This is a genomic window from Micromonospora sonneratiae (assembly GCF_042679305.1).
In the GTDB taxonomy this organism is placed as follows: domain Bacteria; phylum Actinomycetota; class Actinomycetes; order Mycobacteriales; family Micromonosporaceae; genus Micromonospora_H; species Micromonospora_H sonneratiae.
In genome coordinates, this window is the sequence record NZ_JBHTMP010000006.1 from 1 (window position 1) to 113,409 (window position 113,409).

At 68.5% G+C, this 113,409-nt stretch carries 111 protein-coding genes, 1 tRNA gene and 2 pseudogenes (1 of these 114 only partly in view); 75 read left to right on the top strand and 39 right to left on the bottom strand.

Annotation, left to right across the window (positions count from 1 at the left end; genetic code table 11):
• Positions 1-181 precede the first annotated feature (181 nt).
• Together ACFQ4H_RS05500 and ACFQ4H_RS05505 are read right to left on the bottom strand one after the other, a co-directional pair.
• The gene (locus tag ACFQ4H_RS05500) at positions 182-844 is read right to left on the bottom strand and encodes an SRPBCC family protein (RefSeq protein WP_377567652.1); all 663 of its coding nucleotides are present in this window, start codon (positions 842-844) and stop codon (positions 182-184) included.
• Between the two features lie 12 nt (positions 845-856).
• Entirely contained in the window at positions 857-1,492 is a 636-nt protein-coding gene (locus ACFQ4H_RS05505; protein ID WP_377567654.1) for an ArsR/SmtB family transcription factor, read from the bottom strand.
• 330 nt (positions 1,493-1,822) lie between these two features.
• Here ACFQ4H_RS05505 and ACFQ4H_RS05510 point away from each other — a divergent pair, with 330 nt between their 5' ends.
• Positions 1,823-2,506, top strand: a complete 684-nt coding sequence (locus ACFQ4H_RS05510; protein WP_377567656.1) for a phosphatase PAP2 family protein — start codon at positions 1,823-1,825, stop codon at positions 2,504-2,506.
• 49 nt (positions 2,507-2,555) lie between these two features.
• A complete protein-coding gene (locus tag ACFQ4H_RS05515; RefSeq protein WP_377567658.1) occupies positions 2,556-3,326 on the top strand; it encodes an SIR2 family NAD-dependent protein deacylase in 771 nt (256 codons plus the stop codon).
• Between the two features lie 3 nt (positions 3,327-3,329).
• Here ACFQ4H_RS05515 and ACFQ4H_RS05520 read toward each other — a convergent pair whose 3' ends face one another.
• Positions 3,330-3,500, bottom strand: coding sequence for a hypothetical protein (locus ACFQ4H_RS05520; RefSeq protein ID WP_377567660.1), 171 nt, complete (start codon positions 3,498-3,500; stop codon positions 3,330-3,332).
• 287 nt (positions 3,501-3,787) lie between these two features.
• Here ACFQ4H_RS05520 and fdh point away from each other — a divergent pair, with 287 nt between their 5' ends.
• The 10 genes from fdh (at position 3,788) to ACFQ4H_RS05570 (ending at position 15,749) form a co-directional block, all read left to right on the top strand.
• Positions 3,788-7,060, top strand: coding sequence for a formate dehydrogenase (fdh, locus tag ACFQ4H_RS05525; protein ID WP_377567662.1), 3,273 nt, complete (start codon positions 3,788-3,790; stop codon positions 7,058-7,060).
• The gene (locus tag ACFQ4H_RS05530) at positions 7,053-7,859 is read left to right on the top strand and encodes a 4Fe-4S dicluster domain-containing protein (protein WP_377567664.1); all 807 of its coding nucleotides are present in this window, start codon (positions 7,053-7,055) and stop codon (positions 7,857-7,859) included. The genes fdh and ACFQ4H_RS05530 overlap by 8 nt, the downstream gene beginning before the upstream one ends.
• On the top strand, positions 7,856-8,851 hold the full coding sequence (gene nrfD / locus ACFQ4H_RS05535) for an NrfD/PsrC family molybdoenzyme membrane anchor subunit (protein ID WP_377567666.1): 996 nt from the start codon (positions 7,856-7,858) through the stop codon (positions 8,849-8,851). Before ACFQ4H_RS05530 ends, nrfD begins: the two co-directional genes overlap by 4 nt.
• Positions 8,852-8,931: 80 nt before the next feature.
• Positions 8,932-9,027: transfer RNA gene (locus ACFQ4H_RS05540), tRNA-Sec, on the top strand.
• 19 nt (positions 9,028-9,046) lie between these two features.
• Entirely contained in the window at positions 9,047-10,360 is a 1,314-nt protein-coding gene (gene selA, locus ACFQ4H_RS05545) for an L-seryl-tRNA(Sec) selenium transferase (protein ID WP_377567668.1), read from the top strand.
• A 6-nt stretch (positions 10,361-10,366) separates the two neighbouring features.
• Positions 10,367-12,136 carry a selenocysteine-specific translation elongation factor gene (gene selB / locus ACFQ4H_RS05550; RefSeq protein WP_377567670.1) on the top strand — a complete coding sequence of 590 codons (1,770 nt, stop codon included), beginning with the start codon at positions 10,367-10,369 and terminating at the stop codon, positions 12,134-12,136.
• A 79-nt stretch (positions 12,137-12,215) separates the two neighbouring features.
• Positions 12,216-12,737, top strand: coding sequence for a SigE family RNA polymerase sigma factor (locus ACFQ4H_RS05555; protein WP_377567672.1), 522 nt, complete (start codon positions 12,216-12,218; stop codon positions 12,735-12,737).
• Positions 12,730-14,061: a WD40/YVTN/BNR-like repeat-containing protein gene (locus ACFQ4H_RS05560; RefSeq protein WP_377567674.1), complete on the top strand. Its 1,332-nt coding sequence runs from the start codon at positions 12,730-12,732 to the stop codon at positions 14,059-14,061. Before ACFQ4H_RS05555 ends, ACFQ4H_RS05560 begins: the two co-directional genes overlap by 8 nt.
• An 88-nt stretch (positions 14,062-14,149) precedes the next feature.
• Positions 14,150-14,347 (top strand): hypothetical protein, encoded by a 198-nt coding sequence (locus ACFQ4H_RS05565; protein ID WP_377567676.1) that lies wholly within the window; start codon positions 14,150-14,152, stop codon positions 14,345-14,347.
• A 106-nt stretch (positions 14,348-14,453) separates the two neighbouring features.
• Complete coding sequence (locus ACFQ4H_RS05570; RefSeq protein WP_377567678.1) at positions 14,454-15,749, top strand: exo-beta-N-acetylmuramidase NamZ family protein; 1,296 nt, start codon at positions 14,454-14,456, stop codon at positions 15,747-15,749.
• Between the two features lie 109 nt (positions 15,750-15,858).
• On the opposite strand, the gene ACFQ4H_RS05575 is transcribed toward ACFQ4H_RS05570, so the two are convergent.
• Positions 15,859-16,440: a type 1 glutamine amidotransferase domain-containing protein gene (locus tag ACFQ4H_RS05575; protein ID WP_377567680.1), complete on the bottom strand. Its 582-nt coding sequence runs from the start codon at positions 16,438-16,440 to the stop codon at positions 15,859-15,861.
• Positions 16,441-16,682: 242 nt separating this feature from the next.
• Between ACFQ4H_RS05575 and ACFQ4H_RS05580 the strand changes: the two genes are divergently transcribed.
• Positions 16,683-16,868, top strand: a complete 186-nt coding sequence (locus tag ACFQ4H_RS05580; protein WP_377567682.1) for a hypothetical protein — start codon at positions 16,683-16,685, stop codon at positions 16,866-16,868.
• Positions 16,869-16,913: 45 nt separating this feature from the next.
• Here ACFQ4H_RS05580 and ACFQ4H_RS05585 read toward each other — a convergent pair whose 3' ends face one another.
• Positions 16,914-17,570 carry a hypothetical protein gene (locus ACFQ4H_RS05585; protein WP_377567684.1) on the bottom strand — a complete coding sequence of 219 codons (657 nt, stop codon included), beginning with the start codon at positions 17,568-17,570 and terminating at the stop codon, positions 16,914-16,916.
• 268 nt (positions 17,571-17,838) lie between these two features.
• On the opposite strand from ACFQ4H_RS05585, the gene ACFQ4H_RS05590 reads away from it, so the two are divergent.
• A complete protein-coding gene (locus ACFQ4H_RS05590; RefSeq protein ID WP_377567686.1) occupies positions 17,839-18,045 on the top strand; it encodes a hypothetical protein in 207 nt (68 codons plus the stop codon).
• On the opposite strand, the gene ACFQ4H_RS05595 is transcribed toward ACFQ4H_RS05590, so the two are convergent.
• From ACFQ4H_RS05595 to ACFQ4H_RS05605, 3 genes are all read right to left on the bottom strand, one after another.
• Positions 18,042-18,524, bottom strand: a complete 483-nt coding sequence (locus ACFQ4H_RS05595; protein WP_377567688.1) for a hypothetical protein — start codon at positions 18,522-18,524, stop codon at positions 18,042-18,044. The two genes, ACFQ4H_RS05590 and ACFQ4H_RS05595, sit on opposite strands and share 4 nt — an antisense overlap.
• A 22-nt stretch (positions 18,525-18,546) precedes the next feature.
• Positions 18,547-18,756, bottom strand: coding sequence for a phosphatidylethanolamine-binding protein (locus tag ACFQ4H_RS05600; protein WP_377567690.1), 210 nt, complete (start codon positions 18,754-18,756; stop codon positions 18,547-18,549).
• Positions 18,757-18,939: 183 nt separating this feature from the next.
• On the bottom strand, positions 18,940-19,818 hold the full coding sequence (locus ACFQ4H_RS05605) for a universal stress protein (RefSeq protein WP_377567692.1): 879 nt from the start codon (positions 19,816-19,818) through the stop codon (positions 18,940-18,942).
• 136 nt (positions 19,819-19,954) lie between these two features.
• On the opposite strand from ACFQ4H_RS05605, the gene ACFQ4H_RS05610 reads away from it, so the two are divergent.
• From ACFQ4H_RS05610 to ACFQ4H_RS05660, 11 genes are all read left to right on the top strand, one after another.
• Positions 19,955-20,344 carry a DUF2267 domain-containing protein gene (locus ACFQ4H_RS05610; protein WP_377567694.1) on the top strand — a complete coding sequence of 130 codons (390 nt, stop codon included), beginning with the start codon at positions 19,955-19,957 and terminating at the stop codon, positions 20,342-20,344.
• Positions 20,345-20,640: 296 nt separating this feature from the next.
• Positions 20,641-21,285 carry a CDP-alcohol phosphatidyltransferase family protein gene (locus ACFQ4H_RS05615; RefSeq protein ID WP_377567696.1) on the top strand — a complete coding sequence of 215 codons (645 nt, stop codon included), beginning with the start codon at positions 20,641-20,643 and terminating at the stop codon, positions 21,283-21,285.
• Positions 21,282-22,181, top strand: coding sequence for a DUF881 domain-containing protein (locus ACFQ4H_RS05620; protein ID WP_377567698.1), 900 nt, complete (start codon positions 21,282-21,284; stop codon positions 22,179-22,181). Before ACFQ4H_RS05615 ends, ACFQ4H_RS05620 begins: the two co-directional genes overlap by 4 nt.
• The gene (locus tag ACFQ4H_RS05625; RefSeq protein WP_377567700.1) at positions 22,178-22,510 is read left to right on the top strand and encodes a small basic family protein; all 333 of its coding nucleotides are present in this window, start codon (positions 22,178-22,180) and stop codon (positions 22,508-22,510) included. The genes ACFQ4H_RS05620 and ACFQ4H_RS05625 overlap by 4 nt, the downstream gene beginning before the upstream one ends.
• A 10-nt stretch (positions 22,511-22,520) precedes the next feature.
• The gene (locus ACFQ4H_RS05630) at positions 22,521-23,399 is read left to right on the top strand and encodes a DUF881 domain-containing protein (protein WP_377567702.1); all 879 of its coding nucleotides are present in this window, start codon (positions 22,521-22,523) and stop codon (positions 23,397-23,399) included.
• Positions 23,400-23,462: 63 nt separating this feature from the next.
• Entirely contained in the window at positions 23,463-23,843 is a 381-nt protein-coding gene (gcvH, locus tag ACFQ4H_RS05635; RefSeq protein ID WP_377567704.1) for a glycine cleavage system protein GcvH, read from the top strand.
• 221 nt (positions 23,844-24,064) lie between these two features.
• Positions 24,065-24,517 carry an oxoglutarate dehydrogenase inhibitor Odhl gene (gene odhI / locus ACFQ4H_RS05640; RefSeq protein ID WP_377567706.1) on the top strand — a complete coding sequence of 151 codons (453 nt, stop codon included), beginning with the start codon at positions 24,065-24,067 and terminating at the stop codon, positions 24,515-24,517.
• A gap of 50 nt (positions 24,518-24,567) precedes the next feature.
• Positions 24,568-25,281 carry a transcriptional regulator FtsR gene (gene ftsR, locus ACFQ4H_RS05645; RefSeq protein WP_377567952.1) on the top strand — a complete coding sequence of 238 codons (714 nt, stop codon included), beginning with the start codon at positions 24,568-24,570 and terminating at the stop codon, positions 25,279-25,281.
• Between the two features lie 177 nt (positions 25,282-25,458).
• The gene (locus ACFQ4H_RS05650; RefSeq protein WP_377567954.1) at positions 25,459-25,923 is read left to right on the top strand and encodes a bifunctional nuclease family protein; all 465 of its coding nucleotides are present in this window, start codon (positions 25,459-25,461) and stop codon (positions 25,921-25,923) included.
• Between the two features lie 192 nt (positions 25,924-26,115).
• Positions 26,116-26,718 carry a MerR family transcriptional regulator gene (locus ACFQ4H_RS05655; protein ID WP_377567708.1) on the top strand — a complete coding sequence of 201 codons (603 nt, stop codon included), beginning with the start codon at positions 26,116-26,118 and terminating at the stop codon, positions 26,716-26,718.
• A 170-nt stretch (positions 26,719-26,888) separates the two neighbouring features.
• Positions 26,889-28,160 (top strand): RNA polymerase sigma factor, encoded by a 1,272-nt coding sequence (locus ACFQ4H_RS05660; protein WP_377567710.1) that lies wholly within the window; start codon positions 26,889-26,891, stop codon positions 28,158-28,160.
• A gap of 38 nt (positions 28,161-28,198) precedes the next feature.
• On the opposite strand, the gene ACFQ4H_RS05665 is transcribed toward ACFQ4H_RS05660, so the two are convergent.
• Entirely contained in the window at positions 28,199-29,782 is a 1,584-nt protein-coding gene (locus ACFQ4H_RS05665) for an MFS transporter (RefSeq protein ID WP_377567712.1), read from the bottom strand.
• A gap of 268 nt (positions 29,783-30,050) precedes the next feature.
• Here ACFQ4H_RS05665 and ACFQ4H_RS05670 point away from each other — a divergent pair, with 268 nt between their 5' ends.
• On the top strand, positions 30,051-30,737 hold the full coding sequence (locus ACFQ4H_RS05670; protein ID WP_377567714.1) for a TetR/AcrR family transcriptional regulator: 687 nt from the start codon (positions 30,051-30,053) through the stop codon (positions 30,735-30,737).
• 100 nt (positions 30,738-30,837) lie between these two features.
• On the opposite strand, the gene ACFQ4H_RS05675 is transcribed toward ACFQ4H_RS05670, so the two are convergent.
• The 3 genes from ACFQ4H_RS05675 to ACFQ4H_RS05685 form a co-directional block, all read right to left on the bottom strand.
• Positions 30,838-31,155: a hypothetical protein gene (locus ACFQ4H_RS05675; RefSeq protein ID WP_377567716.1), complete on the bottom strand. Its 318-nt coding sequence runs from the start codon at positions 31,153-31,155 to the stop codon at positions 30,838-30,840.
• 316 nt (positions 31,156-31,471) lie between these two features.
• Positions 31,472-32,164 carry a DUF3626 domain-containing protein gene (locus tag ACFQ4H_RS05680; protein ID WP_377567956.1) on the bottom strand — a complete coding sequence of 231 codons (693 nt, stop codon included), beginning with the start codon at positions 32,162-32,164 and terminating at the stop codon, positions 31,472-31,474.
• Positions 32,165-32,421: 257 nt separating this feature from the next.
• On the bottom strand, positions 32,422-32,883 hold the full coding sequence (locus ACFQ4H_RS05685; RefSeq protein ID WP_377567718.1) for an HIT family protein: 462 nt from the start codon (positions 32,881-32,883) through the stop codon (positions 32,422-32,424).
• A gap of 194 nt (positions 32,884-33,077) precedes the next feature.
• On the opposite strand from ACFQ4H_RS05685, the gene ACFQ4H_RS05690 reads away from it, so the two are divergent.
• From ACFQ4H_RS05690 to pip, 4 genes and pseudogenes are all read left to right on the top strand, one after another.
• A complete protein-coding gene (locus ACFQ4H_RS05690; protein ID WP_377567719.1) occupies positions 33,078-33,989 on the top strand; it encodes an alpha/beta fold hydrolase in 912 nt (303 codons plus the stop codon).
• Between the two features lie 413 nt (positions 33,990-34,402).
• Positions 34,403-35,743 carry a sensor histidine kinase gene (locus ACFQ4H_RS05695; RefSeq protein WP_377567721.1) on the top strand — a complete coding sequence of 447 codons (1,341 nt, stop codon included), beginning with the start codon at positions 34,403-34,405 and terminating at the stop codon, positions 35,741-35,743.
• A gap of 22 nt (positions 35,744-35,765) precedes the next feature.
• The gene (locus ACFQ4H_RS05700; RefSeq protein WP_377567722.1) at positions 35,766-36,470 is read left to right on the top strand and encodes a response regulator; all 705 of its coding nucleotides are present in this window, start codon (positions 35,766-35,768) and stop codon (positions 36,468-36,470) included.
• Positions 36,471-36,612: 142 nt separating this feature from the next.
• Positions 36,613-37,560 (top strand): annotated as a pseudogene (pip, locus tag ACFQ4H_RS05705) (prolyl aminopeptidase); the annotation flags it as partial.
• Positions 37,561-37,842: 282 nt separating this feature from the next.
• Here the strand turns inward: pip and ACFQ4H_RS05710 are convergent.
• Positions 37,843-38,412: pseudogene (locus ACFQ4H_RS05710) on the bottom strand (hypothetical protein); the annotation flags it as partial.
• 171 nt (positions 38,413-38,583) lie between these two features.
• On the opposite strand from ACFQ4H_RS05710, the gene ACFQ4H_RS05715 reads away from it, so the two are divergent.
• The 13 genes from ACFQ4H_RS05715 to ACFQ4H_RS05775 all read left to right on the top strand — a co-directional run bounded on the left by ACFQ4H_RS05715 (position 38,584) and on the right by ACFQ4H_RS05775 (position 50,484).
• Positions 38,584-39,276, top strand: a complete 693-nt coding sequence (locus tag ACFQ4H_RS05715) for a VOC family protein (protein ID WP_377567724.1) — start codon at positions 38,584-38,586, stop codon at positions 39,274-39,276.
• A 108-nt stretch (positions 39,277-39,384) separates the two neighbouring features.
• Positions 39,385-40,395: a DUF5954 family protein gene (locus ACFQ4H_RS05720; protein WP_377567726.1), complete on the top strand. Its 1,011-nt coding sequence runs from the start codon at positions 39,385-39,387 to the stop codon at positions 40,393-40,395.
• A gap of 122 nt (positions 40,396-40,517) precedes the next feature.
• A complete protein-coding gene (locus ACFQ4H_RS05725) occupies positions 40,518-40,976 on the top strand; it encodes a hypothetical protein (RefSeq protein ID WP_377567728.1) in 459 nt (152 codons plus the stop codon).
• A gap of 408 nt (positions 40,977-41,384) precedes the next feature.
• Positions 41,385-42,254: a DODA-type extradiol aromatic ring-opening family dioxygenase gene (locus tag ACFQ4H_RS05730; protein WP_377567730.1), complete on the top strand. Its 870-nt coding sequence runs from the start codon at positions 41,385-41,387 to the stop codon at positions 42,252-42,254.
• A gap of 47 nt (positions 42,255-42,301) precedes the next feature.
• Positions 42,302-42,565, top strand: a complete 264-nt coding sequence (locus ACFQ4H_RS05735) for a hypothetical protein (protein WP_377567732.1) — start codon at positions 42,302-42,304, stop codon at positions 42,563-42,565.
• Between the two features lie 3 nt (positions 42,566-42,568).
• Positions 42,569-43,414 carry a cyclase family protein gene (locus ACFQ4H_RS05740; RefSeq protein WP_377567734.1) on the top strand — a complete coding sequence of 282 codons (846 nt, stop codon included), beginning with the start codon at positions 42,569-42,571 and terminating at the stop codon, positions 43,412-43,414.
• A complete protein-coding gene (locus ACFQ4H_RS05745) occupies positions 43,414-44,238 on the top strand; it encodes an ABC transporter ATP-binding protein (protein ID WP_377567736.1) in 825 nt (274 codons plus the stop codon). The genes ACFQ4H_RS05740 and ACFQ4H_RS05745 overlap by 1 nt, the downstream gene beginning before the upstream one ends.
• Entirely contained in the window at positions 44,235-44,945 is a 711-nt protein-coding gene (locus ACFQ4H_RS05750; RefSeq protein ID WP_377567738.1) for an ABC transporter ATP-binding protein, read from the top strand. Before ACFQ4H_RS05745 ends, ACFQ4H_RS05750 begins: the two co-directional genes overlap by 4 nt.
• A 1-nt stretch (position 44,946) precedes the next feature.
• Positions 44,947-45,828 carry a branched-chain amino acid ABC transporter permease gene (locus ACFQ4H_RS05755; RefSeq protein WP_377567740.1) on the top strand — a complete coding sequence of 294 codons (882 nt, stop codon included), beginning with the start codon at positions 44,947-44,949 and terminating at the stop codon, positions 45,826-45,828.
• Positions 45,825-46,817: a branched-chain amino acid ABC transporter permease gene (locus tag ACFQ4H_RS05760; RefSeq protein WP_377567742.1), complete on the top strand. Its 993-nt coding sequence runs from the start codon at positions 45,825-45,827 to the stop codon at positions 46,815-46,817. Before ACFQ4H_RS05755 ends, ACFQ4H_RS05760 begins: the two co-directional genes overlap by 4 nt.
• 56 nt (positions 46,818-46,873) lie before the next feature.
• Complete coding sequence (locus ACFQ4H_RS05765) at positions 46,874-48,115, top strand: ABC transporter substrate-binding protein (protein WP_377567744.1); 1,242 nt, start codon at positions 46,874-46,876, stop codon at positions 48,113-48,115.
• A gap of 66 nt (positions 48,116-48,181) precedes the next feature.
• A complete protein-coding gene (locus ACFQ4H_RS05770) occupies positions 48,182-49,132 on the top strand; it encodes an acetamidase/formamidase family protein (protein ID WP_377567746.1) in 951 nt (316 codons plus the stop codon).
• 53 nt (positions 49,133-49,185) lie between these two features.
• Positions 49,186-50,484: an amidohydrolase family protein gene (locus ACFQ4H_RS05775; RefSeq protein ID WP_377567748.1), complete on the top strand. Its 1,299-nt coding sequence runs from the start codon at positions 49,186-49,188 to the stop codon at positions 50,482-50,484.
• A gap of 110 nt (positions 50,485-50,594) precedes the next feature.
• On the opposite strand, the gene ACFQ4H_RS05780 is transcribed toward ACFQ4H_RS05775, so the two are convergent.
• Positions 50,595-52,073 carry an NAD-dependent succinate-semialdehyde dehydrogenase gene (locus tag ACFQ4H_RS05780; RefSeq protein WP_377567750.1) on the bottom strand — a complete coding sequence of 493 codons (1,479 nt, stop codon included), beginning with the start codon at positions 52,071-52,073 and terminating at the stop codon, positions 50,595-50,597.
• A gap of 120 nt (positions 52,074-52,193) precedes the next feature.
• On the opposite strand from ACFQ4H_RS05780, the gene ACFQ4H_RS05785 reads away from it, so the two are divergent.
• From ACFQ4H_RS05785 to ACFQ4H_RS05800, 4 genes are all read left to right on the top strand, one after another.
• On the top strand, positions 52,194-53,705 hold the full coding sequence (locus tag ACFQ4H_RS05785; RefSeq protein ID WP_377567752.1) for a fumarylacetoacetate hydrolase family protein: 1,512 nt from the start codon (positions 52,194-52,196) through the stop codon (positions 53,703-53,705).
• The gene (gene dapA, locus ACFQ4H_RS05790) at positions 53,702-54,646 is read left to right on the top strand and encodes a 4-hydroxy-tetrahydrodipicolinate synthase (protein ID WP_377567754.1); all 945 of its coding nucleotides are present in this window, start codon (positions 53,702-53,704) and stop codon (positions 54,644-54,646) included. Before ACFQ4H_RS05785 ends, dapA begins: the two co-directional genes overlap by 4 nt.
• Positions 54,643-56,160, top strand: coding sequence for a 5-carboxymethyl-2-hydroxymuconate semialdehyde dehydrogenase (gene hpaE / locus ACFQ4H_RS05795; RefSeq protein WP_377567756.1), 1,518 nt, complete (start codon positions 54,643-54,645; stop codon positions 56,158-56,160). Before dapA ends, hpaE begins: the two co-directional genes overlap by 4 nt.
• A gap of 113 nt (positions 56,161-56,273) precedes the next feature.
• Positions 56,274-56,939: a GntR family transcriptional regulator gene (locus ACFQ4H_RS05800; RefSeq protein ID WP_377567758.1), complete on the top strand. Its 666-nt coding sequence runs from the start codon at positions 56,274-56,276 to the stop codon at positions 56,937-56,939.
• Positions 56,940-57,181: 242 nt separating this feature from the next.
• On the opposite strand, the gene ACFQ4H_RS05805 is transcribed toward ACFQ4H_RS05800, so the two are convergent.
• Together ACFQ4H_RS05805 and ACFQ4H_RS05810 are read right to left on the bottom strand one after the other, a co-directional pair.
• Positions 57,182-58,027 (bottom strand): hypothetical protein, encoded by an 846-nt coding sequence (locus ACFQ4H_RS05805; RefSeq protein WP_377567760.1) that lies wholly within the window; start codon positions 58,025-58,027, stop codon positions 57,182-57,184.
• A 171-nt stretch (positions 58,028-58,198) separates the two neighbouring features.
• Positions 58,199-58,369, bottom strand: coding sequence for a hypothetical protein (locus ACFQ4H_RS05810; protein ID WP_377567762.1), 171 nt, complete (start codon positions 58,367-58,369; stop codon positions 58,199-58,201).
• A 264-nt stretch (positions 58,370-58,633) separates the two neighbouring features.
• Here ACFQ4H_RS05810 and ACFQ4H_RS05815 point away from each other — a divergent pair, with 264 nt between their 5' ends.
• The 4 genes from ACFQ4H_RS05815 to ACFQ4H_RS05830 all read left to right on the top strand — a co-directional run bounded on the left by ACFQ4H_RS05815 (position 58,634) and on the right by ACFQ4H_RS05830 (position 60,316).
• A complete protein-coding gene (locus ACFQ4H_RS05815; RefSeq protein WP_377567764.1) occupies positions 58,634-59,098 on the top strand; it encodes a hypothetical protein in 465 nt (154 codons plus the stop codon).
• Positions 59,099-59,345: 247 nt separating this feature from the next.
• Positions 59,346-59,897: an IS630 family transposase gene (locus tag ACFQ4H_RS05820; protein WP_377567766.1), complete on the top strand. Its 552-nt coding sequence runs from the start codon at positions 59,346-59,348 to the stop codon at positions 59,895-59,897.
• Entirely contained in the window at positions 59,894-60,022 is a 129-nt protein-coding gene (locus tag ACFQ4H_RS05825; RefSeq protein ID WP_377567768.1) for a hypothetical protein, read from the top strand. Before ACFQ4H_RS05820 ends, ACFQ4H_RS05825 begins: the two co-directional genes overlap by 4 nt.
• Positions 60,023-60,094: 72 nt before the next feature.
• Positions 60,095-60,316 (top strand): transposase, encoded by a 222-nt coding sequence (locus ACFQ4H_RS05830; protein WP_377567770.1) that lies wholly within the window; start codon positions 60,095-60,097, stop codon positions 60,314-60,316.
• Positions 60,317-60,323: 7 nt separating this feature from the next.
• Here the strand turns inward: ACFQ4H_RS05830 and ACFQ4H_RS05835 are convergent, their stop codons facing one another.
• The 4 genes from ACFQ4H_RS05835 to ACFQ4H_RS05850 all read right to left on the bottom strand — a co-directional run bounded on the left by ACFQ4H_RS05835 (position 60,324) and on the right by ACFQ4H_RS05850 (position 65,610).
• On the bottom strand, positions 60,324-61,376 hold the full coding sequence (locus ACFQ4H_RS05835) for a hypothetical protein (RefSeq protein ID WP_377567772.1): 1,053 nt from the start codon (positions 61,374-61,376) through the stop codon (positions 60,324-60,326).
• Between the two features lie 135 nt (positions 61,377-61,511).
• The gene (locus ACFQ4H_RS05840; RefSeq protein WP_377567774.1) at positions 61,512-62,219 is read right to left on the bottom strand and encodes a hypothetical protein; all 708 of its coding nucleotides are present in this window, start codon (positions 62,217-62,219) and stop codon (positions 61,512-61,514) included.
• 25 nt (positions 62,220-62,244) lie between these two features.
• A complete protein-coding gene (locus ACFQ4H_RS05845; RefSeq protein WP_377567776.1) occupies positions 62,245-64,584 on the bottom strand; it encodes a hypothetical protein in 2,340 nt (779 codons plus the stop codon).
• A 111-nt stretch (positions 64,585-64,695) separates the two neighbouring features.
• Complete coding sequence (locus tag ACFQ4H_RS05850; protein WP_377567778.1) at positions 64,696-65,610, bottom strand: hypothetical protein; 915 nt, start codon at positions 65,608-65,610, stop codon at positions 64,696-64,698.
• 480 nt (positions 65,611-66,090) lie between these two features.
• On the opposite strand from ACFQ4H_RS05850, the gene ACFQ4H_RS05855 reads away from it, so the two are divergent.
• Entirely contained in the window at positions 66,091-66,663 is a 573-nt protein-coding gene (locus ACFQ4H_RS05855) for a TMEM175 family protein (protein ID WP_377567780.1), read from the top strand.
• A 138-nt stretch (positions 66,664-66,801) separates the two neighbouring features.
• Here ACFQ4H_RS05855 and ACFQ4H_RS05860 read toward each other — a convergent pair whose 3' ends face one another.
• A complete protein-coding gene (locus tag ACFQ4H_RS05860; protein WP_377567782.1) occupies positions 66,802-67,035 on the bottom strand; it encodes a hypothetical protein in 234 nt (77 codons plus the stop codon).
• A gap of 214 nt (positions 67,036-67,249) precedes the next feature.
• The gene (locus ACFQ4H_RS05865; RefSeq protein ID WP_377567784.1) at positions 67,250-67,495 is read right to left on the bottom strand and encodes a hypothetical protein; all 246 of its coding nucleotides are present in this window, start codon (positions 67,493-67,495) and stop codon (positions 67,250-67,252) included.
• A 316-nt stretch (positions 67,496-67,811) separates the two neighbouring features.
• Here ACFQ4H_RS05865 and ACFQ4H_RS05870 point away from each other — a divergent pair, with 316 nt between their 5' ends.
• The 6 genes from ACFQ4H_RS05870 to ACFQ4H_RS05895 all read left to right on the top strand — a co-directional run bounded on the left by ACFQ4H_RS05870 (position 67,812) and on the right by ACFQ4H_RS05895 (position 74,976).
• A complete protein-coding gene (locus ACFQ4H_RS05870; protein WP_377567786.1) occupies positions 67,812-69,329 on the top strand; it encodes a WD40 repeat domain-containing protein in 1,518 nt (505 codons plus the stop codon).
• Positions 69,271-69,903 (top strand): WD40 repeat domain-containing protein, encoded by a 633-nt coding sequence (locus tag ACFQ4H_RS05875; protein WP_377567788.1) that lies wholly within the window; start codon positions 69,271-69,273, stop codon positions 69,901-69,903. The genes ACFQ4H_RS05870 and ACFQ4H_RS05875 overlap by 59 nt, the downstream gene beginning before the upstream one ends.
• Before the next feature lie 142 nt (positions 69,904-70,045).
• A complete protein-coding gene (locus tag ACFQ4H_RS05880; protein ID WP_377567790.1) occupies positions 70,046-70,465 on the top strand; it encodes a DUF6817 domain-containing protein in 420 nt (139 codons plus the stop codon).
• Between the two features lie 56 nt (positions 70,466-70,521).
• A complete protein-coding gene (coaD, locus tag ACFQ4H_RS05885) occupies positions 70,522-70,947 on the top strand; it encodes a pantetheine-phosphate adenylyltransferase (RefSeq protein WP_377567792.1) in 426 nt (141 codons plus the stop codon).
• Between the two features lie 1,823 nt (positions 70,948-72,770).
• A complete protein-coding gene (locus tag ACFQ4H_RS05890) occupies positions 72,771-74,240 on the top strand; it encodes an alpha/beta hydrolase (protein WP_377567794.1) in 1,470 nt (489 codons plus the stop codon).
• Positions 74,241-74,670: 430 nt separating this feature from the next.
• Positions 74,671-74,976: a hypothetical protein gene (locus ACFQ4H_RS05895; RefSeq protein ID WP_377567796.1), complete on the top strand. Its 306-nt coding sequence runs from the start codon at positions 74,671-74,673 to the stop codon at positions 74,974-74,976.
• Positions 74,977-75,016: 40 nt separating this feature from the next.
• On the opposite strand, the gene ACFQ4H_RS05900 is transcribed toward ACFQ4H_RS05895, so the two are convergent.
• On the bottom strand, positions 75,017-75,601 hold the full coding sequence (locus tag ACFQ4H_RS05900) for an AfsR/SARP family transcriptional regulator (RefSeq protein WP_377567798.1): 585 nt from the start codon (positions 75,599-75,601) through the stop codon (positions 75,017-75,019).
• A 572-nt stretch (positions 75,602-76,173) separates the two neighbouring features.
• Between ACFQ4H_RS05900 and ACFQ4H_RS05905 the strand changes: the two genes are divergently transcribed.
• From ACFQ4H_RS05905 to ACFQ4H_RS05970, 14 genes are read left to right on the top strand one after another with little or no spacing between them, the layout of a single operon-like run.
• Positions 76,174-77,121, top strand: coding sequence for a hypothetical protein (locus tag ACFQ4H_RS05905; RefSeq protein WP_377567800.1), 948 nt, complete (start codon positions 76,174-76,176; stop codon positions 77,119-77,121).
• Between the two features lie 9 nt (positions 77,122-77,130).
• Positions 77,131-78,300 carry a hypothetical protein gene (locus tag ACFQ4H_RS05910; protein ID WP_377567802.1) on the top strand — a complete coding sequence of 390 codons (1,170 nt, stop codon included), beginning with the start codon at positions 77,131-77,133 and terminating at the stop codon, positions 78,298-78,300.
• Positions 78,301-78,313: 13 nt separating this feature from the next.
• Entirely contained in the window at positions 78,314-78,745 is a 432-nt protein-coding gene (locus ACFQ4H_RS05915) for a hypothetical protein (protein ID WP_377567804.1), read from the top strand.
• On the top strand, positions 78,745-79,005 hold the full coding sequence (locus tag ACFQ4H_RS05920; RefSeq protein ID WP_377567806.1) for a hypothetical protein: 261 nt from the start codon (positions 78,745-78,747) through the stop codon (positions 79,003-79,005). Before ACFQ4H_RS05915 ends, ACFQ4H_RS05920 begins: the two co-directional genes overlap by 1 nt.
• A 2-nt stretch (positions 79,006-79,007) precedes the next feature.
• Positions 79,008-82,208 (top strand): hypothetical protein, encoded by a 3,201-nt coding sequence (locus tag ACFQ4H_RS05925; RefSeq protein WP_377567808.1) that lies wholly within the window; start codon positions 79,008-79,010, stop codon positions 82,206-82,208.
• Complete coding sequence (locus ACFQ4H_RS05930) at positions 82,205-83,707, top strand: hypothetical protein (RefSeq protein ID WP_377567810.1); 1,503 nt, start codon at positions 82,205-82,207, stop codon at positions 83,705-83,707. Before ACFQ4H_RS05925 ends, ACFQ4H_RS05930 begins: the two co-directional genes overlap by 4 nt.
• Before the next feature lie 3 nt (positions 83,708-83,710).
• Entirely contained in the window at positions 83,711-84,211 is a 501-nt protein-coding gene (locus ACFQ4H_RS05935; RefSeq protein WP_377567811.1) for a hypothetical protein, read from the top strand.
• Positions 84,211-84,813, top strand: coding sequence for a hypothetical protein (locus ACFQ4H_RS05940; protein ID WP_377567813.1), 603 nt, complete (start codon positions 84,211-84,213; stop codon positions 84,811-84,813). Before ACFQ4H_RS05935 ends, ACFQ4H_RS05940 begins: the two co-directional genes overlap by 1 nt.
• The gene (locus ACFQ4H_RS05945; protein ID WP_377567815.1) at positions 84,810-86,798 is read left to right on the top strand and encodes a hypothetical protein; all 1,989 of its coding nucleotides are present in this window, start codon (positions 84,810-84,812) and stop codon (positions 86,796-86,798) included. Before ACFQ4H_RS05940 ends, ACFQ4H_RS05945 begins: the two co-directional genes overlap by 4 nt.
• A complete protein-coding gene (locus ACFQ4H_RS05950) occupies positions 86,798-87,145 on the top strand; it encodes a hypothetical protein (protein WP_377567817.1) in 348 nt (115 codons plus the stop codon). The genes ACFQ4H_RS05945 and ACFQ4H_RS05950 overlap by 1 nt, the downstream gene beginning before the upstream one ends.
• Position 87,146: 1 nt before the next feature.
• Complete coding sequence (locus ACFQ4H_RS05955) at positions 87,147-87,656, top strand: GPW/gp25 family protein (protein ID WP_377567819.1); 510 nt, start codon at positions 87,147-87,149, stop codon at positions 87,654-87,656.
• Complete coding sequence (locus ACFQ4H_RS05960; RefSeq protein WP_377567821.1) at positions 87,649-89,058, top strand: hypothetical protein; 1,410 nt, start codon at positions 87,649-87,651, stop codon at positions 89,056-89,058. The genes ACFQ4H_RS05955 and ACFQ4H_RS05960 overlap by 8 nt, the downstream gene beginning before the upstream one ends.
• 10 nt (positions 89,059-89,068) lie before the next feature.
• Positions 89,069-91,321: a hypothetical protein gene (locus ACFQ4H_RS05965; protein WP_377567823.1), complete on the top strand. Its 2,253-nt coding sequence runs from the start codon at positions 89,069-89,071 to the stop codon at positions 91,319-91,321.
• Positions 91,314-92,438 carry a hypothetical protein gene (locus ACFQ4H_RS05970; RefSeq protein ID WP_377567825.1) on the top strand — a complete coding sequence of 375 codons (1,125 nt, stop codon included), beginning with the start codon at positions 91,314-91,316 and terminating at the stop codon, positions 92,436-92,438. Before ACFQ4H_RS05965 ends, ACFQ4H_RS05970 begins: the two co-directional genes overlap by 8 nt.
• 74 nt (positions 92,439-92,512) lie before the next feature.
• Here ACFQ4H_RS05970 and ACFQ4H_RS05975 read toward each other — a convergent pair whose 3' ends face one another.
• The 8 genes from ACFQ4H_RS05975 to ACFQ4H_RS06010 form a co-directional block, all read right to left on the bottom strand.
• Positions 92,513-95,410 (bottom strand): protease-associated domain-containing protein, encoded by a 2,898-nt coding sequence (locus tag ACFQ4H_RS05975; RefSeq protein WP_377567827.1) that lies wholly within the window; start codon positions 95,408-95,410, stop codon positions 92,513-92,515.
• A 60-nt stretch (positions 95,411-95,470) separates the two neighbouring features.
• Entirely contained in the window at positions 95,471-98,245 is a 2,775-nt protein-coding gene (locus tag ACFQ4H_RS05980) for a S8 family serine peptidase (RefSeq protein WP_377567829.1), read from the bottom strand.
• A gap of 47 nt (positions 98,246-98,292) precedes the next feature.
• A complete protein-coding gene (locus tag ACFQ4H_RS05985; RefSeq protein WP_377567831.1) occupies positions 98,293-98,466 on the bottom strand; it encodes a hypothetical protein in 174 nt (57 codons plus the stop codon).
• Between the two features lie 77 nt (positions 98,467-98,543).
• Complete coding sequence (locus ACFQ4H_RS05990; RefSeq protein ID WP_377567833.1) at positions 98,544-101,528, bottom strand: helix-turn-helix transcriptional regulator; 2,985 nt, start codon at positions 101,526-101,528, stop codon at positions 98,544-98,546.
• Positions 101,529-101,786: 258 nt separating this feature from the next.
• Positions 101,787-102,338, bottom strand: a complete 552-nt coding sequence (locus ACFQ4H_RS05995; protein WP_377567835.1) for a GNAT family N-acetyltransferase — start codon at positions 102,336-102,338, stop codon at positions 101,787-101,789.
• A gap of 154 nt (positions 102,339-102,492) precedes the next feature.
• On the bottom strand, positions 102,493-103,143 hold the full coding sequence (locus tag ACFQ4H_RS06000) for an HNH endonuclease family protein (RefSeq protein ID WP_377567837.1): 651 nt from the start codon (positions 103,141-103,143) through the stop codon (positions 102,493-102,495).
• Between the two features lie 222 nt (positions 103,144-103,365).
• Positions 103,366-103,653, bottom strand: coding sequence for a YciI family protein (locus ACFQ4H_RS06005; RefSeq protein WP_377567958.1), 288 nt, complete (start codon positions 103,651-103,653; stop codon positions 103,366-103,368).
• A 61-nt stretch (positions 103,654-103,714) separates the two neighbouring features.
• Positions 103,715-104,107 carry a YciI family protein gene (locus tag ACFQ4H_RS06010; RefSeq protein WP_377567839.1) on the bottom strand — a complete coding sequence of 131 codons (393 nt, stop codon included), beginning with the start codon at positions 104,105-104,107 and terminating at the stop codon, positions 103,715-103,717.
• Between the two features lie 182 nt (positions 104,108-104,289).
• On the opposite strand from ACFQ4H_RS06010, the gene ACFQ4H_RS06015 reads away from it, so the two are divergent.
• Positions 104,290-105,213, top strand: coding sequence for a TIGR03619 family F420-dependent LLM class oxidoreductase (locus ACFQ4H_RS06015; RefSeq protein WP_377567841.1), 924 nt, complete (start codon positions 104,290-104,292; stop codon positions 105,211-105,213).
• A 251-nt stretch (positions 105,214-105,464) separates the two neighbouring features.
• Here the strand turns inward: ACFQ4H_RS06015 and ACFQ4H_RS06020 are convergent, their stop codons facing one another.
• Positions 105,465-105,989: a hypothetical protein gene (locus ACFQ4H_RS06020; RefSeq protein ID WP_377567843.1), complete on the bottom strand. Its 525-nt coding sequence runs from the start codon at positions 105,987-105,989 to the stop codon at positions 105,465-105,467.
• 261 nt (positions 105,990-106,250) lie between these two features.
• On the opposite strand from ACFQ4H_RS06020, the gene ACFQ4H_RS06025 reads away from it, so the two are divergent.
• Positions 106,251-106,760: a GNAT family N-acetyltransferase gene (locus ACFQ4H_RS06025; protein ID WP_377567845.1), complete on the top strand. Its 510-nt coding sequence runs from the start codon at positions 106,251-106,253 to the stop codon at positions 106,758-106,760.
• On the opposite strand, the gene ACFQ4H_RS06030 is transcribed toward ACFQ4H_RS06025, so the two are convergent.
• Positions 106,753-106,995, bottom strand: coding sequence for a hypothetical protein (locus ACFQ4H_RS06030; protein WP_377567847.1), 243 nt, complete (start codon positions 106,993-106,995; stop codon positions 106,753-106,755). The two genes, ACFQ4H_RS06025 and ACFQ4H_RS06030, sit on opposite strands and share 8 nt — an antisense overlap.
• A gap of 33 nt (positions 106,996-107,028) precedes the next feature.
• On the opposite strand from ACFQ4H_RS06030, the gene ACFQ4H_RS06035 reads away from it, so the two are divergent.
• Positions 107,029-107,757 carry a hypothetical protein gene (locus tag ACFQ4H_RS06035; protein WP_377567849.1) on the top strand — a complete coding sequence of 243 codons (729 nt, stop codon included), beginning with the start codon at positions 107,029-107,031 and terminating at the stop codon, positions 107,755-107,757.
• Between the two features lie 108 nt (positions 107,758-107,865).
• Here ACFQ4H_RS06035 and ACFQ4H_RS06040 read toward each other — a convergent pair whose 3' ends face one another.
• The 6 genes from ACFQ4H_RS06040 to ACFQ4H_RS06065 all read right to left on the bottom strand — a co-directional run.
• On the bottom strand, positions 107,866-108,867 hold the full coding sequence (locus ACFQ4H_RS06040) for a hypothetical protein (RefSeq protein WP_377567851.1): 1,002 nt from the start codon (positions 108,865-108,867) through the stop codon (positions 107,866-107,868).
• 38 nt (positions 108,868-108,905) lie between these two features.
• A complete protein-coding gene (locus ACFQ4H_RS06045) occupies positions 108,906-109,499 on the bottom strand; it encodes a DUF6624 domain-containing protein (protein ID WP_377567853.1) in 594 nt (197 codons plus the stop codon).
• Between the two features lie 39 nt (positions 109,500-109,538).
• On the bottom strand, positions 109,539-110,909 hold the full coding sequence (locus tag ACFQ4H_RS06050) for an RNA polymerase sigma factor (protein ID WP_377567855.1): 1,371 nt from the start codon (positions 110,907-110,909) through the stop codon (positions 109,539-109,541).
• Positions 110,882-111,301 (bottom strand): YciI family protein, encoded by a 420-nt coding sequence (locus tag ACFQ4H_RS06055; RefSeq protein WP_377567857.1) that lies wholly within the window; start codon positions 111,299-111,301, stop codon positions 110,882-110,884. Before ACFQ4H_RS06055 ends, ACFQ4H_RS06050 begins: the two co-directional genes overlap by 28 nt.
• A 183-nt stretch (positions 111,302-111,484) precedes the next feature.
• Positions 111,485-111,880 (bottom strand): ArsR/SmtB family transcription factor, encoded by a 396-nt coding sequence (locus tag ACFQ4H_RS06060; protein ID WP_377567859.1) that lies wholly within the window; start codon positions 111,878-111,880, stop codon positions 111,485-111,487.
• A 240-nt stretch (positions 111,881-112,120) separates the two neighbouring features.
• Positions 112,121-113,409: the 3' portion of a hypothetical protein gene (locus ACFQ4H_RS06065; protein WP_377567861.1), read on the bottom strand. 646 nt of this gene lie beyond the right edge of the window; only the last 1,289 of its 1,935 coding nucleotides appear in the window; its start codon lies off the right edge, out of view; its stop codon occupies positions 112,121-112,123.

Here is a 113,409-nt window from a genome sequence, read left to right on the forward strand (position 1 = left end):
GTGTCGGCGTTCCCGTTCCACTACGCGCAGTGGGAGACCCAGGCTGCTGATCTGGTGGCCGAGCACTGGAACAACAGCTGACCCGGCCCGACCGGCCGACAGTTGACATACGAAGTGACGTGAACGGCCGGTGGCCGGGACCCTCAAGCCAGGGCCCCGGCCACCGGCCGTTCTGCTGGCACTACCCGACGCTGACCTCGGTGTCGCCGACGGTTGCCTGCCACCGTGCTGTCCACTGCTGGCGTACGGCGGCGAAACTGTCGTCGGTCAGCCCGTAGGTGGTGACGGTGACGCCGACCGGGCCGGCTTCGGTATCGGTCAACGGATGGGTGGCGGAGACAACGATCAGGTGCCCGTCGCCGTCGAGCACCGCCTGCTGGCAGCGGCTCTCGTGCCAGATCTCCTTGACTCCGGCGGCTGCCAACATGGCGAGCGCAGCTGGGCCGGTGGCCGTACCGGACAGGTGCAGTGCCCGACGGTGAGCGCTGCGGTGCCGTTCGAGGAGGAAGCGAAGTTGTTCGAAGAATGCCCGCCAGCCCTCTTCGAGCGGGTCGTAGACATCCGCCCACTTCGCATCGTCCAGGTCCCCGGCCATGACCAGCCGTACGACGGTACGCCGGCCATCCGTGGTCAACTGGATGGTCTGCCCGGCGGCCAGGGAGATTCGATCCGGTGGCAGGTGCTCGGCATGGTCGACGAAGATGTAGCGGATCTCCGCGTCGAGGCCGTCATGTGGCCAGCCGAACCACTCGTGGATCTGTCCGGGTGTGGTGAGGGCGGACCACACGGTTTCCAGCGGCGCGTCGATCGTCGTCTCGACCTGGAACGGCTTCTGCTCGGTCACGGGTCCTGCTCCTTACGCTTGAAGCGACTGGTCGGTGTCGTGGTCGGTGCCGTGCTCTGCCTGGTCGGGAGCTTGGCTGTGCCCCGTGCTCCGGGACGGATAGCCGCCGATGACGACGCGGTAGCGCCGGCGGGAGTCCGGCGAGTCGTAGGAGGCGGCCAGCTCGGCCACCCGTTCGGCGAGCTGGCTGGCGAACTGTTCGATCTCGGCCGGCTGGTTGAACCCGACCTCGGCCTCGATGGTGAAGGTGACCAGGCGCCGGTCGACGGTCGCCGCCTGATCGCGCATCTCGGCCACCTCGGTGAAGGTCCGTGCGGCGGTCGAGAGCAGGGTGTCGACGGCGAACCGGTCCTGGCCCTGGCCGGGCAACTCGCCGACGATCGCGGGTGCGACGACCACGGTACGGGCGGTCGCCCGCATCAGTCGCTCGGTGCGGCCCCGGCGTTGCCGCACCTCGACCAGTTCGACCAGGCCGCTCTTTTCCAGCTCCCGTAGGTGGTAGTTGATCCGCTGGCGGCTTTCGCCGAGCCGGGCGGCGAGGCTGGTGGCCGATGCCGGCTCATCCAACTCGGCAAGGAGTCGTTGCCGCAGCGGGGACAGGGTGCCCCGCAGGTCGCTGTCCCGGAGCACCTCCAAGCCGTTGCCCATGGCTGACAGGCTGCTATTGAAAAACGGATTTGTCAATTGGTGTCGAGAGGACGCCGACCCGCATCCGGCGAGTCAGACGACCGCCTGCGCCAAGCCGCCCGTGCCGCCGCCGCAGTCAGGAGCAGGACCCACATGGCCGCAACGAACCACAACAGGCCGGGCAGGTAGTTCCGGTCATCAAGGCCAGGATTGGGCGGCCCGGCCATCGGGCGGGTCAGCACCGGCAGGATCGTGCAGACGGTAGGCCGGTGTGGCCGGTCGAGGTAGTGCTTCGTTGAACTGGGTGTGAACGGGCCCGGGTCGATGCCCCCGAGAGCAATTGGGGAGGGAATGCGCCGATCACCGTTACGCCCACCGGGGTGGGCCGCTGCCTCGGGCATGGCGTTCTGCGTTCTCGCCGGGCTGGTCGTCACCGGTCATACCGAGTTGATCGCGGCTGACGCCAGCCTGAGCGCCGCTGCGTACAACCTCGGGGAGCGGTACCCCGCCGTCCGGGCGGCAGCCGGGCGACTTACCCACCTGGGGCACGTCGCCGTCGTGTTCACCCTGGTCGGGGGCGCGGTCGGGACGTTGCCACAGCGTCGACGGAAGCAGGCGCTGGCCTTCGCCACCACGGCCTTCGCCGCCGGCGGGTTGCTACGCGGTGCGGTGCGGGACTGGACCGCCCGGGTACGGCCGGAACGACCGGGCCCACCCTTCGACGGATACGCCTTCCCCTCGGGACATTCCAGCCGGGCGGCGACCGCTGCCCTCGTCGTGGCGTTCCTGCGCTGGCCGGAATTGTCCCCGGCGGGCCGCGCCGTGCTGCTTGCCGCGCTGGTGGGTTGGCCGCTGACGGTCGGTGCCAGTCGGGTGGTGCTGGCCGCGCACTGGCCGAGCGACGTGCTTGCCGGTTGGCTGGTGGCACTCACGGCCGGACCGGTCGCCGCCAGCCTGACCCGGGCGCTTCCCGCCGCCCAGGCCCGACCAGCTTCGTCCGGCTGTCGTGGACGCGGCCGTCGCGGCGCTCCGTAACGGCTAATCGGCTGGCCCGGTCAGGCGACAGTGCCTACCATCGGCGGCCATGACGCAAGCCATCGACGACTGGGCGTACGGGGTCACCCGGGTAGCGGTGATGACCGGTGCCGGAATCTCCACCGATTCGGGTATCCCGGACTACCGTGGCCCGAACGGGGTGTGGACCCGTGACCCCGCCGCCGCCGAGGTGTTCACCTATCCCAACTTCATGGCGGACCCGGCGGTCCGCCGTCGGTTCTGGCAGCGCTACCTGAACCATGCCGCCTGGCAGGCCGAGCCCAACGCGGCACACCGGGCCCTCGCGGAGCTGGAACGGTCCGGTTCGTCGGTGCGGATCCTGACGCAGAACATCGACGGGCTGCATCAGTTGGCCGGCAGCACGCCCCGCAAGGTGCTGGAGCTGCACGGCAGCATGCGTACGGTGGTCTGCACGGGCTGCGGGGAGCGGACGCCGACGGGCCAGACGCTGGCCCGGGTCGCGGAGGGCGAGCATGATCCGAGCTGTCCGTCCTGCGGCAGCATCCTCAAGCTCGGGCTGGTGATGTTCGGCGAGCATCTCGACGCCACGGTCCTCGGACAGGCGAAACGGGTCGCCGCAGTGAGCCAGCTCCTGCTGGTGGTGGGCAGTTCCCTGCTGGTCGAGCCCGCCGCGTCGCTGTGTGCCGTCGCTGCCGATGCCGGTGCCCGGCTGGTGATCGTCAACCGGGATCCGACCCCGTACGACCATCTGGCGGTCGACGTGATCCGGGAGCCGATCGGGGTCGCCGTCCCCCGGATCGCGGCCGCGTTGGGTAAGGTCAATGAGGCTGGTTTGTGAGGGTTACGACTTCCCACCCAACTCCCGGAACTTGGCCAGCGCGTCCTGTATGGACGAGTACTCGCCCTGGTACGCGCCGTTGAGATAGACCTTGTAAACGGAGCCGGTGTAGCCGCGTTCGGATTCGATGGTGACCTGGCCCCCGTTGTCGGTACGGGCGGACTTGACCAGCATCAAACTTCCCTTCTCCCCTAAGGCGAATGTCGAGCCGGTTCTGGATCGACCCTACTCCTCGGTATCGGTGTTGATCGACCCAGGGGGACGTCTTCCCGATGGTGATCGACCTGATTTCCGTCGATCGGTTGGTGGCGCCGATGGCCTCACGGTGGGCTGCCGTCCGGTGTCGTACGGGCGCGGTGTACCGATGGGGGCGGATCGGCGACGGGGCCAGCGGACCGGATGATTTTTCACTATCGTCGGTTAGGTCGGCTTCTGTGACGCTGCCGGGAGGGGGTGCCGCCGTGGGGGTCCGTACCTGGATCGAGGGTTGGCCGGTCTACCGCCAGCTCACCGGCACCGACCCGCTGGGCCTGGGCCTGGCGGCGAAGTCGGCCCGCTCTGCTGCGCTGACCCCCCGGGTCGAGACAGCCGACTCGATGGCCCGCTCGGTCTGCCCGTACTGCGCGGTCGGCTGCGGGCAGCGGGTCTACGTCACCGACGGCAAGGTCACCCAGATCGAGGGGGACCCGGACAGTCCGATCTCGCGCGGCCGGCTCTGCCCGAAGGGGGCGGCCAGCAAGAACCTGGTCACCAGCGAGCTGCGCCAGCAGAAGGTGCGCTACCGGCGGCCGTACGGCACGGACTGGGAGGAACTCGACCTCGACACCGCGCTGGAGATGATCGCCGACCGGGTGCTGGCGGCCCGGGAGGAGACCTGGGAGGAGAACGACGAGGCGGGCTGTCCGCTGCGCCGTACCCGTGGCATTGCCAGCCTCGGCGGCGCGACACTGGACAACGAGGAGAACTACCTCATCAAGAAGCTGTTCACGGCGATGGGCGCGATCCAGATCGAGAACCAGGCCCGTATTTGACACTCCGCCACCGTCCCCGGTCTGGGGACCAGCCTCGGCCGTGGCGGCGCCACCGGGTTCCAGCAGGACCTGGTCAACTCCGACTGCATCATCATCCAGGGCTCCAACATGGCCGAATGCCACCCGGTGGGATTCCAGTGGGTGATGGAGGCCAAGAAGCGGGGGGCCAGGGTCATCCACGTCGACCCGAGGTTCACCCGGACCAGCGCCATGGCCGACACCCACGTCCCGATCCGGGCCGGCACCGACATTGCCTTCCTGGGGGGCATCGTCCGGCACATCATCGAGAACGAGCTGGACTTCCGGGAGTACCTGCTGGCCTACACCAACGCGGCGACCATCGTCACCAGGCAGTACCGGGACACCGACGACCTGGACGGGCTGTTCTCCGGCTACCAGCCGGAGACGGCCAGCTACGGCCAGACGAGTTGGCAGTACCAGGGGCAGGAGCACGATGGCGGCGGCGACACCGCCACCCAGCGGGAGACCGGCGCCGGCCTGGAGCACGAGTCACACGGTGTGCCGGTCGGCGGTGACACCGAGCGGGACGAGACGTTGCAACACCCGCGTTGCGTCTACCAGATCCTCAAACGGCACTACGCCCGCTACACGCCGGAGATGGTCGAGCGGGTCTGCGGCGTTCCCCGGGAGTTGTTCGAGGAGGTGGCAAGCGCCTGGACGGCCAACTCCGGCCGGGAACGCACCACCGCCCTGGTCTATTCGGTCGGGTGGACCCAACACAGCATCGGGGTGCAGTATATCCGCACCGGAGCGATCATCCAGTTGCTGCTGGGCAACGTCGGCCGCCCCGGTGGCGGGGTGCTGGCGCTGCGCGGGCATGCCAGCATCCAGGGCTCCACCGACATTCCGACCCTGTTCAACCTGCTGCCCGGCTACCTGCCGATGCCGCAGCACGCGGCACACCCGTCGCTGGCCAAGTGGATCGACACCATGCGGCATCCGCAGCAGCGGGGCTTCTGGGGCAACGCGGACGCCTACGCGGTGAGCCTGCTCAAGGCGTACTGGGGTGACGCGGCCACCCCGGACAACGACTTCTGCTTCGGCTACCTGCCGAAGATCACCGGTGACCACGGCACCTACCAGCAGGTCCTCGACATGATCGACGGCAAGATCAAGGGGTACTTCCTGCTCGGGCAGAACCCGGCCGTCGGCTCCGCGAACGGTCGCGCCCAGCGGCTGGGCATGGCCAACCTCGACTGGCTGGTGGTCCGGGACCTGTTCATGATCGAGAGCGCGACGTTCTGGAAGGAGGGACCGGAGGTCGAGACCGGCGAGATCGTGCCGGAGGAATGCCGTACCGAGGTGTTCTTCCTCCCGGCCGCCTCACACGTGGAGAAGGAGGGCACCTTCACCCAGACGCAGCGGCTGCTGCAATGGCGGGAGAAGGCCCTGGACGCGCCCGGCGACTGTCGCTCCGAACTGTGGTTCTTCTACCACCTCGGTCGGATCGTCCGGGAGCGTCTGGCCGGCTCCGACCGGCCCCGCGACCGGCCCCTGCTCGACCTCAACTGGAACTACCCCACGCACGGTCCGTACGCGGAGCCGAGCGCCGAGGCCGTGCTCTACGAGATCAACGGGTACGACGTGGCGACCGGCCGGCCGCTGGCCTCGTACACGGAAATGAAGGCCGACGGCTCCACCGCCGGCGGCTGCTGGATCTACTCCGGTGTGTACGCCGACGGGGTGAACCAGGCCGCCCGCCGTAAACCCGGCCGGGACCAGAGCTGGGTGGCCCCCGAGTGGGGATGGGCCTGGCCGGCCAACCGGCGAACCCTCTACAACCGCGCCTCGGCAGACCCGGACGGCCGGCCGTGGAGCGAACGTAAGGCGTACGTCTGGTGGGACCCGGACGCTGGTGAGTGGGTCGGGCACGACGTCCCCGACTTCGAGAAGAACAAGCCGCCGACCTACCGGCCACCCGAGGGTGCCATCGGCGTTGCGGGGATCAGCGGAACCGACCCGTTCATCATGCAGGGAGACGGAAAGGGCTGGCTGTACGCACCGGCCGGCACCCTCGACGGCCCGCTGCCCACCCACTACGAGCCGGCCGAGTCACCAGTGCGTAACCCGCTCTACGCCCAACAGGCCAACCCCACCCGCAAGGTGTACGACCGACCGGACAACCCCACCAACCCGAGCCCACCACAGCCGCACAGCGACGTCTTCCCGTACGTCTTCACGGTCAGCCGGCTTACCGAGCATCACACGGCCGGTGGAATGAGCCGCAACGTCGGTTACCTGGCGGAGTTGCAGCCGCAGATGTTCATGGAGGTCTCCCCGGAACTGGCCGTCGAGCGGGGCCTGGTCCACCTGGGCTGGGCACACCTGGTCACCACCCGGTCGGTGGTCGAGGCCCGAGTGCTGGTCACCGGTCGGGTCGCCCCGATCCGGCTCGACGGCCGGGTCGTCCACCAGATCTGGCTGCCGTACCACTGGGGCGACCAGGGACTGAGCCGGGGAGATTCGGCCAATGACCTGTTCGGGATCGTTCTCGACCCTAACGTGCTGATCCAGGAGAGCAAGGTCGGCACCTGCGACCTGCGGGCCGGGCGGCGGCCCAGGGGAGCGGCGCTACGGGACCTGGTGGACGACTACCGTCGCCGGTCCGACACCGCGGACGGTCGGTACCCGCCGATCCTCACCACACCCGCCGCCAGCGACGGAGAAGCCGAGCATGACTGACACCTCATACGGCACGCTGGACCCGGCACTGGACGCGGGCCACGTCGACGCCCCGCCACGCATGGGCTTCTTCACCGACACCAGCGTCTGCATCGGCTGCAAGGCGTGCGAGGTGGCCTGTAAGGAATGGAACCTCGTACCCACGACCGGGCTGGACCTGCTGGGCATGTCGTACGACAACACCGGTGCGCTGACCGCCAACTCGTGGCGGCACGTCGCCTTCGTCGAGACCGACACGCACTGGCTGATGATGTCGGACGTCTGCAAGCACTGCACCCGGGCGGCCTGCCTGGACGTCTGCCCGACCGGCTCGCTGTTCCGTACGGAGTTCGGCACGGTCGTGGTGCAGGAGGACATCTGCAACGGCTGCGGCTACTGCATTCCGGCCTGCCCGTACGGGGTGATCGACCAGCGGCGCGACGACGGGCGGGCCTGGAAGTGCACGCTGTGCTACGACCGGATCGGCGCGGGGATGACCCCGGCCTGTGCCCAGGCCTGTCCCACCGAGTCGATCCAGTACGGCCAACTCGACGAACTGCGTGACCGCGCCCAGGCCAGGGTACGCAAGCTACAGGCCGACGGGATGTCCGAGGCACGTCTCTACGGCCACGAACCGAGCGACGGCGTTGGCGGCGACGGGGCGTTCTTCCTGCTGCTCGACGAGCCGGAGGTGTACGGGCTGCCCCCGGACCCGGTGGTGACCACCCACGATCTGCCCCGGATGTGGCGTCAGGCCGGACTCGCCGCCCTTGTCATGGCCGCCGCCACGGTGGTTGCGTTCCTCGGTGGGCAGCGGTGACCGCGCCCGGCCCCCACCCGGACGGGGGACAGCGTCGGCGGGAACGGGACGGGATCACCGTCCCACCGGCCCGGTTCCAGTCGTACTACGGCCGACCGATCATCAAGGCCCCGGTGTGGCGGTGGGACATCCCCGCGTATCTGTTCACCGGCGGCCTGGCCGCCGGAACGGCGATGCTGGCGGCCGGTGCCGACCTGACCGACCGTCCCGCGTTGCGCCGGAGCAGCCGACTCGCCGCCCTCGGTGCGGTCGGTGCCAGCACGTACTTCCTGATCCACGACCTCGGTCGGCCGGAACGGTTCCACCACATGCTGCGGGTGGCCAAACCCACCTCCCCGATGTCGGTCGGCACCTGGATCCTCGCCGCGTTCGGCCCGGCGGCGGGAGCCGCCGCAGTGAGCGAGTTCGCGTCCTGGCTGCCCCAGCGGGGTCCGCTCGGTCTGGTACGCCGTGTGCTGCCGCCGGCCGGTCGGGCCGCCGGCGTCGCCTCCGCCGTGGTGGCCCCGGCGCTGGCCACCTACACGGGAGTGCTGCTGGCCGACACCGCCGTACCGTCCTGGCACGACGCCTATCCGTACCTGCCGTTCGTGTTCTCCGGCAGCGCACTGGCCGGTGCGACCGGGCTGGGCCTGATCGCCACGCCAACGGCCGAGAACCGGCCGGTGCGGCGGCTGGCCGTGGTGGGTGCGGGTATCGAGCTGGTCGCCGGCCGACGGGTCGAACGAATGGGACTGACCAGCGAGCCGTACCACACCGGCCCGGCCGGGCTCCTGCTGCGCGCCGGCCGGGCGCTGCTGGTGGCCGGAACGGTGGGAGCGGTGCTCGGGCGGCGTAGTCGGATCGTGTCGGCCCTGTCCGGGGCGGCCCTGCTGGCCTCCTCGGCCATGACCCGGTTCGCCGTGTTCCAGGCCGGGCTCACCTCCGCCCGCGACCCGAGATACACGGTAGTCCCGCAGCGTGAGCGGCGAGACCGGGAGAAGGCCCCGCACTGACGGGTGACAAATCCTGCTTGCGTTGTATGCAACGGTTCTTCTGGCCCGAACCGATATGCCCAGTGGCTACAGTGCTCGGTGGAGGCGTTCAGGCGGCTGGTGCCCCTCCCGGTCTTCAAAACCGGTGTGGTCCGGGACCCGGGCCGGGCGGGTTCGATTCCCGTCCGCCTCCGCCAAACGGGGACGAGGTGAACCATGCGTAACCGGTCTATCGATCCGAGGCGGCGGGTGCCGCGTACCGATGTCCTGCTGGCCGACCCCCGGCTCGCCGCCGCCGCTGCCTCACACGGCCGGTCCCGGGTCAAGGCGGTCATCGTCGGTGCCCAGGAACGGGCACGGCGTGGCGAGATCCGCCCCGAGGACGTACCCGCCGCAGCGGTGGCGGCGTTGCCCGGGGGCGGACCACAGCCCGTCATCAACGCCACCGGTGTGCTACTGCACACCAACCTCGGCCGTGCCGCGCTGTCCACTGCCGCGGTCGACGCGGTGATCGCCGCCTCCGGGCACACCGCCGTCGAACTCGACCTGAACACCGGCCGCCGGGCCCAACGCGGACGCGACGCGCTGGCTGCGCTGGCCGCCGCCGTACCGGACGCCCAGGCGGTCCACGTCGTCAACAACGGTGCAGCCGCACTGGTGCTGGCCGCGACGGTGCTGGCCGCCGGCCGCGACATCGTGGTCAGCCGGGGCGAACTGGTCGAGATCGGCGACGGATTCCGCCTGCCTGATCTGCTGGAGAGCACCGGCGCGCGGCTACGCGAGGTGGGCACCACCAACCGCACCACGCTGGCCGACTACTCCTGGGCCGTCGGTGCGGGCACGGGCTTCATCCTCAAGGTCCACCCGTCCAACTTCATCGTCCGGGGCTTCACCACCTCGGTTCCGGTCAGTGAGTTGGTCACGTTGGGGGTACCGGTCGTTGTGGACATCGGCTCCGGATTGCTGACACCGGAACCCCTGCTGCCCGACGAACCCGATGCGGCGTCCGCGTTGCGGGCCGGTGCGTCGCTGGTCACCGCCAGTGGCGACAAGCTGCTCGGCGGCCCGCAGGCCGGGTTGCTGCTCGGCGACTCCGACCTGGTCGAGCGGTTACGCCAGCATCCGCTGGCCCGTGCTCTGCGGGTGGACAAGCTGACCTTCGCGGCCCTGGAAGCAACGCTACGCGACCCGGAGACCCCGACCTGGCGGGCACTGCGGGCCCGCCCTGGAGAACTGCACGACCGGGTCGAGCGGCTACGTGAGGCGATCGCCGAGGCCGGACACAAGACGGAGGTCGTCGCCTGCGTAGCGGTCGTCGGTGGCGGGGGAGCACCGGGTGTCGAGCTGGACTCGTGGGCACTGTCGCTACCCGAACGGTACGCCGAAGCACTGCGACAGGGCGACCCGCCGGTGCTCGGGCGGGTCGAGCGTGGCCGGCTGCTGCTCGACCTGCGCGGCGTACCGGCCGACCAGGACGACACCCTGCGCCGGGCGGTGCTACGGGTGCTCCACAACGGGCCGGGCAACTGAGTCGACGTGCAGGTCATCGCCACCGCCGGGCACGTCGACCACGGCAAGTCCACTCTGGTCAGGGCGTTGACCGGAATGGAACCCGACCGGTGGGCCGAGGAACGCCGTCGGGGCATGACCATCGACCTCGGCTTCGCCTGGACCTCGCTACCCTCCGGTCGGGTGGTCGCCCTGGTCGACGTACCCGGGCATGAGCGGTTCGTGCCCAACATGCTGGCCGGAGTCGGTCCGGTGCCGGCCGTGCTGCTGGTCGTGGCCGCCGACGAGGGATGGATGCCCCAGTCCGCCGAGCACCTCGCGGCGCTCGACGCGCTCGGTGTCCGGCACGGCCTGCTGGCGGTTACCCGGTCCGATCTCGCCGATCCGTACCCGGCCGCCGAACAGGCCCGGGCGGAGTTGGCCGGCACGTCGCTGGCCGACATCGAGACGGTTGCGGTCAGTGGCGTGACGGGGGCCGGTCTGGCCGACCTGGGGGCAGCACTCGACCGACTGGCCGCGCGACTGCCGGAACCACCGGCGACCGCCCCGGTACGGCTGTGGGTGGACCGGGTGTTCACCATCGCCGGCAGCGGTACGGTCGTCACCGGCACCCTGGGCGGCGGCCGACTGCACCCCGGCGACGAACTTGAGCTCGGTACCACCGGCCAGCGGGTGCGCGTCCGGTCCCTCCAGTCGTTGGGGGCACCCGTCGACCGGGCCACCGGGGTTGCCCGGGTCGCGGTCAACCTTCGCGGGGTGGCCCGGGACCAGGTGGCGCGGGGGGATGCCCTGCTCACCCCGGGGCGGTTCCAGCCGACCGACCTGGTCGACGTGCGACTGTGCGGCGATCCGGTGGGCGACCTGTCGGCCACCCTGATGCTGCACATCGGCTCGGCCGCCGTGCCGGTACGGGTACGACCACTCGGTGTGGACACCGCCCGGCTGCGGCTGGCCCGGCCGGTGCCGCTGCACCTGGGTGACCGGGCGCTGCTGCGTGATCCCGGTCAGCGGCGGGTGGTCGGTGGGGTGACCGTGCTGGACGTCGTACCGCCACCGTTGAACCGTCGGGGATCGGCGGCTGCCCGGGCGGCGACGTTGGCCGACCTGGACGGGCCGCCGGACGAGGCCGGTGAGCTGCGCCGACGGGGACCGATGCGCAGGGACGCGCTGGAGCGGATGGGCGTGCGGGTCGGTACGGCCCCGGTGGTCGGGGACTGGCACGTCGATGCGGGCCAGTGGCGGGATCTGCGCCGCCGGGCCATCGCCGAGGTACGGCGGTACGCCGACACCCATCCGCTTGAGGCGGGTGTCCCCGTCGAGACCCTGCGCCGGCTGCTCGGGTTGCCCGACCGGCTGCTGGTCCCCGCGCTGGTCGTACCGCCGCTGGTGATGTCGGGCGGTCGGGTGGGTGTCGGTGGAACGGACGTCGCACTGCCCGATGCGGTGCTGCGGGCCATCGAGCGGGTTCGCCACGAGCTGGCGGATCGACCGTTCCGTGCCCCGGAGGCGGCCCGGCTGCGCGAACTCGGCCTGGGGCAGCGGGAGGTCGGCGCCGCGGTCCGGGTGGGAGCGTTGTTGTGCCTGGCGGAGAACGTCGTACTCCTGCCCGCCGCAGCCGACGATGCCGTACGCGTGCTGGCTGGTCTGCCGCAGCCGTTCACGCTCAGCACCGCCCGCCAGGCACTGGACACGACCCGTCGGGTCGCCGTGCCGTTGCTGGAGCTACTGGATCGTCGCGGTGCGACCCGACGGCTTTCCGACGACGTCCGGGTCGTGGTGACGCCGCCACCGGGCTGATGGTCGACCGAGAGAATCCGGTGCAACCCTTACCTGTCGCTGTTGGTCCTTTCCATGACGACGTTGCCGAAGGAGTGCAATGGATGGACAGGACGCCGTACACCAGGCGTATCAGGCGTACTACCACCGATTAGTCGGTCAGCTCTACGGGCTCACCGGTGATCTGCCCGAGGCGCAGGACGTGGTGCACGAGGCGTATGCGCGGGCGCTGGCCCGCCCCGCGCGGTTCCTCGAACTGGACGATCCGGAGAAGTGGCTGCGTACGGTTGCGATGAACGTGGCCCGCAGCCGCTTCCGACGTCGCTGGGTGTTCGACCGGCTGCTCCGGTCCGGTCGGGTGGACCGACCCGACGACATCGTGCCCGGGCTGTCGCCCGACCATGTCGCGCTGGTCGCCGCGCTGCGCGAACTCAACCGGCCGACCCGGGAGGCCGTGGTGCTCCACCATCTGGCCGACCTGACGGTGGAGGAGGTGGCCGACACGCTCGACGTTCCGGTCGGCACGGTCAAGGCACGACTGTCCCGGGGACGAGCCGCGCTCGCCCGACTTCTGTCTGACAACCCCCGGATCTTGCGGAAGGAGACGGTACGTCATGCGTGAACCGGACTACCAGGGGCTACGGGACCACGTCGCCCGTTCCGCCCAACAGCCGGCGTTCGAGACGGTGCGGACACGCGCCAGCCGACTGCGTGCCCGTGGCCGGATGAAAGCCGCGACCGTTGCCGTGGCGGTGGCTGCGCTGCTCGGTATCGGGGGATTCACCGTGTTGCCGTCGGCTGTCGGTGACCCGGACCGGGTGGCGGCCGTGCCGTCACCCAGCACGCTGGGTGTCGATACCCCGTCGCGGTTCCTCTGGCAGACGGCGGGGAGCGATGCCAACCATCTGTATGCGGTGGTCTCCGACTCCGACTGTGTCGGGTGCCCGTTCAGGTTGAAGGCATCGTCGGACGGGGGCCGGAGTTGGCGGGAGCGGCCCAGGTATCGGGAGTTCCAGAACATGGCACCGCAGAACCTCAAGGTTCTCGGCCCCGATGTTCTTTTCACCAGCGATGCCATCAGGAGACCGGTCGGATCGGGCTTTCCCCGCTCGGATACACGTACATCATCGTCGACCTCGGTAGCCCCCACTGCCGGGCTGATGAAAGACCTTTTCGAACAGCGACACTGGGTTAGCGTCGATGATGGGGTGAGCTGGTCGGAGATGGCCACCACCGATGCGGCAGTCGATGCGGCCCCTACCAATGGCGGCTTCGCCATGCAGCGTGTGAACGAGAAGATCATGCTGTGTGTGATCGATCCGGCCAACAGGACGATCGCCCCGCTGGCCAAGCAGCCGCCGCTGGCCGAGTTCGAACTGGTCGAGGTGCCGACGAAGGCCGGGGTGTGGGTTCAGGGGTACGACCCGGTCACCCGCCGGCCGGCTGTCGCGGTGAGCCAAGACCGGGGAGCCAACTGGCAGGTGTCGGTGTTCGGGGCGGAGGCACCGGCACGATCGGTCGGGGGATCCATTCCTACGATGTACCTGCCGAATGTCGCCACCACCGACGGTCGGACGGCCTATGCCATCTTCATCGATGGGGGGCGGAGCGTCCGGGTCTACCGCAGCACCGATGCCGGCCGCACCTGGACCCGTACCAATCCGGGCGACCGGATTTCGCAGCTACCGCTGGCGGGTCCGCGGTCGCACGTTGCCTCGGACGGGTCCCACGTGCTCGTCGCCCAGGATCCCGAAGCCGGTTACGTGTTGCTGGCCAGCCGGGACGGGCGTACCTATGCGCCGCTGGAGGGCACGGGCCTGCCAGTGGAGACCACGGTATCGCCCGGGGTGGCCGAGATCGCCGAGGGTCGGTACTACTACCTGACCCGCGAACAGCTCTACCTGTCGGAGGACGGGATGCGTTGGTGGCCGGTCGTCGGGCTGTGACCGGCGATGGGGGATATCGACCCGGCCCGGCCCCGATTCGGTGGAGAACGCCGATCGGGACCGGGCCGGGTCGCCTAGCGTGGGGCGTATGGACCCTGCGGCGACGTGGCGGGACAAGAACCACCGCTGGCGGATCGAGGCGTACCGGGCACCCGATCTGCGGTTCGCCATCTACGCGACCAACGGTCTGACCGAGTCTGCGCCGTTGTGGCTGTTCGGGATGCCAGCGTTGGCCCGCTGGCTGACGATCCACAGCATCGGTATCGGTGATCTGGAGACCGTCTGACCGGCGACCGCCTGAAAACGATGCGTAGATTTCCTTCTTGACCAAGATCTATGACGTAGCTAACTTTCAAGGCGATCCTTGCCGGTCCAAGCGACGGAGGTACGCCGTGAATCGCCGCAATTTCCTGACCAGCGCCGCCGCAGCAGGTGCCCTCGGTGCCACCACCGCGACGGTCGCAGGTGCGCCAGCCTCGGCCAGCGGGCGGGGGCGACAGGTCCAGACCGGGCTGGACGTGCTCGTCGCCTCGCGGTTCGCGGCACTCTCCGGACAGCGGGTCGGCGTGCTGTCCAACCCGACCGGCGTCGACGCCGACTACCGGCACCTGGTCGACCTCATGCACGGGTCCGGGCAGGTCCAGTTGACTGCGGCGTTCGGCCCCGAGCACGGCTTCCGAGGCTCCGCGCAGGCCGGCGGCAGCGAGGGGACCGGGATCGACGCCCGTACCGGGATCACCGTCTACGACGCGTACGGCGCGTCCCAGACCAAATGGGCCGAGCTGATCACCCGGGCCGAGGTCGACACCGTCGTCTTCGACATCCAGGACGTCGGATCCCGCTTCTACACCTACATCTGGACCATGTACGACTCCATGGTCGCCGCCGCCCGGCTCGGTCGCCGCTACGTTGTCCTCGATCGGCCCAACCCCATCGGCGGGCGGGCGTACGGGCCGATGATGACGACCCCCTACACCTCCGGGGTCGGCAAGAAGGAGATCGTGCAGCAGCACGGCATGACCGTCGGTGAGCTGGCCCGCTTCTTCAACAGCGAGTTCCTGCCCGCCGAGGCGGGACGGTCGGTCGAGTTGCAGGTGATCGCCTGTCGGCACTGGAAGCGGGACCGGTTCGCCGCCGACACCGGTATGCCGTGGGTGATGCCGAGTCCCAACATGCCCACGCCGGACACCGCCCTGGTGTATCCCGGCACCGGCCTCTTCGAGGGGGTCGCGTCGATCACCGAGGGGCGGGGGACCGCCCGCCCGTTCGAACTGATCGGTGGCCTGGCCACCGACTTCGACTACCACTGGGGGGACCGCCTCAACGCCCGGAACCTGCCCGGGGTCCAGTTCCGGGAGGCGTACTTCTCACCCACCTCCGCCGGCCAGAAGCCGCAGCTGCTCAACAAGCTCTGTGCCGGCGTGGAGGTGAAGGTCGTCGACCCGGCCCGGTACGACCCGATCCGTACGGCGGTGGCGATGCTCGTCGAGGCACGAAGGTACCCCGCGTTCGCGTGGCGGGCCGACACCTGGGATGCCGCCCGTCCGTACTGGATCGACAAGCTCACCGGTTCCACCCGGCTGCGCACGATGATCGACGCCGGTGCCGACGTGGCCGACGTGGTGGACGCCTGGTCGGACGAGTTGGCCGACTTCACCCGTCGGCGCAAGCCCTACCTGCTCTACTGAGGCCGGTACGTCCAGACGAAGGTCCCGGCCCGTTCCCGGATCACCGGGGAACGGGCCGGGAACGGCCGTTCGTTGCCGGGGCCGCTGTCAGCGACCGGGCGAGGTCAGGTCAGATCGAGGCCAACTGGCCGACGTGCAGGCCCTCGGAGATCTCCTCGACCATCTTCGAGCCGAACGCCGGCAGGTCGCTCGGGCCGCGACTGGTGACCAGGCCCGCATCGGTGTGTACCTGCTCGTTCACCCAGTTGCCGCCCGCGTTGCGGATGTCGGTGGCCAGGCTCGGGTACGACGTCAATGTCCGACCCCGCACCACGTCCGCCTCGGCCAGCATCCACGGGCCATGACAGATCGCCGCTACCGGCTTCTCCTGCTCGAAGAAGTCCCGGACGAAGGCAACTGCCACCGGGTCGAGTCGAAGCCGGTCCGCGTTGGCGACCCCACCGGGTAGGACCAGGGCGTCGTAGTCGGAAGCGTCCGCCTCCGCCACCGTCAGGTCCACCTCGTACGTGTTGGACGGGTTGATGTCCTGCCGCACGGACTGGATCGGTTCCGGATGAACCGAGAGCAGGTCCACCTCGGCGCCGGCTTGCTCGGCTGCGGCCCGTGACTGGGTGTACTCCACCTCTTCGACCCCGTCGGTGGCGAGGAAGGCCACGGACTTGCCCATCAGCGGAGCTTGCTGTGCGGTCATGTTGCCGCCTCCTCTCGCGGCGCGGAACTGACTGGCCGCGCTGCTGTACCTGGCCTTCCCGGCGGCCCGGAACGCAAACGGGCCGCCGGCCCGCACCAAGGATCTCCCGGTCCCGCGCCGGCGCGAGTTCGGTTCGCGGCGACCTGGGTCGGTATCGGCGATGCCGGAGGCCGGGTCGCTCGGTGGTGGGAGGCCGTCCCGAAGAGGTCTGTGCGTAAAATTTCGCATTTAACGTGAATTGCGTGAACAACAAGGGATTGCGAACGTTCCTGTCGGTCGGGACTGGAATAGCGGTGATCTTCTTTGGTAGTCGCCCGTCTGCGGACGGCAGTGGCGGCATCACCAATGCCCTACTCGTGCTGGGGGTGCTGGCCGCCGTCCTCGTCTGGTTCCTCACCAAACCCAACGCCGGTAAGCCAGTGAGCTGAATACCGGGTCGGTAGCGCCGCTCCGGGCAGGTCGTGGCCGGTCGGTCAGCGTGCGGCTGCTGCCGCCCTGGTCAGGGTCCCGGGTGACTCCTCGCCGAGCGAGACCCGTACCAGGGCCGAGGCCAGCCGAGGAAAGTCCCGGCCGGGCACCAGCCCGGCCAGCGCGTCGGGCGCGGCCGGTAGGCCGAGCCTGCGGGCCCCGGCGGTCATCCGACGATCCGTGTACGGGCATACGTCGCTCCACACCGCCTGCGCTTCACGTAGGTAGATGTCCGCACCGGTCGGTCCGATTCCCGGAAAACTCGTCAGAAGGCGCCGTAACGCCGACAGATCACCATCTGCTTCACGATGCAGCCGTCGCAGGTCACCCCGCCAACGTTCCAGGCACAACCGGGCACCGGCTCCCAGCATGGTCGACGTACGTTCGTCGTACCGCCGATAGTGGCCGCGACCCAGCGCATCGACCCGGTCCTGCCAACTGGCCGCCTCCATCGCCTGTGGCGTGCGGTAACCCGCCCCGAACAGTTCACGCGCGGCGGCCACTCCGACCGAGGCGCGGATCCGCGTACTCAACAGGGTCGCCAGCACCAGCAGTTGATACAGCGGAGCCGGCCGGTCGGCCAGTTGTATGCCGCAGTCCTCGGCATACGTATGGCCGTGCCGATCCAGCAGTGTCCGGACCAGTGCCTGATCGTTGCGCATAAGCCCCGGTTACCCACCCTCGTAGCGAATAGTCCGGGATGGTGGCGGGCAGTCCCGAATGCCCGCCGGGAGAGCCGCGCGGTCACGACGATCGGCTCGCCCTGCTGTCGGAGCCAGCAAGCGGCCCCGGCCAGTCCCACGAGCCCGTAGGCCCGGCGGGCCCGGGGATCGGTTCGCGCCGCCGGTATGCCGGCCGGCCCGCCGGGTAATCCCACGGTGCGACCCGGTGGTGCGAGCCGATCGCGCCCCAGGGCGAAGGGAGACGAAGATGACGAACGTGCAGCAGCCGGAACTGCGGCGTGGCGAACGTAACCCGACCGTGCAGGACAGCAAGGCCCCCGGTCCGAGTGACCGTCGACCACGCTCCGGCGGTGGTCAGGCCCGTCCCATGCCGCCGAAACAGGTTTCCCCGTACGGCCCGTCGGCTCGGCCGGTCGCCGAGGACACAGGTCGGGGTAGGCGCGGCAGGGACTAGCGCCTCGATCGGGTGATCTGGCCCAACCGGTGCCAGGTAGCCGCAGCGGCCAGGCCGTAGGTCAGATGCGGGATGATGTCCGAGATCCAGTCCGACCGGCTCCAGGTGCGGGGATCCGTGACTCGCATCGCGGTCATGGACCCGTCCGAGACCAGCATGAGGCCGGCGCCGAGTAGCCCGGCGGAGACCGGAAGCGGTAATCCGCGTCGGTTGCCCAGTGCCGCGCTGGCCGCTGCGGCGACACCAACCCCGATGACGTATCCGAGCAGGGGCCCGAGGCCCGAGCGGCGGTTCGCCGCCCGGTCCTCGGGCCCCAGGCTGAGATGGACCGCCTGGGCGATGCGACCCGCACTGCGCTCCGGGGTGCTGCTGGCCGGCCGGCCGCGGAGGGCCATGTCCAGGTAGGTCACCCCGTTGAGCGCGGTACTTCCGACCGCTCCGGCGATCGCCCCGTCGAGCATCGCGCGTCCGCGATCCATTTTTCGTGAGCGGGACATGTGATCACCTCCGCTCGCCACGGCCGCGTTCGCCCTTCGGCCCGCGTCCACGTTCACCACGAAGCACACCGCGTTGGTCGCGATCCTCCTGCAGGATCCGGTTCGCGACCGCATTCGCCTCCTGATCAGCGGCCCGCCCCGAATCCTCGATCAGCTTGCGCAGCCGCGCACGCTCGACGTCGTACGCTTTGCTGCCCGGCCGTGGTCCTGGCATCGGATGACTCCCGTCGTGTCCGGTGACGTACATCGGCCGTCTACCCACGTTCCCGGCCACCATTCGCCATCGGGACGGCAAGCCGGACGGTCGACCAAGCCAGGCAGCCCGTTGACCTCGTCGGTCAAGTCGGCCGGATGGGCGATCAGCTGTCCGGACGAGTCGATCAGCGGGCCGGGCGAGTCAGTCGGCGTGCCGGATGACGATCACCGGGCACTTGCTGTGGTGCAGGACGGACTGGCTGACCGAGCCCAGCAGTAGACCGGCGAATCCACCCCGGCCCCGGGCGCCGACCACGACGAGCTGCGCGTCGGCCGACTCCTCGATCAGGGCCGTTGCCGGCTTGCCCCGTACCAACCGCTGGGTGATCCGGAGATCGGGGTAACGCTCGGCCAGACCGGCGACGGATTCGGCCAGCAACTGGGCCTCCTCGGTCTGCAACGCGTCCTCGTCGTAGACCAGCGGCACGATGTCACCAGGGCCGAGCGAAACCGGATGCCAGTACGCATGCACGGCGACCAGTTCGGCACCACGCAGGGCAGCCTCCTCGGCGGCGAACTCGACGGCGGCGGCCGAACGGGCCGAACCGTCGACACCTACGATGACCGGGCCCTCCGGCCGCTGCTCGCCCCGGATGACCAGAACCGGGCAGGTGGCGTACTCGGCGACCTGGATCGCGACCGAACCGACCAGCAGACCGGCGAAACCACCCAGGCCGCGGTCGCCGATCACGAGCAGGGCGGCGTCGTGGGCCTGGCCGAGCAGCACGGCGGCTGGCTGCCCCTCGACGATCTCTGCGCTGACCTCGAGTCCGGGCTGTGCCGCGTTGGCCTCGGCCACCGCGTCGGCGAGGACCCGTTCGGCCTGGTTGCGCAGGCCGCCCTCGGCGGGACCGCCGGGAGGTGGACCGACCGGGACCCGCAGCATCGGCCAGACGAACGCATGCACGATGTGCAGGGACCGACCACGTCGGGTTGCCTCGCTGGCGGCAACCCGGACGGCGCCGAGGGCGATGTCCGAGCCATCCACCCCGACGACGACGGCAGAATTGGCGTTGTTCATCGCTCCACTATCCATGACGGTGTCGGACTTTCGAGCAGTGGCCGGTGGTCACGCAGGGCATCATCGCGATTCGCCTGGGTAACGGGCTGCTGCCGGCGGAGACCGCCGCAGGGGCCGGGGTGGCGGAGGGGGAGCGATGAAGTACGACGAGTTCGTGGCGAGGGTACGGGAGCGCGGTGAATACCCCGATCCGTACGAGGCGGAACAGGTGACCCGGCTGGTGCTCGGAGTGCTGGCGCAGCGGCTGTCCGCCGACGAGGCCGAGGATCTGGCGGCGCAGCTGCCGTTGCCCGCCGGGGCGTGGCTGACCGAGCAGCGGGGCCCGGCGGCGGCGTTCGGCGTGCAGGAGTTCCTCGACCGGGTGGCCATGGGGGTCGGGGCAACCGGGCGTACGGCCCAGTGGGACGCCAGTGCTGTGTTGTGCACGGTTGCCGAGGCGGTCTCGGGAGGCGAGCTGAACGACATCCTTTCGCAGCTTCCATCCGGATATGCGGTTCTGTTCGGACGGGCCAGTCTGAGTGGTTGACCGCTATGCGAATTTCCGCTCGCCAAAGGTGACTTTGGGGTAGTTCTGCCGTTCGCCGCGAAATCGACCCACCGACTCGCATCCCTCAAGATCAATTCTGGCCGGATATAGTGGCACGGCAAAACCGCAGCCAACGGTTCGTCGGCAAGCCCCAACGGGCCAGGGCTGTATCGATGTGCCGGCGTCGTCCGGGATTCCGGCGAGGAACCCCCGATGACGACCGGCTGGAGCGCGCACCGGTCCCAGCCGCTCACCGCCCGGTGAGCTTCCGGACAGTGGTCGCGGAGGGAGGTTCGGTGTCGCGTCGGCCGGCGCGGGCAGCGCATGCCCAGCCAACCGGTGACACCGCTGCCCGCCCTGTGGGCGCGGCCAGCCGGGTCTTCACCGTACCCAACCTGATCAGTTTTGGTCGGCTGCTTGGCGTACCTCTCTTCCTCTATCTCTTCCTGGTGCCCCAGGCGGACATCGCCGCACTCGTCGTGCTGGCCGTCGGTGGCACCAGCGACTGGGTCGACGGCTACCTGGCTCGCCGACTACGGCAGGTGAGCCGGCTGGGGGAGTTGCTCGACCCGCTGGCCGACCGCCTCTACATTCTTGCCACCCTGGTCGCGTTCACCGCACGGGAAGTGGTCCCCTGGGAGTTCACCGCCGCCCTGCTGGCCCGCGAGCTGCTACTGCTGGGCTCCCTGGCGGTCCTGCGGCGCTACGGCTACGGCCCGCCGCCGGTGCACTACGTCGGTAAGACCGCCACGTTCATCCTGCTGGCCGCGTTCCCGGTGCTGCTGCTGGCCGATGCCGTATCCGGTGCGGCGACGGTTGCCGGTGCCATCGGCTGGGGGCTGGCCTGGTGGGGGCTGGTCCTCTACTGGGTGGCCGGTGCCCTGTACGTGATCCAGGCGGTCAGCCTGATCCGGGCAGCCCGATCAGAGGCCTACCGATGACTGCCCCCGGCTCCCCGGAGCCGGGGCGTTCCTACGCCCCGGACTTCCTGACCGAGCTGTTCCGCAACCCGCTCGAGCCGGGCTACGCCGCTGCCACGGACCGTCGCCGGGTGGCTGGTCCGGTACGGGGTTGGCGGCGTACGACGGTTCGGACGGTGAGCCTGATCACCCTGGTCGCCCTGGGCTTCCTGCTGGCGGTGGCCTATCGGCAGACGCTGGCGGAGGAGCCGAGTCGCAGCCAGGCCCGGGCCGGCCTGATCGACCAGATCAAGCAGCGACAGGCCGAGACCGACGAGCTGAGCCGTCATGCCGAAGGACTGCGGGACGAGGTGTCCCGGCAGCGTGACGCCGCGCTGACCGGCAGTGACGCGGCCCGGCTCCGGGACCTGGAGGCGGCCACCGGCCTGGCCCGGGTACGTGGTGACGGCCTGGTGGTGCGGCTGGCCGATGCGCCGTCCAAGGCCGACGCGGTCACCGGGGCGGGCGGTACGAACCTGGGGCGGGTGCTCGACACCGATCTGCAGGGCGTTGCCAACGCGCTGTGGAGTGCCGGCGCGGAGGCGATCTCGATCAACGGGCAGCGGCTCTCCGCCACCTCGACCATTCGGGCCGCCGGCAGTGCCATCCTCGTCGACTTCCGGCCGGTGGCCGGGCCGTACGAGGTCTCCGCGATCGGCCCCGACCAGATGGAACGGCGGTTCCGGGACAGCGCGGTGGCGCGGCTGTTGCGCAGTGTCGCCACCAGCCACGGCATGTCGTTCAACGTGCGTACGGCAGATGATCTCACCTTGCCGGCGGCCAGCGAACCTCAGCTGCGCTATGCCCGCCCGTCCCCGTCCGCCCCGACGCCATCCGGCTCGGGGGTATCCGCGACTCCCTCCGGAGGAGGCCGATGATCGCTGTACTCGCGTTGATCGCCGGTGTGGTGCTCGGTGTGCTGCTGGACCCCACCGTGCCCCCGGCGCTGCTGCCCTATCTGCCGATCGCAGTGGTGGCCGCCCTGGACGCGGTGTTCGGTGGGGTGCGGGCCAAGCTCGATGGCATCTTCGACGACAAACAGTTTGTGATTTCCTTCATCTCCAACGTCCTGGTGGCGGGGATCATCGTCTACCTCGGCGACCAGTTGGGGGTGGGTGGTCAGTTGTCCACCGGTGTCGTGGTCGTCCTCGGGGTGCGGATTTTCGGCAACGTGGCGGCTATTCGCCGACACCTGTTCCGGGCGTAGGGTCGGTGTGATGAGCGAGGAGGAGGAACGCCAGCGGGCCGCGGGCCCGGAGGCGGGCGCATCGTCGGACCCGGTGTCGCCGTCGCAGCCGGCCGCCGACGAGTCCGCGCCGGTGGGCGTCGACGAGGGAACGTTGACCGACCCGGAGCCCTCGGGCGAGGGCGAGGACAAGCAGCCGGGCGCGCAGTCGGGGCGGTTCCGGTTGACCGGTGCGGGAGCGATGATCGGCGTTCTGCTGGCCCTGCTGGGGTTCGCCCTGGTGGTCCAGCTGAAGACGACGTCGACCGATCCGATGCTGGCGGCGACCAGGCAGGAGGACCTGGTCCGGATCCTATCCGACCTCGAGGCTCAGGAAGAGCGGTTACGCCAGGAGATCGCCGCGCTGGAGGACAGCCAGCGGCAGCTCACGTCCGGTGCGCAGGGCCGCCAGGCGGCCCTGGACGAGGCGACCCGGCGGGCCGACGAGTTGGGCATTCTGGCCGGGACGTTGCCGGCTCAGGGGCCGGGGCTGACGGTCGGGTTCGTGGCGGGCGCGAAGCCGATCCGGGCGTCCGCGATTCTGGACGCCGTTCAGGAACTGCGGGGTGCCGGGGCCGAGGCGATGCAGATCGCCGGTGGGGACGGCACCGCGGTGCGGATCGTGGCCGACACGTACTTCCTGGACACCGAGGGCGGCATCTCGGTCGGCGGCCGGCCGTTGACCGGGCCGTACGTGATCACGGTGATCGGTGACCCGGCGACGATGCGTACGGCGTTGAACATTCCGGGCGGGGTGGTGGCGTCGGTCGGTGGGGACGGCGGTAACGTGATCGTCCAGGAACGCGAGGTGGCTGATGTGTCAGCCCTGAGCGTGCCGAGCGATTTGAAACACGCGCGTCCGGTCTCCTGACCGGCGCGGCCGCGCCGGTTCGCCGGTGCGTCACCGATCAGTGCGACGAGAAGGACGCGTCTGGTGATTCCTGAGGATCTGCGATACACGGCTGAGCACGAGTGGGTGGCGGGCGACGGTAGTGGGCCGGTGCGGGTAGGCATCACCCATTTCGCGCAGGAGGCTCTGGGCGACATTGTCTTTGTCGAGTTGCCCGCCGAGGGGGCTGTCCTGGCGGCGGGTGAGTCGTTCGGCGAGGTCGAGTCGACCAAGAGCGTCTCGGAGTTGTATGCGCCGGTCACGGGTACGGTGGTGGCCCGCAACGAGGCGCTGGCCGACACTCCGGACGTGATCAACACCGATCCGTACGGTGCTGGCTGGTTGGTCGAGATCGCCCCGGCCGAAGCGGCATCGATCGATGGATTGCTGACCGCTGCCGCTTATCGTGAGCTGACCGAAAGCTGACCCTTGGATTCGTTCCAGCCGCGGTTTCTGTCCGCGCGTCTGGTTGCCCTGTATTTCGGCGCTGGCTAGGCTCGCCCAGTCGACCGAGAACCCGATAAGTTGCGTGTTGCGGAATTGCCTTCCCAAAGGTGCGGGGAGCCAGCCGCCGGGAGAGTTCTTCGCCCGGCGGCCAGACCCGCCGTTCCCGACACCCGACCGAACTGATCCGTGAGGTGGTCCCCATGACGCGCCCAGACGACGAGTTCCCCCCACTCGACGTCACTTCGACGCTCAATCTCGGTGCACTCGAGGAAGTGCTGGAGGGACCGGACACCGATGTGGTGCCGAGCCGCATGTCGGGATCGCTACCGCCGGGTATGGCGCTGCTGGTCGTACGACGTGGTCCCAACGCTGGTGCGCGGTTCCTGCTGGATCATGATGTGACGACCAGCGGCCGGCACCCTGACAGTGACATCTTCCTTGACGATGTGACGGTGTCACGTCGGCACGCCGAGTTCCATCGGGACGGCGGTACGTTCACCGTTCGTGACGTGGGCAGCCTCAACGGCACCTATGTCAACCGGGAGCGGGTTGAAGCGGCGACGTTGAGTAACGGTGATGAGGTGCAGATCGGCAAGTTCCGACTGGTCTTCATCGCTGGTCCGCGTCCGGAGGAGGAGGCCGGCCGGGGGTGAACGAGCGCGCGGCGGCAGCGGCGCCTGCGGCGGGCCGGCCCCATCCGCTGATGAGCATCGGCGAGGTGCTGGCACATCTGCGGGTGGAGTTTCCCGATACGACGATTTCCAAGCTGCGGTTCCTGGAGGCTGAGGGCCTGGTCGAGCCGCAACGCACTCCGGCTGGTTACCGCAAGTACAGCTGGGATGATGTGGCGCGGCTGCGCTTCGTGCTGACGGCTCAGCGGGATCAGTACCTGCCGCTGCGGGTGATCCGTGACCAGTTGGCGGCCATGGACCGGGAACAGACCGGTAGTGCCGGGCGGCAACGACCGGCACTGGTCGCAGTCGGTCCGGCCGGTGAGGTGCCGGGCCGTGACGCGGTGGACGGTCCGGCCGCTGAGCAGCCCGGTGAGGTGCGCCTGGCGCGGGCTGATCTGGTGGCCCGCAGCGGCATCAACGAGGGCACGCTTACCGAGTTGGAGCGGCTGGGTGTGCTGGTGCCCAGCCCTTCGGGTTGGTACGACGCCGATGCCCTGATCATTGCGCAGGCCGTGGCGGGATTGGCCGCGTACGGGCTGGAACCGCGTCACCTGCGGGCGTATCGGACGGCAGCTGATCGTGAGGTGGGTCTGTTCGCCCAGCTGATCGCCCCGATGGCCCGGCAGAACGACCCGGCGGCGCGGGCCCGGGCGGCTGAGACGGCCCGGGAACTGGTCGGACTGTCTCAGCGGTTGCACGCGGCCTTGCTTCGGGTCGGGTTGCGGGAGACGCTGGGGCGATGAGTGCAGTGCCCGGGTCGCCGGAAAGATCCGCCGGCCCGGGCGTGCCGTACGCTTCATGGGGTAACCCTCCTAGCGCGGGCAGCGTGGGTGACGCGCATCAGACGATGGTGCCGGTGCCCATGTACCGTGCAGGCAAGGGTGCGGTGCTGGGAAGACGACAACGACACGGAGGCGGCGGTGCGCGAGCTGAGCGTGGTCGGGGTTCGGGTGGAACTGCCCAACAACCAGCCGATCGTTCTGCTCAGGGAGGTCGATGGTGACCGCTACCTGCCGATTTGGATCGGTGCGGTGGAGGCCACCGCGATTGCCTATGAGCAGCAGGGGGTCAAACCGGCCCGGCCGTTGACCCACGATCTGCTGCGGGACATCCTGGCGGCGCTCGACGCGCCGTTGCGGGCGGTGGAGATCACCGAACTGAAGGAGAACGTCTTCTACGCGGACCTGCTGATCGGCGACGGGCTGCGGGTGTCCGCCCGGCCGAGTGATTCGATCGCGTTGGCGTTGCGGGTGGGTGCGCCGATCCGGTGTGCCGAGCAGGTGCTGACCGAGGCGGGCATCGTCATTCCGGACGAGCAGGAGGACGAGGTCGAAAAGTTCCGGGAGTTCCTGGAGCAGGTTCGGCCGGAGGATTTCGCGGGCTGAGGAACCGCCCGCGCACCCTGGTCCCTGAGACGGACGCCGCCTGGGCTGATCCGGGCGGCCGGTGGGCCGGGGCGCGGCGTGTCGCAGCAAATCTTGCGGGGAAGTCACCCTGCTGGGCGTTAGTGTTGCCTTGTCGAGGGGTGCGCGTCCCGGAAACGACGTGTCACCGCACTGGCGGGGGAGGTTGTCCGGATGAACGAGCCACAAGACCCTGATCCAGGTTCGTCGGAGCATCGTCGGGTCGAGGTCGACCCACCGGGCGGCGTCGGGTTGGACGATGACGATTCTGTCGGGTATCGGGGGGTAACTGCCTGCCACGCGGTCAGCATCAGCTACCGCCAGTTGGACTACTGGGCGCGCACCGGTCTGGTGGTGCCGAGCATACGCGATGCGTCCGGCTCGGGCACCCAGCGGCTCTATTCGTTTCGGGATCTGGTGGTGCTCAAGGTGGTCAAGCGGTTGCTTGACGCCGGGGTGTCGTTGCAGAACATCCGGAAGGCGATTGAGACGCTCCGGTCGCGTGGGGTGGCGGATCTCGCCGGGATCACGCTGATCTCCGACGGCACCAGCGTGTACGAGTGCCGCTCGCCGGAGGAGGTGGTCGACCTGTTGCAGGGGGGCCAGGGAGTCTTCGGCATCGCGATCAGTGGTGCATTCCGGGAGATCCAGGGGTCCCTGTCGCATCTGCCGGCGGAGCCGGCGGCGGGGCCCCGGGCCGGTGAACGTGAGCCGGAGGTGCCGGATGCGGTGGGTGACGAGTTGGCGGCCCGCCGGGCCCGTCGTCGGGCGGGCTGACGGCGCTGTACCGCGAACCAGAGCCCCAGCGGCAGCCGGTACGGCCCGGCAATCATCGGTAGCGGCTAGCCGGTAGCCGGCCGGCTACCGGCGGCAGGTGTCGGCGGGTGCGTTCATGAGCCCGTTCGGGTGCCTGAACTGCCGCGGCCCTTGAAGGAGACGGTTTTCCAGTGGTGACAGACGCTGGCGTTGCGGGTCTGTTGCGTGAGCTGGCCCCACAGGTCGTCGGGCTGCTTGTACGTCGCTACGGGCAGTTCGACGCCTGCGAGGACGCGACCCAGGAGGCGCTGCTGGCGGCGGCACTGCAGTGGCCCGACCAAGGGGTACCCGAGAATCCCCGGGGCTGGTTGGTCACGGTGGCGTCCCGCCGCTTGACTGATCAGTGGCGCAGCGAGCAGGCCCGTCGTCGGCGGGAGGCCAGTGTCGCGGCCATGCGGCCGGTCGGTGACGCAGTGGTGCCGGCTCCAGGTGAGGACCAACCGTCCGATCAGGACGACACGCTCACGCTGATCTTCCTGTGTTGTCATCCGGTGCTTCCACCGGCTTCGCAGATCGCGTTGACCCTACGTGCTGTCGGAGGGTTGACCACGGCACAGATCGCCCGGGCGTTCCTGGTGCCCGAGGCGACCATGGCCCAGCGGATCAGCCGGGCAAAGCAGCGGATCAGGGCCAGCGGCGCCGAGTTCCGGATGCCACCGGTGCCGCAACGTGCCCAGCGGCTGCGGGTGGTTCTGCACGTGCTTTATCTGATCTTCAACGAGGGATACACGTCCAGCGGCGGTCCTGATCTGCAATGTCCCGAGCTGACGGGGGAGGCGATCCGGCTCACCCGTGGACTACGTGCTGCGCTGCCCGGGGACGGGGAGATCGCCGGGTTGTTGGCGTTGATGCTGCTCACCGAGGCACGCCGCTCGGCCCGGACCCGACCGGACGGCGCCCTGGTGCCACTGGCCGAACAGGATCGGGGCCGGTGGGACCGGGAGCACATCAGGGAGGGCATCGCGCTGGTGACCGATGCGCTACGGCAGGCACCGGTCGGTCCGTACCAGATCCAGGCGGCGATCGCGGCGGTCCACAGTGAGGCGACGGACGCTCAGCAGACGGACTGGCCCCAGATCCTCGCCCTCTACGAGTTGCTGGAACGGGTTTCGCCAGGGCCGGTGGTGACGCTGAACCGGGCGGTCGCCGTGGCGATGGTACGTGGTCCACGGGCCGGCCTTGAGCTGTTGTCGGCGCTGGGCGGTGACGAGCGGATGGCCGATCATCACCGCCTTGCCGCAGTGAGTGCCCACCTGTTGGAGATGGCGGGTGACCGCTCGGCGGCACGGTCGGGTTACCAACTGGCCGCCGAGCGTACGGCGAGTCTGCCCGAGCAGCGTTACCTACAGGAGCGGGCTGCTCGGCTGGTCAGCGACGACGGGTGTCCGACCGGCGTGGAATAGCGGCGGGGCACCCTGACCGGCAGAGTTCCTTTTAGGATCTAGTCGGTGCGGGCGGACCCACCGCGACGCGCGATGAGGACGGCGGCGACGAGTACGGTGGCCAGGGTGGTGAGCGCCGCGCCCACACCGGCGTAGGTCTGCAGACCGTGGGCCACGGCGTTACGCACGGTGTCGAGGAGCAGCGGGCCGTGGACGTCGAGGTCCTCGGCCACGGCGATTCCCTCGTGGATGCTGGATTGCGCGGCCTGGGCGGCTGACTCCGGTACGGCGGGCGGCATGGCACCGGACAGCGAGGTGCGGTAGACCTGCATGCCGATCGCACCGCCGACCGCCACGCCGAGTGCGGTGCCCAGTTCTCCCCCCACCTCCTGTGCCGCAGCCGCAGAACCTGTCTGCTCGGGTGGGGCGTTGGCAATGATCAGGTCGCTGACCAGCGCCGTCGCCGCGCCGTGCCCGAACCCGATGACCGATGTCGCGGTCACGAGCAGGGGGAGGGGCGTGCCCGTACCGGCGAACATGACGACCAGCACCGCCCCGAGTGCGGCGATGGTGAGCCCTCCCGCGATGACGGTCGCCGGGCGGAGCCGTGCGGTGAGGGCCGGTGCCAGCATGGCTCCACCGATGTTCACCGCGATGTACGGAAGTGTCCAGAGACCGGCCTGTAGGGGGGAAAGGCCGGCGACCCATTGGAGGTACTGGGTGAACAGGTAGAACGTGCCGACCACCCCGATGCCGACGAGCAGCAGTGTCACCAGTGAGGTGGCCGTACGTCGGTTGGTGAGCAGGGCAAGGTCGAGTAGCGGGTTGCGCAGCCGGCGTTGCCGTCGAACGAAGCTGGCGAGGACGACGACGCCGCCGGCGACGATGGCAAGGTTCGGCCAGATCGATCCCGTACCGCGTTCCTGCCCGGCGGCGAGTTCCTGTAGCCCGTAGACCACCGCGAGCATGCCAGCCACGGAGAGCGCGACGCTGGCCAGGTCGAGCGTGGCCGGGGTCCGTTCCTGGCGTTCCGGGAGGAGTCTGGGGCCGGCCAGCAGGAGCAGGATCATCGGTGGCACGTTGATGAGGAAGACCGACCCCCACCGGAAGAACTCCAGCAGTACGCCACCGACGAGTGGGCCGATCGCTCCGCCGACGGAGAACGCACTGAACATGATGGCGATGGCGAGGCGCCGCTGCCGGTCGTCGCGGAACATGGTGCGCAGCAGTGAGAACAGCGACGGCATCAGAGCGGCACCGGCGATCCCCAGTAGCGCGCGGGCGGCGATCAGCATTTCCGTGCTGACCGAGAACGCCGCGACGGCGGACACTGCGGCGAATGCCGCAGAGCCGGTCAGCAGGAGTCGCCGGGGGCCGATCCGGTCTCCGAGCCGTCCCATGGTGACGAGGAAGCCGGCGATCAGGAAGCCGTAGACGTGGACGATCCACAGTGTCTGGGTCGCGCTGGGATCGAGATCCGCACTGAGCGTGGGCAGTGCGAAGAACAGCACGGTCAGGTCGGTCGACAGCATCAGCATGGGCAGCACCAGGAGTGCGAGCCCGGCCCACTCCCGTCGGGTGGCGTGCTCGTTGGGTACCGCGTCGCTCCCGGGGTGGCCCGTTGTCAGGTCGGACCCGCTCACTGCCCGGCCCGCGTTCGAGCGGCGCGCCGGGTGGTACGTGCACTGATGTTCGACGGAACCCGTACGGGGCGCGCATCGCGCGGCGCGGCCGTACGTAGATCGAGTTGGTACGTCGGAGCTGCTGGCACTGGCGTCTCCTCGCAGACGGAGTTGTATTACGAGTCGTAACGTAACGATACTCGCGTCCGGGTCCGGTGTGCAGTGCGGGTGGCAGGGTGGAGGCTGTTTCATTACGTAGTGCTATGTAACCGTAGGGTAGCCTGAGATCATGTCCAAGCCGCACAGGTCCGCGACCGGGGGCGTCGGCGGCCGACCACGTGACCCGCAGATCGACGACGCTGTCCTCTCAGCCACCCTGGAGGTGCTCGGGGAGACGGGCTACACCGGATTGTCACTGGAAGAGGTCGCCCGCCGGGCCGGCACTTCGCGGCCGGCGATCTACCGTCGGTGGGCGGGACGCGCACCCCTGGCGCTGGCCGCCATCGCGACCCGGCTGGATGTCCCCTCGCCTCCGGACACCGGCTGCACGCTGTGCGACCTCGCAGAGAGTTTCAACGTCTTCCTCGCTGCCTATCGCACGATCCGCCCGGAGGTCCTCAGTTCGCTGTACGCCGAGTGCGCATCGGACCCGCAGTTGCGGGCACGCTATCTGGAGACGGTCATCGAACCGTCCCGTCGGGCGGTTGGCCGCACGCTCGACCGGGCCATCTTACGCGGAGACCTGCGTACGGACATCGACCGGGAACAGTTGCTCGACATCGTTGGATCGCTGGTGCACTACCGCGCACTGTTCGGTCGCCAGCACCTGACCGACGCAGAGGCCGAGAGCGCCATCGAGACCCTGTTGCGGGGCGCGGCGGTGGACTACCCGGCGCTGGTGGCCCACAGCGAAGCGCTGGAGCAGGAGCATCGCGGTGCCTCCGGTGGGCGTCACACCCACCCGATCGCGACCTGACCAGGGGAGAAGGTGTCGCCGTCCGCTGGGCGGACCGGGACGGTGACGCTGCGGAGGCCGAGAAAGACTCCGGGCCTCCGCAGCGACGTCCGGTGCCGGATCAGTCGGCCAGGTTGACCCACACGTCGGTGACCCACAGGGGATGGTTGCAGTTGGCCTGCGACCAGTACGCGCCCGGCTGCAGCCACGGCCCGCTCCGGTAGGTGGCGTCGTTGCACCGTACGAGCACCTGGAACGCGGGCATGCCGTAGTTGCACCGGGCGATGCCGTAGTACCAGCCCATCTCGGCGAAGCAGCCAGCCGGCGGGGTGTGGACACCGGCGGAGGCCGGGCTGGCGACGCCGGCGAGGCCGCCAACGGCTATCGACGTGGTGGCCGCGCCGAGGGCGACGCGGCGGATGATCTTGGAAATGCTCATGTCGGCGAGCGTATGGATCGGCGCTGTCACACCACTGTCAAACGGCTGCCACGACTGCCGCGACTGCCGCGACTGCCGCGTCCGGTCACGTGCGGTCGCGTGCCGTTGGGCCCTGCCGTGTGTCCGGTCGCGTGCAGCGCGACCACCGCGTGCCGGGCGGCGGCGTCGGGGGGCCTGTCGCGTGCGGTTGGCCCCTGCGTTCCGGGCAGGCCCGGGTCGGTGGTCGGGGAAGGAGGGACCTCCTACCTGTCGACGACCGCCGGCACGACGGGCTGCGACGGGACCCGGTGTCGCCGGCCTACATCTCGGGATGCCGTCAGGTGGTGGATGTCCCGAACCGGGCAACGTAGTGCCAGACCCGCTTCAGGTCCTGCTGGTCGTAGCGACCCGTTCGCGCCGCTTCCCCGATCACCAGAGGATCGAGGTGGCCGGCTACGGCAAGTTCGACTCCCAGGTCGACGTACCGTTGACCTCGGTAGTCCGGGTGGCGCCGTAACTCGGTGACCGACAGCCGGAAGCCTGGGTGCCATTCCAGCGGGCAGGGTAGGCGTTCGGCGGCGGCCTCCACCTCCGTACCCCGGTAGCTCGGGTCGAGGACCAGCGCTTCCACGTCCCGGTCCAGTTGGACCCGACCGTGTATCTGGGCCTCGATGTAGTCGTCCAGGTCGTCCTGGTTGTCGGCCTGTGCCAGTTCGATCAGTGACATGCTGCTGGCCACCGCGAAGGCTGACGGCTCCAGGTAGCTGTCGGGGTAGCAGAAGGTGGTCCGTTCGAGCGTCGCCGCGTTCAGCCGGAAATGCGCCGAACCGAACCGGGGTGCGGCACCGAACGGTTTACGGCGGAAGTTCAGGGCGCCGTAGACGGGCCGGGAATGCCCCGGCGACGTGTCATAGGCGCCGCCGAAGATTCGACTCTCCCAGCGCCACCGGTCGCCGCCGGGGTAGGCCGTCAGCCCGCCGTTGCTGGTGCCGGTGACGAACTGCGAATAGTAGACGCTGTCGGTGACCAGTGTGTCCAGGATCGATCGACCGTTGGACCAGCGATCGGGATGGAAGTTCAGAGTCACGCGTAGGGTGGGGTCCACCGGTGGTCCGGACGACAGTGACGCCACATGCCGCACGGCCCGTTGGTGTGGTAGCTGGATCTTGTCGGTCTCCACGGGAATGAAGTGTGCACCATCAGTGCCTGGTGGCTCTCACGAATTTGTCCGGTGACCACCGTGGGTGACGAACGGCGGGGTTGCGTCCGGACCCGGGGAGTAGTCGCCTACCGGCTGCTTGCCATGACCTCCTGTAGCGCCAATGCCAGCTCGTCCATCCGGTCGCCACCAACCCGCTGATCGACGTCACCACCGAGAAGTCCGAACACATTCGGCCCCCGTAGCTCCCGGGGAAGGTCACTCATTCGCGGGATCACATGAAAGTGTACGTGGGCGAATCCCTCGGCCTCGGCAAACTGTACGACGTAGGTCTTCGCGCAGCCGGTGACCTCGTGCAGGGCCCGGGACAGTCGGACCTGCCACCTGCCCAGCCCGGCCGCCTCATCGTCGGTCAGTTCGGCGATGGTGTGCACGTGCCGTCGCGGTACGAGTACGAGCCAACCCGGTAGGGCGGTCTCGAAGGCATGCGCCACCCGCCAGTGCTCGTCCACCGCGATGCGTTCCCGCACCGGCAGGAGATCAATGCGATGGTTGTTGTCGCAGACAAGGCAGCGCGTCGAAGTCGTCACGTCTTACGACGCTAGCGCGGCAGGTTGCTGTTCGGCGCAGGGGGAGTGGGTGAGTTCAAGGGGGATTAGGTGATGGGACCGCCATGTCAGCCGGCGACGTCACCATTCGACCCTGTCATTATCCCACGGATCATTTTTGCGATCACAACCAGTGGCCGCTGGCGGTTGTTCTCCGTGCTGTTACCTTCCCCGCCATGCTCATCGGCAACGAAAAATTCGTGAATTCGGGAAACCTGCGACTATGGACGGAGAGGTTCGGTAGCCCCGACCATCCCACCGTGCTACTGGTGATGGGCACCTCGACACAGGCAATCGGCTGGCCCGATGAACTGGTCGAGCGGCTCGTCGCCGACCGGTACCAGGTCATCCGCTTCGACCACCGTGACACCGGGCGCTCCGACTGCGTCGACTTCGTGACGCATCCGTACGCTCTGGCGGACATGGCCACCGACTGTCTCGCCGTACTCGACGGCCACGACATCGACAGGGTGCACATCGTCGGAGCCTCGCTCGGCGGTGCCATCGGCCAGTGGCTTGCCGTACACCACCCCGCCCGGGTGCAGACCCTGACCGCCGTGATGACCTCCCCGATGGGCAACAATCCCGGCCCGGCCTGGGCGAGGGCGCTGACCGGGCAGCCACCCGCCCCCGACGAGCTTCCACCACCGACACCACGCTTTCTGCAACATGTGATGAGGTCCGCGGGCGCGCCCCGCGCCACACGGGAGCAGCGTATCGAAGCTGATATGCAAACCTGGCGGGTCCTCAACGGCGACGTACTGCCGTTCGACGAACCGGCCGCCCGACACTTCGTCGAGCTGTCCCACGAACGGGCCCACAACTGGGCCGCAGCGATGAACCACGACCTCGCCGGACGACAGTTCACCGCGGACCGGCTGGCCCTCCTGTCGTCGATCACCGCACCGACCCTGGTCGTGCACGGCACCGAAGACCCCATCTTCCCCGTGCCGCATGCACAGGCACTCGCCGCGCAGGTGCCCGGTGCGCAGCTGTACGTCGTACCGGGCATGGGACACGGCATCTTTTCACCGGGACTGCCCCGCCGGATCGCCGATCTCGTCGCGGGACATGTCGCTGCTTCGTGATGCTTCGTGGGCAGGTTGACGCCCGAGCTGTGCCCCCACGGCCGGTATCACCGCCGCGTGAACGGCGACACCGGCCGGCGTACCCACCGCGCCACCGACCAGCCCGACGACGACCGAGGCGACGACCATCACGACCGTCTGCCGGGGGGAGCATCCCCAGCGCAGCCACGGCAACCAGCATCAGCGTGAGCATCGTGGCGAGGGCCGTCACCGCCAGCAGCACGGTGCCGCCGTCGGATTCGGTGGTCCGGGCGGTGAGCCCCTCTGGTCCTCCTGTTCGGCGGGGACCGACGCTAGGGAATCCCCGGGGCCGGACGCGTCGGTCGAGGGAGGCATTTGCGGTACCGCATCAGGATGAGCCTGGTCGGAGTCATCCCTGCGATGTACGCCACCGATGTACTCCGATGATCGTCGTGACGGACGACGCGGGCCGGCAGGCCGGTAAGAATGGTCCGGTGCTGAACGCCGCCATGGTGGACCGACTGTGGGAAGCGGCCGGTCCGCTGCTGCGCCGGACAGGTCCGCTGCCCCGGCCCACCCGACGTAACCTGATGTTCGACAGGATGTTGGCGTTGGTGGTCGGCGTCACGCACGTCTACTACGCCCTCAACTACGCCGACAATCTGGTTCACCGGGCCGGGCCGCTCGCGGTGGACGGGCCCCGATTGCCTCCGCTGCCTCCGCCGTTCCTACCGCCGGTGGAGCCGTACAACATGTGGGACGCGGCGATCCTGACGCTCGTCGCCGCAGCGCCCCTGGCGGCGCGGCGACGGTATCCACTTGCGGTGCTGTGGGTCGTGATCACCGCTACCCTGCTGGTGCCACACCCGAGACTCACCTTCTACGCCTGTGTCGTCGCCTCCTACAGTGCCGCCGCCTACAGTCCGTACCGGGTGGCGACGCTGGCGAGTCTGCCGGCGGCGGCGCTGGCGGTGGGCGTGTTCCAGGACTCGGCACTCCCCACCGTCCCGAGCAGGTACGCCCCGTTCCTGATCCTGATCCCGATCGCGCTGGCGGCCAACGGGGTCCGAGCCTGGAAACACCGCGTCGACGAAGGGCGCGCTCGGCTGGCCGTACTCGAGCACCGGCAGGTCGAGGCGCTACGCCGGGCCGTCGAGCAGGAACGCGCCCGTATCGCCCGAGAACTGCACGACGTGGTGACACACAACGTCAGCGTGATGGTCATCCAGGCCGGGGCCGCCCGGAAGGTCATGGACACCGCCCCCGGTCAGGCCCGTGAGGCGCTGCTGGCGGTCGAGGCCGGCGGGCGGGCGGCCATGGCCGAGCTGCGCCACGTCATGGGACTACTGACGATGGAGGCTGACGACGGGCGTGATCCGGCGTACACCGCTGACCTGGCACCCCAGCCCGGCCTGGACCGGTTGGATGCCCTCGTCACGCGGGTACGCGACACCGGCCTGCCGGTCGAGTTGACCGTGAGTGGGCAGCCATGTCCCGTGCCACCAGGGGTCGAGCTGGCCGCCTACCGGGTGGTGCAGGAGGCGTTGACCAACACGGTGAAACACGCGGAGGGTGCGGTCTCGGCCGTGACCGTCGAGTACGGTGTCGACCGCCTGCGGGTGGAGGTCACCGACACCGGTGGGCGCCCGGGTACGTCTGCCGCGACCGGGAACCGACGTGGGCTGATCGGCCTGCGTGAGCGTCTCGCCGTCTACGGCGGAACCCTGCACACCGGGCCGCGCCCGAGCGGCGGCTACCGTGTCGAGGCGACGATCCCCCTGGCGGGGTCGTGATCGAGCGAGGCGGGGAGACGACATGACCGGGTCGCTGCGCGTGGTGGTCGCCGACGATCAGGCGCTGGTCCGTACCGGATTCCGGATGATCCTCACGGCCGATGGGATCGACGTGGTCGCCGAGGTGACCAACGGCGTCGAAGCCATCGAGGCCGTTCGGCGTACCCGGCCGGACGTCGTACTGATGGACATCCGTATGCCGGAGATGGACGGTCTGGAGGCCAACCGACGGATGCTCACCGGTGCCCCGGGGGAACCGCGCGTGATCATGTTGACCACGTTCGACCTCGACCACTACGTCTACGCGGCGCTGTCCGCCGGGGCCAGCGGCTTCCTGCTCAAGGACGTCACCCCGGAACACCTGGTCGCCGCCGTCCGACTGGTCCGCACCGGCGACGCCCTGCTGGCACCGGCCATTACCCGTCGCCTTATCGAGCGGTTCGCCCACCGTGACCCGGAGACAGCCGCGGTCCACCGTGACCTGGCCGCGCTGACCCCACGCGAGCTCGAGGTCCTGCGGCTGCTGGCGCACGGACTCAGCAACGCTGAACTCGCCGGCCGCCTCTATCTTTCCGAGGCGACCGTCAAGACCCACGTCGCCAGGATCCTCGCCAAGCTCAGCCTGCGGGACCGTGTCCAGGCCGTCGTCGTCGCCTACCAGACCAGGCCGGTCGGTCCCGGCGACCACGAGGTGGTCCTGTCGTACGGCGACCGGGAGCGGGGGTGAGCGGCGGGCCACGCCCGTCGATGCGGCGCTGCGTCGGTGGTTGCGCGACCAGGGTCGCCTCGGGGAGACAGCACCGGCATGATCCGTAACGTCATCGTCGTGCCAGCCCGGCGGCACCGGATCAGTGTGGGGAGAACAGGACATGGGCGAGCTGTACCCGCCGATCGAGCCGTACGCGACAGGCATGCTCGATGTCGGCGACGGCAACCTCGTGTACTGGGAGGTCTGTGGCAGCCCGACCGGTAAGCCCGCGCTCGTCGTCCACGGCGGACCCGGATCAGGGTGCGGTACCGGCGCGCGTCGCTACTTCGATCCGCAGCGGTACCGCATCGTCCTGTTCGACCAACGTGGCTGCGGGCGCAGCACACCGCACGCCAGCGACCCCGCGTCCGACCTGCGGCACAACACCACCCGGCACCTGATCGGCGACATGGAGCGCCTGCGCGAACACCTGGGCGTCGAGCGATGGCTGCTGTACGGCGGCTCCTGGGGCTCCACCCTCATCCTGGCCTACGCACAACAGCACCCGCAGCGCGTGTCCGAGATCGTGATCGCCGGCGTCACCACCATGCGACGATCGGAGATCGACTGGCTCTACCGGGGGGTGGGCCGATTCTTCCCGGAACAGTGGGAACGCTTCCTCGCCGGTGCCCCCGGCACACCGCGGGACGGTGACGTCGTGGCGGCCTATGCCCGTCTCGTGGAACACCCCGACCCGGCGGTACGGGAGAAGGCCACCGCCGACTGGTGTACGTGGGAGGACACCGTCCTGTCCGGGGAGACGAACGGTGCCTTCAACCCGTACGGCGACCGTCCTTCGGCGGCCCGGCTGGCCTTCGTGCGAATCTGCTCCCATTACTTCTCGCACGGTGCGTGGCTAGAGGAAGGCGTGTTGCTGCGTGAGGCCGGCCGGTTGGCTGGTGTCCCCGGCGTGCTGATACACGGCCGGCGTGACCTGGGAGGTCCCCTCGACACCGCATGGCACCTCCACCGGGCCTGGCCCGACACGGAGTTGATCGTCGTCGAGGATGCGGGACACCTTGGCAACGCGACGACACGCGACCACGTACTCCGGGCGATCGACCGGTTCGCCATCGCTGACGAACGCCGGCCGCTCGACCGGGGACAGGTCGCGGCTCTGCGCCAGGGCACGACGGAACACCACGTGCGGGGAGTCCAGGTACGCCAGCCGTGCGGGGAGCGGCTCCTCGCGTACCCAGTCGGGTTCGAGGAAGTTCCAGTTCAGCGCCACCTCTGCCTCGATGCTGCCGGCCCGTGCCTCCTCAGCGAGTTGGGTGTATAGCCGGTCGCGGGTCCGGGCATCGACGAGCCGGTGTTGGGCGACGTCGGCCCGTACGCCCGGATCCGGGTCGGTTACCAGCCGCGCAACCGCTTCGGCCGGCAGGGACGGGTTGCGAGCTGCGGCCTGGCGGACCTCGTTCTCCGGGTCGGTGGCCAGGGCCATGCCGAGTTCGGGGGTCAGCGGTACCCGGTCGGCCACGCGTGCACGGGTGGCCGGATCAGCCAGGCAGGCCGCGTGCAGTTCCACCGGTACGGATAGGTTCCGGTGCCGGGCTGCGGCTGTCCGTACCGCCGGCTCGGGGTCGGTCAACAGGGCGATGTGGACCTCGACCGGCCGGTCCCACCACATGTCGGCTACTGCGGTGCGTACGACCGGATCCGGATCCGCAGCCAATCGGTCCCGCGACTGCCCGAACGCCTCTTCCAGGTCGTCGATGGGCAGGTGGACCGAGCGCTCGGCCAGTTCCCGGACGAAGTTGCGGCGGGCGTCGCGGATACGTTCGTCGTCATCGGTGGCGATTCGGTCCAGGATCGCCGGTGACACCCGTTGCCGGTCGAGGTGTAACACCATGTGTGGATCGCGGTGCGCCAGGATCTCGAGCGCTACCGGGTCCGGCAGCGTCTTGCGTCGATGCGACATCACGCCAGCGGCTCGTGGGTGGCGCGCCAGCCGCACCAGGACGTCCTGGGACGCGTTCGGGTTGCGTGCCAGACCCACCAGCTTCGCCACTGCACGATCAGCCACGTCTTACGCTAACCCGACGGCACTCATCCCATCGATTCCGTCACAGGCGTGTGTGAGGATGCCGGAATGGAACAGGTGCTGAGTCGGCGGGAAGCCTCGGACGCGGTCAGTGACCAGGGGTGGCGGTATCTGCTCGGTGCGTTGCGTACATCGGTGCCCGTCGGCTCGTTGGTCCAGGCGACCGAGGTGGCGGCGCGGGCGGTGACGGTGTGCGGTGCCGATGCTGATCGTCACCTACGCGTCGACCTCCGGCCGGACCGGGTCATTCTGACCCTGCAGGCGCTGGACTTGTCGGCGTCGACCGCTCGCGATGTCGACCTTGCGGGTCGGATCTCCGCTGCCATGCGGGACGTCGGGCTACGGACGGAGCCTGAGATCGGTACGGGGACTCGGTCGGTCCAGTTTGTGGAGATCGGTATCGACGCGCTCGACATCGCAGCGGTGAGGCCGTTCTGGAAGGCGGTGCTGGGCTACACGGGCGAGGCGGGAGCCGACGGCCCCGAGGACGCGATCGTCGATCCGGTCGGGCAGGGGCCGGCGATCTGGTTCCAGCAGATGGACGAGCCACGGCCGCAGCGGAATCGTGTCCACTTCGACATCTGCGTTCCGCACGACGAGGCGTCCCGGCGGATCGAGGCCGCCCTGGCGGCCGGTGGTCGACTCGTCTCCTCGTCCAGGGCGCCCGCTTTCTGGGTGCTGGCCGACGTCGAGGGTAACGAGGCCTGTGTGACGACCTGGCAGGGCCGGGACGGCTCATAGCCGGGCTGACCCAGAACATCTACGGTCGGTGACGCAGTAGGGCGAATGGCGGAACAGCTGTCGGGGTGGTGCCGACTGTTGATCGACCTAGCGGGGCAGACTGCCTGCGTGAACTACGACGGTCATCCGGTCCCTGACCATCTGCTGATCAACGTCGAGCATCGGGATGACCCGGTCTCGGCGGTTACCGAGGACGATGCGCGTCGTCGTTCGCGTGCCTACCCGAAACTCCTGTGGGGCGCACCGCTCTTCGGTACGGCCGAGGAGGTCGACGGCCGATGGCGGATCATGAGCCTGCTGGCCGACTGGCCGCAGGCTGCCCGGGACGGACTCGGTTCCCATTTCCGGCGGCTGCGTAGCGAAACGCCGGACAGTCCCGAGAACGCGGCCGAGCGTAAGGGATATGCGGCAGCGTTCCAGTTGCTCGACTGGGAAGTGGTCAACGACCTCACGGTCAACGATCGCCGTTACCGGATCATTCGTGCCCAGCCCCTCATCCGTATGGGGGCTGACGGTCCTGAGCCGCCCAGACCCACCGACCCCGATGTCGCCGTCGATCGCCAGAGCGGCCAGGCGCAGTCTCAGATGGAGGGGTTCGTCATCGACCCCACCGCGAACAGTGGGCTGTCCGACGCCCTTCTACGGATGGAGATGGTGTCCGCGTTCTACAAGGCGGGAGCGGTGCCCGACGATGTTCGGGGCGACTCCCAGCAGGCGGTGGACACCCACCCGAACGTGGTGTTGCTCCCGGTGGGTTTTACCGTCGCCGAGTGTGATGGTGGGAGTTGGCGCCCCCGGTCCCTGTCGACGTACCCGACACCGCAGGCTGCCCGTGATGCGGCGGCTTTCCGGTTCAGCGACATCATCCCGGACGAGGACGCGTCGTTGGACGAGATCAGGGAGGCATATGCCCGTGCCCTGGAGCAGTACGAGGCTCCACGCGGCGACGAGTTCGAGCTGAACGGGGTCCGGTGCCGGGTGACCCGGGTCGAGTGCTTCGTCCGGGTCGGCCCGGACGGCCCCGAGGGACCGCGCCCCTCCGACTGGGATCCGGAGCCGCCGCCGGAACGGCATTTCCAGCAGCTCCGCGAACAGGGCCTGATGGTCGACCCGGACTGACCTCCGCCCGGTTGCCGTTTCGGGTGGCCGGTGGACCGGCGGCGGGAGGCATACGGTGCCGGGCGGGGCGGCCGGCCTGAGGGGAAGGCGGTACGGGCAGCCGGCTGGGACACACTGGCAGCATGTGGACCAGGAGATGGGCCGGTGTGCCGCGCGGTGTGCGTATCGTCGTTGCGGCTGCCGTCTGCGTGTTCGTTTATGGCGCGGTCGTCCACCTGGTCGACGTGTTCGGTGGCAGGGCGGATCTACCCCCATCGACCCCCAACTGGCTGGCCCTCTACTTCGTGTCCCTGACGGTGCTGGACCCGGCTGCGGCGCTGCTGCTGGTCCTGCGTCGGGTCGAAGGGCTGGTGCTGGGCTGTGTCGTTCTCACGACCGACGCCGCTGCGAACGCATATGCCAACTATCTGCTGGATGACGCCGGGGGAGTCACTCCCGGACGGATCGGACAGGCAGTCATCTCGATGCTGGCCATCGCACTGGCCATGGCAGCGCCACGGGTCGCGCCATGGCTTGGTGGAGACGGCGCACAGCGCCGGGAGCATGACCGCCGAAACCGTCCGGCGTCGAATTCCCGGTAGCGATCCGTCGGCTGTGTGGGGGGCGACTTCGGCCGACCGGGGTCCGTCCTGACCGCGAACCGTGGGAAGGGCGGAGCTGTGCAGGTTGGCGGTTCCGGCTCTGACCGGACGGGCCAGTGGCAGGCGTATTCGATGTTCGATGTAACTGGCCGGGGCGTGCCGGTAACTCGTCGGCGAGGTCGAATGCCCGAGCTTGCCGCCAGCCCGACTCGTGGTTGGCGTCTGCCGAGGTCAACGGCGTAACCATCCGGAGGCAGGGTTGAGAATGTGACCCAAGACACAGCAAGTCATATACGATCTGGTGTATCTTCCGGTGTATGCGGACTGCTGATCAACTTGGGGATCGCATTCTGAGAGGCCAGCTGACCCGCAAACGAGCTATGTCCAAGGCGAGTGGAGGTCCGCTTCATGGGACAAATCGTTTCGGCTTCCGCCGTTAGCCATGCCCCTGGCCTCATCGGATTGTTCGATGGCGCCCCGGAGGAGTCAAAGGAGGTCGTGAGGACCTGCTTCAAGCGGATCAAACAGGACCTTGAAGAGTCTCGGCCGGACGCGGTCATCATCTTCGCGAACGACCATCTGGCCAACAGCCGGCCGCGAGCCTATCCCGACTTCCTGATCGGTATGGCCGACGAGCACGTCGGGCCGGACGAGTGGTTCAAGCCGTGGCTCGGCTGCCGGGACTACACCGTCGCGGGAAACCCGCAGGTGGCCCAGGCGCTGTTGAACGGGATGGGCAGGCGCGGAATCAGGATGTTCGCCCAGCGCGAGAATCTCCGGTTCGATGACAACATCTCGATTCCCGCGGTCTGGACCGACCTCGACCAACTCGGCACGACCCTCGTACCCGTCATGCAGAACGTCACCGTGCCGCCCATGCCAGGCCCCGAAGAGGTGTATCGGATAGGCGTGGCGTTGGCCGAGATCATCCGTGAGGACCTGCCCGACGACTATCGGGTGGCGATCATGGGAACCGGCGGACTGAGCCATGAGCCGGGCGGAAAACGCTATTACTACATCGATGAAGAATTTGATCGATGGTTCCTGGATCTCCTTGTGGCACAGGACCACGAGCGGATTCTCAAAGAGGTGACCATGGAGCGTATGGAGGCCGCCGGCATTGGCGGGACCACTGAGCTTCTCTCCTGGTTGCTGGTCCTGGGAGCGGTTGGGCAGGTCCCCTGCGAAAACCTGGGATACACCGCCTACACGAACTGGAAGAGCGGTGTCGGCGGTGTGCTGTGGAAGGTTTCGGATCGAGCCGAGGCGGTGGCCTGATGGCGCTTGAATCGTTTGATCGTAGCCTCGTATCGCATGACCTTGTCATGGATCTGAAATGGGACGCGTCCCTACGCGCCCAGTTCGCGGAGGACGAGGAATCTGTGCTGGACCGCTATCCGCTCACCGCAGAGGAGCGCAGCGCGATCCAGCAACGGGACTTCAGGCGGCTGTACGACCTGGGCTTCCACCCGTACCTGGGCGGCCAACTCGCCAGGATCATCTACGGCAACGCGGCCGGCGCGGACGCGACGCGGGCCGTCAACGCTTTGGTGGAGTCGCTCAACGGCTCGGACAGAGGAGTTCAGTAGGCCGTGAGTGATTCGACGATCTCCGCCCTGACCGCGAAACTGGTCAACCAGGATCGTGTCTTTGACCTGTCCCACCAGATTGCCGTCGGCATTCCGGTGTTTCCGCACCATGTTCCATTCAGCGTAACCCTCAACCGGCGGCATGCTGACTCCTTCGCCGAGGAACGCCCCGGCGACACCCGATTCAGCAACGAGGTGATGGTGATGTCCGCGCACACCGCCACACATGTCGACGCGCTGGGACACTTCTCCCGGTCCGGGCTGCTGCACGGTGGGGTCAGGGCGGAGGACGCCGAGACCCCAAACGGGCTGAACCAACTCGACGCGGCGGAGATCCCACCGTTCTTCTGCCGGGGAATTCTGCTCGACGTCGCCGGCTATCGGTCGGTCGATTCGTTGGCCGGCGGTGAGGCGATCTCCCGCGACGAGCTCGAGCGGGTCGCGGATGCTGCGCAGACGGAGATCCGGGAGAACGACGTCGTGCTGATCCGTACCGGGTGGCAGCGGTACTGGACGGACAGCGAACGCTACAACGGCAGCGTCGGCCCCGACCGCGAGTATCAGGGCGAAGGTCGTGGCTGGCCCGGAATCGACGCCGGAGCGGCCCGGTGGCTTGCCGACATCGGCGTCAGAGCGGTCGGTGCAGACACCCCCGTGGTCGAGGTGATCCCGTTCACCGGCGACTCGGTGCACGCCATCCTCCTCGTCGATTCGGCAATTCACATGTTCGAGAATCTGGCCCTCGACCAGATTGCCGAGCAGGGGCTCCGTGAGTTCCTGTTCGTGGCCGTTCCCCTGCCACTACGCGGGGCCACCGGTTCCCCCGTACGGCCGTTGGCGATCGTGTGATGGCGGCGGAGCACAGCGCCGCTACCGCGGCGCGCCAGACGGACCGACCGGGTACGGGGACGCAGCGGCTCGAGTTGTCGTCGGTCTCCATCTCGTTCGGCGGGATCCGGGCACTACGTGAGGTCTCCCTGACCGTCGAGGCCGGCACCATCTGCGGTCTCATCGGTCCGAACGGTGCCGGGAAGACGACGCTGTTCAACTGCGTGACAGGGGTGTACCAGCCCGACTCCGGGCAGATCAGGTGGGACGGCGTGGAACTCACCGCCCTGCCCCGACGCCAGATCATCAAGCATCGCGTCGCCCGGACGTTCCAGAACGTCGCGCTCTTTCCGGAACTGGACGTCATCGAGAACGTCATGCTGGGCGCCCACCACCGGGACCGGGCCGGTGTCGCTGCCGCCGCCCTGCGGCTGCCGCGCTTCCGCCGACAGGAGCGGGACCTGCGGCAGCAGGCCGCCGAGATCCTCGGGTCACTCGGCCTGGAGCGGTTCGCGGCGGCGTCGCCCGAGGACCTGACCCTCGGAACGGCCAAACGTGTGGAGTTGGCGCGGGCGCTGATGTCGGAACCGAAGCTGCTGCTCCTGGACGAGCCGGCCAGTGGGCTGGTGCATTCCGAGGTGCGGGAGCTCGGTGAAGTGATCCGTACGCTGCGCGAGCGCTACGACCTCACCGTCGTGCTCGTCGAGCACCACATGGAACTGGTGATGAGCCTGGCCGACCACGTAGCCGTACTGGCGTCCGGACAGCGACTCGCGTACGGGCCGCCGGCGGCGGTGCAGAACGATCCGGCGGTCATCGCGGCATATCTAGGGAGCGCCGAATGACGCTGCTCGAAGTAAAGGACCTACGTGCCGGATACGGCCGGTCCGAGGTGCTGCACGGCATCAGTTTCACGGTCGGTGCCGGCGAGATCGCGGTGATGTTGGGTGCCAACGGAGCCGGGAAGACGACGACACTACGGGCGCTGTCCGGACTCATCGACCGCCGGGGCGACGTCGCCATCAACGGGGAGAAGCTACCCGCCGGGGATGCCGCACGCGCCGTTTCCGAACGCCTGGCGCACGTGCCGGAGGGGCGGGGCACCTTTCCGGGATTCACCGTGCACGAGAACCTCATGCTGGGTGCCTACACCCGCCGTGACCGGGCCGCTGTTGCTCAGGACGTCGCCTACTGGCAGGAGTTCTTCCCGATCCTCGGCCAGCGGGCCAAGCAGCGCGCCGGCACCCTGAGTGGCGGTGAGCAGCAGATGTTGGCGATCGCCCGGGCCATGATGCTGCGACCCCAGCTGCTCATCCTGGACGAGCCGTCGCAGGGGCTGGCCCCGGTCATCGTGCGCGACCTGTTCAGTCGGCTGAGCGAAATCAACAAATCGATGGGTATCGCCATGCTCATCGTCGAGCAGAACGCACATCTGTCGTTGTCCATCGCAGCTCGAGGCTACGTGCTTGAGGCCGGAAAGATCTCAGTGAGCCAGCCAGCCGCAGAACTTCAGGCGAACGACGAAATACGTCGCGCCTACCTCGGAGGTTGAGGTGACACTATTCCTCCAGCAGCTGATCGGAGGGCTGACGGTCGGCGGCATGTACGCCTTCCTCGCCCTGGCTCTGGTGTTCAGTTTCCGGTCCACCGGTGTGGTGAACTTCGCCCAAGGCGAGATGGCCATGTTCTCGGCGTACCTGGCCTGGCAGCTGACGGCGTGGGGTGTGCCGTTCTATCTCGCCGTGCTCCTGACCGTCATCGCGTCGTTCCTCATCGGCGGCGCGGTCTATGGCGTACTCATCAAGCCGGTGCCGGCATCGGCGCATCTCGCGGTCGTGGGTGTCACGATCGGTCTCTTCCTCTGTCTGAACGGGTTGGCCCAGTACATCTGGACCGGGCTCGGTAAGAGTTTCCCCGGATTCATCCAGGGCGAGCCGTTCCGGTTCGGTGGACTCGTCGTCGGCCTGGACGCACTGAGTGTCGTGGTGCTGCTGGCTGCCACGCTGGGCCTGCTCTATCTGGTCTTCGAGCACACCAAACTCGGCCTCGGAATGCGGGCGGCGGCTGCCGCGACGCAGGAGAGCCGCCTGGTCGGAATTCGAGTGACGCAGATGTTCCTGTTGGGTTGGGGCATTGCCGCAGCGATCGGAGCGCTGGCGGGTGTGACCGTGGCGCCGAGACTGACCTTGAGTCCGGACATGATGCTGACGACTATCATCTATGCCTTTGCGGCGGCGACGCTCGGTGGGTTCAGCAGCATAGCCGGCGCCGTAATCGGAGGTCTGCTGGTCGGGGTCGTAGAGAACCTGGCCAGTACCTACATCCCATTCGTGACCGGCGACATGCGGATCTTCGTCGCTTTGGTGATCATCATGGGCGTTCTGCTCGTCCGGCCGTCCGGCCTCTTCGGCAAACCAGAGGGGGTACGGCTGTGAACTCGTTGACCGCGGCGCGCCCGTTCCGGCGCATTCGCATCGCACTCGTCGTCGTCGGACTACTGCTAATGGTCGTGGCACCCCTTCAACTGCCCCCGTTCCGGGTGAACCAGCTGACCGGTGTGCTCATCTTCGCCCTCGCCCTGGTCGGGCTCAACCTGACTACGGGATATGCGGGCATCATCTCGCTCGGTCACGGCGCGTTCTTCGCGGTCGGGGCGTACACGAGCGCGGTGCTGGCACATCACTATTCCTGGCCGCTGGTGGCGGCGCTGCCCGTCAGTCTCGTCACCGCTGCGATTCTCGGGCTGCTCATCGGGTTGCCCACCCTACGTCTGCGTGGTCTCTATCTGGCCCTGGTCACCGTGGCGCTGGCGATGTGTGCCGTGCCGTTCTTCCAGCGCTTCGAATGGCTCGGCGGAGCCCAGGGGTTGGTCGTACCGGAAAGCGACGCGCCGTTCGGTCTGGCACCCGACCAGTGGGTCTACTACGTGGCCTTCGTGCTCGCCGCCCTCGGATTCGTCGTCGCGCGGAACCTCATGCGCAGCAACGTCGGCCGGGCGTTGCTGGCCGCCAAGACGAACGAGGTCGCGGCATCCACCTTCGGGGTGGACATCTCCCGGTTCCGCACCTTGACCTTCGTGGTCAGCGCGGGGTTCGCCGGCCTCGCTGGCGGGGTCCAGACGATGCTGGTCGGCTTCGCGTCGCCGGACTCCTTTCCGTTGATGCTGAGCCTCACCTTCTTCATCGGAATCGTTGTCGGCGGAGTCGGCAGCGCCAGTGGCCCGATCATCGGTGCCTTCTTCGTTCAGTTCGTGCCGCTGTGGGGTGGAGAGATCAATACCTCGGTGGCTGGCCTCATCTTCGGCGTGATCCTGATTCTCGTGATCCTTGTTGCGCCGGGTGGGATTGCCGGTCTGGTGGGTCGGCTCTCGAACAAGCTGTTTTCAAAAAATGGGAAGCGCGAAGCATTGTCAGGGCAGCCCTGACCAGTTGGTGGAGGTAGTGCATGTTTCGCAAGTCGAAATTGCTCGTGAGATTTGGTGTGTCGGTTGTCGCGCTCGCCCTCGTGGCAGCCTGCGGGGGCCGAGGGGAGACCACGGGAGATGACGCGGCCGGCCCGGGCTTCTCGGACACGGAGATCGTGCTGGGTAGCGCCTGTGCCGCCTCGGGCAACCTGGCATCGTTCCAGACGACCTGTGCCGCCGAGCAGGCGTACTTCAACTACGTCAACGAGGAACTCGGTGGCGTGAAGATGGCGGACGGCAAGACCCGGAAGATCAAGTTCGTCTGGTACGACGACGCCTACTCGCCTCCCCGTACGCTCGAACAGGTCAAGCGGCTGGTCGAGCAGGACAGGGTGGCCACGGTGTTCGGGCTGCTGGGCACCGGTACGAGCCTGGCGGCGCGGGACTATCTCAACCGGCAGGAGGTGCCTCAGCTCTTCATGGCCTCCGGTGCCAGCATCCTCGGTACGGACTCGGAGAAGTACCCGTGGACCATCGGCTACCAGGTGCCCTACGCGACCGAGGCCAGCATCTACGGGCAGTTCATCAAGGAGAAGTCGCCGAACGGGACGGTCGCCGTCCTCTACCAGAACGACGACTTCGGTAAGGAACTGCTCGAAGGGTTCAAGAAGTCGATCGAAGGCAGCGGCGTCAAGGTCGTCGCGGAGGAGAGCTACGCGGCCACGGCCGCTACGGTGGACTCGCAGGTGACAACTCTCGCCGCCTCACGCGCCGAGTACTTCATGGTCTTCGCGATTCCGAAGTTCGCCATCCAGTCCCTGCGCAAGGTGCACGAGTTGGGCTGGCGGACGGCCCCCGTCCTGAACAGCATCGCGGCCTCGGTCAAGGGGGTCATCGAGCCGGCGGGTCCGCAGACCGCCGCGGGCTCCTACACCGCCAGCTACGTCATGGACCCGACCAGCCCGGCGTTCGTCGACAGCGATGACGTCAAGTTCTACCGGGACATCGCCAAGCGCTTCGGCCCGAGCAACCTGGTCGTCGACGACGCCCAGTCCGTCCAGGGCTTCGTCCTCGCCCAGTTCATGGTCGGCGCCCTGGAGCAGACGAAGGAACCGACGCGGGCCGGGCTGATGGCAGCCGCGCGTCAGCTGACCGGAATCCAGCCCAAGGGGCTCATCGCGGGTATCCCGGTCGCGACGTCGACGGCGGATCCGTTCCCGCTGGAGTCGATGCAGATGCAGATCTTCCAGGACGGCGTGTGGCAGCTGGTCGGCAAGCCGATCACCTCCTTCGAGGGTGCCACGCCCCGGTTGAAGTAGCGCGGACAGGGCAGGGGAGGGGGAGTGCGGCCACGCCTCTCCCTCCCGGCCCAGGGAGGGCATGACGTGCGGATCCACCAGTTGCCGGTCGAAGTCGGCCGGACGGCGACCGTTGGGTCGTTCAGCGGCGAGCAGGCACCGGTGCTGACCGTCGCCGACGGCGACGAGGTGGTCACGGGGACCCTGGGGCTCTGGGCGGGCCGGGTACGTCGGGAACACACCCTCGCCGACATCCTCGCGCTGCGCGGCCAGTACGCCGGTGGTGGCCCGCACACCCTTACCGGGCCGATCGCGGTCGACGGGGCCCGGGTGGGCGACGCGCTGCGGGTGGAGATCATCCGAGTGAGACCGGGCGCGCACGGATACAACCTGGCGACGCCGGCAGGCGTGTCACGGGGAGTGCTGGCCGACCGTTTCCCGGCCGGGTTCCTCCGACATTTCGACATCGACGCGGATCGACAGGTTGCCACGAGTGGCGCCTTGACGATCAGGACGAGACCGTTTCCCGGATTCATCGCGGTGGCTCCCCAGGCCCCCGGACCGCACGGCTCGGTGGAGCCGGGGCCGTTCGGGGGCAATCTGGACATTGCCGAAATGGTGGCGGGTACCGCGATCTGGCTTCCGGTGCTGCGTGAGGGCGGCCTGCTGTACGTCGGAGACGGCCATGCCGCGCAGGGCAACGGCGAGTTGAACGGAACCGCCATCGAGTGTGACCTCGACGTGCTGCACCTGCGGGTCAGCCTGGCCCGGTCGGCGTGGCTGCGGATGCCCCGGGTGACGACAGCCGACGAGATCACCACGGTGGGGCTCGGGCCGACGTTGGAGGCAGCGGTCCAACGGGCGACCGGGGACATGGCCGACTGGCTCACAACCCTCGGGATGACAGCCGAGGACGCCTACGTCCTGTGCTCGGTAGCTGGACGGATGTCCGTCTCCCAGGTGGTCAACCGGGTCGTCGGGGTCCACCTGTCGGTGTCGAGAGGCGAACTGCCGGGCCAGGGCGCGCAGTGGCGCTGATCGAGGCCTCCGCGAGCTGCGAAAGATCAGCCAATGGTACGAGGAAAGGCGAGATGGGCAGTATGTCTGGTAGCGAAGCGACGATGCGGTTCCGGGTGGCACGTGTCCTCGATGGAGATGGCCGCTCGGTCACGCCCGACGCCGTCGTGGTCGTCGAGGACGGCCGCATCGTCGACATCCGGCCCGCCTCGACGGAACCCGCCGACTCCGTGGTCCCCCTCGGTGACGCCACGCTGATTCCCGGTCTCCTGGATCTACACGTCCACCTGAACATGCGCGGGGACGGCCGCCCCATCGAGGACATCCAGGATGTCAGTGACGGGGTGCTCGCGTTGCGCTCCTACGCCGGCGCCGCCGCGTACCTGCGATCCGGGGTGACGACGGTTCTCGACCTGGGATCACGGAACGCGACGACGCTGGACCTCGGTACGGCGATCGAGGAAGGAACGCTGGTCGGGCCGACCGTCCTGTCGTCCGGAAGTCCGCTGACCCGTACCGGTGGACACATGTGGCTGATGAACGGCGAGGTCGACGGAGCCGACGGGATCCGTAAGGCGGTGCGTGAGCGGTCCAAGGCCGGTGCCAGCGCCATCAAACTGGTGGCCACCGGCGGTGCGACCCGTGGTACGTCCTGGTTCCAGCCCTCGTTCACGGCGGATGAGTTGCGGGCCGCCGTGGATGAGGCGCATGCGCTCGGACTTCCGGTGGCGGCGCACTGCACCAGCATCGCCGGACTCGAACAGGCTGTCCGGGCCGGTGTCGATCTGCTCGTGCACGCCTTCTTCTATGAGCCTGACGGGACGTACCGCTTCCGGCCGGATCTGGCGGACGCCATCGCGGCCAGTGGAGCATCGGTGAATCCGACGCTCCACACCGTAGAGTCCAGGATCGCCGAAGCCAGGAGGATCAGCAGTCGGCGGCCACTGGACACGGTGGAGCGTCGACAGTTGGAAGCTGATCTGCGTGGCTTGGACGAACGGCGGGAGATGGCCAGCAGGCTGCTCGACCACGAGGTCCCGTTGGTGGTGGGCAGTGATGGCGGCTTCACCCAGGTCCGGCACGGCATCGGGACCGTGCGGGAGATGAAGGCGCTGGCCGAGGTCGGTTTGAGCCCGGCCCAGGCCATCGCGGCGGCGACCGGCAATGCGGCGGCGGTCCTGCGGCAGCCCACCGACCTCGGCCGGGTGCGCCCGGGCGCACCCGCCGACTTCGTCGTTCTCGACGGTGATCCGGGCCGGGGCCTCGAGGCGCTGGACGATGTGCTGGTGGTGGTCAAGGCCGGTCGGGTGGTCCACCGACGCGACGATCGGGCCGCCGGTGTGGGCGGCGTCGGCACCGGGCCGGGCGCATAGGGCGAGCCGGGCCGGGCAGCGCCGCCCGGTCCCGGCCTGCGGTGCGGCGTATCCGGATCGAGGATCTGGATACGCCGCGCCGCGTCACCTGTCCCAGCCGCGTCGCCGCCTCAGGATGGCTGGCCCGGCTCAGCAAGGTTGACGTAGACGGTTTCCAGGTACTCGTCGATGCCCTCAGAGCCGCCCTCCCGGCCGAGCCCGGATTGCTTCAGACCCCCGAACGGGGCAGCTGGATCGGAGATGACGCCTTGGTTGATTCCGAGCATGCCGACCTCGATGTGTTCACTCATCCGCAGTGCCCGGGCGAGATCGCGGGTGTATACGTAGCCCGCGAGGCCGTAGTCGGAGTCGTTGGCCAGGGCGATCGCCTCCGCCTCGGTGCGGAAGGTGACGATGGGGGCCACCGGCCCGAAGATCTCCTCGTGCAGGAGCCGGGCATCCGCCGGCACACCGGTGAGCACCGTCGGCGGGTAGAAGAAACCCGCCCCGTCCGGCAACTCGCCCCCGGTGGCCGCTACGGCACCTCGCGTGATCGCGTCGGCGACCAGTTCGTGTACGGAGTCTCGGGCGTTACCGTCGACGAGCGGGCCCACCTGGGTGTCCTGTGCCAGTCCACTGCCGAGGCTCAGAGAGCTGAACTTCGCGGCCAGCCGGGTGGCGAACGCGGTGGCGACCGACTCGTGCACGATGAACCGGTTGGCGGCGGTGCAGGCCTCGCCCATGTTGCGCAGCTTGGCCTGTTCGGCCCCGGCAACCGCCGCGTCGAGGTCGGCGTCGTCGAAGACGACGAACGGGGCGTTGCCGCCGAGCTCCATCGAGGTGCGCAACACGTTCTCGGCCGCCTGGCGGAGCAGGGCGCGGCCCACGGTGGTGGACCCCGTGAAGGAGAGCTTGCGCAGGCGCCGGTCGGCGACGAGTGGACCGGTGACCTCCCTGGCGTCAGCGGTGGGGATCACGTTGAGTACGCCGTCGGGCAGGCCCGCCTCCGCCAGCAGCGCCGCGAAGGCCAGTGCGGTCAGCGGGGTCTGCGCAGCCGGTTTGAGCACGCTCGTGCATCCGGCGGCGAGCGCCGGGCCGATCTTGCGGGTTGCCATTGCCAACGGGAAGTTCCACGGGGTGATGAACAGGCACGGTCCCACCGGTCTCCTGGTGATCAGGAGGCGGGAGCGTCCATTCGGGGCGGTCTGGTACCGGCCGGCGATCCGTACCGCCTCCTCGCTGAACCAGCGCAGGAACTCCGCCGCGTAGGCCACCTCGGCGCGGGACTCGGCCAGCGGCTTGCCCATCTCCAGCGTGATCAGGGTGGCGAACTGCGCGGTTCGTTGGGTCAGCAGGTCGTAGGCCCGACGCAGTACCTCGCTGCGGGTACGTGGCGCGGTGGCTGCCCAGTCGGGCGCAGCCGCGACGGCCGCGTCCAGGGCGGCAACACCATCGGCCGGGGTGGCGCTGGCGACGCGTACGAGTGTCTGCCCGTCGGCGGGACTTACGACGGCGGTCTCACCACCGTCGGCGGCGGGTCGCCACCGACCGCCGACGAACAGCCGGGTGGGGGTGGTGGCGAGAAGGTGGGGAACGTCGATATCGATCACAGAGCTGCCTCACTACCGGGGCGGTCGACGCCATGTTTGCAAATGCTATCTCGAATCGTATATCATGTCGTGCGTGAACCTGTACTGCCCGGTCGGGCATTTCTGGCAAGGGAGCCCTAGTTGAGCAACGATGCCGTGACTGCCCTCTGCGGCTCGCGTCCGGGCAAGGTCATCGCCGTACACATCAACTACCCCTCCCGTGCGGCCCAACGTGGACGGCGGCCCGAGTACGCCAGCTATTTCCTCAAGCCCAGCTCCTCCCTCTGTGGATCGGGGCAGGTGTGCCGGCCCGAGGGGACCGAACTTCTGGCGTTCGAGGGGGAGATCGCCCTGGTCGTCGGTACCGCCGCCCGTAACGTCACGCCCGAGAGCGGGTGGTCGTACATCGGTTGGGTGACCGCCGCCAACGACCTGGGACTGCAGGATCTGCGCTACGCGGACAAGGGTTCCAACGTCCGGTCCAAGGGTGGCGACGGATACACGCCGTTGGGTCCGCAGCTCATCCAGGCATCCCGGGTGGAGCCCGACGCCCTGCGCGTGCGTACCTGGCTCGACGGTGAACTCGTCCAGGACGACACCACCGCCGACCTGCTCTTCGACTTCGGGCAACTCGTCGCGGACCTGTCCCGGATGTTGACCCTCGAAGTCGGTGACGTCATCCTCACCGGGACACCCGCCGGGGCGTCGGTCGCCCAGCCGGGCCAGCGGGTCGAGGTCGAGGTCTCGTCCCGGTCCGACCCGTCGGTGAGTTCCGGGCGACTCGTCACCGAGATCGTCGACGGGCCCGGACTGGGCCCGTGGGGCACGCCACCGCGCGTGGACGCCGGTACCCGCGCCGACGCCTACGGTCACCCGCCCGCCGCCCCGACCCTGCCCGACGACATCCGCCGCCGACTCGGCTCGGTCGCGGTCGCGACGCTCTCCGTACAGCTGCGTAAACGCGGCTACGACGAGGTCAGCATCGACGGTGTCCGCCCGCTCGCACCCGGCCGCCGGATCGTCGGCACCGCCCGCACCCTGCGGTACCTGCCGTACCGGAAGGACCTCTTCGAGGCGCGTGGCGGCGGCTTCAACGCGCAGAAGCGGGCCATCGACTCGGTCCGTCCCGGCGAGGTCCTCGTCATGGAGGCCCGGGGCGACGCCACCGCCGGCACCCTCGGTGACATCCTGGCGCTACGCGCCCAGGTCCGTGGGGCTGCGGGAATCATCACCGATGGTGCCGTCCGCGATGCTGTCGCCGTCGCGGCCCTGGGGCTGCCGGTCTACTCCTCGGGAGCCCACCCCGCCGTGCTGGGGCGTCGCCATGTGCCGTGGGAGACGGACGTGAGCATCGCCTGCGGTGGCGCGACCGTCGAGGTCGGTGACGTCATCGTCGCCGACGACGACGGCGTGGTGGTCATCCCGCCAGCGCTCGTCGTCGAAGTGCTCGAGGCCGCCGAGGAACAGGAACGCCAGGAGCGGTTCATCGCCGAGCAGGTTGCCGCCGGTCACGGGGTCGACGGGCTCTACCCGCTCGGACCGGAGTGGCGAGCCGTCTACGACCGCTGGAAGGACCACACCGAGCGGGCAGCGTCGCCCGGGCTCGAGGGCACCAGCACTTCCGCACCAACAGATCGAGAGGACATCCGATGAGTTTCCGCTCCGCCCCGGCCACGGTCCGTGGGTCGATCGCCCCGATCGTCACGCCCTTCCGGGAAGATGGTGCCGTCGACCACGAGTCCCTACGTAACCTGGTGCGTTGGCAACTCGCCGCCGGCTCCCACGGCATCTCCCTCGGTGGATCGACCGGGGAGCCGTCGTCGCAGACCGTCGCCGAGCGCGCGGAGGCGATCCGTACCGTGGCCGCCGAGATCGGTGGTCGGGTGCCGTTCCTGCCCGGCACCGGTTCGACCAAAATCGACGAGACGCTGGAACTGACGGCCGCCGCCGACGAGGCTGGTGCGGACATCGCGCTGGTCATCACCCCGTACTACGCCCGGCCCACGCAGGAGGCGCTCTACCAGTGGTATGCGACGGTGGCGCAGGAGTTCCCGCACCTGCCGATCGTTGCCTACAACGTCCCGTCGCGGACCTCCGTGGAGATCGCCCCGGAAACGGTGGCCCGGTTGTTCCGCAGGTACGACAACTTCGTCGGCATCAAGGAGACCACGAAGGACTTCGAACACTTCTCCCGGGTCATGCACGCCTGCGGACCCGAACTGCTGATGTGGTCCGGCATCGAACTGCTCTGCCTGCCGCTGCTGTCCCTCGGCGGCATCGGCTTCATCTCCGCGCTGGCCAACATCGCACCAGCCGCGGTGGCCGAGATGTACGAGGCAGCCGAGGCCGGTGACCTGGACCGGGCCCGTGAGCTGCACTACGCCCTGCACCCGCTGGTGGACCTGCTGTTCGTCGAAACCAACCCGGCGCCGGCCAAGTGGTTGCTGGCCGAACGCGGGCTGATCGCCTCCGGACATGTACGTCAACCCCTCATCCCGCTCACCGACGCCGGGAAGGACCAGGCGCGGGCACTGCTGGCCAACAGCGCAGACCTGCTCACCCCCGCCCACATCGAGGAAGGTGCGACCGCATGAGCGCCGCCGGAGAGCCATCCACCCTCCACGTGCGTCCGGAAGGGCTGCCCACCCACATCCGGCACTACATCGGGGGAAAGCACGTCGACTCGATCGGTGGTGAGACCTTCGACGTGCTCGAGCCCGTGACGAACACCAACTACCTCACCGCAGCTGCCGGGCAGGCGGCCGATGTCGACCGTGCCGTACGGGCGGCCCGCGCGGCGTTCGACCGTGGCCCCTGGCCGACCATGAAGGCCCGGGCGCGGGCCAGGGTGCTCAACCGGATCGCCGACGCTGTCGAGGCGGCCGACCGCCGCCTGGCGGAGTTGGAGACCTTCGACACCGGCCTCCCGATCTCGCAGGCGCTGGGGCAGGCGCAGCGAGCCGCGGAGAACTTCCGGTTCTTCGCCGACCTGATCGTCGCCCAACGCGACGAGGCCTACAAGGTTCCCGGCAGCCAGATCAACTACGTCAACCGCAAACCGGCCGGTGTCGCCGGGCTCATCACGCCCTGGAACACCCCGTTCATGCTCTCCTCCTGGAAGCTTGCCCCGGCCCTCGCCGCCGGCTGCACCGTCATCCTCAAGCCGGCGGAGTTCACTCCACTGTCAGCGTCGCTCTGGGCGCAGATCTTCGAGGAGGCAGGCTTGCCGGAGGGGGTCTTCAACCTCGTCGGCGGCATCGGGGAGGAAGCGGGTGACGCCCTGGTCAAGCATCCGGACGTCAACCTCATCTCGTTCACGGGGGAGAGCGCGACCGGAAAGATCATATTCCGTAACTGCGCCGACCATCTCAAGGGCGTATCCATGGAGTTGGGCGGCAAGTCCCCGGCGGTGGTCTTCGCCGACGCGGACCTGGACGCGGCGCTCGACTCGACGCTGTTCGGGGTCTTCTCGCTCAACGGTGAACGGTGCACCGCAGGTTCACGGATCCTGGTGCAGCGTGAGATCTACGAGGAGTTCCTCGGACGTTACGTCGAGCGGGCGGAGAAGATCCGGGTAGGACACCCGTCCGACCCGGACACCGAGGTCGGTGCGCTCGTCCACCCGGAGCACTACGCCAAGGTGATGAGCTACGTCGAGGCAGGTAAAGCCGAAGCGCGGCTGGTCGCCGGCGGCACCCGCCCCGCTGACCTGCCCGAGGGGAACTTCCTGCGGCCGACGGTCTTCGCCGACGTACCCCGTACGGCGAGGATCTTCCAGGAGGAGATCTTCGGTCCGGTCGTCGCCATCACGCCGTTCGACACCGAGGAGGAGGCGGTCGAGCTTGCGAACGACGTCATGTACGGCCTGGCCGCCTACGTGTGGACGAACGACCTGACCCGGGCGCACCGGGTGGCGCACTCCATCGAGTCCGGCATGGTGTGGATCAACTCGCACAACGTCCGCGACCTTCGTACCCCGTTCGGCGGAGTAAAGGCTTCCGGCCTGGGTAACGAGGGCGGATACCGGTCAATCGACTTCTATACGGAGCAGCAGGCCGTTCACCTTACACTTGGCCCCGTGCATACACCACGGTTCGGCGCTCGCTGAGAGTTCTTCCGCCGTGACACGCGGTTGAACTGGCCGAATATTGTATATGAGATGCTTTACTCTTGCCTGCATGGCAAGGATGTGAGGGGGCGGCATTGGTAGGCACGACGGGTGTGGGCACTCCGGCGTCGTTGTCGAAGTCGGAGGCTGTCTACCAACGCCTCCGCGTGCGGATCCTCGACGGTACGTACTCGTCGGGCTTCCGACTTGTGCTTGGACAGGTGGCCAAGGAGTTCGGCGTCAGCCCGGTGCCGGTACGGGAGGCGGTGCGCCGGCTCGAAGCCGAGGGCCTGGTCACCTTCATCCGTAACGTCGGAGCCGAGGTCGCCGGCATCAACACCTCCGACTACGCGGATGCGATGCAGACCCTTGCGGTACTGGAGGGGATGGCCACGGCCCTGGCTGCCGGGCGACTGACCAAACAGGACATAGCCAAGGCCAACGAGATCAACGAAGAGATGCGCGAGATGCTGGGGGAGCGGTTCGACCCTGTCCGCTTCACCGACCTCAACCATCAGTTCCATGAGGTCCTGTGTGCGACGTGCCCGAACCGGCACCTGCACGACCTGTTGCAGCGCGAGTGGGAGCGGATCGCGTTGATCCGCCGCTCGAGCTTCACCTTCGTGCCGGGTAGATCGCGGGCATCCGTCGAGGAGCACGATGCGCTTCTCGCCCTGATCCGCTCCGGGGCCGAACCGGGGGAGATCGAGATGGTGGCCCGACGCCACAAGCTGCGGACGATGGAGCAGTTCCTGGCGCGGCGTTCCGAGCAATCCTGAGAGGGTCGCCTCCCTGGCTGGGTGTGTGTCCACACACCCAGCCAGATCAAGGGTGGCTTGTAGGGAGCGCGTAGGGTGGTGGGGTTGCCCACCATCGCGATGCGCATCATGACGGCGAAGGCGTCTCGCCTCGTAGCCACGAGGCGAGACGCTGGAGTTGCAGTTCCAGACCGAGGTCGGGCCCGAGACGTGCCTGGATCGTTCCAGGTTCGCATGACCGCGAGCGGGGATCGCATCAGCGGTCAGACGCCGGCGAGAAGGAGGAGTCGCTCCATGTCTGCGGCTGGCAGGGATGGCGAAGCCGCAGCCGCTCGCGCGATCCATTCGCTCGGATCCGCGAGCAGGGTGATCAGCACACGCGTTGGCAGGCGTGGATGAGGAGCGATTGCGCGGCGTACCGAGCCGTCGGGGTCTGCGGCTAATCGCTCGGCCAGGTCAGCGGGCAGATCCGGGTCCCGGGGCGCGAGGCAACGCATTCTCGGGTCGGGATCGGTTGCGAATCGGCGAAGGGTCTCCGGTGGGAAGGTGAAGTCGTCAGCCGGACGCCAGCCTGTCCTCTTGTCCGGTCGAAACTCGCGATCGATGCGGTCCGCAGTGATCAGATCGACCAGGTGGGGAGCGTGGGTGGCCATCGTGGTACGCACGATGCTCTCATCGTCGTTGAGCAGTCGCATCACGGCTTCCGGTGGAAGTGAGCGACTACTGGCTGCGCAGCGGCGGAAACATACGTACGGCGAGGTCACATGCGGTATCGGGTCCGCGGCCACCCATTCCAGACGCAGAGGTCTCAACTCGGTGACGGCGAAGTGGTCCTCGACCTTCTGGAGGAAGGCATCGTTGTCGAGATCGGCATCCAACTCGTCGACCGATTGGCCGGAACCCTGCTGGATCGCGTAGTAGATCCGCTGTCGTGTCGGCTCGGGGGTGTCCGGTCGGACGAAGATGCCGACGCGTACGTACGCGCTGGAATCCTCGGCGAGGCGGTCCCGCAGGCCCGAGGGTAGTTGCGGATGCCCAGCCAGTTGTCGGCGTACCTCGTAGTTCGGGTCGTCGGCCAACCGCAGGGCCGTATCGGCCGTGAGAGTCAAATGCCGCACTACACCGGCCCTGGTGACCGGGTCGTCGAGCAGGCCCGGTAGCAGGTCGGCGGGCGGGACCGGGTGGGGTAGCCGTGCGTAGTAGGTGGAACAGGCGGCGGCTCGGACCGTGTCGACGGGGTCGGTCAGCAGGACTCGCCGTATCTCCTCCGGGGCCTCTGGTCACCATCGGGCGAGTGCGGCCCGGACAGCGGGATCCCGATGCTCAGCAAGTCTCAACCGTACGGCGTAGGGCAGATGCCGGTTGAGTGCGAGCGAATGTAGCAGCCAGTCGTGGTCCGTGGCGATGATCTCGGTGATCAGATCGGCGGTCAGGTCGGCTCGTGTGGCCACGTGTCCAAACCCGCGCCGGTAGGCTAGCAGCCGGCGGACCAGCCCGGTCGGCAATACCGGATTCTCGGCAAAGACCATCCAGCGCCGCAGAAAGATGGGCCGGTGTCGGGGCTGTGCCAGACATCGCTGAGAACCTTTCTCCCAGAGTGCGAGCGCAGTCAATGATCGTATGCGCCCACCGGGGAGAAGACAGGCAGGCACGCGTTATCGAGCAGCGTAGTGAGTCGAGCGATGCATTGGGCCGAAGCCGGCTAGCCTTCTCCGGTGGTCGACTCGCGTGAGGATGCCTCGCCGGACGAGGAGTTCGAACCCGTCTACGTCGAACTGGACTGGTACGACGGGCCGCGAGGCGGCTTGGGCGACATCAACGGAGTGCCGCACTACTTCAGGGCGGTCAACGCCTACGCCCGCCCTGATGCTCCGGACGACGAGCACTTCGTCTGGCCAGCCGGCCAGAAAGCGCTGGCCTGGGAACGCGAGCAATGGGCGATCTTCGTCGAGTGGAACGGCCGCTACGAGGCTGGCACCGCCACGCTGGACAGCCACCCCGAACGTCACGGCGTCAATGCCCGTTATGACGAGCTGGCCAGGCTGCTCGAGCCACACCGCAACATGCCGACGGACGTTGGCCGGATGAGGGTCGAGTGGCGCTGGGACCTCTCTCCGACAGGAACGCGGTATCACACCGACGGCCCGGGTTACCGGGCCCAATGGCGCCCGGCGCAATGAGGCCGCCTCGACCACACGCAGGTGTCGGCTAGCGCCTCGTCTTTGAACGTTGATCGTGTAATCCGCTGGTTCCGGTCATGTTTCGGGCAGGCTGTCTCCTAACAGATCATGTGGGAGGTGATGGCCGGTGGGCAGACGCCCAGAGGTGTTCGTCCGGCAAGTGTCGATGGCCGAGGGCCAGCGGTTACAACGGATTAGCCGCACCGCGAAGGACCCAGTGAAGCTACGGCGGGCGATCGTGGTCCTGATGTCCGCCCAAGGCCAACCGGCCCCGGACATCGCCCACCTACTCAAGGCCAGCGAGGACTACGTCCGCGACGTGATCCACGTCTTTAACGAACAGGGATTCACCGCACTCGACCCAAAATGGAGCGGGGGCGCACCGAAACGGATCGATGAACAGGCCCGTGACTGGATCTGCGTCATCGCCCGGTGCGACCCCCGCTTCCTCGGCAAACCCTTCTCCTGCTGGTCCCTTGCCAAGCTGCGCGACTACCTGGTCGAGACCGGCCACGTCACCACGATCAGCATCGAAACCCTGCGCCGGATCCTGCACGAACGCGGCGTGTCCTGGCAGGCCACCAAGACATGGAAGACCAGCAACGACCCCGACTTCACCACCAAGATGCGCCGTGTGTTGGACCTCTACGACCACCCACCCGCGGACGGCCGCGTGATCTGCATCGACGAGTTCGGGCCACTGAACCTGCAACCCCGCCCCGGCCGAGCCTGGCGGCCCCACGGTCAGCCGGTGCGGCTACGGGCACCTACACCCGCGACCAGGGAATACGACACATGATCGCCGCCCTGGACCTGGCCACCGGGAAACTGCACTACCGCATCCGCGACCGTAAACGGTGGCGAGAGTTGCTGTCCTTCCTCAAACCCTGCGCCGCCGCTGGCCCAACCAGAAGCTGTACCTGATCTGCGACAACTTTCTCCCCACACAAGCACCCCGAGGTCCGGGCCTGGTGCACCACCAACCGCATCGACCTGGTGTTCCTACCCACCTACGCATCGTGGCTGAACTGGATCGAGGCCGAGTTCGCCGCCGTCCGCTACTTCACCCTCAACGGCGCCGACCACCGCAGCCACCACGAGCAGAACACCGCCATCGGCGACTACATCCGCTGGCGCAACCAACACTCCCGACCCAAATCCGGATTCGCGGTCAACTCCAAGATCCGCCACCCGGATTACCCGTTCAAGGCTGCATGACGAGGCACTAGTTCCAGTTCGTCGCGGTGCACGTCGTGAACTGGCACTCCTCACACAGGTACAAGCTGCGCCAGCCGTGCCCGTACTCGCGAATTTGGCTTTGCACCGTAACCACGTGGAACATCAACCGGTCGCACGAGCGGCAATGCGGGTTCGGATAAAGACCTATCGCGGGGCCGCCAGCCGTGCCGAAGATACCTGGCGTCGACAGGACGTGACCGTTGCTGTAGGTGAGGCTGTCGTCGTACGGCCGGAGCACGACCACACCCATACTGCCCTGGTCGTCGTTGTCGACGGAATCCTCGACGTCGTTCTCGGGGGGCTCGTCGAACGTGACGATCTCGCTGTGCCAGAAGCCATCCCGATCGAGTGCCGCCGTCAACGTCCAGCCCACCGAGCCCTGGGGACTCACCAGATGCACCCGGTCGGTCGGCCAGTCCGGCATCCCGGGAACCTCGGAGAGGCGTAGCGACAGGTAATGCCAGGCGATCGCGGTGGAATCCGGATGGCGGACGATCTGTCCCAGCCGTATTCCGACCGGATGGTCTGCGTCGACCAGTTCCGCCGGGCCGGACGCCGACCGGAGCTCGACGACCCGTCGGTGCGGTGAGAACCGGTATTGTGCTGGACCGGTCGACGGTGTCCAGATGCCCGAGTCCTCGAATTCCTTCGGGTCCGTACCCTCGCGGACGAGGTCGGCGATCGCGGTCAGCGCGGGTTCGGTGCCGATTGCCGCAAGCGCCCAGGCTTCCCGGAACGACCAGCGGTTCCGCAGTCGCCGTTCCAGGCGCTCCACGCAGGTGGCGGGTGCTCCGTTCAGTAGTACGCACAGGTTGTCGAACGTGACGTCAAAGACGTCGAGAAACTGGGTAATGACGGTTTCCTGATGCGGCCGGAACCATTCCGGACACACTCCGGCGACGTACGCGAAGTGATCGCCGAGGTCGTTGCGTAGTTTGTCGTCGACTGCCGCCCGACTGAGAAGCTCCACCAGTGCCGTGACGTCGTCTGCCGTGTCAACCGGGAATGACGCGGTGCCGGTGTAGGTCTTGATCGGCATACGCGGACCATACCCAAGGCGACGGACTCGATGGGGCCGGCAGGGTGGCTGGCCGGGCGATGCCTCGGAGCGGGCAGCCATTGCGCTGGCAAACTGTCCCATCCGCTCTGGCCGTTCGCGGGTTCCCGCTTGCCGTCAAAGGGGCGGTTCCGGTGGCGGCGTCGTTTGCGCCGGGGGTGCGGGTGGTGCCGCCAGCGGGCCCGGGGGTACGCCCTGGGGCCGCCAGACGGGCGGGCCGGGCGCAGGGAGCGGGGGGCCCGGGGGTGGAAGTGGCTGCGGGGGCAGCTGCGTGCCGGGTGCCCGGTGACCGTACGGCATCGGGTACGCGCCCGGATACGGCCGGTAGTCGGGCATCGGGCGTGGCATGGCCTGCCGGAGCCTGCGGTAGTACGTCCGCGCGCCGGGCAGGGCGAGCAGCACGGTGGCGGTGACCGCGAACGTCAGCGTCGTGATGGTGGTGGCGAGCGTGAGCTGGCGGTACCAGCTGATGGCGTCGTACGGGCCGACGACGAGCGCGACGGTGCACACGACGATGGTCAGCCCGGCCATGATCCAACTGATCACGTGTGCGGGGTTCGCCCCGCCAGCGGCCAGCGGGGCGAGGATGAGGTAGACCAGAGCCGTGAGTAGCGACAGCGTGGTGAGCAGCACGAGCCCGACGGCCGCGAGTTGGCCGGCTGCCTCGTCGCCGGCGCGGTCGCTGTAGTGCCGCATGGCGTCCGGGACCGCGTAGTAGCTGGCGACGGCGGCGACGACCTGCACCGCAGCGATGCCGGCCAGCAGGTAGCAGCCGGCGAACACCACGGTAGGGCTGACCGATCGCGCTGCGGGTCTCCTGGTCATCACGGATCCTCGGCTGGTCGACGCGTCACGGGCCGGTGGTCGTCGCGGTTGTCGATGGTGACGGTCGTCGGCCCCGGCGACGAGCGAGCTGGATTGCGCCGCCGACCAGCCAGAGCAGCAGCGGCAGCGTGGTGAGGACCCAGAACGCCGGCTTCGAGGTGGGGCTGCGGCGGGCCGCCTGCAGCTCGGTGAGTGGCCGCGCGGTGGACTCGCCGCCGAGCCAGACCAGGTTGCGGTCACCCTCGCTGGCAGCGGCGTAGGTGGCCTGGCGGACCGCCGTCGACAGCTCGGGTCGTTGCCCGGAGAACGTGTCGGCGTTCAGCCGGGACCGTGGGACGTCGGTCAGGTCCACACCGCCGTAGACGTACGTGACGGTCTCGATCATGTTGCCCCGTTGGGTGGTGCGCTTGACCTTGAATTCGCCGTCGGTGTACGACTTGACGTAACGCCGCCACACCTCCTTCGGGCTCCACGGCTGGCGGGCCGGCCAGTCGCTGGCGTCACCCCGGTCGATCAGGTGCGAGTACGTGGTGCGCTTGGTCTCGCTGCGCTCGCGGTACCACTGCGCCGCGACCCGGCTGACGTAGACCCGCCGCAGGTCGGCGTACTCCGGTGCGGTGTTCACCGCCTTCTCGATCTGCGGAAGGATCAGCCGCCGGTACAGGCTCTCGTTCTGCTTCGTCTCCGCGTCGCTCTGCCTGGCACAGCCCGCTTCGGAGCCCCCGACACCGACGGACTTGACGTAGTCGGTCTCCATCTTCACCGACAGGGGTGCGTCGAGGATGTACAGCTGGCCCTGGTCCTCCCGGACCGTGGCCGGTGCCGGCACGATCCACTGCCGCATCGACACGCACTTGGTCTCACCGACCAGACCGTCCCAGTACCGCTTGCCGGTAGCCGAGTCGGGATGGATCAGCTTGGCGACGGTCTTCTTCATCTCCAGGTCGGCCTCGAGCAGGATCCGGCCGGCGTCGGTCCGCCCGAACTGCGAGTCGATGATCCGGTTCGGCTCGTCAGGATTGAGGTTCACGGTGAACGCGCTCGTCGGGAGCACCAGCCAGACGAAGAACGCGTCGGAGGCGGTCAGGGCCGCGCGTCGTCCGCCGTAGGAGGGGTGATCCTCCGGTGCCGGCTGGGCACTGAACGCGTACTGCAGGCCGGGCCCGCCCTGGTAGGTGTCGGCGACGTAGCGCAGCTCGAGCGTGGAGAAGTCGACGCCGCCGAGCGGGTCCGCGCCGAGGTCCTCGTTGCCCAGGTCCGCGCCGAGTTGGTCCAGCACCTCCTGGCCGAAGGCGGCCTCGTCGGGAGAGTCCGGCGAGTCGGCGATCGCGTCGCTCAGTCCACCGTCGACGGGGTGCTGCGGTGCGCCGGGCGCGATCATGATCCCGCCGCCACCCTTCGGCGGGACGGGGGCAGGTCCGACCGGTTTGCCGGGGTCGTTGCCAGGGTCGTTGCCGGTGGCCGACGGCGCCGGGCCGCTGGCTGCCCGGCGGGCCTTGTCCGCCTCGTACGCGGGGTCCCGGGTCGGGGTGGGCTGCGGGATCGCTGGCATGAGGCGGACCACGATTGCCGGGGCGGGCGGCAGACCGGCGGCGATCCGGGCCTCGTTCACCGCCGTCGACTTGTTGGCATCATCGATCTGACTCAGCGTGCCCTTGGTCGGTTTGACGCGGAACACGTACACGACCTGGTTGCCGGTGCCGTCGACGAGTTCGACGTAGCCCTGTAGCTGTGCCTGGGCGCGCTTGGTCAGTTGGCGGGTGTCCTTGACCTCGAAGCCACGCTTGAGGTGCGGCTTGACCGGGAATGCGTCCGGCTCGACCGGGTATCTGGGGTCGACCTTCTCATCGAAGACGTAGTCGTCGGAGCCGGCGATGCGTACCTTGCCGAAGACCCAGTCGGCGAAGCCGTCGCCCCGGCTGTTGCTGTCGACGCCTCGCACGTGTCGCTGGACGAACACCTTCCAGCGTTTCTTCACCTCGCTGGCGGGTCGGTTGACCAACCCCGGGGCCTTGTTCTCCGCCCACTCCGCCAGCATGCGGTTCAGGGTTCCGTACGTGTACGCCTCGCGGCGCTTGAGCCCGAGCAGGTCCTCGGGCTTCGGCGGGTCCAGATCGGCGTACTCCAGCAGGTGGGGGGCTGCCTCGTAGCGGAAGGCCTCCCTCGGCCCGATCAAGTCCGGATCGTCCACGCCCTGACCGGGCAGCGGCTCGTACCACTCGCTCGGCACGGCGGTGGGCGCCGGGCTCGGCGCGGCGAAGACCGGTGCCGTGCCGACGGCCACGTACAGCGCCATGCCCAGCACGACGAGGAACGCCGCCATCCGGCGCATGGACACCCGGTGCGGCAGTGTTCGATGGGCCACGTCCACTCCCCGGACGGCGGGATCCGGCGCCTGGCGCCGGAGAAGTCCACCCCAGTCTCACGAATGCCTGCATATGTGTCAATGAAACCGTGGTGGGGTGGTTGCCGAGCGTTACGCCATGAACGCCTCGTACTGGTCGACCAGCAACTGCGGATCATGCCGCTTCACGAGCGTCTTGAGTGCCAGATGAGGCAGGCCGGCGGCACCACCGTCCTTCTGCTGCCGCACGTACGGCTGGCCGCCGTACGGGTTGACCTCCGGATCGCCGTGCCGGTACGTCCAGTGGCCGTTCCTCGCCCGGCGCAGCGACTCGCCGGTGTACCAGGCGGCCCCCTCGACGAACTCGGCCTGCTCCGGGGCGTGGAACGCCTCCAGCGTCGGGGTGACCCGCAGCACCAGCGCGCCCAACACCGCCAGCGACGCCACCGAGAAGTCCCACGTGGTGCCCTGGCCGTACCGTGCGACCCAGTTCGGGAACGACTGTTCCCGCGTGGCCAGCCAGCGGGCCAGATACTCACGCTCGGACTCGACGACCGGCACCGGGTCCACCAGCGGCGTCGGCTGTTTGGTCGGCGACCACGACGGGTGCGCCGTCCGGTACGCCTGCACGGTAGCGGTCCAGTCGGCGTACTGACGCTCGAAGACGTCCCCGGTCCGGTCCCGCACCGCCGTCAGGACCAGGTCCAGTGGTGCCAGCGACGGCAGCGCCAGCGCCTGGTCGGCGTGGATCGGCGGTACGTGCCACGGCCTCGGGTCGTCGGTCGGCTCCCAGTGGCCGCCGGCCAACCGGAGCAGCATCTCACCGACGTACGCTGCGGCACCCTCGATGATCCACTCCGCGTCCTCGTCCTGGTCCATGACCTCCGGCTCCTCGAAACGGTCCGTCAGGTACCGCTCGAGGTCCGGCAGGGAGCGCAGGGAGAAGTCCAGGTCCAGTTCGTCCTCCCGCGCGCCGATGTCACGCAGGTGTTCCAGCCGCTCCGGCAGCCGGATGAGCCATTCGTCGCCGTCGTCCTTGGAAGCCATACCGCGCAGGGTACCGGGCGGGCCCGCTCCGGGCGGAAACACGTGTGGTCATTTCTTGGCATCGTGGGATCACGGTGACAGCTGAATTCAACGACACCCGGTGCTGTCGTCCGCGAACGGCCCCGGTGAAGAGTTTTCCGCGCGTCGCCGAACCGAGGCTTTTCTGACCCGTGCCGTGCCTGCCGTGCTGTGCCTGACGTGCCGGTAAGGTGCGGCGACGGGATCCGTGCCCTTACCGAATCCCGCTTCGCCGAATCGCAACCGGTTCGGCGCAGATGCCGTTGCCGACATTTGTCGAGCTTGCACTTTCTGTCGACAGAAAGCGGTTGCCGGGTACGTTGACGAGCGCGCCGGGTCGGGTTCCGGGGCGAGTCGGCCGGTCGATACGCTTCTCCTTTGCCGAACTGGTCTCCGACCTGGGCAAAGCGCGCTGCTTGCCAGCGCCGTTGCCGGTAGGGTCGAGGAGTGCCAACCAGGCGTATGGAGGCGTTCAGCGACGGAGTTATCGCGATTCTGATAACTGTCATGGTGCTCGACCTGCGTATCCCGCATGGCACCACCTGGTCGGCGCTCACCGACTCGGCACCGGTCTTCCTGTCGTACGTGCTGAGTTTCGTCTATCTGGGTATCTACTGGAACAACCATCACCACATGCTCATGGCGACCGACCGGGTGAGTGGGCTGGTGCTCTGGGCCAACCTGCATCTGCTGTTCTGGCTGTCGCTCATCCCGTTCACCACGGGGTGGATGGGCGAGAACGAGTTCGCTGCGACGCCCGCCGCCGTCTACGGCATTGTCCTGCTGGCTGCGGCAGTGGCTTACTTCGTACTGCGGAGTGCCATCATCCGCGTGCAGGGTAATAGGTCGACCCTCGCAATCGCGGTCGGCCGCGACCTCAAGGGAAAGATATCGCCGGTACTCTATGCGATTGGGATCGGGTTTGCTGCGGTCAACCGCTGGCTCTCTCTGGCCGTCTATGTCGCGGTCGCGCTCATGTGGCTGGTGCCGGACCGTCGGGTCGAGCGGACGCTTGGCGCTTTCTCGCGGCGGTGATCCTGCGTACCGTACAAGCAGATATCGATGTCAGCTACGGGTGGAATCCGGTGGTGCCTGATCGTCGGAACATTTTCGCGAAAAGTGCCGTGCGTGCGGCGACTTCCCGAGTCCGATGCATACGCGCCGGCATCGCTTCTATTCACTCATGCCGAGCGGGTCGGTCCTGACGTACCGCATCGTCCAGGTGTCGTCCTGCTCGGTATCGGGGGCGCGTTCGTACAGGTGGTCGGCGTTGATACCGGCGGCGTCGGCATCGTCGTGCTGAGACAGGACCCAGTGCGCCGGTGGACGACCGTCGGGTTCGGTTGGTAGATCGCGAACGGCACCGTCGGCGGGCCCGCCGAGGAAACGGACGGTCACGTGATTCATGAGACACCCTTCCGAGGCAATGCTCCCCGTTCGTAATCCCCGGTTTGAAGATCGCTAACGCCGTTCCAGACGCGAGTACATGATGCCTGATTGGTGGCGGCAGCCCGGGCAGTCGCGACAGATCCAGCAGATCCAACAGAGAGGGCAGGGAGAATGGAACAGGGCGTGCCGACGCGGCAGACCGGCATGGCCATCCTCCGGTCCGTGACGCTCGTCAGTGCTGTCGTACCCGGTAGAGGTCGCGTAGCAGGGCGATCTCTGCTCCGTGATGCAGCACCTCCTGGCGTAGGGCCAGCATCTCGCTGAGCTGGCCCAGACGCCAGGCGATGGTGGTGAACGGCGGCGGCACGGGGTGCGGGCTCGATGCGGTGTCACGTCCCCATTCGCCCGCACCGACCAGGTGCGTCGCACGCGCGCCGGGCCCGTCCGAATGCCGTCGGATCGACCAACAGCCGGCCACGGGTTCCCAGAGTGGGCTCTGGCATCGGACGCGGGATTGCTGGTCTGCAACCTGTCATGGCTGGATTGATACGGCGACCGGTTTCAGCAGGCTCCTTCCGACGGACGTGACCTGGCGGCGACGGAACTCGATGCTGGTCTGGTAGAAGGTGCAGGTGTCTCAGATCGCTCCTAGGGAACAGTCCCACCCGGGTGGGCAGTACGCGGCACACAGGTCGGGTGTGCGATTCCTGGCCGATGTGGTGGACGATCGGAGCCCGAGCGGAGCCTGGTCGGTGCGGTGGTTGCGGGTTGGTCAGCGGCCCTACCCGCATCGGATGTTGCACCGGGAACCGTTGTCGGCGGTCGCGGCGGGGCGGCTGGCCGACGGTCGCTTGGTCGCGGTGCTCGGTGCGTACGGCGGTCTGGACGTCTACGACCTGGTGTCCGGCGAACGCCTGGCCCGGTTCGATGCCGGGCACGGGGAGGATTGCGGGGTTGCTGTCGGTCGGGGAGAGGACGGGCACCTGGTCGCGGTGTCCGGCGGCGTGGACGGCGTGGTCCGGGCATGGAGTCTCGAAGGCGGACCGGGCCTCATGTGGGCGTCGACAGAGTCGATCGGTGCGGAGGTGTACGCCGTCGCCATTGGCGTTCTGCCGGATGTTGGACCGGTGGCGGTTTCGGCTGGCGTGGACGGCATGATCCGGATCCACCGGCTGGGCAGCGGCGAACTGCTACGTACGCTCGGCGCTGACGAGCAGGGCGCGGTGATGGCGCTGGCGGTCGGCAGGATGTCCCCCGACCGGCCGATCGTGGTGGCCGGCAGTGACTCCGACGTGCTCGTCTGGGACCTCGCCTCCGGCACGCTGCTCGGCGACGGCGACGGCGACGGCGACGGCGACGGCGACGGCGACGGCGACAGCGACAGCGACGTCTATGGCTACGGCGCACACAAACGGACCGTCTATGGAGTCGCGGTGACCCGGTTGCCGGACGGCCGGACGGTGTTCGCCTCTGTTGGTGGCGACGACCACGTGTCGATCGAAGATCTGACGAACCAGGAGCCCATGACCGAACACCGGTGGGTCTGGGGCTGCCAGCAGTGGGGCAATGCGGTGGCGTCGATCCGGCTGCCGGATGGCCATGATGGTTGGGTCACCGCTGGTGAGGATGGGTCGCTGCGGTTGTGGACGGTGACGGGCAGCCCGTTCGGGCCGCCGTTGCTCGGCCATCTCGGGCGGGTCCGATCCGTCGCGGCGGACACGCTGCCGGACGGTCGCGTGGTGCTGGTCTCCGCCGGTGACGACGGCGCCCGGGTGTGGGAACTACCCGAGACCTGGACTGCCGGTGGTGACAGCGACGTCGACATCTGGCAGGGACACGGTGACGACCAGGGCAGCGGGCCCGATTGCCGGTACGGCTCGTCCGCCGGTGCGATCACAGCCGTGTCCTCGCTCGCGTTCCTTCCTCCGGCCGCACCTGGGCCCTCGCCCGGGGAAGCGTCGACGCCCGTGGTCATCTCTGCCGGTCCTGACCGTACGGTTCGGGTGCTGGGACGCGATCACGGGAGCATCCGTCGGAGAGACGATCACCCCTCACGTCGACGCCTCCGGTCGGCGGATCAGCGGCGTGAGACGGGTGGCCGTGGCCGGCCTACGCCAGCTCGACGGCCGGGAACTCGTCGTCTGCGTCGCCGAGGAGTATCCCGACGGACTCGCCTCCGTCCTACGAAGCTACGACCGAGTCACCGGCCGGCTCCGCGGTGCGCCCATCGTCTGGCCGCGACGGTCGACCAGCGTGCTGCTCTCGACCCACCTTCCCGACGGTCGGCCAGTACTGGTCATCGGTTGGGGTGACGAAGGCGTACAGGTGCTTGCCGAGGACGGGACACCCGTGGGTCGGCCGTTCGCCGATGCTGAAAGCGGATACGGCTATGTGTACGCGTGCGCCGTGGGCGAGGACGCACATGGGCGCAAGATCGTGGCTACCGCTCACAGCCGTGGTCGGGTCGCGCTGTGGGACCTGACCGACCGCCGGTTGATCGAGCAGCCGGAGATCGGCGGCGGCACCGTGCAGTCGCTGGCCTTCGGGCAGCTCGTTGACGGGCGGCGGGTGCTGGTCTGTGGCGGAGACAGGGCGGTTCACGTATGGGACCTCGCCGCTCGCCGGCCGGTGTGTCCGCCGTTGATCGGCCACGAGTACGGTGCCGTGGCGCTGGCGATGGTGCGCTTGCCGGACGGTGCGAGGGTGCTCGTCACCGCCGGTGTCGACGCCACGCTACAACTGTGGGAGCCGACCACCGGCCATCACCTTCGTACGATCGCGCTGCATGCCGCCGCCACCTGCCTGACTCCGATCAGCCCGGAAGCGCTGGCCGTCGGCACGACCCAGGGGCTGCTTCGTATCGATCTGCGCGTGGCAGCTACGTGAGTGTCGGGACCTGGACCTGTCGCAGCGGCGCGGCGGGAAGAAACGGCCCGTCTCCGGAGTGCCAGACGTATCCAGGGTGCTGTGACATATTGCCCACGCCCAGGGGCCAGCGAATCCGACAGTCGATACCTACAGTCGGGCCATGAGCACTTACAACGGCGTGCGGGTCTGGCTCCGCCGGCATGGAGCTGAGCAGATCGTGCATCCCGGGGGCAACCTGTACGCCCACCTGTGTCGAGTCAGCGAACGACTCGCCGCGCTTGGCTGCGGCAGTGAGGTGCAAGCCGCGGGCCTTACCCACGCCGTCTACGGCACCGACGGGTTCGACCTTGCCCTGCTCGATGGGGCCGATCGTGCTGTGCTACGCGATCTCGTTGGTGTCGACGCCGAGGAGCCTGTCTATCTGTACGGCGCCTGCGACCGTGGACGAAGCTGGCGGGAGCTGGCAAATACCGGCCAGGTGTTTCACCGCTGTACCTACTTCCGGGAACTGTTCGCCTCTTGGGCCCCACTGGCTTCCGAGCAGGTCATCCGCGATGCACAGCGAGTCTTGCGGCCGTGACACCCGAACCATCGGCAGGGCCGCGTTCGATAGCATGCACTACCGGTCGCGTACGCGTGCGAGCCGTCTATCCCGGCAGCTTTGATCCCTTCACCCCCGGGCATTTGAATGTGGTGAACCGGGCGCGCGACCTCTTCGACGAAGTGGTCGTGCTCGTCGCGGTCAACAGCATCAAGCATCCGGGCACCGACGAAGAGGAGCGAGCGGCTGCTGTTCGGGCCGTTCTGCCGGTCGAGTGGACCTCCGTCACCGTTGCGGCCTGGAGCGGGTTGACCTCCACCTACTGCCATCGTCATGAAGTAGGAGTGATCGTTCGCGGCGTGCGTAACACCACCGACCTTCGGACCGAGTACCAGCTCGCCGCGATGAACGAGTCGCTGGGTGTCCCCACGGTGTTTCTGCCTGCGCAGCCCGAACTGGCCGCGGTGTCTTCGACTGCGGTGCGCGCGCTGGGGAAGTGGCCTTCGTCCACGCAGCCGTAGACTGCCGGACATTGACGAACCCCTCGTCGGACCGCCGCCGGACAATCATGAGACTGTCCGCGTCAAGATCAAGCGACATTGGAGTGCCAAGCCAGGCCAGCGGGGAGTGAGGTGGCCATTTCGATCGCAGAGAAGACGTGGCCGGGCCGCACGGGAGGGCGCAGCGCGGTGCGGAACAGCCAGCCACCCAGTCGACATGTACGACGAGACGGCGATCGACCTGCTGAAGGCCGGCTCAGGCGAGACAGGCCGCCAACCGCGCTCGCGAACCTGTCAGGGTGCGAACCTTGCCCTCCGGTCAAGGCGAAGCTGAACGTGGTGGCCTGGCTCAGCGACCGTGCAAACGCGGCCAGCGAGAAGATCACCAACGCTGGCGGGGCTGCCAAACAGTAGCGCCCTCGGAAGGAGTCGACTGAGGTTTCCATCATTGCCGGGCAGTCAGCCGGCGCATGCCGGTCTGTTCGTTGTGAACACATTCGAGCTGACCTCGTCCTCGTTCTCGTCCAGCGCCCAAACGAACCATGCGATGGACGCTGCCGAGGAAGGCAAGGAGCCGTCGCCGGGCCTCGGTGCCGGCCCACTGAACCGGGTTGGACCGCCGTCGAGGTTCGCACCGGTCCAGCTTCCGTCCTGGTTCTTGGTGTGCACGATGACCCGGGTGTCGGTGAAGCCCACGGTGCTGGCCGAAACATTGAGGTACCAGCCGCCGGAGCGGCAGGCTGCGGTGGCGCTGCCGGTGATGCTGCGGCCGGGCGGGTTGGGCGGTAGGAAACCTGGCTTGCTGGCCGGGGGTGGGGGAGCGGCAGTGGTTGTCCGGGCCACCGGTCGGCTGGTTGTTCCGGGCTTCGGCTGGGCGGGCGTGCGAGTGCTCTCCTGCGGCTGCGGAGTTGGGCTACCCACAGTGGAAGGCGGGTTCGATGGTGCGCCTGACACGGAAGTAGGGGCCAGAATCGGCGGATAGGCCGGGGGTGCAGCCTCAGTCTGCCCATGCCCTCCCGGCGACGTGGGATCGCGGGTCAGCCAGAGAGTGCCACTGGCCAGTGCGAGCACCGCAAGCAGTACGACGGGCAACAGATTGCGCGGCAAGGTCGATCGTGCGGCCGGCGTTTGCGAGGACTGATCCTCCGCCGCAGCCTTGGGTGTGTTTTGCGTAGACCCGATCGGGGCCGACGTCAGCTCGCTCGATGCCGGCCGTACCGGACCGGGCAACCTGGCGCCGCATTCGAGGCAATATGGGCTGCCACTGTCGTCGCTGTATCCGCATAGCTCGCACACGATGAGCACGAGGCGACGATATCCGGAGAACGGCCTTCCGTGTCTGCGCTTACCCCGGGCCCCAGCCGCCCGACGCGACACCCAGCAAGATCAGGGCCCGACAAGACAGTGGCGACAACACCAAATCCGCGGCCGTGGCGGCAGGCTATCCTGTGGTCGGTGTCGTACAGGCTTCGACTGTGCCGGCGTCATCGGCGTAGGACCGTCGCAGTCACCGATCACCTGGCCCTGGGTGTGTCGTCTGATTGGCTTGATACCGCCGATGCTGCTGCCACCTCGACCACCACGTCGGCACCGGGTTTCCGGTCGTAAGCCCTCCCGACGACCGCAAGGTGTTGTGTGGGACCCGACGCTGGGTCGCCGAGCAGGCCATCGTCCTGCCGCCCTGGTTCGGGCGCCCTCCGGTGCGATGGGAGATCCGCGACGACATCAAGCCGTTCGGAGCCCGGCGACTCGACCGCGGGTGCGTCAGTGAATGGGGAGAAGTGAGAGGGCGTCGACCGATCGACCTCTTCTGCGATGATGACTGATGAAGTTAGATGTATGGAATGAGCCGAGTCAGGACCGCCATCGCCGCAGTGATTCTCGGGATTCTGCTGCCTGCCCCACCTGCCGTCGCGGCCGAGCCGGCAGCCCCGCCGCTTGCCTGGGGCCCATGCAGTGACGTCGGCAGTCGCCTGGAGTGCGCCACCGTCCAGGTGCCACTGGACCATGCTGATTCGGGTGGGCCGAGCATCGACCTTGCCATCTCACGTCTGCGGGCGGCCGACCCGTCGCGCCGCCGTGGGGTGCTGCTGGTCAATCCGGGCGGGCCGGGCGGAAGCGGTCTCGGCTTGCCGGAGTACATCGCCCAACTGCTCGCCGGCCATCCGCAGGTGCTCCAGGAGTTCGACCTCATCGGCTTCGATCCACGCTTCGTCGGCCGATCGTCACCGGCGACCTGCGGCCTGGTCGGTGAGGACATCGCGATCCTGCGCTGGCCGGGAGCGGCGGGCTTCCCCGCCGAGGTGGCACAGGCCAGGTCGATCGCGCGACGCTGTGCCGCACACGCCGGCTGGGCCATCCCGTACGCGACGACCGCCGACTCGGCGCGGGACCTGGACCTGATCCGGGCGGCCCTCGGTGAGCGCAGGTTGTCGTACCTCGGCTACTCCTACGGCACGACCCTCGCGCGGGCGTACGTCACGCTCTTCCCGCACCGGGTCGACCGGTTCGTGCTGGACAGCAACACCGATCCGACGGTATCCGGTCGAGAGAATCTGCGGGCGTTCGGCCCCAACTTCGAACGGATGCTCTGGCTCTTCGCCTCGTCAGCTGCCAGGAACGATGCCCGGTACGGGCTGGGTAGGGATGCCCGCACGGTGCGCCAGGTGGTGGACGAACTCGTCGCGCGGGCGGAGGACGAGCCGTTGCCGGTCGGGGAGGAGATCTTCACCGCGGCCGAACTCCGGACCCTGATCTTCCGGATGCTCTACGCCGAGAACCGGTTCGACTACCTCGGTCGATTCCTCGGCATCGTCCGTGCCGGTCAGCCGCTTCCGGCCGACCTCGCGTTCATGATGAACGCGGGCCGCTGGGACACGCCACCGCCGGCCCCGGCGGACAACGCCGTGGCGGCGTACTTCCTCGTCACCTGCGCGGACGACAGGTGGCCGACCGAGGTTGCGCGGTACCGGGCCGAACACGTGGCCGACAGCCGTACCTACCCGTTCTTCGGGCCCGCCGCCGCCAACATCTCGCCATGCGCGTTCTGGCCGGAGGTCGACCGCAGTCGGATGCGGAGCTTCACCGGTAGCCGGGTTCCAGTGCTGCTGATCAACTCGGTGGGTGATCCTGCCACCCCGTACCCGGGCGCGCTGGCCACCCGGCGGATGATGCCCAACGCTCGCCTGGTCACGGTCCCGGTGAGCCACCACGCCGTGTTCGGGGAGTACCCGAACGCCTGTGTGGAGGAAGCCGCCGTCGGCTATCTGCTCTCCGGCAGGTTGCCCGTACGCGATCTGACCTGCCCGGCCTGAGACGTACCACCCGGGTGGCAGAGAAACTGGCCCCTGTGTGGCGCGGACCCCGGGGCAGATCCCCGGGGCGTCCGACCGGACAGTGACTGGTGGCGGTAACTACAGTTGGCGTATCGACGGTCAACGACGGAAAGAGGCTGGCGCCGGGCGAGGCTCCGTGGTCTTCAGGCTGGATTGGGCTGCGGTGGGGGCGCTCGGTGGCGTTGCCGCGGCCATCATCGCCTTCCTCGCCTATGCGGTTCCGCGTGACCCCTTCCCGGCCCGCCCGTTCTCCGGTTCGGAGGTCCCGTCAGCTCCGGCGACCTCACCGGCTGCACCTGCCCGTCCGGAAACAGGCGCAGCGGCACCGGACACGACATCGCCTGGATCGAGCGCGACGGCACCTCGACCAGGCGGCACGGCACCTCGAACGCCCGACCTGGGACCGCCGATGTCGCTGGAGCCACTGCTCCCCGCCGGCTGCGCGGAGGCACTCGCGGTCGTCGACCGGTACTACCGGACCGCAGGTTCGACCAGGCTGAGCCAGCAGGCCGCCGCGACGGAGGCGTACCAGGGGATGATGGGTGCGAGTCTGGAGGCGGAGGGAGCCGTCCATCCGGTGACGGTGGCGCTGTCGCAGGACTTTTCGGAAATGCGCTTCATACTGGCGGGGATGGTGTCGGGGGACTATGCGGCGGTGCAGGCCAGGACGTCCAGGGATGTGCAGACCCTTCGGGATGTCTGCAACACCAATTGACAACCGTACGGGTCACTGGCGTTGCTTGTGACATGGCGGTTCAGACCGGTGCGACGAGGCCACGCAGTAGTTGGGAAGTGGCCGGTGTCGGTTCGACTCCGAACTCCTCACGCAGGATCTCCTGGCACTGCCGGAATTGGCGTATCGCTTCACCGAGATTGCCCTCGGCGAGGTGCACCAGGATTGCGGCGCGATGAGCGGTTTCCCGCAGCGAGTCGGCACGGAGTGCGGCGAGGGCGGCTTCCAGCGCGAGGCCGTACCGCCCCTGATCGGTGAGCCGCTCGGCCAGCCGCTCCAGGGCGTGCAGGCGCAGCTGTCGCAACCGTTCACGATCGACGACCAGCCAGTCCTCGGGCCAGTCGGGGACCAGGTCGCCCTGAAACCGGGCGCTGAGCCACCAGAGCGGAAGATCCCCCATCTGCTCGTCGAGGAGGCGGCGGGCCGTCGCTGTCATTTCCCGGACATCTATTCCGACCGTTCCGGCGAGTTCGACGGTGTTGGCCGTCGCGGCGACGATGCCGCGGTGCAACTGCTGGATCCGCCAGATGCTGGTACGCAGGCTGGCCATGGCCCGGTCCTCGGCAACCTCGGGCCAGAGTGTGCCGGCAATGCGGCTGCGGCTCATTGGGCCCCGGATACCGAGCAACCCAAGGAGTTTCTGGGCGCTTACCGGCACGTCGACCGGTTGTCTTTCGATGAGCAGGGAAAACCCACCCAGCAAGGTGAGGCTGATGTCTTGTGGTGCCCCCATGCGTTCAGCGTGGGGTTCGTGGATCTTTTGGTCAATGTCTGAATCCCGACCCGGAGATCAGGCCGACAGCCTGCGGCGATGGGCGTCCCGCCGGCCGGTGTGACGTACCGGTGACGGATGGCGGCGGACGCTATTCCAAGAACATCAATGTAATTGTGGTCGCCATTCTTCTGTTCGGCTCTGCACTGTTGGCGGCAGTCGTACGCCTTGTCAGGCATCACCGCCATCAAGGTGTTCTGGGATGGGATGCCGCCAATGATGGGTCCATCGTTCGGGTCCGGATCACGACCACGAACCGGCCCGCCCGAATCGTCGGGGCCGTCGCCCACACCACCGAACCCGCCACGGTGCCGCCTTCGCGAAGCAGTGCTGAGCACGGTGACGCAGCGCTGACGACGGGGTGATGGCGGGCTGTCACCGTGTTGCGCCGAAGGGAGGTCGCGACAGTGGACTTTGTCGACAGCGTATTGGTGCGCCTGGCTGACCCGGCCGCACGCACAGCGCTCTTCACCGAAGCCTCGCTCGGCCATCTCGTGGAGGCGGCCTTCGACACCGAGGCAATGCCGGTGTCGACGCCGTACTCGCCCGTCTTCGACGAACTGCGGCTCGGGTTCGCGGAGCCGCCCTCCGCTGTCGTGGAAGGGGAGTTGCTCGGCGCGGGTGGCCTGGAGCGCACCGAACTTCGCCTACGCCTGCACGGTCTGGGCCACACCGCAGCCCTGCGTGCCGAGGCGATCTGGCGCGGCGCGCTGGTGGTACGCACCGCCCCGATGGTCGATCGGATCGAGATGGTCGAGGTCGCGCTGCCGTCGCTCGACGTCGACCAGCAGATCGTCGCCGAGCTTGGTTCGCTTCCGACCGACCCGCAGGTGCTGGAGGCGGAGCGGCGATCCCGGGTACTGGCTCGGATGCGATCCGGTCTGGACCAGCCGGCCGGATTCACCGAGAACCACCTTGACCGGGTACTTGCCGGGGTGGGGGCGCGCAGTGTCTCTGATCTGACGGTACGGCTGCGCGGACAGGCGCAGGCGGGAACGGTCCAGGTCCGGTTCACCGAACCGGGCGATGTGCAGCCGAGCGCCAGGCCGCTGCCCTTCGCCGCCGCGATCCTCGTACGCGATCAGGGTTTCTCGCTCGCGGGGCTGCTGGCCGAGAGCAGGCTGATCCGTGCCCGTGCCCAGGATCTCGGACTGGAGCTGCCCGCCGAGGCGGCAGTACGTCGCCGGGCCCGGGTGGTCGTCGTGTGGATGGTGCCGGAAGCCGTCTTCGACGACGACGCCTGGCCGGGCGGGACGGCCGGGACGGCGGAACAGCAACGGGCACAGCGGTTCGCACGAGCCGGGGAGTGGCTTGGCAGGGAAGGCATCGGACTCGTCGCGGTGCCGTCTATCTAAGGAGGATCAGTGGCTATCGCAGCTGCTTACCCGTACGTGGAAGTCAAGATCGTGCCACCTCCTGCGCCGCTGGCGCAGCGCTCACCCGGCGTCATCGCGGTCGTGGGCAAGGCACCGTCCGGAGCGGATGGGGGTGCTGCTCCGCCCAATACGCCGGTGCGGATCGAGACCCTTGACGACGCCGTGACGAACTTCGCCCGGCTCAACGCCGGCAACGTCCTGCGCAATGCGCTCTACAACTCCCTCGAGCTGGCCTTCCTCCAGGATCCTCGCCCGTCCAAGGTGTACGGCGTCAAGGTCAGCGGTGACGACTACGCGGTAGCGCTCGCCGGTCTCGAAGCGGCCGACGACGTGACCATGGTGTCGCTGGCCAACGAGGTTGCCGTCGGTACCCCGGCCGGCAGCGGTGCGGCAACCAACCTGCATGCGCTCAAGGCACACGTCGAGTCGATGTCGGCGGCGGGGCAGCGGCGCCTCGGGTTCGCCATGGTCGACCCGGCTGAGGCGAAGAGTGCCACCTACGTCGCCGACATCGTCGCCGACGTCACCTCGCTCAAGAGCAGCACCAGCCGGATGGTGATGATCGCCGCTCGGGGTGCCACCGTCGACGCGGCCACCGCCGCGATGGCCGCCGTCGCCGGCCTGCCGGTGCACCACAGCATCGTGCTGAAGAAGATCCGGGGCATCACCATCCCGGTTGCCCAGCAGTACAGCCCCAGTGAGATCAAGGGCCTCTCGGAGGCGAACCTGACCCCGGTCATCGATCCGGCCCTGATCACCGGGGAGAGCCTGCACTTCGCCGATGGCCGCCTCTTCACCAGTGATGCCAGCATGCTGCACGTCGACCTGGTTCGCACCCTGGACCAGATCGAGTTCAACCTGCGCGCCGGTCTGATCGGTCTGATCGGCGACTCGCGGATCACCAAGGCCGGTATGACCCAGCTGAAGGTCCAGGTCGACAGCATCCTCGGTCCGTTGCAGCGGCAGGCGGTGATCGACGACTACAAGGTCGAAATCCCGGTGCTCGACATCCTGAGGATTCCGGAGGCGGCCCGGACCACGATCGACACCGCGATCCTGACCACCGCGCGGGAGAACCGGACCGTCGACCTGGTCGTCACCATCACCTACGGCCCCGCCGTCAGCCGCCTGCTGGTCACGCTCGTCGCCAAGTTCTGAGAAGGATTCTGAGATGCCTGAATGGAACACCAAGCTCGCGGTGACCTACACCAAGGGCTCCGAGACCTTCACCATTTCGCCGATCGACTCGTTCAGCCCGTCGTTCGCCATGAACGTCGAGCCGTTGCACTCGGTCGAGGCCAGCCACATCGGAGCGATCTACTCGCCACCGACCATCAACTTCTCGATGACGGTCAAGGCGATCGGCCCGATCGTCGGACAGCTCACCAAGCTGGCCATCGACGGCGAGCTGTTCAACATCTCGCTGCTCGAGCTGGTCGGCGACGACTGGACCTTCTCGTCGTTCGTACTCGAGGACTGCCTCATCACGAGCGCGTCACCGACCACGGCGACGGTGTCCGGGGCACCGGCGGCGACCTTCAGCGGATTCAGTCTGACCGCCAAGGTCGACCCCAAGGTCGGCGACCTGAGTTCGCTGCCCTGATGACCGAGGGAACGGGAGCATGGCGAGCCAGCAAGGTGCTCAGCACCGGGCTCGCCGTAGTTCACGAGGGTGAGTGGGTGGTTGCCGGGCCCGGTAGCGCGGCAGAGGCCGAGGCGTACGTCGAGCAGGAGAGCGCGACCATCCACTACCACTTTCCGGTCGAGATCGAGGTGGTCTCGACGGGCCAGGCCGTCGACCCGGACATGTTGGTCGAGTTGGCCCTGAGCCGCCTTGCCGAGAACCTGGAGGATGTGGCCTGACCATGGCAGTCGTCGTGGAGATCCCGTGCCGCCTGCGGGTGGATCGCGAGTCGTTGGCGCAGTCCGCCGACGAGGTCGTGGCCGCCTTCAGCTCGGCGCTGGGACGCGCCATGGCAACCGCCGAGGCTGAGCTGCTGATTCCGCGTGGGGCCACCCCTCTCGCGCACCAGCCGGTGTTCCGGTGGCTCGGCGTCCTTCAGGGGGTGCCGACGGAGCACCGACGCGCATTGGAAGACCGGCTACGCGCCGCTGTCAGCAGGGCCGCCGCCGCATCGAAGGTACGGGCCGACGCCGCCGTGGCCGTCGACACCGTGGCCCCGCTGACCGACGCGCCGGCGGAACTCGTCGACCGGTCCAAGTTACGGCCGCTGATGGGGACGTACGGCGTGCCCTCCTACGACGGTGGTGGCCGAACCCGGGACGTGCCGGTACGTGCATCACGTCCGCCGGCTCCGCCTTCGGTCGGTTACGAGTGGCGGCTGCTCACCGGCTCGCTCACCGCGGCCGAGAAGCTGGAGATCGTACGGGTGGCCCAGCTCCGGTTCGGACCGTTGGACCGGAGCACGCCCCGCGGCCTGATCTTTCGGGAGCGGGTCGGTGGGGCCAACCAGTTCACGGTGGCGATCTTCGAGGCCACCCCGATCTTCTTCAGCTTTTCCGCCTTCGGCACGCTGGAGTACCAGCGCAGCGCCTCGGACTTCACCACGGCACCGACCGAGCCACCACCCGGCCCGGCGACGGCCGAGTTCCGGGCCGTCACCGACCGCGCGGGCCTGATCGCCGTTGTCGCGGAGTTCATGGACCCGCCGATCCGGCGGCAGATCCAGGCAGCCGAGCCCCGCCGCGAAGGCACCCGGGTCTCGGAGCACGACCTGCAACTGGACCGGGCCGTGGCCGCCCACGTGGAGCGCCTCACCGACCGGCAGCTCGCGAGCCTGCGGGGCCAGAGCCCGGCGGGTGTGGTGATCGTCCAGCGCGGTTCCGCCTTCGTCATGCTCATCGTCACCGCCGCCCAGGCCGGCAGCCTGCGTTGGTCCGGCATCGCCCGGCTACTTCCGGTGACCAACGAGGTGACCCGGGCCGGCGACGACGGCGGTCGGGGCGGCGACGGCGGGGGCGCGCGTGGGTCCGGCGCCGGCGCCGGTGGTGATGGCGGCGAGGCAGGTTCGGGTGACCGGGGCGGGAGTGGGGGCAGTGGCGGCGGTGGTGAGGGCCGCGGGAGCGGCACCGGCACCGGCAGTGGTGGCGGAGCGCCGCAGCGGGGAGGCTTCGTATTCGATCCGACCAACACCTTGCCCACCAGTGACGATCCGAACGCCAGCCGCTTCCCGGTGATCCATCGGACCGGGGCCGGCCTGCAGTGCCAGTCGATGAACGGCGAGCCGGAGGTCGCCGAGTTGGGGCAGGCCGCGGCGGAGATCCGTCGCCGCATCGACGATCTCGCGTTCCGGCTACAGATCGCCCCCTGCAACTTCGCCGCGAACTTCTGCATCCTGGCCGCCCGCGCGCTGCGGCAGCGTGCCGCTGACATCAGCACCTACATCACCACGACCGAACGGGCCGGGTTCACCCAGCCGGTGCCCGAGGCGACCGGCCCGTTGGGGCCACTCACCTTCCAACCGGTGGCATCACCGGCGATCCAGTTCCTACGGCACCTTGCCGGGGTCGTGCCGAGGCTGCATGCACTGGCGATGCTGACCCTGCGTACCTACGAGTCGCCGGAGCACTGGCCCAAGGTGAAGGGGGGCTGGATCGACTCGCCGGCCTCCTGGAACCTGCATTTCCTGCACGAGTTCACCCCGGCGATGAACGATGCGGTCGGCGAGATCTTCGTCTCCGGGTGCCAGGCGATGCTGCTACAGCTGTTGCTGGCCTCGAAGCAGGGGATCGAGGCACGCATCACCAACTTCAACCGGTACGCACCGATCTTCGAGCGCCTGATGGTGTCGCAGCTCAGTGACTACGCCGAGTTGCAGGGGCTACGCGACAGGCTGCGGTGGCACGAGCGGGCCACGTGGGTGCACGGCGCGACCACCACGGTGGGCGGGGACGCTGCCGCGACCGTCGCCGTGGCGAATCCGGCGACCGCCTGGTTCGCCGCCGCCCGGTCGCTCTCCGCGGCGTTCCTCGCCGACGAGCGTACGGTGAGCGCGGGCACGGTCGGTGAGATCGTCACCGCCGACGGCGTTACGAAGATCCGCGACTCGCGCGGGATGCTCTGGTCCGAAGCCGACATCGAACAGGCCCTGGTACTTCAGCGGGCCGAGTCGGAGGGCATCGATCCGCTGGTCAAGCAGATCGCCGACATTCCCGACGTGCTCTCGCGGTTCCGCCGGGACCGCAACGCGATCCGCAACGAACTCTGGCGGGTCCTTCAGGAGATGAGGTCGAACAACACCGAGATGCTCGGCAAGGCACGAGCATCGGCCCGGTTCGCCTTCAAGGCCAGTCAGATCAGTGAGCACATTCCGACGGCGACCATCCCGGGCACCTCCTATCCGTTGCAGGGAATCCACCTGCAGGTGCATGAGCAGCTAGGGGAGTTCTTCGGCGGAAACGTCTGCTACGGACTCGGCATCGATCGGCTCTTCAGCGCCGAGTTGGGACGGGAGGCACTGACCTCGGTAGGGCTGACGATCGGGATCGTCGCCCTGTCGGTGCTCTGTCCACCGGCGGGGTTCCTCGTCGGGGTCGCCGTCGCCGGGGTCGAGGTGGCGCATGCGCACGAGCGGGAGCGGCTCTTCGAATCCATGCTCGACCCCGAGCTGGTCCTCACCCGGGCCGAGGTGGAGGTGGGGCTCTTCGCGGCGTACCTGGGTCTGGCGCTCTCGCTCCTTCCCGAGGCGGGGACGGCGGTGGGAGCGGCTGTCCGGGGCGGGCGGACCGCGGTACGTACCGGCCTGCAGGCGGGGTTGCGGGCCGGGCTACGGGCCGGTGGTCGATCGGCCCGCCGATACGTGGTGCGTCGGGTCACCCGGCAGGTTTTGGAGGCAGCGCAGCGGGATCTGCTGACCGAGTTCGTCACCCAGGTCACCACGGCGTTGGTGATGGAGAAGGTGGTGCAGAAGGTGCTCGAACCGCTGTTGGCGCACATCGAGCGGGAAGCGATGATCCGTGGTTCCGTCGGCGGGCCGGACGGCGCCCGGTTCGTTCTTGCCGCGTTGCGGCGTGACGACGCGGACACGTCAGGGGGTGTGCGGTGACCCCTCGGCCCAGGATCGGTACGCGCGGCAGATTCGGTGTCCGGTCACGGCTGGACGCCAGCGCCATCCGCGCCGCAGCCGAGGCGAACCCCAGGCTACGCAGGTTCATGCGGGCGATCAGCGACCAGAGCGAGGCGGGGGACCGGCGGGCAGGAGCGCTGATGGAGCACCTGCTCACCCGGGTCCTCAACGACGTCGGAGAGATGCACATGACGAATGTGGTCTCCCGACTGGAGCGGATCCAGGTGCTGCGGGACAACATCGCGGCGATCCTCGACAACGTGTTGGAAGGCGGCGAACTGCCGCCCACGGTGCGGGTGGAGACCCTGGGCGAGTACTTCGACCAGCTCAGTACGGAGATGCGGGAGCTGAGCCGCCCACGGGAGGCGCTGCTCGGCGACGAACCGTTCCGGCTGCACGACGAGTCCTTCGCCTATGCCGACGACGTACTGCGCGAATTCGAGGGTGAGCCGGCGGCGCGGGCTGCGGGTGGGCAGCACGTACCGACCACCGATGCGATGATCGCCCGCCTCGACGAACTGCCACCCCAACAACGGACCGCGGTCCGGCGGGCGGCGGAGCTGGACCCGCGGCGGCTGTGGCGGGTGTTCGAGGCGGAGACCGAGGGGGGCCAGGCCCGTCGACTCGCCGAACTGGAAACGAGTCTCGGCGGTCGGATGAGTGCGGCGGAACTCGAACAGCTGCGGGCCGCGGTCACCGACGTGCGTAGGGCCGGATCGCGGGCGGCACTGGTCAGCCCCGCCCGGCTGGCCCCGGCGCTGGCGAACATCCACGACCCGCACCTACGGTCGGTGGTGTTGCATGGCGACTCGTGGATCGTCCAGCAGTTGGCGATGCACAACCTCGCCACGCTGGAGACGATGTGGCGCAACTTCCGTGAGCGTGGCGGAGCGGCCGACGGCAGGGGATTCCGCAACTACCTACGGCACCAGATGGTCACCTTCGGCCGGGCCACACCGGCGGAGTTCACCGCCGCCTTCAGCCTGAGCAGCATCGAGATGTTCCTCAAGAGCCCGGACGACGCACCGATGATCCGTGGTACGGACATGGTGGGGATCGCCCACGACGGCTGGGTGTGGCTGGTCGACGACAAGTCGCACCGGGCGACCAGCGTTTCCGACGTCAGCGCGCTCACCACCAATCTCGTCACCAACCTGCGGGATGACGCGGCCGCGTTCCGGGACGCGATCAACCGCCTCCGTCGGGCCGATCCCGAGTTCGTCGCCGACCCGCGCGTGGTCGACGCGATCATGAGCATGCGTGCCTGCGCCGACGACATCGACCGGATCAACGGCACGGTCGCCGCCGCGGACCGGCCCGCCCGTATCCGTGCCGCCCTGCAGCAGCACCGACTCAAGCTGCGGGTCACCAGTGCGATGGGCGAGGTGGTCGAAATCTCCGACGCGCTACGTGACCTGGGACTGCGACCCCAGTCGACAGGGCCGGTCATTCCGTTGCCAAACCCGGGGAGCAGATGAGGGATGGGTATCACCAAGAGCTTCATGCAGTACGCCAACGTCCCGTCAGCGGTGATCAGCGACGGTGTCCTGCCGATCCCACTGTGGTCGGTGACGCAGATGAGCCTCTCGCAGACGTACCATCTGCCGCCGATCGGCTCCACCGCGCACAAGGCGATCGTCGCCACCCACGACGACACCATCAACCTCACCGGAGTGCTGGTCGGTGCGGAACGCTACGCCTGGAAGTTCGCGCTGGAGACGATGGCCGAGGCCAGCAAGCGCGGAACCGCCCTGGCCGCGTACTCCGGTGGGAAGCTCGGCGGCCTGATCCTCATCACCTCGATGACGATCCGCACCGACATGCAGGTGCAGTCGCTGTCCTTCACCGCTTCGGCGACCAAACGTGACGTGCTCGACGTGACGATCTCCATGGCCCACCTGCCCAGGCCGAGCCTGCTCGGCAAGCTGCTCGACGTGGCGAGTGTCGGGGTGGGAGCGCTCGCTGACTTCGGAGGTTCGTGATGCCACCCTTTCCCATCGATCGTTACCTCATCCCGCCCGGACCGCCGTCACCCGAGGGCTTCACGTCGGTACGGCAGGCCCTGACGAACGGCGTACCGCAGCGTGTGGAGTTCGAGGGGCTGACCAACGCCGTCCTGGTGCTGCCGACCGGGCTGGCCCGGCAGTGGCTCGAGGCCGACCCGCTGGCCGTGGTCTCCACCTCCGAGGACGATGCGGTGCCACGGCAGCCGGGAGCGGGCCGGCCGCCGTCGCTGGCCCAGCGGGCGCCGCTGCGGCTCATCGTGCGCCGGGGGACGACGGTTCTGGCGTCGATGCCTCTCGCGACCGGGTTGCGCCGGGTCTGCGGCCCGGTGGAGATAGTGGTGCACGGTTGGCGCCTCTGCGCCGGGACGGTACGCGGACCCGGCGACTACGGGGACTACGTCGAGCTGGCGTGGCGTCACGTGAACCGGGCGACCGACGTGTTCGGCCCACCGCCGGTGCACCGGTTCGTGCTACGGCGTAAACCGCCGGCGCTGCGCATCGAGTCGGACCTCGGGCGGCTGCGCATCGAGTACTGGGGCCTGGCCGACAAACGATACCGGCGGAGGTGGGCGCGGTGACTTCGTTCCAGCTGGATCAGATCAAGAAGGGGACGCTCGGCAACGACGCGGGCTGGCTGCTGACCTTCCATCGAGGGATCACGTCGGATCCCACCGGACTTCCCCAGTTGAGCAGCTCCGAGTACTACGCCTCGATTGACGCGACGCTGCCGGAGGGACTGGCAGCGGGGTCATACAAGATCACAGTGGAACAGCTCACCGATGCCCACTACGCGATGCTGCGTACCAGGGCATCGGACGATCCGCTGTTCTGCAAGCTCTACCTCTTCTGGCGCGATGCCAACACCTCCGCCCGCGCCTACTTCACCAACATGCTGGGCGTCAATGCCCGGCCGTCCCCGGTGGAAATGCACCAGTCACTCGTCGCGGTGCTACGGGTCAAGAAGATCAGGCGCACCACCGGGCAACGGGGCTACGACACCGAGCTGACCTGTGTCGAGGAAGTGTATGCGCGACTGTCGCAGCGAATCCGTACCCCGATCGAGGGGAACAACTTCACCGAGGCGCTACGCACCATCCGGCAACGCACCGAAGTGGAGTTCGCGCACTGGGAGGCGAACCCGGACGGAACCATGACCCACGCCCGTGGGGAGGCCGGAGGCGACGAACGGGTGGTCCTGGGGGCGGGGCTGACCTACGCGGCCGGAGTGGAGCGCATCGCCAACGCGATCGAGCAGGGGCGCAACCTCTACGGGCGCAAGATGGTGCTGATCCGGGACGGCACCGTGCACATCGGCAAGCGCCCCATTCCGTACCCCGAGGGTGACCCCAAGGAACTGACGCTGGCCTCCGGACTGCTGGAGAGCGTCGAGGGGGGTGAGGAGTCCACCGACCCCTACGCGGACACCGAGTCCGGGGCGACCCGGCCGCCCCGACGGACGATCTGGAACCTGACCCTGAAGGGGCGGCCCGACCTCAAACCCGGTGACGTGGTGAAGTTCGAGCCACCCGCCGACGACGAGTCGAAGACCCTGCCGAAGGTCGGTGAAGCGCTGCTGGGCTCGTTCGCCGCTCCGTTCCTGCCCTCGATGGGCGGACTGACCGGAAACGCCAAGCTGCTCTACGTCCGGTCGGTGCGGCACCTCCAGTCGCGTTCCGCCGGCTTCGCGACCCAGGTGCAGGGGGTCGTCATCACCAGCGCCGCGACCGCCTGGGACACCTGGGCCGACGCCACCCCGGCCGGCACCTCGCCGGCCAGCAGCTCCTCCTCGTCCGGGGTTGCGGCGGCTGAGGCGGTGCGGCGCGTGGCACGCGCGTCCCGTCTGGAGGCGCGCTCGCTGGAGATCGGTGAGGTCCGGGCCGTGGCCACCAACGCCAGCGGCGCGGTCGAACCCCCGGCGCAGACCGCCACCGTCTGGGAGGGCCTGGTCCGGCCGGATGGCCGGCCCAACGGGGTACGGCGGCTGCCGGTGCGCCGCGAGGAGCCGGCACCGCTCAACGGGGTGAGCTACCTGACCCCGTTCGCCTGGGGTGGATGCGGCCTGGTGCTGCCCCGCTATCCCGGCACCCGGGTGGCGCTGGCCTACCGCAACGGGGCGGCGGACGATCCGGTCGACGTCGGCGCCGTGTGGCCCTCGGGGCATGCCCCGCGCTCCGAGCCGGGCGACTGGTGGCTCTCGCTGCCGGTCGGGGTTGGTAAGCGCTCGTCGCTACAGCCCAGCGAGACGGTCGACGACCACACCGGTGACGTGGTCCACGACCTTACGGACGGTGACGGTCATCGGGTGATCGAGGTCGGTGAGCTCACCATACGGGTGGGCCAGTTGCATGGCCGGGACCAGCGACCGGCCCGCGCCTCCGGCCAGGAATCACCCGAAGGCAGCGTGACCATCGAGCACACCGGTGGCGCGAAGATCGTTCTTGATCAGAACGGCAACATCCTGATCAAAGGCAAGAGCATCAACCTCGACGCCGGTACCGGTGACATCACGATGAAGGCGAAGAAGGTCGACGTCCAGGTCACCGACTTCATGGAGGTGAAGTGATGGCCTCTGTGCTGACCACGGCGAGTCGGGTCGCCTGTCCCCACGGGGGTGCCGTATCCACCTCGGGTCAGTCCAGGCTCCGGGTGCTCGACGCCCCGGTACTACGGCAGGACGGAGTCGCCGGCAGGTCACTGGACAGCAACTGCGCCGTCGTGACCGACCCGAACACCAGCACGCTGAAGTGCGCCACGGTCGCGGCGGTCACCGCGGGGCAGGCCACCAAGTTGAAGGTCGGCGGAGCTGCGGTGCTGCTCGACTCGCTCGCCGGCACCACCAACGGAACCCCACCACCGACCGGCGCGACGCTCTCGGCGACGGCGGGTCAAGCCAAACTCAGGGCGGTGTGAGATGGAGCAGAGCGAATCGGACCGGTTGGCCAGACGGGACCGCCAACTCGGCTACGGCCTCGCCTTTCCGTTGACCATGCCGGGACTCGACCTCGCCCGGGACATCGAGTTCGTCGAGACCGAGCACGGCCGGGACCTGGACCTGGTGCACGGGCTGGACAACCTCGGCCAGGCCCTCTCGGTCGCCCTCACCACACTGCGCGGCTCGAACGTCTTCAACACCGAATTCGGCTTCGACGGGCTCAACGCGCTGGCCGAACCGATCGAGCCGGTGCTGGCCCGGGAGCGGGTACGGATCGGGGTCATCAAGGTTCTCGACGCCGATCCGCGCGTACACCGCATCCTCGACGTCAACCTCAACGACGGGCGCCTGGATCCGCGCGGCCCGGACGACGACGCGCACCGCGCCGCGCTGCGGGCCAGCCGTGCCCTCAGCGTCCATGTTCAGTTCCAGACCGTCGCTGGCGACCAGATGGCGGTCCGTCTGGGGGAGCTTCCCATCGATGTCTGACATCCTCGCGATCGACGCTGCTGCGCTGCGCTCCACCGGCTCGACGGGCTTCGGCATCGTCGAGACCGGTTTCGTGCCGAAGTCCTTTGCCCGGTTGCTGGCGGAGAAATTGAGCACCGCCCGGGTCGTCTTCGGTGACGACATCGACCTGACCAGCGGTTCCGTGCTGCGCAAGGTCCTCGAACTGACCGCATTGGAGGATGCCCGGCTGTGGGCGGCGGTCGGAGCGGTCTACGACAACGGCTATGTCGTCTCCGCCTCCGGGGACGCACTCGACCGGCTCGGCGAGGACCTCGGCGTCGACCGGCCCTATCTGACCGCCCACGGAACGATCAGGCTCAAGCTCAGGGCGGCGCTGCCGACCGGCTACCCCCAACTGGTGCTCCCACGCGGGGCGCGACTGTCCACCGCCGGCGGCCATCACGTCGCCCTGGACGAGACCGTCGTGCTCACCGAGGCCGTGCCGGTGCGGGATCCCGCCGTGGTCGCGTTCTTCCCCGGACCGTCGCACAACCTCGACCCCAGCCAGCCCAACCAGAAGATCGACCGGTGGAACCGGGCCGACGCCGCGCTCGACGGACTGGACGCCGCCGAACAGGCCGCAGGTGAGGAACTGATCGAGATCGTGCACACCGCGGCGCTCACCGGCGGCGAGCTACAGGTCGCCGACGACCGTTACCGGCAGCTGCTGCTGGCGGTGCCCCGGTCGATCTGGACCGCCGAGGCGATCGGAATGGCGGTTGGCACCGTCCCCGGGGTACGGCAGGTGCAGGTCTTCGATGGCCGGGGCGGGCTGGACATCAACCAGTCCATCTTCGGGAACTTCAACTTCATCGAACGGGTCTTCGCCAGCGAGCGGGACCTGGGCAACCCGTACTACTTCACGGTTCTGGTCGCGCCGACCGCCGCCGCGATCTGGGATGGTCCGGACGGGCTCCAGGCCGCGATCGAGACCGTCATCGAGGACCTGCGACCGATCGGCATCTTTGCCTCGGTGGAGAAGGCCGAGGAGATCGGTATCGGGGTCGAGGCGGAACTGGTCGTACGCGGGCTGCCACTGCCGACCGGATCGAAGGAGACGATCAACGCCTCGACCGCTGCCGCCGAGCTGCGTTCGCGGCTGCACGGGCGGTTGCGGCGCTACGTCGACGAACTGCCCTTCGGGGAACCCGTACGGGTCGCCGAGGTGGTCTGGACGTTGATGAACGAGCCGGGCGTGGCTGACGTACGCAATCTGCGGCTGGTGCGCTTCCCGGCCGATGCCGCGTCGATCACCACCGCCACCGCCCCCACGGGCAACGGAGTTCAGCGGCTGCCGGTCGGCGAGAACGCCGTCCTGGCGGCGAACCAGATCCCGGGGTACGTGGACCGGGACGACCCGCGTCCATTCGTAATCATCTGAAGGGGACGTGATGGTGCGAGTCCTGTTCGACGGTCCCGAGGCGGCGGTCGAGCGCAACCTGTTCGAGCAGCTCGAAGGGCCCTACGCGGGAACCGTCCGGCGTACGGCTGTGCCGGCGGCCAGCGACGGCACGGTCACCGTGGACTGGACCACCCGGCATCCGCTCCTCGTCGCGGTGCTACGCGAGGACCTGGCCGAGGAGACGCTGGGCGTCACGGTGACCCTCGACCCGGGAACGGAGGTCGAGGTCGAGTTCGCGCCCTGGAGCGAGGCGGGCGCCTCGGTGCCGGTGTACGCCTTCCCGTTCCGCGACGCGCCGCCCTTCACCGCGTCGATCGACGCCGACCTGGTCGACCGGGTGGAGTTCGCGGTGATCGAGGGCAACCTGGGGCGGCTGCTCTACCTCGCCGCACATGAGAAGGTGCGCCTGCGGCGGGCCCTGCGGGAGGTGCACGCCTACCGTACCCTCGCCCACGCCCGCCGCGACGCCCTGGACCGGGCGGGCGCGGACGTCGGGGTGGCCCGTTTCGACGACGAGATGGTCTACGAGGCGGGCTCGGGCAACGTCTACGCCCGGCGGCGAGCCGGCGGAGCGGTGGAGTCCGACGCGGACTACGCCCGACGCCTACGGATGTACCGGCGTTTCCTGCTGCCGACGCCCGGGGCGATCACCGACCTGCTCGAGCACCTCTTCGATGACCTGCCCGACGGGGTACGCCCGACGGTGCAGGAAGCCGACGACCGGTTCGCGGTCGCGGTGCACCTGACGGCGGTCGGTGCGGTGAGCCATCGGGACAACTTCCTGGCATCGCTGCGTCGGGACCGGCTGATCCTGCCGGCGGCCGGTGCCGCGAACGACAGCGTGCACCATGGCCGGCGACTGCCGCAGCGGCGCATCCAGGCCATCGACGACCTGCGGGGGCGGCTGCGTCAGTCCTTCTCCTTCGCCGCCGGCCACGGGATCGCCCCACCACTCGCCCAGGCGCTCGATCGGGCCGGCCGGGTCTGCCGGGCGCTGGGCTTCCTCACCGCCTGGAATGTCCAGCGGGCCCAGGACGCCAGTGCCGGCAGCCGGTATCAGCTCGGGCTCGGCATCGACCTTGCCATGCCGACCACGGCACAGGCCACCGACGTGCGGAGCCGGATCCTGGACGACAACCGCACCCCGAGCAACGACGCCACCGCCGAAGCGCTGATCGCCGCCATCCGCACGCGGGGCACCCCGGTCGATCCGGAACTCACCTGGCTCTGGCGGGGATGTGGGCTGCAGACCACGCACCGGGTCAACTCCGGCACGCTCTACCTCTCGCACCTACCGACCGGCGGCCTGGTGATCAGCGGCCCGGCCAACGCGAACCCCGGGACACAACAGCAGTTGCAGGCCAACTTCCATGCCCCCGGCGATCCCGGCACCAACGCGATCCTGCTGGCTGGCCTGACCGCAGCGGCATCGGACTGGGCGGACGAGGGTGAGCCGCCGTGGACGTCGCTGTCGGACCCCGTCGCCCGTACCCGCTGGGACACCGTCCCGGTTCGCCCCACGAGTCAACCGATCCACCAGGCGCTCGGGGCAGCCGGTCTGCCGTCCGTCGTGGATCCCGCGCCGGTCGTCGCCTCCCTCAAGAGGCTTCCCGACGAACTGGTCGAGACGATCGAGTTGGACGCGGGCCTCTCCGCCGGCCTCGTCGCCGGCCAGCCCGCAGCAGCGGAACAGCTGGGGAAGCTCGTCGGCATGCTGCGGGCCCACCGGGTCGCAGCGGCGCTGCCGCTCGTCGACGGCGGTAACCGGGTGCTACTGGTCGTCAGCGTGATCGGCCTGCCGCTGGCCGGACTCAACCTCGCCGACCGCAGGGCGACCGGATTCCGCTGGTATCTGGTGCCGCTCGGTGGTGCGGCCGGGGAGATCAAAGCGGTCGGCAGCCGTACCACGCTCGTCCCACGCAGTCAGGGGCTGCTGGCCGTGGTGGCCCTCTCCTATGTGCGCACCGGCCTGACCGACCCGTACGAGTTCCGGGTCGAACTGCCCGACGAGGCGGTGCTCACCCTCGACCAGTACGAGCGGCTGATGAACGCGCTCACCCGGGTCTACCCGATCGGTGTCGAGGTGAACACGTACGGGATCCGGCGCAACCACGTCGACCTCGATGGCGACGGTACCGCCGAGCCGTTGCGCCCGGCGGTCTCCCGGACCTACCGCACCTATCAACGTCGTCAGCGGCATGGCGTCCACGACCCCAGTCCCGAGGAGCAGAGCAATGGCTAACCAGATCAACTTTGACGGGCTCACCGTTGACCAGCTCTATGAGACCTTCACCGAGAAGGAGATCCACCCGTCCGATGCGGCCGTGCTGGTGTCGTCGTGGATCTACGAGAACATCGGCCGGACCAGGCGGGTCTTCAACTTCGTGGAGAGCTTCCCGTCGGTGGAGCCGGGCTGCCAGCCGGCGCCGTTCAACCGTACCTTCCACCATGCCGACTGGGTCGACGGCGAGGACGTGGTGCAGGCCGGGCAGACCACCGGCGAGTTGGGGTTCAACGAGCGCTTCCATCGCATCGAGGCGGACATCGACGAGTTGGCTGCCCGGATCGCCAAGTCGTTCACCTGCATGGCGGCGATGCGGCTGAGCCTGCGCCGGCTGCTCGACGAGATCCGCGCAGAGATCAACAGGCTGCACGAAACCACGTACGACACCCGCGTCAGCGCTCCTGTGAACTTCGACCGGATCCCCAACTACATGGGCGTGCTCGATTTCGGCCAGTACATGGGGACCACCCGGTTCCTCGACAAGAACGTCAGCGTCTGGCAGACGAAGAACGGCACGCTGGTGCTGCCCGCCGTCGAGACGATGGGGGTGGATGTCGTGATCGGACCGAAGCTGAAGAACGCCGCCTACTTCCACCGGTTCGTCATCGAGACCCCGGAGGTGCGGGAGCGGTTCAAGGAGCAGGTGCCACTCGAGGAACTCCTCGAACTGTTCGGCGACGTGCAGGTCGCCGACGGTCGAACCGTACGCGATGTGCTCAAGGTGCTGCCGGCCAAGTCCAGCTACGCCAACCTCGCCACGATGATCAGCGAGGTGGGTGAGCGGGAGGCTGCGATCGTACGGACCACGATGGGTGCCCACTCGGCGATCTCGGCAGCGCTGGGGATCGAGGGTGAGCTGGAGACGGTGACCGATGCCGACGTGGCGAAGCTGAACGCGGTGCCGAGCAGGGCCCGTACCGCGCTGACCAAGGCCGGCATCAACACCGTCGGCGAGTTGGCCAAGGCCGAGCCTGACACCATCATGCGCATCCTCGACGAGCAGGGGGTACGGGCGGAGATCGGCGATGCCGCCGAGTGGACCGCATTCGCCAACACCCTGACGAATCTTCGGTAACGGGTTGCGGGCCGGCTCGGCTGCCCGCCCGTCGGGCACGTCCACGACGTGCCCGACGGGTCAGGGGACGGCGGTCAGCGCCTGCCGGTGAGGGTGAAGGCATCGAGGATGGTCTGCTCGATGGTGTTGCCGGCGGCGTCCGCCGCGCTGGCCCTGATGCTGACCGTGCCCGTGGTCTCCGCCAGGCGCGGGACCTGGTAGCTCGCGGTGTAGTTTCCGCCACCCTTGGCGGTCGCCGAGAGCTGTTTCCAGGTGACCCCGCCATCCGTGCTGATCGACAACGCGACGCTCCGGACTGCTGGCGCGTTGGGCGCGTTGTGGTACGCGGCGACCTTGATCTGGTGTCGGCCGGGAGCGGTGACCGCGCCGGCGAGGTCCGAGTCGACGTCGTACCGCAGGAAGAGGAGCGGATCGGCGTGGCATGGGCTGCCCGAACCCTCGACGCAGAGGAACCCCTTCGGCGGCTCGTTCCGGGTCGGCGCGGCGGACGTGAAGTTCCACGTCGTCGACGTCTTGCCGCCGCCGCTCCGCGCCGTCAGCCGGTATCGCCGTGACTCGGCCGGAAGCTCGTAGGTGGCACCCCACATGGTCGAACTGGCCTGGGGGAGTTCCTGGCCATCCGCATACATGTGCAGATTCTCCGGCTCGAACACGTACGCACCGATCGCCTGCTCCGGGTTGGCCCCGGACACGAGGAAGGTGATCGGGTAGAACGTGTTGCCCTGCCGGCAGAAGGCGCAGATTTCGGTGGACCAGTCACCTTCCCACTTGCCCGGCTGCGACTGGAAGACCCGAGGCGACAGTTCCGGCGCACCGGGCACGAGGGGCTGCGGGCTCCACCGCGCCGTGGTCGATCCCGCCCGGTCCGTGACGTCGATGGTGCGGACCGCCGGCTGCGACCCGAAGGATTCGTAGAACTGGTTCCGTACGAGGTCCGGTGACACCGGGCCGCGATAGGTGGTGAACTGGACGCTGTCGGTGAGGTAGTTGTAGGGGACCCCGGCGGCAACGGTTTCGTTCGGCCGGAAGGCCGAGGAGATCAGGCTGGCCGGTTCCGCCCGCGTGCCCTGGAGCGAGGTGTCGACCTTGGCGAGTTGCCGGTCGGTGACCTCGGTGTGCAGGGAGGCCGGAATCCGCCCCTCGTGGTAGGTGTGCAGCGTGTAGACGTACGGGCTGACCGAGTCGTAGCCGGATACGTCGATCTTCACCGGGTTGCGGCGCAGCAGGGCACGAAGGCTCGCCGCCTCTGCCGGCGAGACCGTGGCGTACGGGATGTCGGCTACCTCCTCGGTGTTGTACCACCAGTCCGGCTCGACCGGAACCCAGCAGGTCATGGTCGGCCAGGGTCCTCCGGACGAGATCGGCTCGACGAGCACACCGACGGCACCGGCAGCCCGCGCTCGCATCAGTTGACCATTCCCGATGCGGCACTGCCCACCGGCCGGCTTGTCAGCGTCGATCTGCAGCAGGACGAGCTTGCCCCTGGCGTTGACCCGGGCGAAGTCCGCGTCCCGGCCCAGTCCGCCGTCGACCAGTTGGAGGGTCTGCCGGCCGCTGAACCGAACCACCTCGAAGTCGGGACGCTTGTACCATTCCGCCGGTAGCGTGGCCGTGAGCTCGACACGTTTCGGCGTGGTGACCGCCATGGTCACCATCGGCTTGCCGAGCACCCAGTTCACGCCGAGGTGGAAGGTGCCGACCTTCACCGGGGCGCTGGGAATGGCCCAGAACCTGGAGTTGCCGTACCCGGTGAAGCTGAGTACGGCTCCGCCCGCGCCGTTGGCGAAGGTACGGAAGGTGGTCCGGGAACCGATGAACACCTCGGTCGGCCGAGGGGTGCCCACCGTCAACTGCTGCGCGGTGTCGCCGTCGAGTGTGATGGTGGTGTCCCCGGTGACCTCGAACTCCGGCAGTTCCAGGTTGAGGTGCTGCTCGCGCCGGTCGAGCAGGAAAACGGCGTGACCGCCGGCTTCGTAGACTCCAGGTGGGACCTCGTACGTCACCTCGAACGTCGTACACGGATCGGCGTCCAGGCAGCGGGCACTGACGGACTCGTACCCGGACCCGACCGCGGATCCGGCGACCTGGGCGAGCATGAAACCGCCCACCGGGCAGATGGTCGTGGCGCGGGTACCGCAGTAGACGACGTCCCCGTTCTTCCGCTTGACGATCTGGGTGACCCGGTACTTCGGCTGCCCGGTGTCGGTCTGTGGCTTGGCCTTCATCGAGCGGAGCCCCGTGGGCCAGATCGCCACCGCGTCGCCGCTGAGTTTCGGGGTGGCACCGTCGAACAGGTAGTTGCTGAAGTCGCCCAGTTGGGAGTTGGGCTTGACAGCGGCCCAGAACCCGGCGGCCTGACGTGGATCGACGCGGAGGTCGACCGTGCCGGAATCCGGGTGCTTCGCCACCGTCGTTACCCCGGACAGGCCCGATGTCCGCTTGTCCAGCGCGGCCGCGTCCGGCCGGTCACCGTACCTGACGGTGAGGGCGAGCGGGGTGTTTCCACCGCGCTCCAGATGGGCGGCCAGCCAGGCCACGTCGAAGATCTTCTGGTCGATGGCACCACTGGCGACCAGGGCCTGCGCGTCGCTGGGCAGCGCGTGGAGACGGGTGCTCGTCCCACCCGGTCCGATGGTGACCTTGACGTCGATCGTCGGACGGGTGCCGTCGCCCCGGGTCGTCGGGACGGCGGTGACCGTGTAGCGACCGCCGTCCCGGGTCAGCGTGACCTGGTCACCGGTGATCAACGTGACGGTGTAGGTCGACCTGGTCAGACCGGGTAGGGACACCGCCCGTAGACCGTCTTCGACCGTGGCGGCTCCGGCTGGTGCCGGAACCGGATCCGTCGGTTCCCACGGTCGCGCGTTCGCGGCGACGGGTATACCCACCACGGTCAGGATCGCTGCCGCCGATGCAAGCAGGCGTAGCCGTCGTCTGCTCCGGGGACGAAGGGTGGTACTCGATCTGGTCACGAATGGCTCCTTGCATCGGGTGGGCTGGCGGGTTCGCGGTGCAGGGTGTCGTCCGGCATGTCAGCCGCCTGCCCGGGCCAGCGACCAGTTCTGGGTCACGACCATGTCCTTGCGGACCGGGATCGTCGCGGTACGGGCCGGGTAGCCGGACGCACTCGCGGTGAACTCGGTGGGTCCGACCGCGGAGCTGAAGACCCAGTACAGGCCGTCACCGACGTTCGGGTCCACCGGCGTGGTGACGCCCGTGCCGGACTCCTGTGGTTGCCCGGTACGCGCCACGGTGGCGAAGACCGGCGCGCCGGTGTCGCGGTCGGTGACGAACCCGAGGACCAGTCCGCCCTCGACCGGACGACAGGCGCGGGTGCCCACGAACACGTTGTCGACCGCCCACCACCATGCGTTGCGGCCCTGGTAGTGGAACCGGATCCGCACGTCCTTGCGGCCGGCAGCCTGCGGCAGCGGCAGGTTGACCTGCCCGAACGCGTGGCTGCTGGTCTGTCGCCACACCGTCCTCCAGGTTCGGCCGCCGTCGGTGCTCACGTCGACGTCGGCCCGCTGGCTGGCGTCGTCCGGGTAGTAGGACGTGTGGAAGGTCAGCTGCGGGGAGGCGTCACCGGACAGGTCGATGATCGGTGAGGTCAGGCTGGTGTCGAACCGCTTCCCGTCGCCGGACGCCGAATCGGCGATGGCGAACCGGCCGTTCCCGCCTTCCGGTACCGGCCGGTAGCCGGGGTTGTCGAACCGCCAGCTTGGCCTGCCCGATGTCGTCCAGCCGTCCCGCGTACCGGTGTCGGTCCAGTCGTCGAAGTCCTCGCTGACACCGCTCCAGCGGTAGCCGGGTGCGGTGCAGGTCGACTGGTCGACGGTCAGCGCCGCGTCCTGGACGACATCCGCCTGACCCAGCTCGAACGTCCGTTGGACGACCTGGTAGCCGGGATACTGGGCAGAGACCTGCATCGTGTACGCGGCGGATCCCGGCAGTTCCACGCGGTAGCGGCCGGTCACCGGATCGGTGAAGATCGGTCCGAGCGGGTAACCGCTGATTACGATCTTCGCGTACAGCGGCCAGCCGTGCCCCGATCCATCGGTGATGGTGCCGCTGACCGTGTTCATCGCCTGGGGAACCAGTTCGACGTCGGCCGTCGTGGTCGCCCCCTCGACGACCTGCGCCTGTGCCGTGCCGGATGCGTAGCCGTACTTCCGGGCACTGATCGAGTACCCGCCCACGGGCAGGGCACCCGTTACGTAGGCACCGTCGGCGGCGGTGGTCACCTCACGGCTGACCGGACCGACGATCGTGACGGTGGCACCGGGGATCGGCTTGCCGGTCACGGAATCGCTGATGGTGCCGCCCACCCGGCCGGTGACGCCCCGTGGTGCCTGGCGCAGGAGCGTGAGCGCGTCCAGTCGACCTTCACCGAAGGCGTTGTTGTCGTCGTCGGTGCCGCCGCACTGGCTGTTCGGGTTGTCCGTGGCCGTGCCGTCCAACAGGGACCTGGTGCCGTCGACGTCACCTACCAGCGCGGCAGCTGCCGACCACACCAGGGCGATGGCCCCCGCGACGTGCGGTGTCGCCATCGAGGTGCCGTTCATGGTGGCGTACCCGTTGCCCGGCATGCTGGATCGCACGTTCACACCGGGCGCGGCGATGTTCGGCTTGATCTCGCCGTCCTGGCCGGCACCCCGGGACGAGAAGCCGGCGATGGTGTTGTCGACGTCGTACGCGCCGACCGAGTAGTTGATCTTTCGGCTGCCCGGTGAACCACTCGTCTGGCAGCCCGGTCCGTTGTTGCCGTTGGCCCACACACCGAAGATGCCCGAGGCGGTCCACGCCAGGCTGATGTCCTCCATCAACGGCTCGTTCGAGGGGGCCGTCGTACCCCACGAGTTGTTGATGATGTGCGGCCGCTTGCTGGCATCCGGGTTCTGCCCGCTCAGATCCGTCGGCTCCAGCATCCACTGGCCCGAGCTGATCAGCGCAGCGTCGGTCGGGCAGCAGCCGTTTGCCGCGATCCAGCGGGCCCCGGGGGCCACGCCGATCTGGTTGCCGGCGCCGTCGTCGCCGACCATGGTGCCCACCGTGTGCGTACCGTGACCGTCGCGGTCACAGGGCGCGGCACCACACGTACCAGCTGCGTCGAACCAGTTGTAGTTGTGGTCGAACGCGCCGTCACCCTTGTTGCCACGGTACTGCTTCACCAGTGCCGGGTGATCGAACTGGGCTCCGGTGTCGATCGAGCCGACCGTGATGTCCTCGCCGCGTACGCCGAACTGGCTCCACACGTCGTCGGCGTTGATGTTGGCGACACCCCACTCGACCGCGTCGACCGCCTGCCGGCCGACGCCCTTGGTCACCGGCGGCGGCTCGACCTTGAACGACGGCAGCAGCGAGTTGACCTCGCCGCGGGCGGCCAGGCGTTCGGCAAGGTCCTGCCCGCCGGTGACCTTGATCGCGTTCGTCGCCCAGAAGCTCTGGTACCTGACGCCCGAAGCGGTGAGTTCCTTGCGTACCGCGCGCTGACTGTCGTCGGCCGCCTGCTTCAACGCCTTGGCCACCGCCGTGCCACGCGCGTTCCAGTCCTTGATCGCACTGGCCTTGGACAGGTCCGCCCTGCCGCCGAAGTAGACCCAGAAGTCCACGCCGGACTCCTGGCTGTTCAGTTGGCTCTGGAGCTGTGGGCGGATCTTGTCCTTCGCCGCAACCGCCGGTGGAGTCGTTGCACCGGCGGTTGCTGACGGGAGCGCGGTGGCGGTGCCGGTCAGGGCGAGCACCGTGGCCACGGTGGCCACCAGCACTGTCGCGTATCTTCGTCTCGCTGATCGGGAAATGCGCATGAAAGGTCCCTTTCTGGGAATGCTGCCGTGGCTCCGGTTGCGGTTTGTCACAGGGGCAGGTACCGCTCGTCGTCCTCGGTGTCCTGCTCCTCGACCGGTCCCGCCTCCGGACGGCTCTCGACCGGCTGCGGACGGCCCACCTGATGGGCGTTCTCTGGCGGCGACGTCAACTCGGGCGGGGACGTCAACTCGTCTTCGTCAGGATCATCTCGACGCGGCATGTCAGCATCGTGGTCAATCGTTGGATACGGCTGCGATCCCTCAGGTGAGGGAAACAACCCCGGGTCACTCACGGGGTTCAGTTACTCGACGCCGTCCCGGGCTCGGAGACCATCCCCGTCGCGACCGCCCGCGCGGAAAGTGCGGCACGCGAGGAGACACCGAGCTTGCGCATGGCCGACTTCATCTGGCTGGCCACGGTGTGGTGCGAGCGGTGCAGCGCGTCCGCGATCTCCCGGTTGGTCCGCCCTTCGGCCGCGAGAGCGACGACCTCCAGTTCGCGTGGTGACAGATCGGATCCATAGCCCTTCCGGCCGCCACGCCACACGCGTGGCACCGCTCGTCCGTGAGCACGGAGGGTACGCGCGACGCGGTCCACATCGATGCTGGCCGGCAGGGCCGACAATGCGCCCAGGACGTCGGTGAGAAGTTCAAGTCCCGCCGACACCACGCCGGTACGGATCAGGCACATCGCCTGCCGTTCCCGGGAGAGCGCCGCGTTGTACGGCCGTGGGAGTGTCGCCCAGGCCGCTGCGGCCTGCGCGAACAGGTCGGCAGCGACACCGTTCTCACCACCGGCCTCGGCCAGCAGGCCGCGACAGTCGAGCAGCGCCGTCCACGGTGCCGGCGCCTGCCGTCCCCGTAGCCCCTGCTCGAACCTGTCGACCAGATTCCGGGCATCCGGTACGGCACCGGTGGCGACCAGGGCCTGCGTGCGTGCCGGAACCACGTCGGTTCCCCAGATCCAGATCCCCTTCTCCTCGATGGCATCGCAGGGATCACGGGTGATCTCGACCGCCTCGTCCGGCCGACCTTCACGCAGTCTGATCTGTGCCAGGGTCGCCACCGCCTCCGCCACGGTGTCCCACGCACCGACCTTGCGTGCGCCGTCGATGGCAAGTTCGAGCTCCCGAGCGGCCTGGGCAAGGTCGCCGGCCACCATGAGCAGCAGACCGCTGACCATGACCGGCTCGAGACGGCTGACGGGATGCAGATCGTCCCTGCTCGCCAGCGCCGCAGCTCGCTCCGCGAGGCGGTCCCAGGCACCGGTGAACCAGTCGAGGTGCAGCTGCGTGGAGTCGATGAGGTCCCGGATCCTGACCTGCTCGTACTCCTCCGCGAGCCGGCGTGCGGTCGCGAGCCAACGGCCCGACCCCGGGTATCGCCCCCACTTCATCGCTGCGTCACCAACGTTGAGGTGGGCCACCGTGACGATACGGCGATCCCTGCCGACCTGGGCCGCGGGCGGGATGTGCTCGGCCTCCACCCAGCCGCGCTGCTCGCCGAGTTGCAGCAGGGCGGCTGCCCGACCCGCAGCGACCCGTAGCCGATCCGACGGCTCCAGCGTCGCGGAGAATTCCGCCGCCCGGTCCAGCCAGGTCAGGTGTCGTACGGCTGGCGAGCGTCCACGTGGCCAGCCGAGCACCATCATGGCGACGGCAGGCGCAGCGCGCTGACGGTCGAGGTGCGGCAACGCCCGCTCCAACTCGGCGTGCGCACCGTCGAACTCCTCCATGTCATTGAGGATCCGGGCGAGTTGGAACCGCAGGTTCGCCGCCACGTTCGGATCGAGCGCGCCTTGGCTGAGTACCCGGCGTACGCCGGTAGCGAGATCCTGTAGGCGACCCGGCCCGGTGAACGAGCCGAACGGCATCTTGTCCACCAGCACGGACATCTGTTCGGCCGACACGTTGCCGTTGGTCAACACATCGTGCAGGAGGGCGCCCGCCGTTGTCTCGTCGCCGGTCTCCAACGCCACGTCCGCCGAAAGCTCCGCGTACCTGCCCCACCGCTCACCGTCACCGGCGAGGCGGAAATGGTTCGCAAGCTGCGCCAGCGGCCTCGGTACGACGGTCTCGAGAACCTGCCCGGCGCGTTCGTGTAGCGAGCGACGCTCCCGCTCCGGGATGGCGTCGTAGATCGCCCGACCGGCCAGCACATGGCGGAAGGACACCCGCATCCCGTCGCGCTGGTGCAGCAGCCGATGGGCGATGGCCTCGGCCAGACCGGCGTTGAACTCGTCGGGCGAAAGTCCGCTGATCTGCAGCAGAAGGCGCTCGGTGATGGGGTCGGCGACGACCGCAGCAGCTCGCAACACCGATCGGGTACGCATGTCGAGGCGGCTGGCATGCTCGAGCACCGTGTCCCGCACCGTCGGTGGCACCACGATCTCGTCCAGTGGCAGTCGCTTCCAGCCACGCTCACGGCGGACGAGGTCGCCGCGGCGGGCCATGAGCCGTACACACTCCTCGACGGCGAGTGGTACCCCTTCGGTGTGCGCGTGCAGGTGATGGGCGAACTCGTCGGAGACATGCTGGCCTGCCAACATCGACGAGGCAAGGGCCGCTGTCCCGGACCGGTCGAGCGGGTCGAGGACAAGCCGGAGCCGCGAGCGGTGCGGTCTGAGCCGACCCGACAGGCGCAGCAGCCATGGGTCGTCGACCAGATCCTCCGGGCGGTAGGCCACCACCAGGCTGGGTCCCTGGCCGTCCCGATCGGCCAGGAACAGCAGGAACTCCCTGGTCGCGTCGTCGGACCACTGTGCGTCGTCGACGATCAGCAGGTTCACCCCGAGTCTGTCGAGCAGTTCGGCGAGTGCCCGGAGCACCCGGTGGCGTGATGCGCTCGCGTCCTCAGCCGGCTCAAGGGCCGGCGGTAGGTCCTCGGCCCACTCCGGGAACAGTGGGCGCAGGGCACCGGCCAGTCCGCTGAGGTTCAGATCCGCAAGCGTGTCGACGCCGGTGGCCAGCACCGCGTCGACGATCGGTCCCAGCGTGCACGGCTCCCGAAGGGGCGGACAGACCGCCGTCAGCGCGGAATGCGCGGCACCGGCTGGTGAGGACAGGAACTCGTCCAGGAGACGACTCTTCCCGACGCCGGCCTCACCCTCGATCAGCACCAGCGCCGAGGTGGTCGCGAGGACTTGGCCCAGCCGGGCCAACTCGTCGTCTCGGCCGATCAGGAGCGGTGCCGATACGCTCCCAACGTATGAATCCTCCTCATCGGAGCGGTGTGTGACCTCGTCGACCAACACCGCCTCCTCACAGTTCGCCTGCTCAAACATCGCAACAGCTGCTAGTGATCATTGTCCAGCCGGTGAGGGGCGGCAACCGGCTGTCCCGCTCCGTGGCCAGCATCGACCCAGAGAAAGCGGGGGTGGCCGAGCGGGTGGCGTCGGGTTTGGACACCATCGACCGATGCTCGATCGATGTGATCAGGTGGGCCGGTGAGGTAGCGTCAGGTGGGTGTCCCGGTCGCCGTCCGTAATGCTCGCGGCGTCACAGCGCCAGGGCTGGCGCTGGGCATACGGGCGCGGGCCGCGTTATGCGCCGGGGTCGCGGAGGCCGACTGCGTCGTGTCGCCAGAACGGCTCCGCGTAGACCAGCGTTCCGGTCATCCACGGCTCGTACCCGGGGAGCCTGATGGCCTGGAAGGCGCCGTCCGGGATGCGTAGGGATGGCTTTCGGAACCCCTGGCTGCCGCCGGGCGCAAACCCGAAACGTGAGTAGTAGCCCGGATCGCCCTCGAGGAAGACGAGGGTGACGGCCCGCTCGGCGAGAACCCCCAGCCCGTGTCGGACCAGGGCGGAGCCGATACCCCGCCCATGGTGTTCGGGTATGACGGCCAACGGGCTGAGCACCTGCACCTCGACCAGTCGTCGAGGGGCGTCGAGCAGGCTGCGGGTGAACATGACATGCCCGACGACCTGTCCGTCATGCTCGGCGACCAGCGAGAGACCGTCCGTGGGCGTGATGGTGTCCCGCAGGGTGTCGACCAGGTCAGCCACGACGGGGCCGTGGTCGGCACCGAACGCCCGAAGGTGCGTGTTCCGCACGGGCTCCCTGTCGCCCGGACGCTCTTTGCGGAGATCCATGGCCGGAGGGTACGGAGCTCTCCTGTCCGCCCGCACATGCTTTCCGTGGCGGGAACGACCGACGTGACACCGAGCGTCAACGCTCGATGTCACGTCGACATCGACTTTGACGGGGCGAGCCTGGCTGATGGAACCGCCGTCGGCGGCTCCGGTATCACGCCAGGCTGACGGTGATGGTTATGTTCGGGCAACCATCGGCCAGCGTCATGAGGGCGTCATACTCGGCTGGATCCACCGCCAGGCTCCAGCGCTTCTTGACCACCGTCCACTCCCTCACGTACCGGCACACCTGGTTGGGGGGAAGCCACTCCGCCGGGTCCTTGTCCCCCTTGGCCTGGTTCACGTTGTCCGTGACCGCCACCAGGGATCGCCGGTCGCCCAGGTCGTTGGCGTACGCCTTCCGGCGTGGCGAACTCCACGTACCTGCGCCGGAGTCCCACGCCTCGGCGAGGGGCACCATGTGGTCGATGTCGAGATCGGCGGGGAGGGTCCAGTAGGCATCATCGTAGTAGGAGTACCACCGCCCGCCGGACAGGGAGCAGCCGGCGCCGACCGTGGGAGCGGTGGTGGCCTCGCTGATCAGCACCTCGTTTCTGGTGTTACAGCCGTCCCGGTCGGCGTCGATCCAGTGGGGAAACAGGCCCCGGTCGTAACCGGTGCGGTTCTCGTCGGCGACCGGCAACGACGCAACGGCGGTACGCAGCGGCGCCTGGTAGGTGTCTGCCCGGGCGGGACCAGCGACCAAAGTCGTACCGGTGATGGTTGCGGCAGCGGTCGTTGCGATCAGACGCAGGGAGTGGGACATGACCGTTCCTTCCTATCAACAAAAGACGCTTCTTCTACTGATATAGGCACAGAAAGCGGCTAATTGGCAGTAGGACATGCGGACGGTGGATGAGCGTGTGACGGCATCCGCGTGCTGCTCGTGCCGTCCCTGCCTCGATCGCTGACAGCCATCGACGTACGAGGGTGCCGAGGACCTGCGGCGCCAACGCGCGCCAGGCCGCCGAGGTCCCCGGTGTTCACCTCACATCTTCATTCCGGTGGCGAGCACGACCGGCCGTGCCTCGACCGCGTCGTGACGGGCGACTGGCATCATCGCGGCCAGCTTGAGTGCCTGCTCCCGGCTCTCGCAGTCGACCAGGTAGTAGGCGGCGAGCTGCCCTGGCGAACCGGGATACGGGCTGTCGACCGCGCTCATCACCCCGTCGCGGATCCGTACCACGGAACTGGTCGACGCGTCGGCGGTCACCTGACCATCGACCAGCTCTCCGGATGCCCGCACGGCGACGACGAAGTTCGCGTGCCCGAGCAGGGTGTCGCGTTCGGTGTCCGGGGCTGTGCCCCGGGGTTGGTGTGGACGTTCGGTAGGAGCTTCACGCCGGCTCTCCGGCGGCCAGCTCCGGCTCGGCGCCCGCTGTGAAGATCACCGGGCGGACCTCGATGCCAAGCCCGGCGACCCGGGCATCCGGAATCATCGCGGCCAGTTCGAGTGCCCGCTCGCGGTTCTCGCAGTCGACCAGGTAGTAGCCGCCGAGGTACTCCTTGGCTTCAAGGTACGGCCCGTCGGTCACCACCGGCATCCCGTCGCGAACCCGTACGACCGCGCTGCTGGACGGGTCCGCCAGAGCTGTTGTCCCGACCAACTCCCCGGATGAGCGGACGCTGTCGATGAACCCGCCGTGTCCGCGCATCACCTCCTTGCGTTCCTCCTCGGTGAGGGCGTCCCAGACCTGCGGATTCATATGCATGATCAACATGAACTTCATGCCATCTCCTCGCTGCCAGCGCTCCGGTCGCGCTGCTCGCCAGTGGGTCGTAGCCGGGAAGCCGTTCTTGACAGCCGATCGGATCCGATCACGGCGCAAAACCGTTTGCGCCGCTCCGACCACCTTCCGGACAGGAGTGCTCGACTGAGCACGACACAGCGACAAACACTCGGAGGATCGAAATGGCGACACCGCGAATCGGCGTGAGCCTGCCGCACTTCGGCCCGTACGTCGGCCCGGACGCTGTCGTGACCGTGGCGCAGGCCGCCGAACGGTTCGGCTTCCACGCGGTGTCAGTCAGCGAACGGCTGCTGATGCCCGTACGGTCGGACTGGAGCAACGACGCGAAGCTGCCGGAGTCGTACGCCTGGGACCCGCTGGAACTACTGACCTGGGCGGCTGCGCACACCCAGCGGATCCGGTTGAGCACCGGCATCGTCAACGCGATCTTCCAGCCGCCGATCGTGCTCGCCCGCCGGCTGGCCACGCTCGACCAGCTCTCCCGTGGTCGCCTCGACGTGGGACTCGGCCAGGGGGGAGGCGGCACCCCCGAGACGGCCTACCTGATCCCGGAGGAGTTCACCGCCGTCGGTGTACCGGTCGACCGACGTGGGCCTGGATTCGTCGAGCACGTCGCGGCGATGCGGGCCTGCTGGGCGCCGGACCCGGTCGAGTTCCACGGACGGTACTACCGGATTCCACGCTCCACGGTCGGCCCGAAGCCGTACGCGGGCACGATCCCGTTGTACTTCGGTGCCCTCGTGCGCCGCACCATCGAACGGGCCGCGCAGCTCGCCGACGGGGTGGTGCTCGTCGCCATCGACTGGGACGAGACGCGTACCAAGATCGACTGGTATCGGGACGCCGGCGGTACCGGACGTGTCGTGGTCAACACGATGCCGAGCTATCCCGAGGGCGTGTTGACCGAGACGACCTTCACGGACATGGTGCTAGCCGACCTCGACCGGGCCGGGGCCGCCGGGGTCGACGAGATGCACATCTCGCTGAACCTGGGCACGCCCGTCCCACCCGACCGGCAGGCGGAACTGTTGGAAGCTCTCGCGACCAAGCTCAGCCTCGATCGAATGGAGATCAGCCGGCCATAGGAGGCGTGGGTGGCGGCCTCGGTACTGGCACGAGCACGATCCTGGACGTTCGAAATCCGGCTACAGCCCACCCGGTGCGGCCCTGGCCCGTTGGCCTGTGGTGGCACACGATGTCGTACCCAGGCTCTAGGTTGTTCGTCCGGTGACCTCGGCGTTGCTCCATCAGCCCGCGAGCGGGCGCCGAGGGCACCCCCACTGCCACGTCGTCATTCTGTGGACCGGTCTCCGTGTGCGGCCCCTTGCGTTCCGGCTCAGGTGATGGCCATGACGATGGCCCTGCCCTCCCGGGCAGCAGCGGCGTAGAAGCTCCCGATGTCCTCGTCGTCCTCGTTCTCTTCACCGGCACCGGCACCGGCACCGGCATCGGCATCGGCATCGGCATCGGGCTCCTCTCCGGTACCGGTGCCGCCGGGTTCAGCAACGACGCCCTCGCTGTCCTCGGCCATGCCGGCGGCCAACCGTTCGACCTCCATCGGCGCGAGCACGTACGCGGGACCGTAACCGAACTCGACATCGAGGGTGTCGTCGGTGCCCTGGACCGCGTAGGACAACCAGGACCGCTCCTCGGTGAAACCCGGGTTGGCCTCCTCGGCGGCCTCGGCGATCGCGCTCAGGATCCGGTAGTCGACGCCGAGGACGTCGCGGTCCTGGTCGAACCCGTCCAGTGGGTCGGTGTCGTCGGTCTCGTAGAACAGCTTCCCCGTGAGGGCAGGCTGTGCCCGGAGGATGGCCAGCAGCTTGGGGCTGATCTTGGCCAGGTTCAACCACATCGACATGCCGGCGGAGCGTAGTGGCACCCTCCGACAGGGCGATGGCACTGGAGCGGTTACACGTGTCGTCCGATGAGCGACCTGCGGGGTGTGGGGGCGGGAGAGGCCCAGGAGCAGTTGTGCTGCGTCGAGCCGAGCAGCTGTGCCACCGGTGACCGCGCTACGGTCGCCGCCGTTGCTCGACGTGCCAGTACTCGCGTCCCCTGGTCTACGTACGCTGTCTAGGGTTGGCAGTGGCAGGCGTTCCACCAGCGCGGAAGTGACCAGATGAACAAGTCACCACTCGATATCCGGGTGACCCCGATGACGTCGGCACACGCGGACCAGGTGCTGGCCATCTTCGCCCGAGGCATCGCGAGCGGAAACGCCACCTTCGAGACCGAACCGCCCACCTGGGCTGCCTTCGACGCGGGGAAACTACCCGAACACCGGTACGTCGCCTGCACCGTCGAGGGCATTGTCACCGGATGGATCGCCTGCTCACCGGTATCTGCCCGGCCCGTCTACGCCGGTGTCGTGGAGCACTCCGTCTACGTGCACCCCGACCACGGCGGGCAGGGTATCGGCCGTGCCCTGCTGCAAGCCCTGATCGCCTCTACCGAAGCCGCCGGAATCTGGACCATCCAGTCCGGCATCTTTCCCGAGAACCCCGCCAGTCTCGCCCTGCACCAGCGGTGCGGCTTCCGCGTCATTGGCACCCGGGAACGCGTCGGCCGCCACCATGGACGCTGGCGTGACGTCATCCTGCTGGAACGCCGCAGCCCCACCGTCAGCTGACCCCGATGGACGCCGCATGAGTGACGAACCAGAGATCGGGCCCGATTTCGACGTACGGAGGGCCGTTGCGCACATCGTTCAACGGCACACTGCCATCGATGATGTCGCGTGGTCGGAGGTGTGCCACGCGTACGGTCGTGCGAACGACGTCCCGAACCTGCTGCAGCAGCTGACCGGCGGCGATGCCGAGATCGTACGTATGACCTTGCGCGAGTTGTACGGCAGCGTTCGCCATCAGGGCCAGACGACCGCCGCAGGTGCCCTTGCCGTGCCGTTCCTACTACGAATGGCGGCGGATCCGACGGTGCACCACCGCGACGAGTTGCTGCGGCTGGCCGCTGACATCGCCCGGCGCAACTACTGGGGTAGGGAGGGCCGTACGGAACTGTTGCTGGTGACCGATCCCGAGCCGCGCTTCGATGTCTCCGGCTACCTGGCCAACTGGTCGATCGAAGCCTCACGTAACGCGATCGCAGCACATGCCGCATCGCTGATCGGCCTGCTCCGCGATCCCGACCCACGGGTACGTGGCCGTGCCGCGTACGCGCTGGCCGCTGCCCTTCCCGGCGGAGATGCCATCACCGACGCGCTGCGTGCCCGGCTGTCGGCCGAGACCGACGCCACCCTACAGATCGGCCTGGTCCTTGCGGTCGCGCAACATGCGCGCGAGCTTACCCAGACCGATACAGCCCTCGAATGGACCCGGACCCTGTGGTCCGATCCGACGCAACCTGCCGGCGTACGACTCGGTGCTGTCATCGCCTGGCCCTGCCTGACCACCGCGCCGCCGCCGCCCGCACTGGTCGACGCCGTCACCGATCTGGCCACACCGGAGATGTACGACGCTCTGCACGATGTTCCCTGGGCGCTGCACCTGGACAACCCGCGTGGGCTGAAGGCATGGTTCACCATCCTGCTTCACGACACGTCCGACGGAGCGGCACCGCCCCAGGGGGTCTGGGGGAATGACGACCCGTGGGCCGATCTCGAGTCCTGATACTTGAACCGCAGGTACCTGAACCGCAGGCACAGACCGTAGCCCACCGGCTCCTCGACAGGCAGCCGTTCTGACGGACGTTCTCTCCTCGTCGGGAAAGAGGGAACGTCATCTTCCGAGAAGTTCGACGAGCGCGTCGTCAGCCTGGGCCAGGACCGGCGGGCCGGACAACGGACGCGTCATGACCCGCCGGCAGTGGTCGAGTTCGACGTAGATCTCCCCGCCCGTACCGTCGGCGGCCCGCAGCATGGCGAACCGGTCCGCTGCGCCCGAGCATTCCTTCGCTGGCGGCAGCGCCGCCAACGCCCGCTCTACGGTCCTTCGTCGCTGCTCCGGGAGGAGCAGGCCGTACTCGAAGGTGCCGACGGGCTTGGCTGTTCCCCGCTGCTCCGCCGGTACCCGGAACACGCACAGCCGCAGCTGCGCCGTGGCCGAGAACGGCAGCGCCACCCGGCCCGGTCGCGCGCCGGAGGCCGAATCCCCGGTCTCGGTCGCCACCATGTCCGACAACTCCTGGCCGCACCCGGACAGGGCTGCCCCGGACGACTCGATCTCCCGGACCACCTTCTCCGTCACGGTGGTCAGCCGCAGGCCACGTACCGCCTCCTGCACCTCGGGACGCGGCTTGCCACAGCCGTTCACCGGGATCCCCGGTCGGATCCATCGGCCCTGTGCGTCGAACAGCAGCAGGTTCGGTACCCATGGCATTTCCAGGGTGCAGGCACCGTTGGTGGGCTGCTCGTCGGGCAGGCGTAGTGCGGCCAGCAGCGCCGTCAGGTCGGTGGCCCGGCCCTCGGTGAGGACCAGGTCCTGACCGCCGTCGGCACGTCGCTTCGGCCCGAGCTGGCAGTGGACCGCGACCGTGGCCGCGAAACCGGTGCCGAGGCGCGGCAGGATCAGGGCGTCCGACGGAGGCACACTCAACTCCATCGGCGCGTCCACCTCACAGGATGTCCACCCGGACCGGACGGCCGGCGTACCGGTCACCGGGCTGCGTGGCTGGGCCTGCGGACCGCCGATCGTCTGCTCGTCGGCCCTGGGCGCACCCCCGCAGGCGACCAGCCCGGCCAGGGCCGTCACCACGGCGAGCCCCCTGAGGATCGCGCGCATACCACTCCTCGACCGGCAGTCTTCCACTCCGTACGCCGCTAGGACGACGTTGGCAGCGATCCGGTTCCCGATGAACTCCTACCCCCGGTCTCGTCGTCGGTCCGGTCGTCGGACTCGCGCTGGCGTATCTGGCTCACGTGCTCGGCGAAGGGCCCGAGCCCGACGCTGTGGCGTCGTTCGTCGAGGTGTTCAGGGTCCGCTATCGGCTGTGGCTGGAGCGACCCGTCGTCCTCGTACCAGAACTGCGTGCCGTACAGCTGTGGCCTGTCCTGGGCCCGGAGCACCCGGTCGGTCAGGTAGGCCAGGTGGGACGGCTGCGCCTCGCCGTCGTGTACCGCCTGTTCGAGCAGGCGCAGGCACCGGCGTTGGAACTCCGGATCGAGGTCGGCGTGTTGCGCGATCAGCCAGGCGGCGGTGGAGGCGTCGGCACCCACCTCGCTGCGTCGGGGCCAACCGTGTCGGTCGAGCACCCCCGCGAACCAGGCCGTGTTGTCGATGTCGATATCGCACACCCTGGCCCAGACCTCGTCGTGGACGGTCCGCCCGGTCAAGCCGCGGACCAACTCGGCCCGCGCCAGCTGGTCCCGGTCCATCCGCTCGATCAACTCGGCGGAGAGCTCACCATGCTCCATCCAGCCAGGATCCCGGTCCGTCGCCGCCTACACCAGAGCTCAGGGCGTGTCTCCGGCCGTGTCTCGCGGATCCGCTGGCTGTGGGAGCCCACCCGCCTTGCGTAGCAGTACCGAACGCTCGCGGACATTCCGGCACAGTCGGGCGGCGAGCTCCAACTCGGCCCGTGCCTCGGTGGTCCGGCCGAGCCGTGCCAGCAGTTCGCCACGCACACTCGGGAGCAGGTACGACCCCGACAGCCGGTCGGTGGCGACCAACTCGTCGACGATGGCCAGCGCCTGCTGTGGTCCGTCCGCCATTGCTACGGCGACAGCCCGGTTGAGTTCGACGACGGGGGAGGGCGCCACCCGGCCGAGCGCCTCGTAGAGGAGCACGATGCGCTCCCAGTCGGTCTCCCGTACGGAGGGTGCCGACGCGTGGCAGGCGGCGATCGCTGCCTGTAGTCCGTACGGTCCGAGGCCGCGCCCGACACCCGATGCCCGGCCGATCGCGGCCAGCCCGCGCCGGATCGCCGACCGGTCCCACAGCCGTCGATCCTGGTCCTCCAGGAGCACCGCCTCGCCGTCGGGTCCGGTGCGGGCGGGGAAGCGTGCGGCCGTGAGCTCGAACAGGGCGAGCAGCCCGGATACCTCCGGTTCATCCGGCAGCAACGCGGCCAGCATCCGCGCCAGCCGGATCGCCTCGTACGCGAGGTCGGAACGCAGCAGGCGGTCGCCGGTCGTCGCCGTCGAACCCTCCGTGAAGATCACGTAGAGCACGCTCAGGACGCCACCGAGCCGCTCGCGTCGTTGCTCGGCTGGCGGCAGCTCGAACGGCACCCCCGCTGCGGCGATCGTCTTCTTCGCCCGCGTGATCCGTGCCTGGACCGTCGGCACCGGCACGAGGAACGCCCGGGCGATCTCTTCGCTGGCCAGGCCGCCGACCACGCGCAGCGTAAGGGCGACGCGGGCCTCGGGCGAGAGTACGGGATGGCACGCCACGAACATCAGCGCGAGCACGTCGTCGTCGACCCGGTCGGGGTCCCAGGGCAGGTCGTCCGACCGGTCCCGCAGGGGCACCGCACCCGAGTAGGCCTGGCCTTCGGCAAGTTGGCCGGCCAGCATGGCGTACCGCTGGTCGAGTGCGGACCGGCGACGGAAGCTGTCGATGGCACGGCGTCGGGCGGTCGTGAGCAGCCAGCCCACCGGGTTGGTCGGCGCCCCGTCGCGCGACCAGGTGGCGAGGGCCTCCGCCACCGCCTCCTGCGCCACGTCCTCGGCGAGTTCGAAGTCCCCGGTGTAGCGGGCGAGCGCACCGACGATCCGTGCGGACTCGATCCGCCAGACGGCCTCGACGGCCCGCCGCGCCGACTCGGTGCTCGGCGGGCCGTCGGTGGCGGTGGACATCAGAGCTGGCCGGTCCGCTCGCGCCATGCCCGCTCCTTGATGATCCACTCGTTGTCCTGCGGGAACTCGTCGATGCTCGGCACCCGGCGGATCTCGCATTTCGCGCCGGCCATCGCCGGAATTCGCTTGGCCCATTCGACCGCCTCCTCCTTCGAGGCCACATCGATCACGTAGAAGCCCCCGAACAGCTCCTTCGTCTCGCCGTACGGACCGTCGGTGACCACCGGCGTCTCACCGCTGAAGTCGACCACCACACCCTGGGCCGGGTCGTCCAGGCCCTCGGCAGCGACCAGCACGCCGGCCCGGATCATCTCCTCGTTGAAGCGACCCACCGTTTCGAGCATCTGCTCGAAGGGCGTCTCCATCATCTTCGCCATCGACTCGTCCGTGCCGCGCATGATCAGCATGTACTTCGCCATCTTCGATCTCCTTGACTTCGGGGTCGCCTTCCGACCCTCTCACTCATAGGTCGAACGGGGCGGTCGCGGATCGACACGGCAGAGCAAGGCGGTTAGTTCTGCGCCGCGACGAGGGGTCTGGGCCGGGTCGGGGCCCTTCTGCCGGGTGACCTGCAGCAGCGGCCGTCGTCCACCCAACGGAGGTCAGCCGGCCCGGTGACGGGGTGCATCCTTGTCGGGGTGCTGCTCGGCGGAGCTGGTCGTGCCAGTTGCGGTACGGCGCTCCCGCCGGCCTCGAACCAGTTCGGTCTCCAGGGCGTCGAGGCGTTGCCGCCAGAACTGTCGGTAGCGTTCGAGCCACTGGTCGATCTCCTGGAGGGGGGTGGGATCGACCGCATACATGCGTCGTGTGCCCTCCGGACGGACGGTGGTGAAGCCGTTTTCGCGTAGCACGCGAAGATGTTGCGAGACCCCGGGCTGCGAGATCTTGAACTCCCGCTGGATCACCGCTCCGATGTCGCCGGCCGACTGCTCGCCTTCGGCCAGTAGTTCGAGGATTCGGCGTCGGACCGGATCACCGAGGACGTCGAAGGCGTGCACCGCGCCATTATTTCAGGGCGTAGTTATATAATGTCAAGCCGTCACTTCGTGATGCCCTGGCCGTAGGGGTGACCAGTACACCCCCTACGGCCAGGGCACGGCCCGGACCACGGCGGGGCCGACCCGGGAGTTACCCGGTCGCCCCCGCCGGCGATTCGAGTGGCTGCCCCGAGCCCGCTACCGCCACCAGGACGGCCGTCCCCAGCCCCTACCGCCACCATCCATCGCCCCGGTCGGTGCTCAGCCGACCAGCGTCCGCCCGTCCAGGTCGCCGGCGAGGCTGGTCAGCGCCGTCGGCAGCCAGGACAGTTCACTCAGGGCACTGCTCGCCGCCGCCTCGTAGACGGCCAACGCCAACCAGGCCTCGGCGAACCGGCTGCCGTCGTGGCTGGCCAGCCGCCCGAACACGTCCCGGGAACGGTTACGCGCTGCCGCCAACAACGAGTCCAGCAGTTCAGCGCCCGTGTCGAACCGTGCCCGGCGCATTCGCTGTCCGTCCGAGGCAGCCAGTGCCTCTACGGCCCGGCCACCGGCCACCACCCGTTCGACGTGTCGACGCAGTAGCTGTAGGACCGGGTCACCGGAGGTGTCCGGTCGACTGCCGCCATCCGGGACGGCGACCAGATCGTTGGTCGGTACGTCAACGGCGGCCCCGCCACCGTTCGGTAGCTGACTGCGGTGCAACCGGTCGTAGCCGAGATCCACATGGTCACCCCACCGCTCCGGCAGGGAGAGCCGAGCAGTGTCAGCTGCACCGGCATCGGCGATCCCCACGGCGAGGGCCTGCACCGTGGCCCGCCGAGCCGGCACCGGCTCGCCGATGAGCAGCAGATCCAGGTCCGGGCAGTCGCCCAGCAGACGCAGATTCTCCCGGTACGGCAGTTCGGCGTGATCCGCTCCGACGGTCAACGTCAGGACCGTCCCGTCGGAGGTGGACGCCAGCACCCCGTCGTCGGTCGGCCCGATCACCCGTACCGACAGGAACAGCAGGTTCGCGCCGGCCCGACGTTCCTGCACCGGTTTCGCCAGTGCGGAGAACGTCCGGCTTATCTGGTTGGCCAGCGGCTCGTGCCACAGTTGCGCCAGCGGCTCCTCCGTCCACCGGACCCCGGCTGCCCGTACGGCGCGGACCGAGGCACCGCCGCCCAGTTGGCCGGTCGTCGCGGCGGTGGCCCCGGAGACGACCAGGCCGGCACGGGACAGTTCGCGATGGGTGACGGCCGTCGTCCCGAGCGGCACGGCCGTGCTGCCCGTGCTGGCGGCGCGGCCCACGCCGCCGGGAGCGATGTCCGTGGCCATCCAGAGACGACCGTCACGGTCACTCAGGTAGGTGGTCGTGCCGGCATAGCCGGAGTCGGCGACCACCGGTACCGTGCACAGGCCGTAGAGACGCAGGCTGCCCTGCACCTCGTACGTCCGGCGGGCCCTGCCCAGCAGATCGCCGACGGTCTGTGTGGGCAGTTGCGGGGCACTGAGCCGGTGGGCCAGGGCGAGCAGGTTGCGTACCTCGTCAGTCAGGTCTGCCAGCC

Bases quoted from the DNA above. Each gene is read 5' to 3' on its own strand.
- ACFQ4H_RS05510 (WP_377567656.1), top strand. From the start codon at position 1,823: ATGCGCCGATCACCGTTACGCCCACCGGGGTGGGCCGCTGCCTCGGGC.
- ACFQ4H_RS05630 (WP_377567702.1), top strand. From the start codon at position 22,521: ATGAGCGAGGAGGAGGAACGCCAGCGGGCCGCGGGCCCGGAGGCGGGC.
- hpaE (WP_377567756.1), top strand. From the start codon at position 54,643: ATGAGCGCCGCCGGAGAGCCATCCACCCTCCACGTGCGTCCGGAAGGG.
- ACFQ4H_RS05920 (WP_377567806.1), top strand. From the start codon at position 78,745: ATGACCGAGGGAACGGGAGCATGGCGAGCCAGCAAGGTGCTCAGCACC.
- ACFQ4H_RS06015 (WP_377567841.1), top strand. From the start codon at position 104,290: ATGGCGACACCGCGAATCGGCGTGAGCCTGCCGCACTTCGGCCCGTAC.
- ACFQ4H_RS05970 (WP_377567825.1), top strand. From the start codon at position 91,314: ATGGCTAACCAGATCAACTTTGACGGGCTCACCGTTGACCAGCTCTAT.
- ACFQ4H_RS05965 (WP_377567823.1), top strand. From the start codon at position 89,069: ATGGTGCGAGTCCTGTTCGACGGTCCCGAGGCGGCGGTCGAGCGCAAC.
- ACFQ4H_RS05750 (WP_377567738.1), top strand. From the start codon at position 44,235: ATGACGCTGCTCGAAGTAAAGGACCTACGTGCCGGATACGGCCGGTCC.
- ACFQ4H_RS05620 (WP_377567698.1), top strand. From the start codon at position 21,282: ATGACTGCCCCCGGCTCCCCGGAGCCGGGGCGTTCCTACGCCCCGGAC.
- ACFQ4H_RS05670 (WP_377567714.1), top strand. From the start codon at position 30,051: ATGTCCAAGCCGCACAGGTCCGCGACCGGGGGCGTCGGCGGCCGACCA.
- ACFQ4H_RS05625 (WP_377567700.1), top strand. From the start codon at position 22,178: ATGATCGCTGTACTCGCGTTGATCGCCGGTGTGGTGCTCGGTGTGCTG.
- ACFQ4H_RS05850 (WP_377567778.1), bottom strand. From the start codon at position 65,610: ATGGCTTCCAAGGACGACGGCGACGAATGGCTCATCCGGCTGCCGGAG.
- ACFQ4H_RS05745 (WP_377567736.1), top strand. From the start codon at position 43,414: ATGGCGGCGGAGCACAGCGCCGCTACCGCGGCGCGCCAGACGGACCGA.
- ACFQ4H_RS06055 (WP_377567857.1), bottom strand. From the start codon at position 111,301: ATGGCGAAGTACATGCTGATCATGCGCGGCACGGACGAGTCGATGGCG.
- ACFQ4H_RS05990 (WP_377567833.1), bottom strand. From the start codon at position 101,528: ATGTTTGAGCAGGCGAACTGTGAGGAGGCGGTGTTGGTCGACGAGGTC.
- ACFQ4H_RS06000 (WP_377567837.1), bottom strand. From the start codon at position 103,143: ATGTCCCACTCCCTGCGTCTGATCGCAACGACCGCTGCCGCAACCATC.
- ACFQ4H_RS05820 (WP_377567766.1), top strand. From the start codon at position 59,346: ATGTCCGCCCAAGGCCAACCGGCCCCGGACATCGCCCACCTACTCAAG.
- ACFQ4H_RS05915 (WP_377567804.1), top strand. From the start codon at position 78,314: ATGCCTGAATGGAACACCAAGCTCGCGGTGACCTACACCAAGGGCTCC.
- ACFQ4H_RS05515 (WP_377567658.1), top strand. From the start codon at position 2,556: ATGACGCAAGCCATCGACGACTGGGCGTACGGGGTCACCCGGGTAGCG.
- dapA (WP_377567754.1), top strand. From the start codon at position 53,702: ATGAGTTTCCGCTCCGCCCCGGCCACGGTCCGTGGGTCGATCGCCCCG.
- ACFQ4H_RS05940 (WP_377567813.1), top strand. From the start codon at position 84,211: ATGCCACCCTTTCCCATCGATCGTTACCTCATCCCGCCCGGACCGCCG.
- ACFQ4H_RS06020 (WP_377567843.1), bottom strand. From the start codon at position 105,989: ATGTCGATGTGGTTGAACCTGGCCAAGATCAGCCCCAAGCTGCTGGCC.
- ACFQ4H_RS06040 (WP_377567851.1), bottom strand. From the start codon at position 108,867: ATGCGCGCGATCCTCAGGGGGCTCGCCGTGGTGACGGCCCTGGCCGGG.
- ACFQ4H_RS05835 (WP_377567772.1), bottom strand. From the start codon at position 61,376: ATGCCGATCAAGACCTACACCGGCACCGCGTCATTCCCGGTTGACACG.
- ACFQ4H_RS05575 (WP_377567680.1), bottom strand. From the start codon at position 16,440: ATGACCGCACAGCAAGCTCCGCTGATGGGCAAGTCCGTGGCCTTCCTC.
- selA (WP_377567668.1), top strand. From the start codon at position 9,047: ATGCGTAACCGGTCTATCGATCCGAGGCGGCGGGTGCCGCGTACCGAT.
- ACFQ4H_RS05700 (WP_377567722.1), top strand. From the start codon at position 35,766: ATGACCGGGTCGCTGCGCGTGGTGGTCGCCGACGATCAGGCGCTGGTC.
- odhI (WP_377567706.1), top strand. From the start codon at position 24,065: ATGACGCGCCCAGACGACGAGTTCCCCCCACTCGACGTCACTTCGACG.
- ACFQ4H_RS05610 (WP_377567694.1), top strand. From the start codon at position 19,955: ATGAAGTACGACGAGTTCGTGGCGAGGGTACGGGAGCGCGGTGAATAC.
- ACFQ4H_RS05870 (WP_377567786.1), top strand. From the start codon at position 67,812: ATGTTGCACCGGGAACCGTTGTCGGCGGTCGCGGCGGGGCGGCTGGCC.
- ACFQ4H_RS05825 (WP_377567768.1), top strand. From the start codon at position 59,894: ATGATCGCCGCCCTGGACCTGGCCACCGGGAAACTGCACTACCGCATC.
- ACFQ4H_RS05840 (WP_377567774.1), bottom strand. From the start codon at position 62,219: ATGACCAGGAGACCCGCAGCGCGATCGGTCAGCCCTACCGTGGTGTTC.
- ACFQ4H_RS05860 (WP_377567782.1), bottom strand. From the start codon at position 67,035: ATGAATCACGTGACCGTCCGTTTCCTCGGCGGGCCCGCCGACGGTGCC.
- ACFQ4H_RS05935 (WP_377567811.1), top strand. From the start codon at position 83,711: ATGGGTATCACCAAGAGCTTCATGCAGTACGCCAACGTCCCGTCAGCG.
- ACFQ4H_RS05955 (WP_377567819.1), top strand. From the start codon at position 87,147: ATGGAGCAGAGCGAATCGGACCGGTTGGCCAGACGGGACCGCCAACTC.
- ACFQ4H_RS06045 (WP_377567853.1), bottom strand. From the start codon at position 109,499: ATGGAGCATGGTGAGCTCTCCGCCGAGTTGATCGAGCGGATGGACCGG.
- ACFQ4H_RS05900 (WP_377567798.1), bottom strand. From the start codon at position 75,601: ATGAGCCGCAGCCGCATTGCCGGCACACTCTGGCCCGAGGTTGCCGAG.
- ACFQ4H_RS05995 (WP_377567835.1), bottom strand. From the start codon at position 102,338: ATGGATCTCCGCAAAGAGCGTCCGGGCGACAGGGAGCCCGTGCGGAAC.
- ACFQ4H_RS05520 (WP_377567660.1), bottom strand. From the start codon at position 3,500: ATGCTGGTCAAGTCCGCCCGTACCGACAACGGGGGCCAGGTCACCATC.
- ACFQ4H_RS05725 (WP_377567728.1), top strand. From the start codon at position 40,518: ATGTGGACCAGGAGATGGGCCGGTGTGCCGCGCGGTGTGCGTATCGTC.
- ACFQ4H_RS05555 (WP_377567672.1), top strand. From the start codon at position 12,216: ATGGATGGACAGGACGCCGTACACCAGGCGTATCAGGCGTACTACCAC.
- ACFQ4H_RS05735 (WP_377567732.1), top strand. From the start codon at position 42,302: ATGGATCTGAAATGGGACGCGTCCCTACGCGCCCAGTTCGCGGAGGAC.
- ACFQ4H_RS05730 (WP_377567730.1), top strand. From the start codon at position 41,385: ATGGGACAAATCGTTTCGGCTTCCGCCGTTAGCCATGCCCCTGGCCTC.
- ACFQ4H_RS05595 (WP_377567688.1), bottom strand. From the start codon at position 18,524: ATGGATCGCGGACGCGCGATGCTCGACGGGGCGATCGCCGGAGCGGTC.
- ACFQ4H_RS05925 (WP_377567808.1), top strand. From the start codon at position 79,008: ATGGCAGTCGTCGTGGAGATCCCGTGCCGCCTGCGGGTGGATCGCGAG.
- ftsR (WP_377567952.1), top strand. From the start codon at position 24,568: ATGAGCATCGGCGAGGTGCTGGCACATCTGCGGGTGGAGTTTCCCGAT.
- ACFQ4H_RS05715 (WP_377567724.1), top strand. From the start codon at position 38,584: ATGGAACAGGTGCTGAGTCGGCGGGAAGCCTCGGACGCGGTCAGTGAC.
- ACFQ4H_RS05960 (WP_377567821.1), top strand. From the start codon at position 87,649: ATGTCTGACATCCTCGCGATCGACGCTGCTGCGCTGCGCTCCACCGGC.
- ACFQ4H_RS05590 (WP_377567686.1), top strand. From the start codon at position 17,839: ATGACGAACGTGCAGCAGCCGGAACTGCGGCGTGGCGAACGTAACCCG.
- ACFQ4H_RS05530 (WP_377567664.1), top strand. From the start codon at position 7,053: ATGACTGACACCTCATACGGCACGCTGGACCCGGCACTGGACGCGGGC.
- ACFQ4H_RS05585 (WP_377567684.1), bottom strand. From the start codon at position 17,570: ATGCGCAACGATCAGGCACTGGTCCGGACACTGCTGGATCGGCACGGC.
- ACFQ4H_RS05565 (WP_377567676.1), top strand. From the start codon at position 14,150: ATGGACCCTGCGGCGACGTGGCGGGACAAGAACCACCGCTGGCGGATC.
- ACFQ4H_RS05950 (WP_377567817.1), top strand. From the start codon at position 86,798: ATGGCCTCTGTGCTGACCACGGCGAGTCGGGTCGCCTGTCCCCACGGG.
- ACFQ4H_RS05980 (WP_377567829.1), bottom strand. From the start codon at position 98,245: ATGCGCATTTCCCGATCAGCGAGACGAAGATACGCGACAGTGCTGGTG.
- ACFQ4H_RS05690 (WP_377567719.1), top strand. From the start codon at position 33,078: ATGCTCATCGGCAACGAAAAATTCGTGAATTCGGGAAACCTGCGACTA.
- ACFQ4H_RS05600 (WP_377567690.1), bottom strand. From the start codon at position 18,756: ATGCCAGGACCACGGCCGGGCAGCAAAGCGTACGACGTCGAGCGTGCG.
- ACFQ4H_RS06025 (WP_377567845.1), top strand. From the start codon at position 106,251: ATGAACAAGTCACCACTCGATATCCGGGTGACCCCGATGACGTCGGCA.
- ACFQ4H_RS05560 (WP_377567674.1), top strand. From the start codon at position 12,730: ATGCGTGAACCGGACTACCAGGGGCTACGGGACCACGTCGCCCGTTCC.
- ACFQ4H_RS05505 (WP_377567654.1), bottom strand. From the start codon at position 1,492: ATGGGCAACGGCTTGGAGGTGCTCCGGGACAGCGACCTGCGGGGCACC.
- ACFQ4H_RS06050 (WP_377567855.1), bottom strand. From the start codon at position 110,909: ATGGCGCGAGCGGACCGGCCAGCTCTGATGTCCACCGCCACCGACGGC.
- ACFQ4H_RS05855 (WP_377567780.1), top strand. From the start codon at position 66,091: ATGGAGGCGTTCAGCGACGGAGTTATCGCGATTCTGATAACTGTCATG.
- ACFQ4H_RS05775 (WP_377567748.1), top strand. From the start codon at position 49,186: ATGGGCAGTATGTCTGGTAGCGAAGCGACGATGCGGTTCCGGGTGGCA.
- ACFQ4H_RS05890 (WP_377567794.1), top strand. From the start codon at position 72,771: ATGAGCCGAGTCAGGACCGCCATCGCCGCAGTGATTCTCGGGATTCTG.
- ACFQ4H_RS05895 (WP_377567796.1), top strand. From the start codon at position 74,671: ATGTCGCTGGAGCCACTGCTCCCCGCCGGCTGCGCGGAGGCACTCGCG.
- ACFQ4H_RS05605 (WP_377567692.1), bottom strand. From the start codon at position 19,818: ATGAACAACGCCAATTCTGCCGTCGTCGTCGGGGTGGATGGCTCGGAC.
- ACFQ4H_RS06010 (WP_377567839.1), bottom strand. From the start codon at position 104,107: ATGAAGTTCATGTTGATCATGCATATGAATCCGCAGGTCTGGGACGCC.
- ACFQ4H_RS05655 (WP_377567708.1), top strand. From the start codon at position 26,116: ATGAACGAGCCACAAGACCCTGATCCAGGTTCGTCGGAGCATCGTCGG.
- ACFQ4H_RS05880 (WP_377567790.1), top strand. From the start codon at position 70,046: ATGAGCACTTACAACGGCGTGCGGGTCTGGCTCCGCCGGCATGGAGCT.
- ACFQ4H_RS05675 (WP_377567716.1), bottom strand. From the start codon at position 31,155: ATGAGCATTTCCAAGATCATCCGCCGCGTCGCCCTCGGCGCGGCCACC.
- ACFQ4H_RS06030 (WP_377567847.1), bottom strand. From the start codon at position 106,995: ATGGCGAACGCTGCCGTACAACTCGCGCAAGGTCATACGTACGATCTC.
- ACFQ4H_RS05985 (WP_377567831.1), bottom strand. From the start codon at position 98,466: ATGCCGCGTCGAGATGATCCTGACGAAGACGAGTTGACGTCCCCGCCC.